This is a genomic window from Terrimesophilobacter mesophilus (assembly GCF_014200375.1).
Lineage (GTDB): Bacteria > Actinomycetota > Actinomycetes > Actinomycetales > Microbacteriaceae > Terrimesophilobacter > Terrimesophilobacter mesophilus.
The window spans coordinates 2,045,704-2,157,548 of the sequence record NZ_JACHBP010000001.1; the positions used below are offsets into that span (position 1 = coordinate 2,045,704).

113 protein-coding genes, 1 tRNA gene and 2 riboswitches (2 of these 116 only partly in view) are annotated in these 111,845 nt (G+C 67.1%); of the genes, 66 read left to right on the forward strand and 48 right to left on the reverse strand.

All coding sequences use genetic code 11. The features are described from left to right. The 9 genes from BKA04_RS10085 to BKA04_RS10125 form a co-directional block, all read left to right on the forward strand. On the forward strand, positions 1 to 323 hold the 3' end of the coding sequence (locus tag BKA04_RS10085) for an NAD(P)/FAD-dependent oxidoreductase (protein WP_104096295.1). 997 nt of this gene lie to the left of the window's left edge; only the last 323 of its 1,320 coding nucleotides appear in the window; the start codon falls outside the window, past its left edge; it ends in the stop codon at positions 321 to 323. Positions 324 to 376: 53 nt separating this feature from the next. Beyond that, positions 377 to 450, forward strand: a tRNA-Leu gene (locus BKA04_RS10090). Between the two features lie 168 nt (positions 451 to 618). Then, on the forward strand, positions 619 to 1,266 hold the full coding sequence (locus tag BKA04_RS10095) for a TetR/AcrR family transcriptional regulator (RefSeq protein WP_134542292.1): 648 nt from the start codon (positions 619 to 621) through the stop codon (positions 1,264 to 1,266). A gap of 16 nt (positions 1,267 to 1,282) precedes the next feature. Then, the gene (locus BKA04_RS10100; protein WP_104096297.1) at positions 1,283 to 2,557 is read left to right on the forward strand and encodes an MFS transporter; all 1,275 of its coding nucleotides are present in this window, start codon (positions 1,283 to 1,285) and stop codon (positions 2,555 to 2,557) included. Between the two features lie 7 nt (positions 2,558 to 2,564). Further along, positions 2,565 to 3,797 carry an alanine racemase gene (locus BKA04_RS10105; protein ID WP_104096298.1) on the forward strand — a complete coding sequence of 411 codons (1,233 nt, stop codon included), beginning with the start codon at positions 2,565 to 2,567 and terminating at the stop codon, positions 3,795 to 3,797. 29 nt (positions 3,798 to 3,826) lie between these two features. Continuing rightward, positions 3,827 to 5,140: a D-arabinono-1,4-lactone oxidase gene (locus BKA04_RS10110; protein ID WP_104096745.1), complete on the forward strand. Its 1,314-nt coding sequence runs from the start codon at positions 3,827 to 3,829 to the stop codon at positions 5,138 to 5,140. Continuing rightward, positions 5,137 to 6,540, forward strand: a complete 1,404-nt coding sequence (locus BKA04_RS10115; RefSeq protein ID WP_104096299.1) for a GH1 family beta-glucosidase — start codon at positions 5,137 to 5,139, stop codon at positions 6,538 to 6,540. The genes BKA04_RS10110 and BKA04_RS10115 overlap by 4 nt, the downstream gene beginning before the upstream one ends. A gap of 165 nt (positions 6,541 to 6,705) precedes the next feature. Continuing rightward, a complete protein-coding gene (locus BKA04_RS10120) occupies positions 6,706 to 7,275 on the forward strand; it encodes a LemA family protein (protein ID WP_104096300.1) in 570 nt (189 codons plus the stop codon). A 67-nt stretch (positions 7,276 to 7,342) separates the two neighbouring features. Then, a complete protein-coding gene (locus tag BKA04_RS10125; protein ID WP_104096301.1) occupies positions 7,343 to 8,248 on the forward strand; it encodes a M48 family metalloprotease in 906 nt (301 codons plus the stop codon). A 60-nt stretch (positions 8,249 to 8,308) separates the two neighbouring features. On the opposite strand, the gene BKA04_RS10130 is transcribed toward BKA04_RS10125, so the two are convergent. Continuing rightward, positions 8,309 to 9,535: a winged helix-turn-helix domain-containing protein gene (locus BKA04_RS10130; RefSeq protein WP_104096302.1), complete on the reverse strand. Its 1,227-nt coding sequence runs from the start codon at positions 9,533 to 9,535 to the stop codon at positions 8,309 to 8,311. Positions 9,536 to 9,632: 97 nt separating this feature from the next. Here BKA04_RS10130 and BKA04_RS10135 point away from each other — a divergent pair, with 97 nt between their 5' ends. Together BKA04_RS10135 and ilvA are read left to right on the forward strand one after the other, a co-directional pair. After that, the gene (locus BKA04_RS10135; protein ID WP_104096303.1) at positions 9,633 to 10,793 is read left to right on the forward strand and encodes an AI-2E family transporter; all 1,161 of its coding nucleotides are present in this window, start codon (positions 9,633 to 9,635) and stop codon (positions 10,791 to 10,793) included. Next, entirely contained in the window at positions 10,786 to 12,018 is a 1,233-nt protein-coding gene (gene ilvA / locus BKA04_RS10140; protein ID WP_104096304.1) for a threonine ammonia-lyase, read from the forward strand. The genes BKA04_RS10135 and ilvA overlap by 8 nt, the downstream gene beginning before the upstream one ends. Here ilvA and greA read toward each other — a convergent pair. Continuing rightward, entirely contained in the window at positions 12,015 to 12,500 is a 486-nt protein-coding gene (gene greA / locus BKA04_RS10145; protein WP_104096305.1) for a transcription elongation factor GreA, read from the reverse strand. The two genes, ilvA and greA, sit on opposite strands and share 4 nt — an antisense overlap. 96 nt (positions 12,501 to 12,596) lie before the next feature. Continuing rightward, positions 12,597 to 13,013 (reverse strand): DUF4307 domain-containing protein, encoded by a 417-nt coding sequence (locus BKA04_RS10150; protein WP_104096306.1) that lies wholly within the window; start codon positions 13,011 to 13,013, stop codon positions 12,597 to 12,599. 56 nt (positions 13,014 to 13,069) lie between these two features. Between BKA04_RS10150 and mca the strand changes: the two genes are divergently transcribed. Both mca and BKA04_RS10160 read left to right on the forward strand, forming a co-directional pair. After that, positions 13,070 to 13,945 carry a mycothiol conjugate amidase Mca gene (mca, locus tag BKA04_RS10155; protein ID WP_104096307.1) on the forward strand — a complete coding sequence of 292 codons (876 nt, stop codon included), beginning with the start codon at positions 13,070 to 13,072 and terminating at the stop codon, positions 13,943 to 13,945. Further along, entirely contained in the window at positions 13,942 to 14,157 is a 216-nt protein-coding gene (locus BKA04_RS10160) for a hypothetical protein (protein WP_104096308.1), read from the forward strand. Before mca ends, BKA04_RS10160 begins: the two co-directional genes overlap by 4 nt. Here BKA04_RS10160 and trhA read toward each other — a convergent pair. After that, complete coding sequence (gene trhA, locus BKA04_RS10165; RefSeq protein WP_104096309.1) at positions 14,154 to 14,888, reverse strand: PAQR family membrane homeostasis protein TrhA; 735 nt, start codon at positions 14,886 to 14,888, stop codon at positions 14,154 to 14,156. The two genes, BKA04_RS10160 and trhA, sit on opposite strands and share 4 nt — an antisense overlap. A 71-nt stretch (positions 14,889 to 14,959) precedes the next feature. Between trhA and BKA04_RS10170 the strand changes: the two genes are divergently transcribed. The 4 genes from BKA04_RS10170 (at position 14,960) to BKA04_RS10185 (ending at position 19,224) form a co-directional block, all read left to right on the forward strand. Further along, complete coding sequence (locus tag BKA04_RS10170) at positions 14,960 to 15,745, forward strand: isoprenyl transferase (protein WP_104096310.1); 786 nt, start codon at positions 14,960 to 14,962, stop codon at positions 15,743 to 15,745. A 32-nt stretch (positions 15,746 to 15,777) separates the two neighbouring features. Continuing rightward, on the forward strand, positions 15,778 to 16,902 hold the full coding sequence (locus tag BKA04_RS10175) for an aminotransferase class V-fold PLP-dependent enzyme (RefSeq protein ID WP_104096311.1): 1,125 nt from the start codon (positions 15,778 to 15,780) through the stop codon (positions 16,900 to 16,902). A gap of 228 nt (positions 16,903 to 17,130) precedes the next feature. Continuing rightward, positions 17,131 to 18,432 carry a PhoH family protein gene (locus BKA04_RS10180; RefSeq protein WP_104096746.1) on the forward strand — a complete coding sequence of 434 codons (1,302 nt, stop codon included), beginning with the start codon at positions 17,131 to 17,133 and terminating at the stop codon, positions 18,430 to 18,432. A gap of 21 nt (positions 18,433 to 18,453) precedes the next feature. Further along, entirely contained in the window at positions 18,454 to 19,224 is a 771-nt protein-coding gene (locus BKA04_RS10185) for a hypothetical protein (protein WP_104096312.1), read from the forward strand. A 15-nt stretch (positions 19,225 to 19,239) separates the two neighbouring features. Here BKA04_RS10185 and BKA04_RS10190 read toward each other — a convergent pair whose 3' ends face one another. From BKA04_RS10190 to BKA04_RS10220, 7 genes are read right to left on the reverse strand one after another with little or no spacing between them, the layout of a single operon-like run. Further along, positions 19,240 to 20,637 carry a class II fumarate hydratase gene (locus BKA04_RS10190; RefSeq protein WP_104096313.1) on the reverse strand — a complete coding sequence of 466 codons (1,398 nt, stop codon included), beginning with the start codon at positions 20,635 to 20,637 and terminating at the stop codon, positions 19,240 to 19,242. A 32-nt stretch (positions 20,638 to 20,669) separates the two neighbouring features. Continuing rightward, entirely contained in the window at positions 20,670 to 21,311 is a 642-nt protein-coding gene (locus tag BKA04_RS10195; RefSeq protein WP_104096314.1) for a carbonic anhydrase, read from the reverse strand. A 4-nt stretch (positions 21,312 to 21,315) separates the two neighbouring features. Then, entirely contained in the window at positions 21,316 to 21,948 is a 633-nt protein-coding gene (locus tag BKA04_RS10200) for a DUF4245 family protein (protein WP_104096315.1), read from the reverse strand. Further along, complete coding sequence (locus BKA04_RS10205) at positions 21,945 to 22,208, reverse strand: exodeoxyribonuclease VII small subunit (protein ID WP_104096316.1); 264 nt, start codon at positions 22,206 to 22,208, stop codon at positions 21,945 to 21,947. Before BKA04_RS10205 ends, BKA04_RS10200 begins: the two co-directional genes overlap by 4 nt. Positions 22,209 to 22,217: 9 nt before the next feature. Then, positions 22,218 to 23,456, reverse strand: a complete 1,239-nt coding sequence (xseA, locus tag BKA04_RS10210; RefSeq protein ID WP_232842030.1) for an exodeoxyribonuclease VII large subunit — start codon at positions 23,454 to 23,456, stop codon at positions 22,218 to 22,220. Next, positions 23,453 to 24,799: a hypothetical protein gene (locus tag BKA04_RS10215; protein WP_104096317.1), complete on the reverse strand. Its 1,347-nt coding sequence runs from the start codon at positions 24,797 to 24,799 to the stop codon at positions 23,453 to 23,455. Before BKA04_RS10215 ends, xseA begins: the two co-directional genes overlap by 4 nt. Further along, entirely contained in the window at positions 24,796 to 25,371 is a 576-nt protein-coding gene (locus tag BKA04_RS10220; protein ID WP_104096748.1) for a 3'-5' exonuclease, read from the reverse strand. Before BKA04_RS10220 ends, BKA04_RS10215 begins: the two co-directional genes overlap by 4 nt. A 135-nt stretch (positions 25,372 to 25,506) precedes the next feature. Here BKA04_RS10220 and BKA04_RS10225 point away from each other — a divergent pair, with 135 nt between their 5' ends. The 3 genes from BKA04_RS10225 to BKA04_RS10235 all read left to right on the forward strand — a co-directional run bounded on the left by BKA04_RS10225 (position 25,507) and on the right by BKA04_RS10235 (position 28,458). After that, entirely contained in the window at positions 25,507 to 26,079 is a 573-nt protein-coding gene (locus BKA04_RS10225; protein WP_104096318.1) for a DUF6264 family protein, read from the forward strand. Between the two features lie 65 nt (positions 26,080 to 26,144). Continuing rightward, on the forward strand, positions 26,145 to 27,323 hold the full coding sequence (locus BKA04_RS10230; protein WP_104096319.1) for a sensor histidine kinase: 1,179 nt from the start codon (positions 26,145 to 26,147) through the stop codon (positions 27,321 to 27,323). After that, positions 27,316 to 28,458 (forward strand): hypothetical protein, encoded by a 1,143-nt coding sequence (locus BKA04_RS10235; RefSeq protein ID WP_104096320.1) that lies wholly within the window; start codon positions 27,316 to 27,318, stop codon positions 28,456 to 28,458. Before BKA04_RS10230 ends, BKA04_RS10235 begins: the two co-directional genes overlap by 8 nt. A 13-nt stretch (positions 28,459 to 28,471) precedes the next feature. On the opposite strand, the gene fbaA is transcribed toward BKA04_RS10235, so the two are convergent. Further along, complete coding sequence (gene fbaA, locus BKA04_RS10240) at positions 28,472 to 29,503, reverse strand: class II fructose-bisphosphate aldolase (protein WP_104096321.1); 1,032 nt, start codon at positions 29,501 to 29,503, stop codon at positions 28,472 to 28,474. A 171-nt stretch (positions 29,504 to 29,674) separates the two neighbouring features. On the opposite strand from fbaA, the gene glpX reads away from it, so the two are divergent. Beyond that, entirely contained in the window at positions 29,675 to 30,688 is a 1,014-nt protein-coding gene (gene glpX, locus BKA04_RS10245; RefSeq protein WP_104096322.1) for a class II fructose-bisphosphatase, read from the forward strand. Continuing rightward, complete coding sequence (locus BKA04_RS10250) at positions 30,661 to 30,903, forward strand: hypothetical protein (RefSeq protein ID WP_104096323.1); 243 nt, start codon at positions 30,661 to 30,663, stop codon at positions 30,901 to 30,903. The genes glpX and BKA04_RS10250 overlap by 28 nt, the downstream gene beginning before the upstream one ends. Here the strand turns inward: BKA04_RS10250 and BKA04_RS10255 are convergent. The 3 genes from BKA04_RS10255 to BKA04_RS10265 all read right to left on the reverse strand — a co-directional run bounded on the left by BKA04_RS10255 (position 30,888) and on the right by BKA04_RS10265 (position 33,501). Continuing rightward, positions 30,888 to 31,370 carry a DUF2087 domain-containing protein gene (locus BKA04_RS10255; protein ID WP_104096324.1) on the reverse strand — a complete coding sequence of 161 codons (483 nt, stop codon included), beginning with the start codon at positions 31,368 to 31,370 and terminating at the stop codon, positions 30,888 to 30,890. The two genes, BKA04_RS10250 and BKA04_RS10255, sit on opposite strands and share 16 nt — an antisense overlap. Before the next feature lie 85 nt (positions 31,371 to 31,455). After that, positions 31,456 to 32,769, reverse strand: a complete 1,314-nt coding sequence (locus tag BKA04_RS10260) for a DNA recombination protein RmuC (protein WP_104096325.1) — start codon at positions 32,767 to 32,769, stop codon at positions 31,456 to 31,458. 117 nt (positions 32,770 to 32,886) lie between these two features. Continuing rightward, on the reverse strand, positions 32,887 to 33,501 hold the full coding sequence (locus BKA04_RS10265) for a 3'-5' exonuclease (RefSeq protein WP_104096326.1): 615 nt from the start codon (positions 33,499 to 33,501) through the stop codon (positions 32,887 to 32,889). 150 nt (positions 33,502 to 33,651) lie between these two features. Between BKA04_RS10265 and BKA04_RS10270 the strand changes: the two genes are divergently transcribed. Next, positions 33,652 to 34,032, forward strand: coding sequence for a VOC family protein (locus BKA04_RS10270; RefSeq protein ID WP_104096327.1), 381 nt, complete (start codon positions 33,652 to 33,654; stop codon positions 34,030 to 34,032). A 29-nt stretch (positions 34,033 to 34,061) separates the two neighbouring features. On the opposite strand, the gene BKA04_RS10275 is transcribed toward BKA04_RS10270, so the two are convergent. After that, the gene (locus tag BKA04_RS10275) at positions 34,062 to 34,955 is read right to left on the reverse strand and encodes a LysR family transcriptional regulator (RefSeq protein ID WP_104096328.1); all 894 of its coding nucleotides are present in this window, start codon (positions 34,953 to 34,955) and stop codon (positions 34,062 to 34,064) included. Positions 34,956 to 35,057: 102 nt separating this feature from the next. Here BKA04_RS10275 and BKA04_RS10280 point away from each other — a divergent pair, with 102 nt between their 5' ends. After that, positions 35,058 to 35,972: a pseudouridine-5'-phosphate glycosidase gene (locus BKA04_RS10280; protein WP_104096329.1), complete on the forward strand. Its 915-nt coding sequence runs from the start codon at positions 35,058 to 35,060 to the stop codon at positions 35,970 to 35,972. A 56-nt stretch (positions 35,973 to 36,028) separates the two neighbouring features. Further along, positions 36,029 to 37,105: a redox-regulated ATPase YchF gene (gene ychF / locus BKA04_RS10285; protein WP_104096330.1), complete on the forward strand. Its 1,077-nt coding sequence runs from the start codon at positions 36,029 to 36,031 to the stop codon at positions 37,103 to 37,105. An 81-nt stretch (positions 37,106 to 37,186) separates the two neighbouring features. On the opposite strand, the gene BKA04_RS10290 is transcribed toward ychF, so the two are convergent. Then, entirely contained in the window at positions 37,187 to 37,534 is a 348-nt protein-coding gene (locus BKA04_RS10290; protein ID WP_104096331.1) for a VOC family protein, read from the reverse strand. 52 nt (positions 37,535 to 37,586) lie between these two features. Between BKA04_RS10290 and BKA04_RS10295 the strand changes: the two genes are divergently transcribed. From BKA04_RS10295 to BKA04_RS10320, 6 genes are all read left to right on the forward strand, one after another. Further along, positions 37,587 to 38,105, forward strand: coding sequence for a helix-turn-helix domain-containing protein (locus BKA04_RS10295; RefSeq protein WP_104096332.1), 519 nt, complete (start codon positions 37,587 to 37,589; stop codon positions 38,103 to 38,105). A gap of 148 nt (positions 38,106 to 38,253) precedes the next feature. After that, a complete protein-coding gene (locus BKA04_RS10300; protein ID WP_104096333.1) occupies positions 38,254 to 38,487 on the forward strand; it encodes a type II toxin-antitoxin system ParD family antitoxin in 234 nt (77 codons plus the stop codon). Continuing rightward, positions 38,484 to 38,774 carry a type II toxin-antitoxin system RelE/ParE family toxin gene (locus tag BKA04_RS10305; RefSeq protein WP_104096334.1) on the forward strand — a complete coding sequence of 97 codons (291 nt, stop codon included), beginning with the start codon at positions 38,484 to 38,486 and terminating at the stop codon, positions 38,772 to 38,774. The genes BKA04_RS10300 and BKA04_RS10305 overlap by 4 nt, the downstream gene beginning before the upstream one ends. A 239-nt stretch (positions 38,775 to 39,013) precedes the next feature. Next, a complete protein-coding gene (locus BKA04_RS10310) occupies positions 39,014 to 39,517 on the forward strand; it encodes a methyltransferase family protein (RefSeq protein ID WP_104096335.1) in 504 nt (167 codons plus the stop codon). Between the two features lie 165 nt (positions 39,518 to 39,682). After that, positions 39,683 to 39,964: a type II toxin-antitoxin system Phd/YefM family antitoxin gene (locus tag BKA04_RS10315; RefSeq protein ID WP_104096749.1), complete on the forward strand. Its 282-nt coding sequence runs from the start codon at positions 39,683 to 39,685 to the stop codon at positions 39,962 to 39,964. After that, positions 39,961 to 40,377, forward strand: a complete 417-nt coding sequence (locus BKA04_RS10320) for a type II toxin-antitoxin system VapC family toxin (protein WP_104096336.1) — start codon at positions 39,961 to 39,963, stop codon at positions 40,375 to 40,377. Before BKA04_RS10315 ends, BKA04_RS10320 begins: the two co-directional genes overlap by 4 nt. 235 nt (positions 40,378 to 40,612) lie before the next feature. Here the strand turns inward: BKA04_RS10320 and BKA04_RS10325 are convergent, their stop codons facing one another. Then, positions 40,613 to 41,197: a DapH/DapD/GlmU-related protein gene (locus BKA04_RS10325; RefSeq protein ID WP_104096337.1), complete on the reverse strand. Its 585-nt coding sequence runs from the start codon at positions 41,195 to 41,197 to the stop codon at positions 40,613 to 40,615. A gap of 23 nt (positions 41,198 to 41,220) precedes the next feature. Next, the gene (locus tag BKA04_RS10330; RefSeq protein ID WP_104096338.1) at positions 41,221 to 41,715 is read right to left on the reverse strand and encodes a tetratricopeptide repeat protein; all 495 of its coding nucleotides are present in this window, start codon (positions 41,713 to 41,715) and stop codon (positions 41,221 to 41,223) included. A 101-nt stretch (positions 41,716 to 41,816) separates the two neighbouring features. On the opposite strand from BKA04_RS10330, the gene BKA04_RS10335 reads away from it, so the two are divergent. After that, complete coding sequence (locus BKA04_RS10335; protein ID WP_104096339.1) at positions 41,817 to 42,386, forward strand: OsmC family protein; 570 nt, start codon at positions 41,817 to 41,819, stop codon at positions 42,384 to 42,386. A 52-nt stretch (positions 42,387 to 42,438) separates the two neighbouring features. Beyond that, positions 42,439 to 42,804: an iron chaperone gene (locus tag BKA04_RS10340; protein ID WP_104096340.1), complete on the forward strand. Its 366-nt coding sequence runs from the start codon at positions 42,439 to 42,441 to the stop codon at positions 42,802 to 42,804. A gap of 42 nt (positions 42,805 to 42,846) precedes the next feature. Here BKA04_RS10340 and BKA04_RS10345 read toward each other — a convergent pair whose 3' ends face one another. Next, positions 42,847 to 43,134, reverse strand: coding sequence for a DUF1905 domain-containing protein (locus tag BKA04_RS10345; RefSeq protein WP_104096341.1), 288 nt, complete (start codon positions 43,132 to 43,134; stop codon positions 42,847 to 42,849). A 62-nt stretch (positions 43,135 to 43,196) separates the two neighbouring features. Here BKA04_RS10345 and BKA04_RS10350 point away from each other — a divergent pair, with 62 nt between their 5' ends. The 3 genes from BKA04_RS10350 (at position 43,197) to BKA04_RS10360 (ending at position 44,900) form a co-directional block, all read left to right on the forward strand. After that, the gene (locus tag BKA04_RS10350) at positions 43,197 to 43,778 is read left to right on the forward strand and encodes a DinB family protein (protein ID WP_104096342.1); all 582 of its coding nucleotides are present in this window, start codon (positions 43,197 to 43,199) and stop codon (positions 43,776 to 43,778) included. 68 nt (positions 43,779 to 43,846) lie between these two features. Further along, entirely contained in the window at positions 43,847 to 44,314 is a 468-nt protein-coding gene (locus BKA04_RS10355) for a nitroreductase family deazaflavin-dependent oxidoreductase (protein ID WP_104096343.1), read from the forward strand. A gap of 25 nt (positions 44,315 to 44,339) precedes the next feature. Beyond that, entirely contained in the window at positions 44,340 to 44,900 is a 561-nt protein-coding gene (locus tag BKA04_RS10360; RefSeq protein ID WP_104096344.1) for a GNAT family N-acetyltransferase, read from the forward strand. Positions 44,901 to 44,990: 90 nt separating this feature from the next. On the opposite strand, the gene BKA04_RS10365 is transcribed toward BKA04_RS10360, so the two are convergent. Both BKA04_RS10365 and BKA04_RS10370 read right to left on the reverse strand, forming a co-directional pair. Further along, positions 44,991 to 46,763: an acyl-CoA dehydrogenase gene (locus BKA04_RS10365; protein WP_104096345.1), complete on the reverse strand. Its 1,773-nt coding sequence runs from the start codon at positions 46,761 to 46,763 to the stop codon at positions 44,991 to 44,993. Between the two features lie 116 nt (positions 46,764 to 46,879). Then, on the reverse strand, positions 46,880 to 48,769 hold the full coding sequence (locus BKA04_RS10370) for a CASTOR/POLLUX-related putative ion channel (protein WP_167309728.1): 1,890 nt from the start codon (positions 48,767 to 48,769) through the stop codon (positions 46,880 to 46,882). Positions 48,770 to 48,844: 75 nt separating this feature from the next. Beyond that, positions 48,845 to 48,954: riboswitch (glycine riboswitch) on the forward strand. Between the two features lies 1 nt (position 48,955). Beyond that, positions 48,956 to 49,049, forward strand: a riboswitch (glycine riboswitch). 30 nt (positions 49,050 to 49,079) lie between these two features. Here BKA04_RS10370 and gcvT point away from each other — a divergent pair. The 3 genes from gcvT to gcvP are packed head-to-tail and all read left to right on the forward strand — an operon-like array spanning position 49,080 to position 53,501. Further along, on the forward strand, positions 49,080 to 50,213 hold the full coding sequence (gcvT, locus tag BKA04_RS10375) for a glycine cleavage system aminomethyltransferase GcvT (RefSeq protein WP_104096347.1): 1,134 nt from the start codon (positions 49,080 to 49,082) through the stop codon (positions 50,211 to 50,213). Between the two features lies 1 nt (position 50,214). Then, a complete protein-coding gene (gene gcvH / locus BKA04_RS10380) occupies positions 50,215 to 50,619 on the forward strand; it encodes a glycine cleavage system protein GcvH (RefSeq protein WP_104096348.1) in 405 nt (134 codons plus the stop codon). Continuing rightward, on the forward strand, positions 50,619 to 53,501 hold the full coding sequence (gcvP, locus tag BKA04_RS10385; protein WP_104096349.1) for an aminomethyl-transferring glycine dehydrogenase: 2,883 nt from the start codon (positions 50,619 to 50,621) through the stop codon (positions 53,499 to 53,501). Before gcvH ends, gcvP begins: the two co-directional genes overlap by 1 nt. Positions 53,502 to 53,504: 3 nt before the next feature. Here gcvP and BKA04_RS10390 read toward each other — a convergent pair whose 3' ends face one another. Both BKA04_RS10390 and BKA04_RS10395 read right to left on the reverse strand, forming a co-directional pair. Continuing rightward, positions 53,505 to 54,281 carry a CPBP family intramembrane glutamic endopeptidase gene (locus tag BKA04_RS10390; RefSeq protein WP_232842031.1) on the reverse strand — a complete coding sequence of 259 codons (777 nt, stop codon included), beginning with the start codon at positions 54,279 to 54,281 and terminating at the stop codon, positions 53,505 to 53,507. Then, the gene (locus BKA04_RS10395) at positions 54,274 to 54,690 is read right to left on the reverse strand and encodes a thiol-disulfide oxidoreductase DCC family protein (protein ID WP_104096351.1); all 417 of its coding nucleotides are present in this window, start codon (positions 54,688 to 54,690) and stop codon (positions 54,274 to 54,276) included. Before BKA04_RS10395 ends, BKA04_RS10390 begins: the two co-directional genes overlap by 8 nt. A gap of 310 nt (positions 54,691 to 55,000) precedes the next feature. On the opposite strand from BKA04_RS10395, the gene BKA04_RS10400 reads away from it, so the two are divergent. The 3 genes from BKA04_RS10400 to BKA04_RS10410 all read left to right on the forward strand — a co-directional run bounded on the left by BKA04_RS10400 (position 55,001) and on the right by BKA04_RS10410 (position 59,493). Continuing rightward, positions 55,001 to 56,701 (forward strand): ABC transporter family substrate-binding protein, encoded by a 1,701-nt coding sequence (locus tag BKA04_RS10400; RefSeq protein ID WP_104096352.1) that lies wholly within the window; start codon positions 55,001 to 55,003, stop codon positions 56,699 to 56,701. A gap of 222 nt (positions 56,702 to 56,923) precedes the next feature. Beyond that, complete coding sequence (locus BKA04_RS10405) at positions 56,924 to 58,465, forward strand: ABC transporter permease (RefSeq protein ID WP_104096353.1); 1,542 nt, start codon at positions 56,924 to 56,926, stop codon at positions 58,463 to 58,465. Further along, positions 58,462 to 59,493 (forward strand): ABC transporter permease, encoded by a 1,032-nt coding sequence (locus BKA04_RS10410; protein WP_104096354.1) that lies wholly within the window; start codon positions 58,462 to 58,464, stop codon positions 59,491 to 59,493. Before BKA04_RS10405 ends, BKA04_RS10410 begins: the two co-directional genes overlap by 4 nt. 5 nt (positions 59,494 to 59,498) lie before the next feature. Here BKA04_RS10410 and BKA04_RS10415 read toward each other — a convergent pair whose 3' ends face one another. Further along, complete coding sequence (locus BKA04_RS10415) at positions 59,499 to 60,089, reverse strand: PH domain-containing protein (RefSeq protein WP_104096355.1); 591 nt, start codon at positions 60,087 to 60,089, stop codon at positions 59,499 to 59,501. A 53-nt stretch (positions 60,090 to 60,142) separates the two neighbouring features. On the opposite strand from BKA04_RS10415, the gene BKA04_RS10420 reads away from it, so the two are divergent. Together BKA04_RS10420 and BKA04_RS10425 are read left to right on the forward strand one after the other, a co-directional pair. Continuing rightward, on the forward strand, positions 60,143 to 61,855 hold the full coding sequence (locus BKA04_RS10420; protein ID WP_104096750.1) for a dipeptide ABC transporter ATP-binding protein: 1,713 nt from the start codon (positions 60,143 to 60,145) through the stop codon (positions 61,853 to 61,855). Positions 61,856 to 61,944: 89 nt separating this feature from the next. Further along, complete coding sequence (locus BKA04_RS10425) at positions 61,945 to 63,738, forward strand: ABC transporter substrate-binding protein (protein ID WP_134542293.1); 1,794 nt, start codon at positions 61,945 to 61,947, stop codon at positions 63,736 to 63,738. Positions 63,739 to 63,824: 86 nt separating this feature from the next. On the opposite strand, the gene BKA04_RS10430 is transcribed toward BKA04_RS10425, so the two are convergent. Then, positions 63,825 to 65,393, reverse strand: coding sequence for an HNH endonuclease signature motif containing protein (locus BKA04_RS10430; RefSeq protein WP_167309729.1), 1,569 nt, complete (start codon positions 65,391 to 65,393; stop codon positions 63,825 to 63,827). Positions 65,394 to 65,692: 299 nt separating this feature from the next. Here BKA04_RS10430 and typA point away from each other — a divergent pair, with 299 nt between their 5' ends. Further along, on the forward strand, positions 65,693 to 67,603 hold the full coding sequence (gene typA / locus BKA04_RS10435; RefSeq protein ID WP_104096358.1) for a translational GTPase TypA: 1,911 nt from the start codon (positions 65,693 to 65,695) through the stop codon (positions 67,601 to 67,603). 87 nt (positions 67,604 to 67,690) lie between these two features. Beyond that, positions 67,691 to 68,137 carry a hypothetical protein gene (locus BKA04_RS10440; protein ID WP_104096359.1) on the forward strand — a complete coding sequence of 149 codons (447 nt, stop codon included), beginning with the start codon at positions 67,691 to 67,693 and terminating at the stop codon, positions 68,135 to 68,137. Positions 68,138 to 68,143: 6 nt separating this feature from the next. On the opposite strand, the gene BKA04_RS10445 is transcribed toward BKA04_RS10440, so the two are convergent. Together BKA04_RS10445 and efeU are read right to left on the reverse strand one after the other, a co-directional pair. Then, positions 68,144 to 68,536: a cupredoxin domain-containing protein gene (locus BKA04_RS10445; RefSeq protein WP_104096360.1), complete on the reverse strand. Its 393-nt coding sequence runs from the start codon at positions 68,534 to 68,536 to the stop codon at positions 68,144 to 68,146. Then, the gene (efeU, locus tag BKA04_RS10450; RefSeq protein ID WP_104096361.1) at positions 68,536 to 69,399 is read right to left on the reverse strand and encodes an iron uptake transporter permease EfeU; all 864 of its coding nucleotides are present in this window, start codon (positions 69,397 to 69,399) and stop codon (positions 68,536 to 68,538) included. Before efeU ends, BKA04_RS10445 begins: the two co-directional genes overlap by 1 nt. A 105-nt stretch (positions 69,400 to 69,504) precedes the next feature. On the opposite strand from efeU, the gene BKA04_RS10455 reads away from it, so the two are divergent. The 4 genes from BKA04_RS10455 to BKA04_RS10470 are packed head-to-tail and all read left to right on the forward strand — an operon-like array spanning position 69,505 to position 73,508. Then, a complete protein-coding gene (locus BKA04_RS10455; RefSeq protein ID WP_167309730.1) occupies positions 69,505 to 70,698 on the forward strand; it encodes a PIG-L family deacetylase in 1,194 nt (397 codons plus the stop codon). Further along, positions 70,695 to 71,030 carry a ferredoxin gene (gene fdxA / locus BKA04_RS10460; protein WP_104096752.1) on the forward strand — a complete coding sequence of 112 codons (336 nt, stop codon included), beginning with the start codon at positions 70,695 to 70,697 and terminating at the stop codon, positions 71,028 to 71,030. The genes BKA04_RS10455 and fdxA overlap by 4 nt, the downstream gene beginning before the upstream one ends. A gap of 33 nt (positions 71,031 to 71,063) precedes the next feature. Next, a complete protein-coding gene (dapC, locus tag BKA04_RS10465; protein ID WP_104096362.1) occupies positions 71,064 to 72,170 on the forward strand; it encodes a succinyldiaminopimelate transaminase in 1,107 nt (368 codons plus the stop codon). A gap of 42 nt (positions 72,171 to 72,212) precedes the next feature. After that, the gene (locus tag BKA04_RS10470; protein WP_104096363.1) at positions 72,213 to 73,508 is read left to right on the forward strand and encodes a citrate synthase; all 1,296 of its coding nucleotides are present in this window, start codon (positions 72,213 to 72,215) and stop codon (positions 73,506 to 73,508) included. A 185-nt stretch (positions 73,509 to 73,693) separates the two neighbouring features. Here BKA04_RS10470 and BKA04_RS10475 read toward each other — a convergent pair whose 3' ends face one another. Both BKA04_RS10475 and dapD read right to left on the reverse strand, forming a co-directional pair. Continuing rightward, entirely contained in the window at positions 73,694 to 74,563 is an 870-nt protein-coding gene (locus BKA04_RS10475; protein WP_104096364.1) for a DUF559 domain-containing protein, read from the reverse strand. A 191-nt stretch (positions 74,564 to 74,754) separates the two neighbouring features. Next, complete coding sequence (gene dapD, locus BKA04_RS10480) at positions 74,755 to 75,708, reverse strand: 2,3,4,5-tetrahydropyridine-2,6-dicarboxylate N-succinyltransferase (protein WP_104096365.1); 954 nt, start codon at positions 75,706 to 75,708, stop codon at positions 74,755 to 74,757. 44 nt (positions 75,709 to 75,752) lie between these two features. Here dapD and dapE point away from each other — a divergent pair, with 44 nt between their 5' ends. From dapE to BKA04_RS10495, 3 genes are all read left to right on the forward strand, one after another. Further along, positions 75,753 to 76,823, forward strand: a complete 1,071-nt coding sequence (dapE, locus tag BKA04_RS10485; RefSeq protein WP_104096366.1) for a succinyl-diaminopimelate desuccinylase — start codon at positions 75,753 to 75,755, stop codon at positions 76,821 to 76,823. Continuing rightward, a complete protein-coding gene (locus tag BKA04_RS10490) occupies positions 76,805 to 78,046 on the forward strand; it encodes a mannosyltransferase family protein (protein ID WP_232842032.1) in 1,242 nt (413 codons plus the stop codon). Before dapE ends, BKA04_RS10490 begins: the two co-directional genes overlap by 19 nt. 71 nt (positions 78,047 to 78,117) lie before the next feature. Further along, positions 78,118 to 78,291 (forward strand): DUF3117 domain-containing protein, encoded by a 174-nt coding sequence (locus tag BKA04_RS10495; protein ID WP_104096368.1) that lies wholly within the window; start codon positions 78,118 to 78,120, stop codon positions 78,289 to 78,291. Between the two features lie 3 nt (positions 78,292 to 78,294). On the opposite strand, the gene BKA04_RS10500 is transcribed toward BKA04_RS10495, so the two are convergent. Beyond that, positions 78,295 to 78,750, reverse strand: coding sequence for an NUDIX hydrolase (locus BKA04_RS10500; RefSeq protein WP_104096369.1), 456 nt, complete (start codon positions 78,748 to 78,750; stop codon positions 78,295 to 78,297). Continuing rightward, positions 78,747 to 79,382 carry an O-methyltransferase gene (locus tag BKA04_RS10505; protein WP_104096370.1) on the reverse strand — a complete coding sequence of 212 codons (636 nt, stop codon included), beginning with the start codon at positions 79,380 to 79,382 and terminating at the stop codon, positions 78,747 to 78,749. The genes BKA04_RS10500 and BKA04_RS10505 overlap by 4 nt, the downstream gene beginning before the upstream one ends. A 64-nt stretch (positions 79,383 to 79,446) precedes the next feature. On the opposite strand from BKA04_RS10505, the gene BKA04_RS10510 reads away from it, so the two are divergent. Next, on the forward strand, positions 79,447 to 79,806 hold the full coding sequence (locus BKA04_RS10510) for a Sec-independent protein translocase family protein (RefSeq protein ID WP_104096371.1): 360 nt from the start codon (positions 79,447 to 79,449) through the stop codon (positions 79,804 to 79,806). Here BKA04_RS10510 and BKA04_RS10515 read toward each other — a convergent pair. Next, a complete protein-coding gene (locus BKA04_RS10515) occupies positions 79,803 to 81,353 on the reverse strand; it encodes a succinic semialdehyde dehydrogenase (protein WP_104096372.1) in 1,551 nt (516 codons plus the stop codon). The genes BKA04_RS10510 and BKA04_RS10515 overlap by 4 nt on opposite strands. Before the next feature lie 24 nt (positions 81,354 to 81,377). Between BKA04_RS10515 and BKA04_RS10520 the strand changes: the two genes are divergently transcribed. Together BKA04_RS10520 and BKA04_RS10525 are read left to right on the forward strand one after the other, a co-directional pair. Beyond that, positions 81,378 to 82,739 carry an MFS transporter gene (locus tag BKA04_RS10520; RefSeq protein ID WP_104096373.1) on the forward strand — a complete coding sequence of 454 codons (1,362 nt, stop codon included), beginning with the start codon at positions 81,378 to 81,380 and terminating at the stop codon, positions 82,737 to 82,739. Next, positions 82,736 to 84,229 (forward strand): pyridoxal phosphate-dependent decarboxylase family protein, encoded by a 1,494-nt coding sequence (locus tag BKA04_RS10525; RefSeq protein WP_104096374.1) that lies wholly within the window; start codon positions 82,736 to 82,738, stop codon positions 84,227 to 84,229. Before BKA04_RS10520 ends, BKA04_RS10525 begins: the two co-directional genes overlap by 4 nt. A gap of 29 nt (positions 84,230 to 84,258) precedes the next feature. Here BKA04_RS10525 and BKA04_RS10530 read toward each other — a convergent pair whose 3' ends face one another. From BKA04_RS10530 to BKA04_RS10535, 3 genes are read right to left on the reverse strand one after another with little or no spacing between them, the layout of a single operon-like run. Then, on the reverse strand, positions 84,259 to 85,329 hold the full coding sequence (locus BKA04_RS10530; protein ID WP_232842033.1) for an Mrp/NBP35 family ATP-binding protein: 1,071 nt from the start codon (positions 85,327 to 85,329) through the stop codon (positions 84,259 to 84,261). Next, positions 85,322 to 85,840 carry a DUF1003 domain-containing protein gene (locus BKA04_RS12090; protein ID WP_104096376.1) on the reverse strand — a complete coding sequence of 173 codons (519 nt, stop codon included), beginning with the start codon at positions 85,838 to 85,840 and terminating at the stop codon, positions 85,322 to 85,324. Before BKA04_RS12090 ends, BKA04_RS10530 begins: the two co-directional genes overlap by 8 nt. Further along, positions 85,809 to 87,158 carry a magnesium transporter MgtE N-terminal domain-containing protein gene (locus BKA04_RS10535; protein ID WP_104096377.1) on the reverse strand — a complete coding sequence of 450 codons (1,350 nt, stop codon included), beginning with the start codon at positions 87,156 to 87,158 and terminating at the stop codon, positions 85,809 to 85,811. Before BKA04_RS10535 ends, BKA04_RS12090 begins: the two co-directional genes overlap by 32 nt. Before the next feature lie 36 nt (positions 87,159 to 87,194). Here BKA04_RS10535 and BKA04_RS10540 point away from each other — a divergent pair, with 36 nt between their 5' ends. Further along, entirely contained in the window at positions 87,195 to 87,689 is a 495-nt protein-coding gene (locus BKA04_RS10540; RefSeq protein WP_232842034.1) for a YflT domain-containing protein, read from the forward strand. Positions 87,690 to 87,729: 40 nt separating this feature from the next. Here BKA04_RS10540 and BKA04_RS10545 read toward each other — a convergent pair whose 3' ends face one another. After that, positions 87,730 to 89,217, reverse strand: a complete 1,488-nt coding sequence (locus tag BKA04_RS10545) for an aminopeptidase P family protein (protein WP_104096378.1) — start codon at positions 89,215 to 89,217, stop codon at positions 87,730 to 87,732. 10 nt (positions 89,218 to 89,227) lie between these two features. Then, the gene (locus tag BKA04_RS10550) at positions 89,228 to 90,241 is read right to left on the reverse strand and encodes an endonuclease/exonuclease/phosphatase family protein (protein ID WP_104096379.1); all 1,014 of its coding nucleotides are present in this window, start codon (positions 90,239 to 90,241) and stop codon (positions 89,228 to 89,230) included. Between the two features lie 43 nt (positions 90,242 to 90,284). Here BKA04_RS10550 and BKA04_RS10555 point away from each other — a divergent pair, with 43 nt between their 5' ends. Beyond that, positions 90,285 to 91,136 carry a PHP domain-containing protein gene (locus BKA04_RS10555; protein WP_104096380.1) on the forward strand — a complete coding sequence of 284 codons (852 nt, stop codon included), beginning with the start codon at positions 90,285 to 90,287 and terminating at the stop codon, positions 91,134 to 91,136. A gap of 9 nt (positions 91,137 to 91,145) precedes the next feature. On the opposite strand, the gene BKA04_RS10560 is transcribed toward BKA04_RS10555, so the two are convergent. The 5 genes from BKA04_RS10560 to BKA04_RS10580 form a co-directional block, all read right to left on the reverse strand. Further along, positions 91,146 to 91,856, reverse strand: coding sequence for a hypothetical protein (locus BKA04_RS10560; protein WP_104096381.1), 711 nt, complete (start codon positions 91,854 to 91,856; stop codon positions 91,146 to 91,148). Next, positions 91,853 to 92,758: an ABC transporter ATP-binding protein gene (locus BKA04_RS10565; protein WP_104096382.1), complete on the reverse strand. Its 906-nt coding sequence runs from the start codon at positions 92,756 to 92,758 to the stop codon at positions 91,853 to 91,855. The genes BKA04_RS10560 and BKA04_RS10565 overlap by 4 nt, the downstream gene beginning before the upstream one ends. Continuing rightward, positions 92,755 to 93,114 carry a GntR family transcriptional regulator gene (locus BKA04_RS10570; RefSeq protein ID WP_104096383.1) on the reverse strand — a complete coding sequence of 120 codons (360 nt, stop codon included), beginning with the start codon at positions 93,112 to 93,114 and terminating at the stop codon, positions 92,755 to 92,757. Before BKA04_RS10570 ends, BKA04_RS10565 begins: the two co-directional genes overlap by 4 nt. 136 nt (positions 93,115 to 93,250) lie before the next feature. Next, positions 93,251 to 94,372, reverse strand: coding sequence for an LPXTG cell wall anchor domain-containing protein (locus tag BKA04_RS10575; RefSeq protein WP_104096384.1), 1,122 nt, complete (start codon positions 94,370 to 94,372; stop codon positions 93,251 to 93,253). Positions 94,373 to 94,481: 109 nt separating this feature from the next. Then, positions 94,482 to 95,975, reverse strand: coding sequence for a DEAD/DEAH box helicase (locus BKA04_RS10580; RefSeq protein ID WP_104096385.1), 1,494 nt, complete (start codon positions 95,973 to 95,975; stop codon positions 94,482 to 94,484). A 194-nt stretch (positions 95,976 to 96,169) separates the two neighbouring features. On the opposite strand from BKA04_RS10580, the gene BKA04_RS10585 reads away from it, so the two are divergent. The 3 genes from BKA04_RS10585 (at position 96,170) to BKA04_RS10595 (ending at position 99,110) form a co-directional block, all read left to right on the forward strand. After that, a complete protein-coding gene (locus tag BKA04_RS10585; protein ID WP_104096386.1) occupies positions 96,170 to 96,892 on the forward strand; it encodes a ferritin-like fold-containing protein in 723 nt (240 codons plus the stop codon). 68 nt (positions 96,893 to 96,960) lie between these two features. Next, a complete protein-coding gene (locus tag BKA04_RS10590; RefSeq protein ID WP_134542297.1) occupies positions 96,961 to 98,457 on the forward strand; it encodes a sensor histidine kinase in 1,497 nt (498 codons plus the stop codon). Then, complete coding sequence (locus BKA04_RS10595) at positions 98,454 to 99,110, forward strand: response regulator transcription factor (RefSeq protein ID WP_104096388.1); 657 nt, start codon at positions 98,454 to 98,456, stop codon at positions 99,108 to 99,110. Before BKA04_RS10590 ends, BKA04_RS10595 begins: the two co-directional genes overlap by 4 nt. A gap of 78 nt (positions 99,111 to 99,188) precedes the next feature. Here BKA04_RS10595 and BKA04_RS10600 read toward each other — a convergent pair whose 3' ends face one another. The 3 genes from BKA04_RS10600 to BKA04_RS10610 all read right to left on the reverse strand — a co-directional run bounded on the left by BKA04_RS10600 (position 99,189) and on the right by BKA04_RS10610 (position 100,261). Then, positions 99,189 to 99,614, reverse strand: coding sequence for a hypothetical protein (locus tag BKA04_RS10600; protein WP_104096389.1), 426 nt, complete (start codon positions 99,612 to 99,614; stop codon positions 99,189 to 99,191). 132 nt (positions 99,615 to 99,746) lie between these two features. Beyond that, on the reverse strand, positions 99,747 to 100,037 hold the full coding sequence (locus BKA04_RS10605) for a hypothetical protein (protein ID WP_104096390.1): 291 nt from the start codon (positions 100,035 to 100,037) through the stop codon (positions 99,747 to 99,749). Beyond that, complete coding sequence (locus BKA04_RS10610) at positions 100,037 to 100,261, reverse strand: DUF3107 domain-containing protein (RefSeq protein WP_104096391.1); 225 nt, start codon at positions 100,259 to 100,261, stop codon at positions 100,037 to 100,039. Before BKA04_RS10610 ends, BKA04_RS10605 begins: the two co-directional genes overlap by 1 nt. A gap of 174 nt (positions 100,262 to 100,435) precedes the next feature. On the opposite strand from BKA04_RS10610, the gene BKA04_RS10615 reads away from it, so the two are divergent. Together BKA04_RS10615 and BKA04_RS10620 are read left to right on the forward strand one after the other, a co-directional pair. Next, on the forward strand, positions 100,436 to 103,549 hold the full coding sequence (locus BKA04_RS10615; protein ID WP_167309731.1) for an ATP-dependent DNA helicase: 3,114 nt from the start codon (positions 100,436 to 100,438) through the stop codon (positions 103,547 to 103,549). A gap of 4 nt (positions 103,550 to 103,553) precedes the next feature. Further along, a complete protein-coding gene (locus BKA04_RS10620; protein ID WP_104096393.1) occupies positions 103,554 to 106,766 on the forward strand; it encodes an ATP-dependent helicase in 3,213 nt (1,070 codons plus the stop codon). A gap of 7 nt (positions 106,767 to 106,773) precedes the next feature. Here the strand turns inward: BKA04_RS10620 and BKA04_RS10625 are convergent, their stop codons facing one another. Then, positions 106,774 to 107,634, reverse strand: a complete 861-nt coding sequence (locus BKA04_RS10625) for a LysR substrate-binding domain-containing protein (protein WP_104096394.1) — start codon at positions 107,632 to 107,634, stop codon at positions 106,774 to 106,776. Positions 107,635 to 107,716: 82 nt separating this feature from the next. Here BKA04_RS10625 and BKA04_RS10630 point away from each other — a divergent pair, with 82 nt between their 5' ends. Continuing rightward, positions 107,717 to 109,051 carry an MFS transporter gene (locus BKA04_RS10630; RefSeq protein WP_232842035.1) on the forward strand — a complete coding sequence of 445 codons (1,335 nt, stop codon included), beginning with the start codon at positions 107,717 to 107,719 and terminating at the stop codon, positions 109,049 to 109,051. Positions 109,052 to 109,089: 38 nt separating this feature from the next. Here the strand turns inward: BKA04_RS10630 and BKA04_RS10635 are convergent, their stop codons facing one another. Next, the gene (locus tag BKA04_RS10635; protein ID WP_104096396.1) at positions 109,090 to 110,082 is read right to left on the reverse strand and encodes a phosphotransferase; all 993 of its coding nucleotides are present in this window, start codon (positions 110,080 to 110,082) and stop codon (positions 109,090 to 109,092) included. Between the two features lie 81 nt (positions 110,083 to 110,163). Between BKA04_RS10635 and nudC the strand changes: the two genes are divergently transcribed. Beyond that, complete coding sequence (gene nudC, locus BKA04_RS10640; protein WP_232842036.1) at positions 110,164 to 111,117, forward strand: NAD(+) diphosphatase; 954 nt, start codon at positions 110,164 to 110,166, stop codon at positions 111,115 to 111,117. After that, positions 111,114 to 111,845 carry the beginning of an ATP-dependent helicase gene (locus tag BKA04_RS10645; protein WP_267898942.1) on the forward strand. The gene runs 942 nt beyond the window's last position, so 732 of the gene's 1,674 nt are visible here — the first part of the coding sequence; it begins with the start codon at positions 111,114 to 111,116; its stop codon lies beyond the right edge, outside the window. The genes nudC and BKA04_RS10645 overlap by 4 nt, the downstream gene beginning before the upstream one ends.

A 111,845-nucleotide genomic window follows, 5' to 3' on the forward strand; every position in this document is an offset into this window, starting at 1 on the left:
GCAAGCTCATGGCGAAGAATGTCGTCGGCGCGATGCGCGGCGATGCCCCCGCGGAGTACTTCCACAAGAACCTCGGCGCGGTCGCCGGGATCGGCCTCTACCACGGTGTGTTCCAGGCCGGCCCGTTCGCCGTCAAGGGGCTCATCGCGTGGTTCATGCACCGCGGATACCACGGCCTGGCCGTGCCGTCCTGGGAGCGGAAGACCCGTGTCTTCGGCAACTGGATCCTGAACTTCCTGTTACGCCGCGACATCGTCTCGCTGGAGGCCCGCGTGACACCGCGCGCAGCCTTCGCCGAGTTCGCCGCGCGCCCCAAGGCCTGAGCGGCCGGGTGTTGGCGTCCCACGCGGGACGCCCTAGGCTGGGCGCACGCTGCGCCCCCGTAGCCCAATTGGCAGAGGCAGACGACTTAAAATCGTCACAGTCAGGGTTCGAGTCCCTGCGGGGGCACGCTGTGGCGTGACCCCTACGGGACTCGCCCTCTGTCTGAATCTGCTCGCGCAGATTCGGTTCGAGTCCCTGCGGGGGCACGGTTGACACGAGCGCCCGGCTCCGCCACTATTCTTCATAGTCAAGCGTCTTGGACGCTTGACCCACTTCAACGAGGAGGGGGCATCCTTGGCGCGAGTCTCTTCCGCGGACCGACGTGAGGCGATCATCCACGCCGCCCTCCGCGTCATCCAGCGCGAAGGCGTGCACGGTGCGACCACGCGCGCCATCGTCGCCGAGGCCGACATGCCGCTTGCGAGCTTCCACTACGCGTTCCGCTCGCGGGACGAGATGATCAGCGAGCTCATCGCGTTCGTGGTGGAGAACGAGGGCAGGGCCGCGATCGCGACGCTGAACGGCGACCGGGACATCCGCAGCGCAGTCCGAGCAGGACTCCAGGCCTACTTCGACACCCTCACCGCCGACCCGAGCCGCGAGCAGGCGATGTTCGAGCTGCTCCACTACGCGCTGCGCACCGACGAGCTGAGCGCACTGCCGCGTGCCCAGTACCGAATGTACCGGCGGACAGCCGGTGAGGTCCTGGATGCCGGCGCCGAGGTCGCCGGGGCGACCTGGCGGCTCCCGCTCGACCAGGTCGCGAGCCTGCTCGTCACCTTCATCAGCGGCCTCACGCTCGCCTGGCTCGCCGACCGGGACGACGATGCGGCAGCGCTCGCCATGGACTTCGCCGCCGACTCGATCGCCGCGCTCGCCGAGCCGCGACCGGGGCACGTGACCGCACCATCCGCCACCACCGCACCGCACTCACCACAATGAACGAGGAGTACACCCGATGACGCACAGCACTTCGGCCGCACCGGCGGCGCTCTCCGAACCCACAAGGGTCATCTCGGCGGGCTGGATCGCCCTGTTCGCAACGGCCTGGTTCGGCATCTGGATGGCGCAGTTGACCCCCGTGCAGCTGCTGCTGCCGCAACAGGTCGAGGCGCACGTCATCTCCGACAACTGGGTCGACAAGGTCGTCGCCTTCGGCATCATCTCCGGCATCGCGGGAGTCTGCGCGCTCGTCGCGTATCCGCTCACCGGGGCCCTCTCCGACCGCACGACGAGCCGGTTCGGCCGGCGCCGTCCGTGGATCCTCGCCGGCGCGCTCGTGTTCGCGGCCTCACTCGTCGTCCTCGGGATGCAGGCGACCATGGTCGGCATCGGCATCCTGTGGTCCCTCGCGATCATCGGATTCTGCATGCTCACCTCCGCGCTCACCGCGACCATCTCCGACCAGGTGCCGGTGAACCAGCGCGGCTACGTGTCCGGCTGGCTTTCCGCGCCGCAGGCGGTCGGCACGATCGTCGGCCTCGTGCTCGTCATCATGCTCGGGCTGAGCCAGTTCATCGGGTACACGCTCATGGCCGTCCTGCTCATCGCGTTCGTGCTCCCGTTCATCCTGCGCATCCCGGATGCTGTGCTCGCGCCGGAAGACCGCCCTCCGTTCACGATGCGTGCCCTGATCGCCGGCTTCTGGATCAGCCCCCGCCAGTTCCCGGACTTCGGCTGGACGCTGCTCAGCCGCATTCTCGTGAACTTCGGCAACGCATTCGGTACCGGCCTGCTGCTGTACTTCCTCCAGGACGGACTCGGCTTCGCCCCAGGGGACCCCGCGCAGGACGCGCTGCTCATCCTGACCCTCATCTACATGGTGTTCGTGGTCGCAGCGTCGCTCGTGCTCGGCCGCCTCTCCGACCGGCTCGGCCGCCGCAAGATGTTCGTGTTCACGGCATCCGCCCTTCAAGCACTCGCCGCGCTGCTGCTCGCCTTCGTCCCGTCGTTCGAGGTCGCCTGGGTCGCCGCCGGCCTTCTCGGGCTCGGCTACGGATGCTTCCTCTCGGTGGACCAGGCGCTCGCCACCCAGGTGCTGCCGTACGCCGCCGCCCGCGGCAAGGACCTCGGGATCATGAACATCGCCACGACCGTGCCCCAGGCGCTCGCCCCGCTGCTCGGCGCGTTCATCGTGGCGGCCCTCGTCGGATTCCAGGGCCTGTTCCTCATCGCCGCCATCGCCGCGCTCGTCGGCGGCCTCGCGGTCATCCCGGTGAGATCGGTGCGGTAGGACGGGCATGCGACTCGATCGACCGTCCGCCACGCCCTGGACGAACCCGGGGGAGTACTGGCCGGCGCTCACGGCGGCGACGGCCGGGCTCGACACCCCGTTCGGCGTGCTCTCCCTGCCGGCGCTCGCGCACAACGTCCACGACATGCTCGATCGCCGCTCGACGACAGGCGGAACGACGACCATCCGCGTGGCGAGCAAGTCGCTGCGGGTGCGCGGCGCCATCGAGGCGATCGAGGCGGTCCCCGGATACCACGGCGTCCTCGCCTACACGCTGCCGGAGGCGCTGTGGCTGGCCGAGACGATCCGGGATGTCGTGGTCGGCTACCCGAGCGTAGACCGGTCGGCGATCCGTCGGCTCGGCAGCGATGCGGCGCTTGCCGCGCGCGTCACGATCATGGTGGACTCCGTCGCCCAGCTCGACCTCGTCGACAGCGTCCTCGCGCCGGGGAAGCGCGCGGACATCCGCGTGTGCCTCGAACTCGACGCGTCCTGGGACTCCCGGATGCTCGGCCACATCGGCACGTGGCGGTCGCCTGTCCGCACCGCCGTGCAGGCACGGGAGCTGGCCCAAGCGATCGTCGAGCGGCCCGGCTTCGTTCTCGTCGGACTCATGGCCTATGAGGGGCAGATCGCGGGGACCGTCGATCGACCGGAGGGAAGGCCCGCCTACGGGGCGGTCGTGCGGTGGATGCAGAGACGCTCCGCGGCCGAACTCGCGGCGCGTCGGGCCGACGCCGTCGCCGCCGTGCGAGAGGTCGCCGACCTGGAGTTCGTGAACGGGGGCGGCACGGGCTCCATCGAATCGACGAGTGCGGAGTCCGCCGTCACGGAGATCGCCGCAGGCAGCGGCCTCTTCGGCCCGCACCTGTTCGACCACTACAGCGGATTCAGCCCCGCACCCGCGGCCGCGTTCGCCCTCTCGGTCGTGCGCAAGCCGACATCCGACATCGCGACAGTGCTCGGCGGCGGCTGGATCGCCTCCGGACCCCCCGCCGTCGACCGCATGCCGCTCGCGGTCTGGCCGGAGGGCCTGCGGATGATCCCCCGCGAGATGGCGGGCGAAGTGCAGACCCCGCTCTCGCACGCGAGCACTCTCGAGGTGGGGAACCGCGTATGGTTCCGTCATACGAAGGCCGGTGAATTCGCCGAGCACCTGAATGAGGTCGCCATCGTCGATGGCGACCGGATCGTCGACACGCTCCCCACATATCGGGGCGAAGGGAAGGCCTGGCTGTGACGAGCACGACCGAGCCCCGAGAAGGCGCCCTGCTCGCGCGCGGCAGGCGATGGCAGAACTGGGGCCGCGTGGAGAGCGCAGACCCGGTCCACGTCGCCAGGCCGACGAGCGTCGACGAGGCGATCGATGTCGTCGGGCGCGCCCGCGAGCTCGGACTGCCCGTGAAGGCGATCGGCGCCGGGCACAGCTTCACCGCCATCGCGGTGGCGCCCGGCATCCAGGTGGACGTTTCGGCGCTGGACGGAGTACTCGACGTGGACGCGGAACTGCGCCGCGTCACCCTCGGCGCAGGAACGAACCTGTACCAGGTACCCGCGCTCCTGGCCCCGCACGGGCTCGCGATGGAGAACCTCGGCGACATCGACCGGCAGACGATCGCAGGGGCGACCTCGACGGGCACCCACGGCACGGGCGGGCGCTTCCGCGGGCTCGCCGCCCAGCTCGTGGGCGCCACCCTCGTCACGGCCGACGGCGGCATCCTGCGGGTGAGCGGAACGGAGAACGCAGAACTGCTGCCCGCCGTGCGGCTCGGGCTCGGAGCGCTCGGCATCCTCGTCGACGTGACGGTGCAGTGCGTCCCGGCATTCGCACTGCACGCACTCGAGCAGCCAGAACCGATGGACCGCGTGCTCGACGACTTCGAGGACCGCGTCGACTCAGCCGACCACTTCGAGTTCTACTGGTTCCCGCACACTGAGACGGTGCTGACGAAGACGAACACGAGGCTTCCTGCGGATGCGCCCCTGCATCCGCTCGGGCGGGCGAGACGGTGGGTCGACGACTCCCTCATGGCGAACGGGCTCTTCGCCCTCACCTGTGGCACCGGCAGGACGATCCCCGCCGCCATCCCCGGCATCAACCGCCTCGCGAGCAGGCTGACCGGAGACCGGGAGTTCACCGATGTGTCCACCTCGGTCTTCACGACCCAGCGCTCGGTGCGGTTCCGCGAGATGGAATACGCGATCCCGCGCCACCTGGTTCCGGATGCCGTGAGGGCGATCCGCGCGCTCATCGACTCCCGCGGGTGGCGCATCTCGTTCCCGATCGAGGTGCGCGCTGCCGCAGCGGACGACCTGTGGCTCTCCACCGCGAACGGGCGCGACACCGGCTACATCGCGGTGCACCGGTACTGGCGTGAGAACCACCTCGAGTACTTCCACGCGGTCGAGGACATTCTCCGTGGGTTCGGCGGGCGGCCGCACTGGGGCAAGATCCACTTCCAGGACGCGGAGTCGCTCTCCTCGCTGTACCCGGGATTCGCCGACTTCCGCGCCGTCCGGAATCGCCTCGACCCGGATCGCGTATTCGCGAACCCCTACCTGGAGCGGGTGCTCGGCGCATGAACGACGATCGGGAGACCCCGGAGGTGTTCGCCGAGCGGATTCCGGCCGACTTCACCATGGGGGTGTCGACAGCGGCCTTCCAGATCGAGGGCGCCGTGCGCGAGGGTGGGCGCGGGCCGTCCACCTGGGACACCTTCATGGCCCAGCCGGGTCGCATCCTGGACCACAGCACGGCGGAGATCACCGACGACCACTACCACCGCTACCAGGAGGATGTCGCGCTCCTGAAGGGGCTCGGTGTCGACTCGTACCGGTTCTCCCTGTCCTGGCCGCGCATCCAGCCGGGTGGGAAGGGCCACGCGAATCGCGAGGGCATCGCGTTCTACGATCGGCTGCTCGATGAATTGCTCGCGGCAGGCATCCGACCCATGGTCACCCTGTATCACTGGGACACGCCGGAGGAGCTGCAGCGGGCGGGCGGATGGATGGCACGGGACACGGCCAAGCGCCTCGGCGACTACGCGACGCTCGCGGCGGAGGCATTCGGCGACCGCGTCGACAAGTGGGTGACGATCAACGAACCGACGACGGTGACGCTCAACGGCTATGCGCTCGGTATCCACGCGCCGGGCTCTGCGCTGCTCTTCGATGCGCTCCCCGCGGCGCACCACCAGCTGCTCGGCCACGGCTACGCCGTGCAGGCGCTGCGCGCGGCCGGTGTCTCAGGCGGCATCGGCATGACGAATGTGCACTCGCCCGTCGTTCCGGCCCGCGACCGGATGGCGGACCGTTTCTTCGCGAACGTGTTCGACACCGTGCACAATCGGATCTTCGCGGACCCGGTCCTGCTCGGCAGCTATCCGAAGCCGCCATTCGGCTCCGGTCGGCTGTTCCGGGCGCTCAGCGAGGTGGACCAGGATGATCTCGCCACCATCCACCAGCCGCTCGACTTCTACGGCCTGAACTACTACATGCCGACGCGCATCCGGGCCGGGTCGCCCACGGTCGGTGAGACGCCGGATGGCGAGGCCGAGCGCATGAAGGATGTCCCGTTCTCGCTCGTCCCGTTCCCCGAGTTCGCGAAGACCGGGTTCGGTTGGCCGGTCGCCCCGGAGTATCTCGCCGTGACACTCGGCGACATGGTGGAGCGCTACGGCGAAGCGCTCCCCCCCGTGTACATCACCGAGGGGGGCGTGAGCTACCCGGATGCACGAGGGGCGGCCGGCGCATTCCACGACGATCGGCGTATCGACTACATCGCAGAGCACCTCGCGATCGTGCTCGACGGAGCCCCCGGCATCGACATCCGCGGGTATTTCGTCTGGTCGCTGCTCGACAACTGGGAGTGGGCGGCCGGGTTCACGCAGCGCTTCGGACTCGTGCACGTGGACTTCGACTCGCTCGTGCGCACGCCCAAGGACTCGTACCGCTGGCTGCAGTCCGTGCTCGCGGCTCGGTGAGCGGCGGAGGGCCAGCGGGGCTCCTGTGACCGGGCGCCCGGTTCGCTGAACGCCCGGTGAATTCTCGGTGGGAGCGCAGTCAGGTTTCGTTATAGTTGACTGCGAAGCAGCGCGCCGCTGGCGGGCACAATGCACGTCCGGGCAACACCGAAGGAGCTCACTGCAATGGATTCACTCTGGATCGTCATCGGCATCATCGTCTTGCTGGTCGTCATCATCGGGATCTACCTGTGGTCCACCTACAACTCGCTCGTGCGCCTCAAGGTGCGTGTGGACGAGGCATGGAGCGACATCACCGTCCAGCTCAAGCGGCGGGCCGACCTCATCCCGAATCTCATCGAGTCGGTCAAGGGCTACGCGGCGCACGAGAAGGGCGTCTTCGAGGCGGTCACGAAGGCCCGCGCAGAGTCGCTGAGTGCCGGCACCCCGGCCGAGGCCGCTGCAGCCGAGAACCACATGCAGGCCGCGCTCAAGAGCATCTTCGCGGTGGCGGAGGCCTACCCGCAGCTCCAGGCCAGCCAGAACTACCTGCAACTGCAGGGCGAGCTGGTCGACACCGAGGACAAGATCCAGGCGAGCCGCCGTTTCTACAACGGCGGGGTGCGCGAGTTCAACACGAAGATCCAGGTGTTCCCGAACACCCTCTTCGTTCGTGGACTCGGGTTCACCGAGCGCGAGTTCTTCGAGGTGTCCGACTCGGCCGCGATCGCCGAGCCGCCTCGGGTTCAATTCTGACCAGCCGGTTGAGCAGCGCTGCGTGCGGCGCGCATCGAAATCCCATATGCCGATTCAGGGTTGACCCGTGTACAAAGCGATAGCGCGCAACAAGCGCAACACCGTGTTCATCATGGTGCTGTTCGTCCTGCTCGTCGCGGCGATCGGATTCGCGGTGAACCTCATCTGGGGCGACCCTCTCGGCACCGGCGACTGGACCGTGACGATCGCGACCATGATCGGCGTGGGCATCTACGTCGTCATCCAGTACTTCGCCGGAAGCAGCCAGGCGCTTGCGATGAGCGGGGCGCGGCAGATCCAGAAGGCCGACAACCCGAGGCTGTACCGGGTGGTCGAGAACCTGGCGATCACCAAGGGGCTGCCGATGCCAAAGGTGTACATCGTGGACGATCCGTCGCCCAATGCGTTCGCGACCGGCCGGAAACCGGAGCTCGCCTCCGTCGCCGCGACGACCGGGCTGCTCGACATGATGACCGACTCCGAGCTCGAGGGAGTCATGGCGCACGAGATGGGCCACGTCGAGAACTACGACATCCGGCTCAATACGATCGTGTTCGCGCTCGTCGTCGCCATCGGTTTCATCGTCGACATCCTCATGCGGATGATGTGGTTCGGCGGCGGGCGGCGCAGCAACAACAACAACGGTGGCAACCCCATCATGCTCATCGTGGGGCTCGCGGCACTCGTCCTCTCACCCATCATCGCCGCGCTCATCCAGGCTGCGATCTCGCGCCAGCGCGAGTACCTGGCGGACGCGACGGGCGCCATGACGACGCGGCATCCTGAGGCGCTCGCGAGCGCGCTGGAAAAGCTGGGCCAGTACGGGAAACCCCTGCAGAAGCAGAACTCGACGATGGCGCACATGTGGTTCGGGGACCCGTCGAAGCCGGGCGTCATGGACCGCCTGTTCGGCACTCACCCGCCGATCGGCGACCGGGTGAAGCGACTCCTCGGCAACGCGACCAGGTTCTAGAGGACCTTCGCGAAGGCGACGAGCGCGTGCGGTGCCGTCGGCACGCCTTCCGCGCGGGAGTCAGCGCGCTGCGAGCGGCACCCCGAGCTCGCCCGCGACGGCGGGGGCGAGGTCCCCCCAGTCGGCGACCGAGACCGCGTCGAGTCCCTGCCAGGATGCCGTGGACCGCAGCAGTGGGGCAATGCGTTCAGCGACGAGCCCGGCATCCGCATGCGCCTCGGTCCACGCGGACTGCACGCGCAGTACATGAGCCTGGCGGTCGCTCTTGAGGTCGATGCGGCCGACGATCGCTTCATCGAGCAGGATCGGCAGACTGTAGTAGCCGAACACGCGCTGAGGCGCCGGAGTGTAGATCTCGATGCGGTAGTGGAAGTCGAACATCCGCAGAGCGCGCTCACGCCGCCACACGACAGGGTCGAAGGGGGAGAGCAAGGCGGTCGCCTCGATGCGGCGGGGGATGCGGGCATCGCGGTGCAACCAGGCCCGCTCCTTGCGCCCCTTGCCCTCCCAACCCTTCACGGTGACCTCCCGGACGATGCCCTCGTCCTCGAGTTCGTGCAACAGGCCGGCCACGTCCACCTTCTTGAGCCGGAAGTAATCGGTGAGGTCGGATGTCGTTCCGATGCCGTGCGCCCGCGCCGCGTGCTCGACGAGGGCCCGGTGGGCCTCGTTCGCCGGAACTTCCTGCTCCAGCAGCTCCGCCGGCATGAGGTGCTCGGCGAGTCCGTACACGCGCTCGAACCGGGTGCGCCCCGCGCTCACCACCTCGCCCCAGCGGAACAGTACCTCGAGCCCGGTCTTGACCTCCGACCAGCCCCACCACGGCCCCGAACGCCGGTTCGCATCGTGTTCGACCGCGCTCGCGGCCAGCGGCCCCTTCTCGGCCAACTCCGCGCGCAGCCAGTCGAGAATGCTCCGGTGCGCGGTGGCCCAGTCGAGCAGGCCGTTGGATGAGGCGGTGCGGTAGCCGTCCATCCGCCAGCGGAACAGCGGCCACCATTCGCGCGGGATGAGCGCGGCCTCGTGCGCCCAGTACTCGACGTAGCGGCCGCGACGGGTGAAGGTGAGCCGGTCGAGCAGGTCCTTGTCGTACGGGCCCAGCCGCGCGAACATCGGAAGGTAGTGGCTGCGCTCGAACACGTTCACCGAATCGAGCTGCAGCAGGCCGATGCGCTCGATGGCGAGGTTCAGCTGGCGCGTGCCCACGGCATCCGGTGCGGGGCGCCCGAACCCCTGTGCGGCCAGCGCGATGCGGCGCGCCTGGGCGGGTGAGATCGAGTCGACCATGGGTCTCGACGATACCGGAGTGCACCGACACGACGACTGGATGCCACTTGGAGAATATGGAATCCACGGCATATGCTCCCCCGTAGACTGAAGCGTGATGTTCCGCAAGCGACTGCCGCCGTCAGCGGCCCGCCGGGGCGCGCAACAGCGTTCGGCTGAGGATGCGGTGCCCATGGGCATGCGCATCGCCGGCGCGTGGTCGTGGCGCATCCTCGTGGTCGCCGGTGTCGGCGCGCTGCTCATCTTCCTCGTCATCCAGTTGAAACTCATCGTCATCCCGTTCCTGGTGGCGATCCTGCTCGGCGCGCTTCTCGTGCCCTTCGTGCAGTTCCTGCAGCGCCACCGCTGGCCGAAGTGGCTCGCGGTCGGGCTGGCCGAGGTCGGTCTCATCGGAATCGTGACGGGACTCGTCTACCTCATCGTCACCCAGATCATCCGGGGCTTTCCCGACCTCCGTGACCGTTCCCTCGCCTTCTTCGAGGAGGTCAAGACCCTTCTGCTCAATTCGCCCCTGCACCTCACCGAGGCGCAGATCAACGACTACCTCGCCCAGGCCTGGGATGGGATCCAGCGCGACAGCCAGTGGTTGCTCTCCGGTGCATTGTCGTTCGGCTCATCGTTCGGTCACTTCCTGGCAGGCATCCTGCTCGTCCTCTTCGCGACACTGTTCATCCTCATCGACGGGAAGCGCATCTGGGCGTGGACCGTACGCCTGTTCCCGCGGGCGGCGAGGCCGGCAGCGGATGGTGCGGGCCGCGCCGGGTGGGTGACGCTCTCCGACTTCGTGAAGGTGCAGATCTTCGTGGCGTTCATCGACGCGGTGGGCATCGGTCTCGGCGCGTGGATCCTGGGCCTGTTCTTCGACGGGTTCCCGCTCGTGATCCCCATCGCGATCGCGGTGTTCCTCGGCTCGTTCATTCCCGTGGTGGGCGCGGTCCTCACCGGCATCCTCGCCGTGTTCGTCGCCCTCGTGTACCTCGGCATCTGGCCGGCGGTCATCATGCTCGGGATCGTGCTCCTCGTCCAGCAGGTCGAAGGCCACGTCCTGCAGCCGCTCGTCATGGGCACGGCCGTCAAGGTGCATCCGCTCGCCGTCGTCTTCGCTGTCGCAGCAGGCGGTTACCTCGCCGGCATCGCCGGTGCGCTCTTCGCCGTCCCCGTCGTCGCCACGCTCAATGTCATCGTGCACTACATCGCGAAGGGCGAATGGCGAGAGAACCCCCGGCCGACACTCCAGAGCGTGTTGCGCGATGAGTGAGGCGGATCCCCCCACGCTCGCGGAGATCGAGCGGGCCCGCGACCTCGTCGCGGGGGTTGCGAGCGTCACCCCCATGGAGAACTCCCGCTACCTGTCCGGCATCCTCGGCTCCCCCGTGTACCTGAAGTGCGAGAACCTCCAGCGCACCGGCTCGTACAAGATCCGGGGTGCGTACAACCGGATGGCGCAGCTCACTCCGGAGGAGCGCGCGCGTGGCGTCGTCGCCGCGTCGGCGGGCAACCACGCCCAGGGCGTCGCACTCGCCGCACGGGAGCTGGGTATCGCCGCGACCATCTTCATGCCGGTCGGAGTCGCCCTGCCGAAGCTGCAGGCCACCAAGAGCTACGGCGCGGATGTCGTCCTGCGCGGCCACACGGTCGACGAGCCTCTCCGTGCCGCAGCGGAGTTCGCACAGTCCACGGGGGCGATCCTGATCCCGCCGTTCGACCATCACGACATCATCACGGGCCAGGGGACCCTCGGGCTCGAGATCCTCGACCAGGTCCCCGATGTCGACACCGTGATCGTGCCGATCGGGGGAGGAGGCCTGATCGCCGGTGTTGCGAGTGCACTCGCCCGTCGCGGGGAACTCGAGGGCAGGAGGATCCGTGTGATCGGGGTGCAGGTGGAGAACTCCGCCCCCTACCCGAAATCGATCGAGGCGGGTGAGCCGGTCGAGATCCGGATCAAGCCGACGATCGCCGACGGCATCGCCGTGAGCAAGCCCGGAGCGCTCAACTTCCCGATCATCCGGGATCTCGTCGACCAGATCGTGACGGTCAGCGAGGACGACACCGCGAGGGCGCTGCTCGTCCTGCTCGAACGGGCGAAGCTCGTCGTGGAGCCGGCGGGAGCGGTCGCCGTGGCCGCGATCATCACCGGCAAGGTGGACAACCTGGGCACGACCGTCGCGATCCTGAGCGGGGGCAACATCGACCCGCAGGTCATGGAGCGCGTCATCTCACTCGGCCTGGTCGCCTCCGACCGCTACCTCAAACTTCGCGTGAAGCTGCCAGACCGGCCGGGCCAGCTCGCCCGCATCGCCGAATTGATCTCGGATGCCAACGCGAACGTCATCGACGTGTCGCACGTAAGGAACGGGCGAGGCGCGCTTCTGGGCGAGGTCGAGCTGGAGTTGAGCCTCGAGACCCGCGGGCCGGAGCACGTCCAGCGCGTGCTCGACCACCTCATCGAAGCGGACTACGAGCCGCGCACCGACTTCTAGAAGCTGTAGGTCTTGACCTCGAGCAGCTCGACGGTGATGCTCTTGCCGTTCGGTGCGGTGTAGGTCACGGTCTCGCCCTCCTTGTGGCCGATGATGGCCACACCGAGAGGGCTCTGCTCGCTGTACACGTCCAGGTCGCTGTCGCCCGCGATCTCGCGGTTGCCGACGAGGAACTGGCTGGTGTCGCCGGCGATCTTCGCGGTCACAAGCATTCCGGGTTCGACGACGCCGTCATCCGGAGGGTTTCCGACCTTCGCCGTGCGCAGCAGCGCCGTCAACTGGCGGATGCGCGCCTCGATCTTGCCCTGCTCCTCTTTCGCGGCGTGGTATCCGCCGTTCTCCTTGAGGTCGCCCTCTTCGCGCGCGAGTTCGATCTTGTGCGCGATCTCGGTTCGCCCTGCTCCGCTGAGGTGCTCGAGCTCGTTCGTGAGTCGGTCGAGCGCCTCCTGGGTCAGCCAGGTCTCGGCAATGATGTCAGCCATGGTGCACTCCTTAGGTGGATCCGTCCCCCCGACGGCGTCGCCTCTCAAACAAATGAGACCGGCCAGCTGACCGGTCTCGAAGCGATTACCTCGATCTTACGCGAGCCAACAGCGGTAGATCAAGCCGGTGACAGCCCGCTGGGAGGTGCGGATGACCTCCGTGTACTGGGTCGTGTAGGTGGACGATGGCGCGAGTTCGATGATCTTCCAGCCGACGATCGCGTGGAGATCGTTCTGGGCCTCGAGGGCGCACGACACGGGCGTGCCCGTTCCGACGGACACCTGCCAGGTGATGCTCACCGTTTCATCGCTCACGACGCTGTGTGCGATGTCCTGCGCGTCGAGGCTGCCCTGCCCGTTGTCGAGACCGGCCCAGATCACCCAGGCGGTGAAGACCAGGACGACGAGGGCGGCGCCGATGACCAGCAGGAGGCGATCGCGCCTCTTCGCGCTCGGCGTGCGACCGTACCGGGCATCCAGCGCCGCCTGCGCGTCGATTGCTGTTCCGGCCATCGTTGCTCCCCGATTAGTCTGGTAACCCTAGGCTAATCGCGAACCGAAGGAGAACGGTGTCTCGTCGACTGCTCGCCGTGCACGCCCATCCCGATGACGAATCGAGCAAGGGTGCGGCGACCTACGCCCACTACGTGCACGCCGGAGCCGAGGTCATGGTCGTGAGCTGTACCGGAGGCGAACGCGGAGATGTCCAGAACCCCGGGCTCGTCGAGATGGCGATGGCGGAGCGCGACATGGCGGGGCTTCGGCACATCGAGATGGCGCGCGCGAGGGACATCATCGGGTTCGAGCACCGCTGGCTCGGATTCGAGGACTCGGGGCTCCCCGAGGAGGGTGAGGCGCTGCCCCCGAACTGCTTCGCGCTCATCCCGCTCGAATACTCCGCGGAACCTCTCGTGGCCATCATCCGCACTCTTCGCCCGCAGGTCATGATCACCTACGACGAGGCGGGCGGATACCCGCATCCGGATCATGTGCGCACGCACGAACTGTCCATGTACGCCATGGCTGCTGCCGCCGACCCGAACCGGTATCCGGATGCCGGCCCGGCCTGGCAGATCCAGAAGGTCTACTACGACCGCATCTTCAATTCGCCGCGCGCCAACGCGATGTACGACGCGCTCAAGGCGAAGCACCCGGACTCGCCCCTGCTCGAGGAGCTCGACGGGTACCGGTCCTGGATGCGGGAGCGACCGGATCTGGCGACGACGCACATCGAGGTGGGGGAGTTCTTCTCGCAGCGCGACGCTGCACTGAAGTCCCACGCGAGCCAGGTCGCACCGGACAGCAGTTTCTTCTTCTGGCCCAATGACCTCCAGAGGGAGGTGTGGCCGTGGGAGGATTACCAGCTCGCGACCTCGCTCGTGCACAGTGAGCTGCCCGAATCCGACCTGTTCGCGGGGATCACCGCAGATGTGGAGCCCGAATGAACCCGACCCCGACGCCGACCCTGCCGGCGGATTTCAACCTCGACACCGTCACCCCCGGATGGATCGGGTTCGCCATCACGTTTCTGGTCGTGCTCGTGACGGTCTTCCTCATCATGGACATGGTGCGCAGGATCCGCCGGGTGCGCTACCGCGCGGAGGTGCGCGAGAAGCTCGAGGAGGAGCGCCGGGCCGACGACCTGCCCGGCAGCTAGCCGAGGACGGGCGGTGCGATGGCGACGAGGAAGATGCCTGTCCAGTGGCACAGGAACGCCAGCAGCGTGAGCGTGTGGAAGATCTCGTGGAAACCGAAGCGTCCCGGGAACGGGTTCGGCCGCTTGAGACCGTAGATCACCGCCCCCGCGGTGTAGCAGAGCCCGCCTGCGATGATCAGGATCATCATGACCGCGTTCGCGGCGAAGAAGTCGGCGATGAACATGATCGCGGCCCAACCGAGGATCACGTAGAGCGGAACGTACAGCCAGCGCGGAGCCGAGATCCAGAACACTCGGAATCCGATCCCCAGCAGCGCACCGCCCCAGACGAGGCAGAGCAGCAGGATCGCCTTGCCCTCGGGGAGGGCGAGAACCGTGATCGGCGTGTACGAGCCGGCGATGAGCAGGAAGATGTTCGCGTGGTCGAGGCGCTTGAGCACCTTCTTCGTGCGGGTGCTCCAGTTGAAGCGGTGGTACAGGGCGGAGATGCCGAACAGCAGGAGCGAGCTGAAGACGAACACGGCAGAACTGACCTTGGCCGCGACACCATCCGCAAGCACGATGAGAATGACCCCGAGGGCGATGGCCGCCGGGAACGTGCCGGCGTGGATCCACCCGCGCCAGGTCGGCTTGACCTCCTGGTGCTCCTGGGCATCCTCAAGCAACGGGATGTTCGGCAGGTCGACTTCATCCTCCACTGAGGCGATCGCGCGATCCGAATCCGTTGTCATGGGCTCAGCCTAGGTCCGGGCAGTAACGGCACGCTGGGAATCGCCCCGCCCAAGTGGACTAACGTTGCCATGTGCGAAAAAGGGAAGTGCCGTGGGCTAGAGGAATCCTCTACGGCCTGTACCAGAAACGGCTGCGGAGAGAGCTTGCCGGGCTCCCCGTGCCCCGGCACATCGCCATGATCCTCGACGGCAGTCGGCGTTGGGCCCGGCAGAACGAGCTCGACTCCGCCGGGCACGGGCACCGGGCGGGAGCGGCGAAGTTCCGCGAGTTCCTCGTCTGGTGCGACGACTTCGGCGTCGAGGTCACGACCCTGTACCTCCTCTCGACGGACAACCTGTCGGGCAGGCCCGAGAGCGAACTCCACGACCTCTTCGAGATCATCGCGGATCTCGCCGACGAGCTCTCGCATTTCCGCAACTGGAAGGTGCAGCAGGTCGGTTCGTCGGAGAACCTGCCGAAGGCGCTGTCGGCGAGCCTGGCCGCTGCCGAGGCCCGAACCCGCTCGAACACCGGGATGCACATCAATCTCGCGGTCGGCTACGGCGGGCGCCGCGAGATCGCCGATGCGATGCGCAGCATCGTCCGGCAGCACGCGCTCGAGGGGAAGTCGCTCGACGCGCTCGCGGAGGTGCTCACTCCGGAACTGATCGGCAAGCACCTCTACACCGGGGGCCAGCCGGATCCCGACCTCGTCATCCGCACCTCGGGGGAGCAGCGGTTGAGCGATTTCATGCTGTGGCAGAGTGCGCACAGCGAGTTCTACTTCGTCGAGGCGCTCGGCCCCGACCTGCGCGAGGTGGACCTGTTGCGCGCGCTGCGCGACTACGCGACGAGGATCCGCCGATTCGGGCAGTAGAGGTCGTCTCGGCTGCCGTGGCACACTGAGTCATGCTGACGATCGACGAGTTCGCACTCGAGTTCGACGAAGAACCCGGATACCTCGACTTCGGACGAGTCGGGCCCCTCGCCCGCGTGGTGGTCGAGGAGGAGCGCGCACAGGTCGAACTCCTTCGCACCGCGCGATTCGGGAGCCTGGACAGTCTTATGGACCAGGACGCGAGGCTTCGGCAGGCCGTCGCGAATGCGACCGGGTTCCGCGAGGACGGCATCGTCTTCCAGCCGAACACGAGCATGGGGCTCATGCAGGTCATGTTCGGGATCACCGGCGGAGTCCTCCTCTCGCCGGACGAGTTCCCGAGTTCTCCGTTCGCCGCCGTCCGATCGTCGGATGCCATGGGCAGGCTCGAACCGCACTGGCTCGAGACCGACTACGGCAGGGTCACGCCCGGCATCGTCAAGAGCCATCTCACCAAAGACATCGTCGCCGTCGCGGTGAGCCTCGTCGACTACCGCACCGGGTACCTCGCCGACCTCGAGGGCATCCGGCAGGTCATCGGCGACCGGTTGCTCATCGTCGACGCGATCCAGGGGTTCACGGTCGCCGACGTCGACTACACGCTCGCGGATGTCGTCGCATCCGGCGGCCAGAAGTGGGCGCGGGCGGGCTGGAGCACCGGGTTTCTGGCCATGAGCGACCGCGCGATCGAACGGGTCAGCCCTGTCCTGTCGGGGTTCAACGCCACCGACGAAGGGCCGATGCCCACCGGATCGGTGCCCGACGCCGCGCGGGGAGCCAGGGCATTCCAGGTCAGCAACCCGAGCCCGATCGCGCAGGCGCGTCTTGCCGCATCGCTCGAACAGCTTGCAAAGGTGGGCATCGATGCGGTCGCCGAGCGTGTGATCCGGAACTCCGCCATGGTCATCGACCTCGCGGACGAGTTCGGCATCCCGGTCGTCTCGCCGAGGGATGATCGGGAACGAGCCGGAATCGTGGTCATAGAGCCTGCTGCGGACCAGCTCACGATCCTGATCGCGGCCCTCCACAATCACGGTGTGACGGTCACGGCGAGAGACGCGAACATCCGTATCAGCGTGCACGCGAGCACGACGGAGCAGACCCTGGCGATGCTGCGGGCGAGCTTCCAGGATTTCGCCTCCGCCACCACGATCTGAGTTCCGCGTGTCGGTACCCCTGCGACGCGCGCTTGCACGTAGCGTCGAATCATCAGGCATGGCGCCTGACTGAAGCGGCCACGTAAGTTCGCTTTTGACGTGAAGTGGCCGTGACGGACATGATCCGAGCCTCCCGCGCTCGGGGATGGAGCCCTAGTGACCACGACCAGCACCTCCCCATCGAAGACCGGCCAGTCGAAGACCGGCGAGTCGAAGGCCAGGGAGGAGGTGGTCCTGCAGGCCGACAAGACCTACGTTCTCGACACGTCCGTCCTGCTGTCCGACCCGAAGGCGATCTTCCGCTTCGCCGAGCACTCCGTCGTCCTGCCCGTCGTGGTCATCAGCGAGTTGGAGGCCAAGCGCAACGACCCCGAGATCGGCTATTTCGCGCGGCAGGCCCTTCGCTTCCTCGATGACCTGAGGGTGCAGCACGAGCGGCTCGACTTCCCCGTCCCGATCGGAGACGGTGGAAGCCTCAGGGTCGAGCTCAATCACACGAGCACGTCGATCCTTCCCTCGGGGTTGCAGCTCGGCGACAATGACTCCCGCATCCTCGCCGTCGCCCTCAACCTGGCCGGCGACGGGCTGAACGTCACGGTCGTCTCCAAGGATCTTCCGCTGCGCGTCAAGGCGGCGTCAGTCGGCCTGGCCGCCGAGGAGTATCGCGCGGAGCTCGCCGTCGACTCGGGATGGACCGGCCTCGCCGAAATCGATCTCGGCTCGAAGCAGATGTCGAAGCTGTACGACGACGAAGTCCTGGAGACGACGACGGTCGAGGGGATCACACTCAACACGGGACTCGTGATCCACTCCGACCGGGGTTCGGCGCTCGGACGGGTGACCGCACCCGGGGTGCTCAGACTCGTGCGAGGGGACCGCGACATCTTCGGGCTGCACGGCCGGTCGGCCGAACAGCGGCTCGCGATCGACATGCTGCTCGACCAGGACCTCGGCATCGTGTCGCTCGGCGGCCGTGCGGGGACCGGCAAGTCCGCTCTCGCGCTCTGCGCGGGGCTCGAAGCGGTCCTCGAGCGCCAGCAGCACCGGAAGATCATGGTCTTCCGTCCGCTCTACGCGGTCGGCGGCCAGGAGCTGGGATACCTGCCGGGGGATGCCGCGGAGAAGATGAACCCGTGGGCGCAGGCCGTGTTCGACACGCTCGGATCCGTCGTGTCACAGAACGTGCTGGACGAGGTCCTGGAGCGCGGCCTTCTCGAAGTCCTGCCGCTCACGCACATCCGGGGCCGCTCGCTCCATGACGCGTTCGTGATCGTCGACGAGGCCCAGTCGCTCGAGCGCAACGTGCTGCTCACCGTGCTCAGCCGGATCGGCCAGAACTCGCGGGTCGTCCTCACGCATGACGTGGCCCAGCGGGACAACCTGCGCGTGGGTCGTCACGATGGTGTCGCATCCGTCATCGAGACGCTCAAGGGGCACTCCTTGTTCGGGCACATCACGCTCACACGGTCGGAGCGCAGCGACATCGCAGCCCTCATCACGGAGCTCCTCGAGGGCAACGACGTGGTCTGATCGACCTGTTACGGTCGAGGGGTGACCACGTTCCTCCTCGTCGTATCGGTGAGCATGGGGATCGTCTTCGTCTGGGGACTTCTGGCGCCGCGCAGCCAGTGGCGCGTGCTCGTGAGCTGGTCCTATCGCGACCCCTATGCGAACGAGCCATCCGGGTCGGCATATCTGCTCTACCGGCTCATCGCCGCATTCGGAATTGCGACGATGGTTGTGACCGGCGTGCTCACCTATCACGCCCTGGCCGAGCACGAGCCCGATCCGCCGCCACCGCCCAGCGCAGGGGAGCGGATGTGGGGCGATCCGGCGCCCGTCGTGGTCAACCGCGTCTTCACGAGCGCCTCGAAGGCGCCCAAGGGTCTCGTGGACCAGCCCATCCTCGGGTACCAGGCGGTCACCGGTCAGACCCGTCAGCCGCCGTACCTGTTCCGGCTGGGGACGTTCCGCCTCGCGGACGCCACGACGGACAATGGTTTCCTCGGGGAGGATCCGGGCCCAGGACTCACGGCGCTGGACACCTCTGCGCTCGTCGTCCAGGTCGCAGGAGATCCACAGTGCTTCCCGCATGCTGTCATCGTGCGGGAGACGGGATCGACGGTGTCGGTCGCCGTCTATTACGGCCGTGCCGACCCCAAGGACGGGTCCAACGACGAATTCGTGGCGGAGTGCACGACGCACGCGAGCGGCGCGAACGTGTCCACCCTCATCCCGATACACCTCGCCGGCCCGCTCGGCGAGCGCACGGTGCAGACACTCGCGGGGGACCCGATCCGGAACGTCCCGTACACGCGGTAGCGCAGGCGCTGCGGCTCAGCCCGGATGCGTCATGCTGAGCACGTCGAGGAGCGTGTCCAACTGCTCCTCGGAAACCTCGCCGCGCTCCACGAATCCCAGCTCGATGACCGACTCGCGCACCGTGATCCCCTTCGCGACGGCATTCTTCGCCACCTTCGCGGCGGCCTCGTAGCCGATCACGCGATTGAGCGGGGTCACGATGGACGGGGACGACTCGGCGAGTGCCCTCGCCCGTTCGACATTCGCTTCGAGCCCGTCGACGGTCTTGTCGGCCAGCACCCGGCACGAATTCGACAGCAGTCGAATCGACTCGAGCAGGGCGGTGCCCATGACCGGGATGGCGACGTTCAGTTCGAATGCGCCGCTCGCCCCAGCCCACGCGATGGTCGCATCGTTTCCGACGACTCGTGCGCACACCATGAGGACGGCCTCCGGAATGACCGGGTTGACCTTGCCCGGCATGATTGAGGATCCCGGCTGCAGGTCGGGCAGGTGAAGCTCGGCGAGCCCGGTGTTCGGCCCTGACCCCATCCACCGCACGTCGTTGCAGATCTTCGTGAGGCTGACGGCGAGCACGCGCAGCGCTCCGGATGCCTCCACGAGGCCGTCGCGAGCACCCTGCGCCTCGAAGTGGTCCTTCGCCTCCGTGATCGGGAGGCCGGACTCCTTCGCCAGCTCGGCGATGACCTTCTGGGGGAAGCCGGCCGGGGTGTTGATGCCCGTGCCGACCGCCGTGCCGCCGAGCGGAACCTCGGCGACGCGTACGATCGTCGCCTGCACGCGTTCGATGCCGAGGCGGATCTGCCGTGCGTACCCGCCGAACTCCTGTCCGAGCGTCACGGGAGTCGCATCCATCAGATGGGTGCGTCCCGACTTGACGACGCCGGCCCAGTCCCTGGCCTTCTTCTCGAGTGAGGTCGCGAGGACCTCGAGCGCCGGGACCAGGTCATCGAGCAGCGCACCCGTGACCGCGACGTGCACCGAGGTGGGAAAGACGTCATTGGAGGACTGTGAGGCGTTCACCTGGTCATTGGGGTGGACAGGGGAACCGAGCGACCGGCTCGCGATCGAGGCGAGCACCTCGTTCATGTTCATATTGGACGAGGTGCCGCTGCCGGTCTGGTAGACGTCGATGGGGAACTGGTCGTGATGCGCACCCCCGATGACCTCGGCGGCCGCGGCGGCGATGGCCGCGGAGACGTCTGCGTCGATGATCCCGAGTGAGCCGTTGACGATGGCTGCGGCGCGCTTGACCCTCGCGAGTGCCACGATCTGGGCCGGTTCGAGACCGGAGCCCGAGATGGGGAAGTTCTCGACCGCCCGCTGCGTCTGTGCGGCGTAGAGCGCACTGGCCGGAACGAGCACCTCGCCCATCGTGTCGTGTTCTGTGCGGAATTCGCCGTGCTGAGTCACTGGTCCAGATCCTTTTTGATGTTGTGTGTCGGTCAGGGCATGCGGATGTCGCCGATCACGACATCCGGAATCGCCATTCCCTCGAGGAGGCGGTAGTTCGCCCCGACGATAGCCAGCGTACCCGCGGCGATGGCGTCGCTCATGAGTTCGGAACCGGCCACCATCGTCGCGATCGTGGCGCGCAGGTGTTCGCGGCCCACGACGGTGGGGTCCGGGTTCTCCCCCGCGGGGAGAGTCGCCTTGACCTTTCCGACCGCCGCCGTGATCGGCTCGATGAGATGCCGGATGTGCGGGGGGATGGCGGGAGCGTCCTTCTTCTGGCTGTCGATCGCCGCGGCCACGGCGCCGCACTCGTCATGGCCCAGCACGACGATGAGGGGAACGCCCAGGATCGCGACCGCATACTCGATCGAACCGATGACGGAGTCCGAGATGACCTGGCCCGCGTTGCGGATGACGAAGAGGTCGCCGAGCCCCTTGTCGAAGATGATCTCGGCGGCGAGCCGCGAGTCGCTGCAGCCGAAGAGCACAGCGTGCGGCGCCTGTGTGCCGATGAGCTCGCCTCGACGCTCGACATCCTGGCGCGGATGGCGCGGCTCGCCGGCGATGAACCGCTCGTTCCCTCGCACCATCTCCTGCCACGCCTTGGCCGGGGTCGTCGTGGTTTCTGGCATGGGGTCAGCCCTTCCCTGTTGTCGCGTCGGAGACGGCGGAGGCGATCGTGGCGAATTCGGCATCCGAGGCCGTGCCGAAGAGCACGATGTCGCTGCCGGCCGAGGCCGCGGTCATGACGTACGCGTAGTTTCCCGCGTCCTTCGCGTCGCGGTGGTCGTACACGGTCCACACGATTCCGTCGATCGTGGCCGAACCCGTCTCGGCTCGGGTATCGAGCTGGTTGGCGAGCCAGGTCGGATTCGCGTCGATCCCCTGCCTGAGCGCGATGAACTGCTTCCCGGGGGTCACGAAGCCGATGTACCAGGTCGCAACACCGTCGACCGGCTCACCGTCGTACACAGCGGAGTTCGACCTCCAGGTGGCGGGCAGGTCCGGTACGACGAGCGGCACGGCCGAACCGGATTCCGCAGCGATGGTGCGGTAGTCGACGGCGGGCGGAGCGGGCGGATCCGGTCGCACCACGACGAGAACCGTCACGAGCACGACGGCGAGGGACACGACGAGTGCGATCACGAGATTGGTGAAGGTCTGGCCCTCGCGATGCCTGCGAGAGGTTTCGGCTTTCCGTGCCGCGGTCTCCTCCGGCGTCTCCGGTCTGCCGAGTTCCGCGACGACGCGAGGGGCGCGCTCGGTCATGCCGATGCGGAGCCCTGGGCGTCGCCCGCACCGATGCTCCCTGCGGATGCCGCGGCGGCACGCGCTGCGTCGAGCCTGGCCTTCGCCCCGATGAGCCACTCCTCGCAGCGCCCGGCAAGGGCTTCGCCGCGCTCCCACAGGGCGAGAGACTGTTCGAGCGTCGATGACCCCTGCTCGAGTTCGCCGACCACCTTCACGAGTTCGTCGCGCGCCTGCTCGTAACTCAGGTTCGCCACATCGTCAGGGGATTGGGTAGCCACGGTCCCAGCCTACCGACCCTTCTGCACGGTCGTCTTCGTCGAATCGACGGTGGTGCCGACGGAGCCGTCGGCGAGGGTGAGGAGGAGGCGAGTGCCGGGAGCGGCATCCGCACTGCTGCGCAGGACGGCGCCTCCCGGTAACTGGGCGATCGCATAGCCGCGGTCGAGCGTGCGCTGCGGCGAGAGCGAGCGCAACTGGCCCGCAAGCTCGGCGACGGATGTCGTCGCCCGTTCGAGCGCGCGGTCCACGAGTTCTGCGCCCCTCGCGACCCACCGGGTGAGTTCGTCCGACCGTTCGTCGACGATCCACGACGAACCCGCCAGAACCGGCCGCGACCGCAACTGGCCGATACGGTCGATCTCCGCGGTGATGAGCCCCGTCATGCGTGCGCCGATGCGGACTCTGGCCTGTTGCACCCTGCCCAGCTCTTCCGCGACATCCGGGACCACCCGCTTCGCGGCATCCGTCGGGGTGGATGCGCGAAGGTCGGCGATGTCGTCGAGCAGCGGCCGATCCGCTTCGTGACCGATGGCACTGACGAGCGGGGTCGTGCACGCCGCGGCCGCCCTCAGCAGGGTCTCGTCGCTGAAGACGAGCAGGTTCTGGAAGTCGCCTCCTCCGCGCGCGATGATGATGACGTCCACGTCGGGATCCGCGTCGAGCCTCGCGAGCGCCGCCGTGACCTCCCCGACCGCGCGGTCACCCTGCACTGCGGCGTGCTGGACGCGGAACGCCACGGATGGCCAGCGCAATTGGGCGTTGCGCAGGACATCCTTCTCCGCGTCGGAATCCTTGCCCGTGATGAGCCCGATGCAGTGCGGGAGGAAGGGGAGCCGCTTCTTCCGGTCCGCATCGAAGAGCCCCTCCGCCTGGAGCTTCTGGCGCAACTTCTCGAGCCGCTCGAGCAGGTCGCCGATCCCGACGTGCCGCATCTCGAACACCTGCATCGACAGCGTCCCGCCCTTGACCCAGTAGTTCGGCTTGAGCAGTGCGACGACCCGGTCCCCCTGTTTCAGGTCGTCTGGCAGCTTCGAACGGACGGACGACCAGATGGTGAACCCGACGGTCGCGTCTGCTTCGAGGTCCTTGAGCTTACCGTAGACGTTGCCGCCGGAGACGCCCCACTGCGTGATCTCGCCCTCGACCCAGGCGGTACCCAGTCGGTCGATCCAGCCCTTGATCTTCTCGGCGAGGACCGCGACCGGCCACGGAGCGTCTGCCGTCGGCAGACCCGTGGGATCCGTCACGAGGCCTCCAGGGATTCTTCGTGCGCGCGCTGGATGCCCGAGATGTAGTCGTTGATCGTCGGCATCCCGGTCAGCTTCTCTCGGTAGAACGTGTTGACGACGTTGATGACGCGGGCCTGCGCGGCCTCGACCTCCGCAACGCGCCTCTCGCCCTCGTCCTGCAGCTCGAGCGACTGGCGCAGCTGGAGGATCGCCTTCACGATCTCGGTCTCCTCTTCGCCCTCGAGAGCGTCGACGACGTCGACGATGAGCGAGTCGGCCTGCGCCTGGACATCGGCGATGGGGATCGAGGACCCCGGCTGCGTCGCGTTCTCCAGCGTCGAGAGGAGCGACCACACCTGGTAGAGGATCGTCGCGGGCTCATCGAACAGCTCGCGGACGTACGCCGCCTCGAGGTGGCGACCGGAGAGCCGGAAGACGTTGTACATGCGCTTGGCCGCCTTGCCGTAGTTCAGGTGCTCCGTGAGGTACTTGCGCACCTCAGCCTCGAGGCGCTCGACATACTGGTCGAGCGCGTCGTCCGATACGTGCTTCGCGACCTTCGCGAACATCGGCACGTCCTCCGCGTCGAGGTACACCTCCTGGAAGAACGCGTCGAGGTAGCCGTCGAGCGAGACGATGTCGCCATCCGGCGCCTCCCAGGTGACGTCGATGACGTTGCTCGCATTGGAGAGCTGCCGTCGTTCCGGATCGCTCACGACCCAGTCGAGCTTGCACCAACCGGGGTCGAGCGCGACCTCCTGCCACCGCAGGACGACCGGCCCGTCCGGCCCGTCGGCGTGAAGCTCCTGCGCCTCGATCTCGTCGAACGTCCAGGAGATCGGGCTGCCCTTGTGCACCGCTTTGCCCGCGTGGTGCCCGTCGAAGGAATAGCTCCCGAGCTTCGCCTCGAGGAACTGGTACGTGTCTCCACGCCGCGTCGCGAGCACCTTGTCGCGCATGAGCGTCGCCATGGTCGCGCACGCATCCTCGCGCGTCGGCGCCTTGATGTTGAGCCGCTGGAAGTAGTCGCAGTCGCCGGGGAACGACTGGATCTTGGACTGCGCGGCCGAGCCGGAGATCGCCAGGGCGCTTTCGACATCCGGCGATGTCCCGGTCACCTCCACGATCGAGCCGATTCTCCGGAATCGCTCGAGCTCGCGTGCGCTGAAGTCGAGCATCGCGACGCGGTGGCCGAAGGCGCCGGTCGATGTGTCGACCACGATGTCGCCGCTCGAGGACTCCAGGGCGATCGAATCCATCCACTGCCTCGTGGACTCCTCATCGAGTTCGACTCCGAGCCGCCTCGCTGATTCGATGATCCTGCTGATGTCTGCCGTGCCCTCTCGGGGAAGGTTGGTCATGATGTGCTCCTCTTCGTTGTCGACGGTTGTCGTCGTTGTGCGGCGTCGCTGACGATCGCCGAGTACAGTGCCGCCTGGTCGCGCGCGTCACCCAAAGCATTGTGGGAGAGCTTTCGGCCCTGAAGATACCTGGGGGACAGGAACCGGAGGCTCGTCTCGGCCCAGGAGCCCCCCGCCATGCCCAGGTAGAGGGACTTGATGTCCAGGGCGGAGTGACCGAACGGGTTCCTCCCGAGGAACCGCTCGAAGTAGTCGCAGACGAACATCCAGTCGAATGCCGCATTGAAGCCGACGAAGACCGGATAGTCGCCTTCGGGGACCACCGAGGCGATCCACTCGTCGAACCGGCGCATGGCGTCGCCGGCTTCGACACCGTTCTCCCTGAGGTGCTCGATCGTGAGCCCCCCGATGGACAGGGCCTCTGTCGTGATGTCGGGCGACAGCGGAATGAGCTCGACGTAGAAGCCCTGCTCGGGGTGGTCGACGAGGCACGCACCGATCGACAGCATCGAGTAGCCGCTCGGGTTCGGACCCGCGGTCTCAACATCGACACTGATGAAGATTTCTGGCATGGAACTCCCGTCATTGACCATCAGGCTACGGGATTCCGGGGACACGCCTCCAGACCGTCGTGCCGCGGGGCTCTCGTAGACTGGCGTGGTGTCCAGTTCCACGAGCGTTTCCCGCACGGCGACGGGCCGGCGGCGATGACCGACGACCGGCCGCGACCGGAGTACGGCGAGTACGCGAGCGAGGCCGAGCAGGCCGCTGCGCTCGAAAGATCCGGGGTGATGCCGCAGCCGCCGGCTGCACCGTCATCCCTGCCTGCACCGTCCCAGCAGGCACCGTCCCATCCGCCCGCGCCGAATCCGGCCACCCGCCGCCCGGGACCCGCGCTTCAGGGCGGCATCTCGCCCGCGCGCGCCGTCGACCGCGTCGCGACGATCTTCATGCTGTCGTTCGGGCTCGTGTACCTGTTCGGTTCGGCGGCGACCTACCTGAACCTCGCAGCCATGCTGGACACCCTGTATGCGCAGATGGGCATCGGCGAGTACACGCCGACGTCGATGACAGCAGGCGTGGGTGTCGGGATCATCGTGGTCCAGGTCATCATCTGGTTGATCGCCGCAGTCTGGTCGTACCGCAGGATCAGGTCGGGTCGGATGTCGTGGTGGGTCCCGTTCATCGCCGGACTGGCAGGTTTCGCGATCACGGCCACACTGCTCGGAATCCTCCTCGCCGGAGACCCTGCGTTCGCGGCATTCTCCACCCGCGCCTGAGCGGGAATCCGCCTGCACACGCCTACGATGGCTGACAGATGAGGAGCCCGCCGACAAAGGTAGCAGTGCCGCCCCGTGACCTTGCGGCCACGATCACCGCGAGGTCAGTTCTTCGTGCCGGATGGGCTGTCGCGTTCGCGTATCTGGGAATCTGCGTCATTCTGCTCATCGATCTGTGGATCGAACGCCGGTATCCGATCGGCATCCTCCTCTCGCTCGCGTCGCTCCTCGTCGTGATCGTCGCGCTGTTGTGGGTGACCCGCCGACCGTCGTGGCAGCGCGCCGTCGTCTACCTCGCGGTGGGAACGGCAGCGGCGGCCGTCTACGACCTCGGCCTTCTGGCCGCCGATCCGAGCCTCAACCAGAACGGAATCTATCTCCTCAACCGCGTCACCATCGCGCTCCTTCTCGTGGGCGCGGTGAGCAGTCGATTGATTCACGGCGTCGTGTGGTGCGCTGCAGGATGCCTTGCCGGTTCGGCGGCGACGATGTCTGCCCAGCTCGCGTTGGGGTTGCCCACGAATCCCGGATTCGGCCCCGTCGTCTCCCTTGCGATCTACCTCACGATCATCGTCATGTTCTGGCTGATTCGCCGTTCCCAGCGCCGGTTCGCCCCCGACTTCTCGGCGATCGAGGTCGAGGTCGCGCGCATGGCGGGCCAGCGGGAACTGGAGTCGACCGCGATCTCGCTCCTGCACGACACGGTCCTCAACGACCTGGCAGCCGTGGTGAACGGCAAGGATGCCGTGGACGATCGCGCTCGAGCGCGCTTCCTCCGCGACGTGGATGCCGTCGCAGCAGCGCAGAGGGACCCGGACGCCCTCTTCGGGTCGGCGATCGAGGGACAGCTTCGGATCGAGCTTCTCGCCATCATCAGCGAGTTCCGCTGGCGGGGACTGACGGTCGAGGTGAGCGGAGGAGAGGCTCTCTCGGCCCGCATCTCGAGGGAGGCGGCCGCCGCGCTCGTGGGCGCGGTGGGAGGATGCCTCGAGAACATCGTTCGTCATTCCGGATCGGACTCGGCGGAGGTGTTCATCGACGCATCGGAGACCACGCTCTCGACCATGATCGTCGACCACGGCAGGGGGTTCGACCCGACCGACATCCCGGACAATCGACTCGGCATCCGTCGCGCGCTCGTCAAACGCATCGAAGGGTGCGGCGGGAGGGTCCGCATCTGGTCGGCCATCGGCGCAGGGACGTCGGTCGTCATCTCGGTTCCGATCGAGGTGGACGGTGTCTGAGTTCTGGACGCGGTCACCGCGCGACGTCGACCCCCTGTCATGGTTCACCGGACCATCCGCCCCCCTGGTGTTCGGCGGGCTCGCTCTGGTCTACGGATCCAGCGTCACCGCCCTGTCGATGAGGTCCGGACTCGTCGCCTGGTTCGATGGGGCGGCGATCACCGTGATGGCCCTCGGATTTGTCGTCATCAGCGTTCTCGGCCGGCCCCGCGATGTTCCTGCCGCGTTGACTCCCATGGTCGCCGCCCTGCTCGCGGGCTGGATCGGGATCGCCCTCTCCGCGTACGGCAGGTCGGCGAATGCCCAGCCGATCGAACTGTGGTGGGCTCCCGTGGGCCTTGCATTCATGATCGCCGCGCTGGCACCGTACTCCTCCGCGCGCAGGATTCTCGTTCTGGGGTCGTCGAGCGTCGTGGCTACCGCGGCGATCGTCGGCCTGGTGCCGACCGGAGTGCCCCCCTACTGGCCGACACTGTCGGTCATCGTGCTGGGTTCGGGCCCCGTGCTCGTGGGTACGGTCGCGGCGGTCGTCTTCGCCTACCAGGTCGTCCAGCGCACGACGAACTGGGCGAGGGACGAGACCCGTCCGACGCTGTCGAGCGGGGTCCTCGGTGAAGCGGCGAAACTGCGAATCCTGCGGCACGAGCTCGCGAGCGTCGGCGAGCAGGCCATCCCCCTGCTGCGCGCGGTAGCCGAACGCGGCACCGTGACGGAGGACGACAGGATACAGGCGCAACGGATTGCAGACGAACTTCGGGCGGAGCTCGTGGAGCGGTCCAATCGGAGCTGGCTCGACGCGGTCGCGGCACGTCTGAACGTCACCGTGCTGGATGCGGAGCATCGCGCGGATCTCATGACGGCATCCCAGCGCTCAGCGCTTCTCGGGCTGCTCCAGGTCGCCGCGACGGAGTCCGAGCACGGGAGTTCGGCGACCGTCATTCAGCTTCGTCGTGACCAGGACGGCTCCACCGCTGTGGCCCTCAGCACCGACGTGCACTTTCCCGAGGGGCGAAGGCTGACGCTCCTCGCGCCGCACTACTTCACCCTCAAGGCCGCCGTGGACGGTCTCGAATGGGAGACCGGAGACGAATTGAGGATGCGGTTCAGACTGCCGGCCGGCCCTGACGAACCGTGACGGGCGCGCCCGCTCAGTTCATGCCGGCGGAGTGGCCCGCGGACCCGAGCTGGCGGGTCGACTGCACGACGCGTTCGGCCATGGCGGACTCCGCCACCTTTCCCCAGGCGCGCGGGTCGTACTGCTTCTTGTTGCCGACACCGCCATCCACCTTGATGACGCCGTCGTAGTTCTTGAGCATGTAGTCGGCGATCGGTCGGGTGAAGGCGTACTGGGTGTCGGTGTCGACGTTCATCTTGATGACGCCGTTGCGCACGGCGGTCGCGATCTCCTCGTCGCTCGAACCTGAACCGCCGTGGAAGACGAGGTCCAGCGGGTTGGCTGCTGTGCCGAACTTCGCGGCGATCCCGGCCTGGATCTCCGCGAGCAGCTCCGGCTTCAACTTCACATTGCCCGGTGCGTACACTCCGTGAACGTTGCCGAAGGTGAGGGCGGCCATATAGCGGCCATTCTCACCGAGCCCGAGCGCCTCGACGGTCTGGATGCCGTCCTCGACCGTCGTGTACAGGTGCTCGTTGATCTCGTGGCTGACGCCGTCCTCCTCACCGCCGACGACGCCGATCTCGACCTCGAGGATCGCGTTGATGGCCTTCATGCGGGGGAGCAGCGTCTTCGCGATCTCCAGGTTCTCCGCGAGCGGAACGCCGGAGCCGTCCCACATGTGGGACTGGAAGATGGGGTTCCGCCCCGCCTTCACCTCCGCCTCCGACGCCTCGATGAGCGGCATGACGAAGCCGTCGAGCGCATCCTTCGGACAGTGGTCGGTGTGCAGTGCGACGGCGATGGGGTAGTTCTTCGCCACCTCGGTCGCGAACGCCGCGAACGCGAGCGCACCGGATGCGCGGGCCTTCACGCTCTGGCCGGCGAAGTAGTCGGCGCCGCCGGTCGTCACCTGGATGATGCCGTCGGAACCGGCTTCGGTGAGCCCCTGCAGGACCGCGTTGATGGTCTGCGATGAGGAGACGTTGAACGCGGGATACGCGAATCCGCCCTTCTTGGCCTTGTCGAGCATCTCGGCGTACTGGTCCGGGGTGGCGATGGGCATGACGACTCCTTGGAGATTGCGGTGTGATTCGAGTCTATTGATTCGCGGGCGTCCTCTGCCGTCGTGTGACCGGAAAGTGCCTGCCACCTGACGGCCGTTCTTAAGAAGAGGCGATGTTTCAGTCTCCTCACCTGACAGCAGGTCCGCCCGGTCAATAGGGTGGATGGTGTGATGACGAGCGAACCCAGTACCGACACCGGCACCCTTTTCCTTCACCCCGACCGCAACCTCGCCATGGAGCTCGTGAGGGCCACAGAGGCGGCGGCCATCCGCGCCTGGCCGTTCATCGGCCGCGGCGACAAGAATGCCGCGGACGGTGCCGCGGTGGATGCCATGCGCAAGTTCCTCGGCACGGTCAACTTCGACGGGGTCATCGTCATCGGCGAGGGGGAGAAGGACCGTGCGCCGATGCTCTTCAACGGCGAGACCGTCGGCAACCGGCGCGGACCGGCGTGCGACATCGCCGTCGACCCGATCGACGGGACCTCTCTCACCGCTGCCGGGCGTCAGAACGCGATCTCGGTGATCGCCGTGTCGGATCGGGGCACCATGCTGGATGCATCCTCCGTGTTCTACATGGACAAGATCGTCTCCGGACCGGCGGGCCACGGCGTCCTCGATCTGGAGCGCCCGATCGGCGACAACATCCGGGCTCTCGCCAAGGCGCTGGGAAAGCCCGTGGGCGAGATGACGGTCGCCGTGCTGGATCGGCCCCGACACATCCAGCTCATCGACGATATCCGGGCGACGGGGGCCGGAACGCGCCTCATGCTCGACGGTGACGTCGCCGGCGGAATCAACGCCGCGCGCTATGAGACGCGCATCGACCTGTGCGTCGGGATCGGCGGAAGCCCGGAGGGCATCACGACGGCGTGCGCGATCAAGGCGCTCGGCGGGTTCATGCAGGCCAGGCTCGCGCCGGGCACCGACGACGAGCGCGAGAAGGCGAAGGATGCCGGCCTCGACCTCGACGCCGTCATGGACGCGAACCAGATGGTCAAGGGGGACAATTCCTTCTTCGTCGCAACGGGGGTGACGGATGGCGGTCTCGTCGACGGTGTGCGGCGGAAGGGGCCGATCATCCGCACCGAGAGCATCGTGCTGCGGTCGCGTTCGGGGACGATCCGGCGTGTGATCGCCGAGCACCTCGTGGAGAAGTGGCTGGACGAGGTCCCGGCTTCCTGAGCGTTCTCGCCACCAGGCAGGGCTACTCGGTGTACCCGTTCAGCTCGAGCGTGGTCGCCGCAGTGCTCGAGCATGTCGACGGCATCGACTCGATGGAGGGCGGCATCCATTTCACGGAGGAACAGCCGCTGCCCGACTCACACTTCGATGCCGTGGTGAACGCTCGGCGGGCCGAGATCGACGCGAGTCTCGCCAGACCTCAGGCCCGAGAGTAGCTGCCTCCGGAGGGAGTGCGCTGCAGCATGCCCTCGTCGACGAGGAAGCGGCGAAGGGTCGCGACATCCGGATGGAACGGCTCGAGCCGGTCGCCCACCTCGGCCTCGGTGAGTTCTTCGCCCGGTGCGAACGCCTGCTCGACGACCCAGGCGAGCAGCTCGCGGCGGTCGGCCGGACGCACCGGATACTGCTCGATGCGGCCGTCGCGCACGAAGCGGTGCACGCCCTCGCGTTTGGGCACAGCGGAGTGCGCGAGCATCGTGGGAATGGCGTCCGTCACGAGTTCGAGCGCGCCATCGTCGGCCACCCGGATGAGCCCAGCGTCTCGCAGCGTTGCGATCGCGCGGTCGCGCTTCTTCGGGGAGAGGCCTGCGGCATCCGGGATGCCGAGCACGACCTCCGCGTAGGTGCTGCGCGCATCCGAATTCGCTAGGGCTGCCAGGACCGCCCGCCACTCGTTCGCCATGCGGCCATCGTAGGCCGGACCGTGAGGGGTCGGTAACTGCTCGTCGCGCACACCGGGAAGGACAGTAACCGCCCCCTCACGGGACCTAGCCCTCGGAGCCGGCAGCGTCGTCCGCATCGGAGACCAGTTCGAAGGCGGTGAGCTCGCGCGGCGCCTCCTCGATCCCGGGCAGAGTGCCGAGCACCTTCGACTCGTCCAGGGCTCCGAGCCGCCGCGCGCTCGGCAGCACCTGCCGTTCGAGCGAGCCGACGAAGGTGTTGTAGTCCTTGACGCTGCGCTCGATCGACCTGCCGAGCTTCTCCACGTGCTCCGAGAGCTTCGCGAGCCGGCCGTAGAGCTCCTTGCTCAGGTCGAAGAGCAGCTTCGCATCCTCGGTGAGCACGTTCTGCTGCCAGGAGAAGGCCACCGTCTTGAGCACCGACCAGAGGGTCACCGGCGAGGCCAGTGCGACGCGCTTGCCGAACGCGTAGTCCATGATCGCGGGGTCGGCCTCCATGGCGCTCGAGACGAGCGACTCGCTCGGGATGAACGCGATGACGAGTTCGGGGGACGTCTCGAGTCCCGCGTAGTACTCCTTGCCCGCGAGGGTGTCGATGTGCGAGCGCAACGCCTTGACGTGTTCCTTGATGAGCCGCTCGCGTTTCGCGCCCTCGTCCCCGGTCGCGGTGATCGGGATGCCGCTCGCCTCGAGGTAGGAGTTGAACGGTACCTTCGCGTCGACCGCGATGTTCTTGCCGCCCGGCAGGTGCACGACCATGTCCGGGCGGCCGGCTCCGGCATCCGAGGAGATGCTCGACTGCACGTCGAAGTCGACGCGTTCGATGAGGCCGGCCGCCTGCACGACGTTGCGCAACTGCGTCTCGCCCCATACCCCCCGCGTGCTGTTGCTCTTGAGGGCGGCCGCGAGCGACTCGGCGGTGCTGCGCAGGCGCTCCTCGGATTCCGTGGCCGACTTGAGCTGCTGGCTCAGCTCACCGTGCTGCTGGCGACGCTGGGTCTCGAGCTCGGTGACCTTGTTCTGCATGGCCCGCAGGTTCTCCTGCACCGGGGTGAGCATCTGCAGCACCTTGCTCTCGGCGCGTTCGCGCTCCTGTTGCGCCTCCTGTTCGGCCCGCTGCCGGGCGAGCAGGTCGCGCTGCTGTTCCTGGAGTCCGCCGACCTGCTCCTTGAGCGCCATCGCGGTCGCCTGCACGGATGCCAGCTCGGCAGCCAGAGCGCCCTGCGCCGTCTGCTCGGATGCGCGCAGCTCCGCGAGCGCGGTCTCATGCCGCGCCTGGAGCACGGCGGGGTCTTCGCCCGCCAGCGGGGTGCGCCGGAGCCGGCCGATGAGCCAGCCGATGACCGCGCCGAGGACAAGGCCGCCACCGATACCGATGAGTAGAGCGAGAAGTGGGTCCATACCCACAGTGTGTCAGTGGCGGGCGACAGAGCGCCGCAGGCGGGGTCCTGGCGAACCGAGGCACTGCGGGAATGAGGAAAACGTGCAGCGGCCTCGGCCGGCGCGCAGGGAAGCGGTTCAGCCGAGCGCCATGCTCCGGTGCGCCGTGGAAGCCGCCGCAGCGGCCGGGCCGATGGCTCCGAGCCGTTGGCCGGTGATCGTTGCGAGGTGGGGGAGATCGATGGCGTCATGGCGGTTGGCGGCGTGGACGATGATCGCCGCACAGGCCTCGGCGTCGGCGAGAGCATTGTGGTGGTGGAAGTCCTCGAAACCTGCGGCCATGGCGGCCACCGGCAGGCGGTACGAGTCGAGGTTGTAGGTGCGCCGGGCGACCTGCAGGCTGCACAGGTAGGAGAAGTCCGGGCAGTCCACGAAGCTCGCCGCGCACGCCGCCGTGATGACTCCCATGTCGAACCCTGCGTTGTGGGCGACGAGCACATCCCCCGCGGCGAACGCCACCAGATCGGGGAGCTGCTCGCTCCAGAGCGGCGCGTTCTCGACATCCGGGGCCATGATGCCGTGGATGCGCGTGTTCCACTCGTTGAATGCGTCGTAGCCGAGCGGTGGGCGGATGAGCCAGCCGGACTTGTCGACGACCTTGCCGTCTCGGACCTTCACCATGCCTACCGAACATGCCGAAGCGTTGTGAGAGTTGGCGGTTTCGAAGTCGATGGCGGTGAAGTCGAGGCCCATCACCGCATCGTCTCACGCACGACCGACCATCGGGTGCGCCACGCCCCGCATCGCGGAAGAAGAGTTCAACTCCCGACCGCTTGTCGGTCGGTCGGATTGTCGTTGTCGCCGGTTCCCGGTTGAATGGGCATTTGGTGAACTGGAGACTGCATGTTCCTGGGATTGCGTACTGTCATCTACCCGGCTCCCGATCTCGCGGCGGCGAAGGAGTGGTGGATCGAGGCGCTCGGCATCGAGCCGTACTTCGATGAGCCGTTCTTCGTCGGCTTCAGCCCTGGCGGGTACGAGCTGGGACTGAATCCGGCTGCCGACCCCGCGCTGGGCGCCGTGAGCTATTGGGGCGTTGCGGATGCCGATGCGGCTTACGCGCACCTCGTTGCGCTGGGCGCGACGCCGCTCGAACCGGTCGAGGAGGTCGGAGACGGGATCCGACTCGGCACGGTTCGAGACCCGGTCGGCAGCATCGTCGGAGTCATCGAGAACCCGATCTTCGACGTCACGCCGGTGGAGTCTGCAGGGCCGGGGCGGTAGAGGCGCGCTTCGCGGACACCCAGAACAGGTCAGGCCTGCCCTGCCACCCGCCGGACCAGCTCGACGAGAGCGAGCACCTGCTGCCTGGGCTCATCCGCGAGCCAGGCGACGGACATGGGCAGCAGCTGGGGCTCGACGAGCGGGATCGTGGTGATGCCAGGTAGTACGAGGTTGGCGGTCGACTCCGGCACGAGCCCGAACGCGCGTCCCTCCGAGATGAGGTAGGAGCGCGCGCCGACGATGCGCGGGCGGCTGACGAGCACGAGCGGTTCGAGCGAGGCCTGCGCGCAGATTTCCAGCAACCGGTCGTAGTACTCGGGGTTGCGCTCGCGCGGCCAGAGCAGCAGGGGAACGTCGGCGAGGTCGGCCAGACGAATGCCGCGCGCTGACGCGAGCGGGTGGTCCGAACTGAGTGCCACATACACCGGCTCCCAGCGGATGATCTCGGTGCGAAAGCGCGCGGGGACATCGATGTAGCGGCCGATCCCGATGTCGGCCCGCCCGGATGTCAGCGCTGCCCCCGCTTCGCCGGTCTCGACGGCGAGTTCCTCGACGGCGACGCCGGGCATGGTCTCCTCCGCCACGCGCAGGATGTCGGGGACGAGCGCGTTCATGGCGCTCGGCGTCGCTGCGAGTCGGATGCCGGAATTCACCGGTCCGGTCAGCCGGGCGGCGACGTCGGTGAGGCTCTCTCCTGCCTCGAGCAGGGCGCGCGCGAGGGGAAGGAGGGTCTCGCCGGCGGCGGTGAGAACGACGGAACGGGTTGAGCGGTCGAAGAGCGAGAGCCCCAGGTTCCGTTCCAGCCGGCGGATCTCCTGGCTCACGACGGGCTGCGAGACGAAGAGTTCGTCGGCGGCGCGGCCGAAGTGTCCTGTGCCAGCCACCGCCACGAAGAACTCCGCCTGACGCATCGTGATATTCATAGGGTTACATTATCAAATTGGCCCATATTCGTCTTGTTCTTATCAATAGGGTGAACGTACGGTGGTGACAACAGACATCCGCAGATCATCGAAGAGGTACCCATGTCTCACTCCCCGTTCATCGTCTCCACCGAGGTCGCCGACGCGCTCGCCGCCGGCCGCCCGGTCGTCGCGCTCGAGTCCACGATCTTCACCCACGGCCTTCCTCGCCCGCGCAACCTCGAGGTCGCACGCGAGGCGGAGGCGAGCCTGCGCGCATCCGGCGTCACGCCCGCCACGATCGGCGTCGTCGACGGCGTGCCGACGATCGGGATGTCCGATGCCGAGATCGAGCGCCTCTCCCTCGACGACACGGTCGTCAAGGTGAGCCTGCGCGACCTGCCCATCGCTGCCGCGAAGAAGCTGAACGGCGGCACGACGGTCGCCGCCACCGCGTACCTCGCCCACCTCGCCGGAGTGAAGGTCTTCTCGACCGGCGGGCTCGGCGGTGTGCACCGTGGTGCGGAGACCACCTTCGACGAGTCATCCGACCTCGGCACTCTCGCGAACGTGCCGCTCGTCGTCGTGAGCGCCGGCGTCAAGTCGATCCTCGACATCCCGCTGACCCTCGAGCGCCTCGAGACGCTCAACGTGCCGGTCGTCGGCTACCGCACGACCGACTACCCCGGCTTCTACGTCTCCGACTCCGGCTACGACATCGAGTACTCGGTCGACAGCCCCGAGGAGATCGCCGCGATCGCGAAGAACCGCGACGCGATCGGCCTCAAGTCGACCCTTCTCGTCGCGAACCCGGTCGCTGAGGACAAGCAGCTTCCACCCGAGGTGCACGTTGCGGTGCTCGCCGAGGCCATCGAGGCCTCGCACACCGCCGGAATCTCCGGCAACGAGACGACCCCGTTCCTGCTCGACTACATTCAGCGCGCCACCAAGGGCGCGAGCCTCGATGTCAACGTCGAGGTGTATCGCGGCAACGTCGCGCTCGGCGGACTCATCGCCGCCGCGATGCAGAAGGCCTGAGCATTCGGGTTGCTGACGGCAAGGGCCACGGCGGGTAGCGGATACGCTTAACCCCCGTGGCCCTTACTATCGCGATCGTCGGACTGCCGAACGTCGGCAAGTCGACCCTGTTCAACGCCCTCACCCGCAACCAGGTGCTCGCGGCGAACTACCCGTTCGCGACGATCGAGCCGAACATCGGCGTTGTGAACCTCCCGGATGCGCGGCTGCAGGTGCTCTCCGACATCTTCGGCAGTGAGCGAATCCTGCCCGCCCCGGTCTCCTTCGTCGACATCGCCGGCATCGTCAAGGGTGCGAGCGAGGGGGAGGGGCTCGGCAACAAGTTTCTGGCCAACATCCGTGAGGCGGATGCGATCGCCGTCGTCTCGCGCGGTTTCGCCGACCCGGATGTCGTGCACGTCGATGGGCGGGTGGATGCGGCATCCGATTTGGAGACGATCCACACCGAGCTCGTGCTCGCGGACCTGCAGACGCTCGAGAAGGCGATCGAGCGATACGAGAAGGAAGTGAAGACGCGGCGCACCGAACCGGTCGTGCTCGAGGCGGCGAAGTCCGCGGCGGAGTGGCTGAACGGCGGCAAGCCGTTGTCGGCTCACGTCAAGCTCGACCTCGAGCCGATCCGTGAACTCGGGCTGCTCACCGCGAAGCCGTTCATCTACGTGTTCAACGTGGATGAGGGCATCCTCGGCGACGCGACGGCGCTCGACGGCCTCGCGGCGCTCGTCGCGCCGGCGAAGGCCGTCTTCCTCGATGCGAAGCTCGAGAGCGAACTCATCGATCTCGATCCGGATGACGCCGCCGAGCTTCTCGCGTCCACCGGCCAGTCGGAGAGCGGCCTCGACCAGCTCGCGCGCATCGGCTTCGACACGCTCGGCCTGCAGACCTACCTCACGGCGGGCCCGAAGGAGACGCGCGCCTGGACGATCCACAAGGGTTGGAAGGCCCCGCAGGCCGCTGGAGTCATCCACACCGACTTCGAGAAGGGCTTCATCAAGGCCGAGGTCATCTCCTTCGACGATCTCGTGGCAACCGGTTCGGTGCACGAAGCCCGTGCGAAGGGCAAGGCCCGCATGGAGGGCAAGGACTACGTCATGCAGGACGGCGACGTGGTGGAGTTCCGCTTCAACGTGTAGAGCCGATGGAGGCGCGGACGAACTCGAGCTCGTCGACATCTGCTGAGATCGTGCGCCCACCACCCGATGGCGTCGATCGGCCTAGTCGGCCGTGCTTTGATCGATGATGTAGGTGATGTTGCCGGACGGGTCGGTCACACTCGCCCACCAGCCTCCAGGAATCTCCGACGGTTCTTTCGCGACCGACAAACGTTCGCGCCGCTCGTCGATCCACCGGGGGACGTCATCCACGGTGAGTATCGGCCCCGATTTCTCGCTGCCTGTTGTGGAAACGTCCAGCATGACGCTCACCTCGCCGTCCGATGGTCCGATGGCGGCGGTGCTGTCACCTTCGCGCCAGAGTTCGGTCCAGCCCAACGCATCGCGGTAGTAAGCGAGCGCTTGCTGAAGGTCGTTGACCGGCAGGTACACCATCTCGATTTTCTCCATATCCAGAGCGTAATCTGGTTACGATATTCCGTCAACGTGATATGTTGACCGTGTGCCGGACTGGATCCCCCGTCGATCGTCAGCCAAGGGCCGACTCGCCCTGGCTGCACTCGAGGTGTTCGGAACGACACCCTTCGACGTGGTGTCGGTGTCGACCCTCGCACGAGCGGCCGACGTGACGACCGGAGCGCTGTATCACCACTTCGGAAGCAAGGTCGGTCTCTACGACGCGGTTCGTGGTGACGTGGAACGGCGCGTCCTGGATCGGATTGAAGGGGCATTCGCCGCTCGGCCCGACGACGAACCCGCCGCCGCTGCCCTCGCCGCACTGAAGGTCGCGTTCGACTACCTCACCGATCAGGGCTACACCCGGCTCGTGGGCGCCGACCACCCCGATCGGCGCGTCGATCCGATCGTCGAGTACCTCTCCGGTGTCGTCGACCGCGATCACGTGCCGCTTGCCCGTCTGTTGTGTGCCGCGTGGCGTGAGGCTCTGCTCAGTGTGAGTGACGGCGTTTCCTCAGCTGATGCCCGAACTGCGCTCGACGCACTTCACGTTCGAGTGCAGTGAGGCGCTTCGGGTGAAAGCGGTGACCCCGCAGGGTCGAGCGGGTACGCCGGAGACCGCCATGCCGGAGTTCAGCGGTGTTCCGTTCCAACGTCTGATCGGCAGTGGATCGAATGATCACTTCGTTACCATTTCTTGGTAATCTTGCGTCATGGCCACGAACACATCGATCAGCCTCGACCAGCACTTCGCAACGTTTCTGGCAGGTCAGGTCAGCGAGGGTCGGTACCGGTCTGCGAGTGAGGTCGTTCGCGCGGGCTTGCGTCTCCTGGAGGCGCAGGAGCTCCAGCTCGCGGCGTTGCGCGCGGCGCTCGTTGCCGGTGAAGCCAGTGGTGACGCGGAGGTCTTCGACTTCGACGCGTTCATCGCTGCGAAGAGCGCGTGAGCGAGTACCGGCTCACACCAGCGGCACAGCGTGACCTTGCGTCGATCTGGGACTTCACCGTGGAGCAATGGGGATTGCGACAGGCGGAGAAGTACATTCGTGAGATCCAGGCGGCGATCGAGCGGGTGGCAGCGGATCCTGAGCGTGGGCACGTTCGAGACGACATCCGCGAAGGCTACCGGAGCTACTCGATTGGGAGCCACGCCGTGTTCTACGTCTCGCATACGAACCGTGTCGACGTGATACGTGTGCTGCATCAGAGGATGGATCCACCGCGTCACGTGTGACGGGGTGCTCGGTCGCAACAATGCGGGTAACGTGGCCTGGTCGAGTCCCGGTCAGCGTCTGGCGCCAGTGACGAATCACGTCATATGACCTTGTTGTGATCAGATCGTTCACGCCACTCAAAGTTGCGTGAGGTTGCGGAGAAGGGAATGCTCCCCGGCTCTCATGATCAACCGCAGCGATCTCGGCGCGTGTCGTTATAGCGTGGCCTCGGGGCTGACGACGAGAAAGCTGACCGAACATGTCCATTCACATTCCCCCGCCGGTACTGGCCGCCGCCGCATTCGGCGTGCAGGTCGCGCTGACACGGAAGAGCACCGCGACGAGAGGCTTTCTGCTGGGGGCCACCGCCGTGGGCGCGGCCTCGGTCTGGCTCGGGCTGGGAGCGCTCGCCCGTTTCATCAAGCACGACACCACCTTCGACCCGGTCACTCCCGGCGCGACCTACCTCGTGACGTCCGGACCGAACCGCCTCACCCGCAACCCCATGTACCTCGGGTTGGCGGGGATGCTCACGTCCTTCGCTGTGTGGCGACGGTCGCCGAGAGCACTCATCCCCGTCGCCCTCTTCGTGGTCGCGATCAACCGGATGCAGATTCCCGGCGAAGAATCGGTGCTGCGGGAACGCTTCGGAGACGAGTACGAGAGTTACGTCGCAACGACCCCGCGCTGGTTGTGGGTCGCTCCCGCCTGGCTGGCGCGTACGTCGTCACCATCGTCACGGTCGTCGTCACCGCAACCGTGACGGACGTTCGCGCGCCCCTGCGACGACGGGCCGCCTCAGCCGGTCAGCATGACGCACGTTCTCCACAGGCGCCTCTCCTCCACAGATGGTGTTTTACCTGTCGATGCCGTCGCGCCCGCGCCCCAAGAGACCGACAAGTGTAGCACGGGTGCTACACTTGTCGTCATGGGAATTGATGAATCTCCTACGGAGAGCTTGTCGCAGCGAGAGTTGCGCAACGAGTCCGGTCGCGTGTTGCGGGAAGTGAGCGAGGGGCACTCATTCATCCTGACGAATCGGGGCGTGCCCGTGGGGCGGATCGTGCCACTTGACGCCCCGGCCTCCGCGCTGAATATCGCTCGCCCTGCTCGACGCGAGGGTGGCTGGGCGTCGTTGGGTATCGATCGGAAGGCTGCCCAGCGGCGCCTCAGTGAGATCCTCGACGAGTTGCGTGAGGACAGACTGTGACCTCGGCACCGCTTGTATACGTGGACACCTCCGCGATGGGTGCGTTGCTCATCGACCAGCCGGAGAGCCAATCCCTCGAGGACTGGCTGGATCGGACATCCGCCATCCTGGTTTCCAGTGATCTGCTCGAAACCGAGCTTCGCCGCCTCGCCGTGCGGGAGAACCTCGCACAATCCGATGTGACGCGCATCCTGGACGGCGTTGCGCTGGCCGCCCTCGACCGCGCCGTGTACCGAAGCGCGGGCTTCATGCCCATGCAGCACTTGCGCACCCTCGACGCGCTGCACCTGGAGGCGGCCGTGCGGCTGGACGTCTCGGCCATCCTCACCTACGATCGCAGGCTGGGCGACGCGGCCCGAACGCTCGGTGTTGAAGTGATCTCGCCGGGAAAGTCTGAGGCACCTCGATTCTGACGACCCTGAGGGTGCTTGCCCGGACGACTCTCGAATACGGTGGCCGTATGGCGCGTGAACTCACCCCGCGGGAAGTGAGTGTGCTGCGGGCAATGACTCAGACGCTCGCGAGATAGATGGCGTCGCTCTCTCAGAAGGTATGCGCGACACATTGCTACATAAGGCGTCCCGAACGCGAGCCTGGAGCATCTGTGGCTGCGGCACGTGTGGGCGGCGTCAGCAGCTGAGGGTTATGTCACCCCTCCGGTACCGTGCCCACCTGCTTCGCCGGCACTCCGACGACGATTGCGCTCGCCGGAACATCCTTGGTGACGACCGCCCCAGCACCAACCACCGCGCCGTCGCCGATGGTCACCCCGGGCAGCACCGTCACGTTCGATCCGAACCAGACGCCCCGGCCGATCACGACACGGGCAGGATGCATGTCGGCCCGCCGACTCGGCAGCATGTCGTGGTTCAACGTCGTGATGACGGCGTTGTGGCCGATGAGAGAGCCATCGCCGATCTCGATGCCGCCCTGGTCCTGGAACCGGCATCCGCTGTTCACGAAGACGTTCGCGCCGAAGCGGATGTTCCTGCCGAAGTCGGCGGTGAACGGCGGGAAAAGCTGGAAGGACTCGGGAATCTCGCGCCCGGTCAACTCACTCATGAGGGCCCGCACCTCATCCGGAGAGTGATAGCGCCCGTTGAGTTCGGCGGTGATGCGCATTGACTCCTGGCTCGCCGCGTGCATGGCCTCGTGGTGCGGTGAACCACCAGGGATCGTCTCCCCGGCGTTCAGGGCAGTCAGGAGCGCATCAAGCCCAGGGATCTCGGCCATGCGCCCACAGTAGTCGGCTTACCTTAGTCCGCGCGCTCGGTGAGTTCGGCGGCATAGTTGCGCATCGAGCGCTGGTAGCGAGGCAGCGACTCGATCTGGGCTTCGATGGCGACCTGCAGGGCCTCATCCTTACGCCCGGCACTGTGCAGAGCCAGAGCCAACACGATGCGGGGTGCGGAGCCAGTCGTCTCATGAGTCGGAGCGGCTCGCAGGACGGCGATCGCCTCATCGAGGCGGCCGAGGTTGCGAAGTGTCGATCCGTACTGGACAGCGAGTTGGGCATGCCGGGCGTCGTCGAGGCCGAGCTCGAGAGCGCGCTCATACTCTGCGCCGGCCTCGGCCTCGAAGCCCATCGAGTCGTACATGCCGGCGAGTTCGAAAGCTGCCCGGCCATCGGCTGCTGGGCATGCTTCGGCCAATTCGCGCATGGCGGCGACACCGTCGTCGCGGTCAAACGAGTCGAAGCGCCCCCAAAGGTCGTCGACGGATGCTTCCCACTGCTCGATGGTGGAGCTCATGAGCCAATCCTGTCATTCAGCATCGCGCGCAGCGTTACGCCGAGTTCCCTCGTGTGACGTAACGCTCGGCGGCAGATCGCGTCGGTCTATAGCGTCGCCCCATGACACTCATCGACACCAAAACTGCCGACACCCAATTCACCGTCCCGTCCGTCGCCGACGAGGAGCGCGCCCAGCGCCTCGCCGACGCCGCCACCGCATGGGGTGAGCGCATCGCCGCCACGCCATCCAGTGCCCATCTCACCTATCGCGTCGACGGTGTCGGAGCCGGCTCAGTCGCCACCGAGATCATCGCGGGCAGGCATCGCTTCCTCGTCGACGAACCCGACTCGCTCGCCGGAGACGACCTCGCGGCGAGCCCCGTCGAATACGCGCTCGGCGCGCTCATCTCCTGCCAGGTCGTCGTCTACCGGTTGTATGCGCAGGCGCTCGGCATCCGGGTCGACGACATCGACGCGAAGGCCGAGGGCGACCTGGATGCGCGGCGCCTGTTCGGCATCGACGAGTCGGTGCGCGCGGGCTTCGGCGCTGTGCGTTTGATCATCACGATCTCCGGCCCCGAGAGCCAGGAGCGCTATGACGAGCTGCGCGATGTCGTCGACGCGCACTGCCCCGTGCTGGACCTGTTCGCGAACCCGACTCCGGTGAGCGTGACGGTCACGAAGGCCTGACGCGGCCGGCCTTTGCCGTACGGGTCGATCCGCACGGGGGTACCCTCTATCCATGGCGAAGCCGCAGACGGTCGACGAGTACATCGACGGATTCCCTGCGCAGGTTCAGTCGCGGCTTCGGGAGTTGCGCGCGCTCAGCAGGGCGACCGCCCCGCTCGCCACCGAGGGACTCAAGTGGGGCAACCCGGCCTACTCCTCGGGGACGATCCTGTTCGTCTTCGCCGGGTATCGCAGTCACGCCAATTTCGCGTTCACCCCGACCACCGTAGAAGCTTTCGCCGACGAGTTGGCGGCCTTCACGACCGGAAAGGGCACGGTGCAGCTCCCGCACGACGAGCCGGTACCGAGCGACCTCATCTCCCGGATGATCGCTCACCGGCTCGACGAGTTCGAGAACCACCACGTGTTGTGGCGTTAGGGCCTGAGGCTGAGACCTGCCACATGGCCGGTCACCAGCGGCTCAGCCGCCCACGGACATCCGGATGTCGACGGCGTCGCCCACGTCGAGACCCTCGGCAGCGCGCAGGTCGGCTCGCAGCGGCACGATGTAGCCGCCATCCTTCGGGAACAGCGAGGTCGTCCGCGTGGTCGACCCGACCGTGAGGGTGACCGGGATCATTCCCCAGCCGTAGGTGACCTGGCTCGACACTGCGTGCAAGTCGGCAGCCACGTCCTCCGGAACCGTCACGAAGTGGAAGGGCGACGGCCCGCGCCAGTACCAGATCTCCCCGCTGAAACTCAGTTCCACCCGCCGCCGTCCTTCTCGAAGTCGGTACTCGACGTTACCGGAGGCTGGTCTAGCATGGGCGAGTGCTCACCGAGAAGGAGACCCTTCAGCGTTACCTGCAAGAGGCCAGGGATGCGCTGCTCTGGAAGCTCGATGGCGTGAGCGAACAGGGTGCGCGCTGGCCCATGACGCGCACCGGCACGAACCTCCTCGGCATCGTCAAACACGTCGCGAGCGTCGAGATCGGCTACTTCGGCGAGGTGTTTGATCGCCCGTCGGGCGAGCCGCTTCCCTGGTTGGCGGATGACTCCCCGGACAACGCCGACATGTGGGCGACCGCCGACGAATCGCGGCAGGACATCATCGACTTCTACCACCGCTCGTGGGCGCACTCGGATCGCACCATCGACGAACTCCCGCTGGATGCCCCCGGTCTCGTCCCATGGTGGTCGCCGGCATCCCGCGACGTCACGCTGCACCGCATCCTCGTGCACATGATCGCCGAGACGGCCCGCCATGCCGGACACGCCGACATCATCCGCGAACTCATCGACGGGCAGGCCGGCGTGCGCGCAGGCGGCAGCAACCTGCCCGACCACGACGAGGCCTGGTGGGCCGACTACGTCACCACGCTGCAGCGCGCAGCGGAGCAGGCCGCGGGCTGACCGCTGTGTCCGAACCCCGCACCTCGGGCCGGTAGCCCGCAGATCGTCGAGGTCTACCATGTAGTTCCGTGGCAGGAGAACTCGGCGCTCGGCTTCTCAAGGAGAGGTGGCTTGTTCGTGCGCCCATCGCGATCTTCCGCGTGGGGTTGGGCTTCCTGTTCGCCGGCCGACTGCTGCTGCTCGAGCATGTCGGACGATCCTCCGGCCTGCCGCGCCACGTCGCCCTCGAGGTGCTCACTCGGCCCTCGCGCGACGAGGTCATCATCGCGTCCGGGTTCGGCAAGATGTCCCAATGGTTCCAGAACCTACAGGCGAACCCCCACTGCCACGTGAGCATCGGGACTCGTCGCAGGGTCCCGGCGACGGCGAGCGTGCTCCCCGCCGACGAGGCTGCCAGGCTGCTCGACGATTACCGCGACGCGCATCCGAAGCTCTGGAGCGTGCTCGATGATTCGATGACGCAATTGCGCGGAAGCACGGACTACGAACTCCCTCTCGTTCGACTGACACTGCAGAGCACGGGACCCACACACTGAGGTCCGGGTCCACTAGTCTCGGCACGTGCAGACTCCGGACCTTCCCCTCGAGACCGACCGTCTTTTCCTGCGTGCCTTCACCGAGGCCGACGCCGAACGCTACTACTCCTACCGCAGCCTTCCGGAGACCGTCCGCTACCTCTACCGCGAGCCGCTCACGCTCGCGGAGTCCATCGAGCGGATGCCGCAGTACGCGCGCCTCGAATTCGAGACGGACGCCGACATCTTCACTCTCGCGATCCAGCCGAAGGGCGAGACCGAGCTTGCCGGCGAGATCCTCTTCAAACTCGAGAGCACGCGGGCGATGCAGGGCGAGCTCGGCTACAGCCTGCATCCGGATGCCGTCGGCAACGGCTACGTGACGGAGGCGGCGAAAGCCATGCTCCGCCTCGGCTTCGAGCATTTCGGGTTCCACCGGATCTTCGCCCGCATCGACGCCGAGAACGCGCGCTCGGCACGGGTCGCCGAACGACTCGGGATGCGCCGGGAGGCCCACCTCATCGAGAACGACCGGTACAACGGCCGATGGGGCAGCGAGTACGTCTACGCCATTCTCGAGTCCGAGTGGAGCCCCGCGACCGACTGAACCGCTCGCCGTTCCCGCTGCAGAATTCGGCTCGCCGCGCCCGTCGTTTCGGATGCGGTGAGCAGATTGGCGATGCGGGGAGCGTCGAGACTACGCCAGCGCTGCCGCATCCAGCGCGAACAGGTCGCTCTCGCCGGCGGTCGCCGCGCCCTGGAGAGCGACACCCTGCGGAAGCAACTGCTCAGCGTAGAACCGCGCGAGGACGAGCTTCTCCTCCGCGAGTTTCGCGTCGCCCATGCCTGCGGCGGCGAGGGCGCCCTTCGCGAGCAGCCAGCCGCCGAGTGTGACGCCCCACATCCGAAGGTAGGGGGAGGAGCCGGCCAGAATCGAGTTCGGGTCCTGCAGTCCGTGGCGCAGCATCCAGTTCGTGGTCTTGCCCAGCGCGTCGACGCTCGCGGCAAGGTTCGTGCGGATGCTCGCGAACCCCTTGCCCGCCTTCGCCAGTTCCTTGTCGAGCGAGCCGATCTCCTTGATGTACTCGGTGAACGACGAGCCGCGCCGAACGCCGAGCTTGCGGCCGACGAGGTCCGCGGCCTGCACGCCGTTCGTCCCCTCGTAGATCGCCGCGATGCGCACGTCGCGATAGTGCTGGGCGACGCCGGTCTCCTCGATGAAGCCCATGCCGCCATGGATCTGCAGCGCGATCGAGGTGAGCTCGTTGCCGAGGTCTGTGCCGAAGCCCTTGCAGATCGGAGTGAGGAGGCCGACGATCTCGTCCGCACGGGTGCGGGTGGCCTCATCCGGGTGGTTCGTGCTGATGTCGACGTTGGCGGCGTTGAGCAGCATGAGGTGGCGCGCGGCCTCGAGGTACGCCTTCTGGGTCATGAGCATGCGGCGGACATCCGGGAACTCGATGATGGCCGAGTCCTTGCCGGCGGCGCCGATGGCGAGACCCTGGCGGCGCTCCTGGGCGTACGCGAGGGACTGCTGGTACGCGCGCTCGGCGACCGCGACCCCCTGCATCCCGACCGAGAGCCGGGCGCTGTTCATCATGACGAACATGATGCGCATTCCCTTGTTCTCCTCGCCGATGAGGTAGCCGGTCGCTCCGTCGTAGTTCATGACGCACGTGGGAGAGCCGTGGATGCCGAGCTTCTCCTCGATGGAGAGGCACTCGACGGCGTTGCGCTCGCCGAGCGAGCCATCCTCGTTGACGAGGAACTTCGGCACGATGAAGCAGGAGATGCCCTTGGTGCCCTCCGGCGCTCCCGGTGTGCGGGCGAGCACGAGGTGCACGATCTGCTCGCTCAAATCGTGTTCGCCGAAGGTGATGAAGATCTTCTGGCCGGTGATCGCGTACGTGCCGTCGTCGTTCTTGACCGCGCGCGTCGTGAGCGCTCCGACATCCGTCCCCGCCTGGGGCTCGGTGAGGTTCATCGTGCCGGCCCACTCGCCGGTCACCATCTTCGGGAGGTAGGACTTCTTCTGCTCGTCGCTTCCGTAGTTCAGGAGCGCTTCGATGGCCCCCTGGGTCAGCAGCGGGCACAGGGCGAACGCCATGTTGGCGGAGAGCATCATCTCCTGGATGATGAGTCCGATGGTGCGGGGAAATCCGCCGCCGCCGAACTCCTCCGGCAGGGGGACCGCTCCCCATCCGGCCTCGACATATGCGTCGTACGCCGCGATGAACCCGGGGGGAGTCGTGACGGAACCGTCATCGTTGCGGTGCGCACCGACGGTATCGCTCTCGCGGTTCGTGGGCGCGACGGCATCCGCCATGAATTCGCCGGACTCCGTGAGGATGTCGCGCACTGTCTCGAGATCGGCGTGCTCGAACCCGGGCAGGGCAGCTACCGCGGGGTACCCCACGACATGCTCGAGGGAGAACATCAGGTCCGAGATGGGTGGCCGGTATTCGCTCATGTTTGCCAGCGTAACCCCGTGTCGCGTTTGGTTCGAAGCCGTTGTCGGCAACGGCAATTCCACGGCCCGGAAGCGCCGGTTTCCTTGTCGGACGTGACGAATCCTGATGCGCTGCCTCAGTCTTCCGCGAGGACGATGACCTTGTCTGCCGGTGCGAACCTGATGCTGTCGGACTTGAGCGGGTTGAGGCGCACCCCGTACCCGCGCGATGCGTCGTGAGCGTGCTCGGAGATGCGGTAGCCGATGGCGGTCTCCCCGCGGCGGCGCGCACTCTCGAGAACGGTGTAGAAGTTCACCGTCTCTCCCTCGCGAATGTACCGTTGCGCCGGTCGCAGGTAGATCTCGCTTCCCTCGCTCGTGAACAGCGAGTCGAAGACGTGCGCGAGCACCCGGTTCTCCGACAATTGCGAGAGGGCGAGGCTGATGAGCTTGTCGCTCACGATGAAGTCGTTCGCCTTCGTGACCTCCGCGATCTCGCGGTTGCGGTCGTCGATCATCTCGCTCACGATGTTCAACTCGCGGCCGGACTGCTCCCCGATTTCGCGCAGGTGAAGCAGCGTCACGAGCGTTTTCGCATCCGCTCGCTGGCCGCCGATGAGCTCCTTGTAAGCGAGGACGATGATGTGGTCGAAACCCGGGATGTCGAGGTCGTCCAGGACCGCCCTGCTCGTGGTGTCGCCGCGAACGAAGCGGATGTCGAGGTTGGTCAGTTGCGGGAGCCTCGGTCCCTCGATGTCGGCGACGACGGTGACGCTCGATTCCGGCGGAACGTATTCGTTGAGTTCCCGCACGATCGTGACGAGGTCCGAGTTGTAGCCGAGGACGAGGGTGTGTTCCGCGCTTCGCGGCGAATCCGGCTCATCGCTGATGGCGGCCACGTCGGGGACGACCACCGTGCCGACGCGGATCGCGCTGTCGTCCGAGGCGATGTGGATGAGCCGCTCGCCGGTGACGATCTCCCTGGCCGCATCCGGATTGAGAAGGACATCGTCGCCGGACACGACCCCGATGACGCTCGAGTCCGGGAACGAGAGCTGAGCGTCGAAATAGGTTCGCCCGGTGAGCGTTGGTTCCTCCGCGATGTACAGCTCGTCGCCGTCGAAGTCGAGGAGTTCCGTATAGACGCCGCTCAGTCCGCTCTGCCGGCAGGTCTGCACCGTGATCCGACTGATGAGGTCCCGCGCGAGCACCCAGCTGGCTTCGTCGTGACCGACGAGCCGCGCGGCCTCGAGATTCCTCGACTCCTGCAGTTCGCCGACGATGTCGAGCCGCCGCGGTCCGCGCCGCGGGTTGTTGGTGAGGGCGAGCGCCATCTTGATGACGACCGAATCGGGGTCGTCGCTCTCCTCCGGGGCGATGAGGATGATGCTGCGCGCAGTGTGCGGATTGCCGAGTTCGAGGTCGCCGAGATCCATGGGGTCGCCCTTGCGGACGATGATGCGGGTGCCCATGGTGTGCGGCACGTGGGCCTTGAGCTCGTCCTCGAGCTCGACCTTGTCCCGATCGGAGAGGATGACGATGGCCGGTCGGCGTCGTGACTCGTTCGCTATGCAGATCTCGCTGACGATGGGCAGAACCTTCTGGCTCCATCCGAGGATGAGCGTGTGATCGGTCTCGAGGACTCGGGACCTGCCCTTGCGAAGCTGGTCGATCTTCGCGTCGAACGCGCTCGAGACGATGCCGATGAGGCTCGCGACGATGATGAGCCCGCCGATCGTGACGACGAGCATGGCGACGCGGAACGCCCAGCCCTGGTCGGCTCCCATCGTGCCGGGGTCGAGTGTGCGCATGAGGTTGCCCCACAGGACCTCGAAGAACGTGAGCGAGTGCTCTCCGCGCGGGAACATGCCGAAGACGACGACGATGACGGCGATGACGACGACGAACGCGATGGTCGCGAGGCCGAGGAGGCCCATGACGGCGATCGTCCCGCGCGCCATGACGTTGTCGAACCAGTATCGATAGCGGTCACGCAAGCGTGTCGAGGATGCGCCCCGTTGTGGCATGGCCGCAATCCTAGTGGCGGGCGGCATTTCCGGCATCCGGTTGGTAGGCTGGCCCGACAATCGAATATCGGGCCGCAACACGATGCGGGAGAGCCATCCGGTCACCGGCGTGTGATCAGCAGGATGGCACCGAAGGAGCAAGCCTCCCCGCCAATCTCTCAGGTCACCAGTACCGCATCGAACTGGCCGCTCTGGAAAGCGGTTCCTGCTCGACAGGAACCCGCCCATGGTGAAAATCGACGACGGTCGGTGAAACTCTCAGGCTCAAGACAGAGGGGGAGTTCCACCGCATTCACTGCCAGGAGAACTCGTGTCCGATAGCCCAACCTCAGAACGCTTCTCGCCCCTGCATCGATTGCATGTCGACGGCGGCGCGAGTTTCACCGATTTCGCCGGCTGGCAGATGCCGGTGAGCTACGGTTCCGACCTCGGTGAGCACCACGCGGTGCGCACTGCCGCCGGCATCTTCGACATCTCGCACATGGCGGAGATCAGTGTGCACGGTCCGGATGCCGCTGCATTCCTCGACTACGCGCTCGCCGGGAAGATGTCGACCATCGCGCTCATGCAGGCGAAGTACAGCCTGCTGCTGGACGATCGCGCCGGCATCATCGACGACCTCATCGTCTATCACAACGCCGACGGCGAGTACCTCGTCGTGGCGAACGCCGGCAACCACGACGTCGTCCTCGCGGAGCTCGCTGCGCGGGCGAAGGGTTTCGACGTGACGGTCACCGATCGCAGCGACGCGACGGCACTCATCGCCGTCCAGGGGCCACGCGCGGTCGAGATCCTCCAGGCGACGGCGGGCCTCGCCGTCATGGACGGACAGCAGGCGTTCGACGACCTCAGGTACTACTGGTCGACCGGCGCGACGTTCGGCACCGGCACGGTGTTCGTCGCACGGACGGGCTACACGGGCGAAGACGGGTTCGAGCTCTACGTCGACACCGCGGATGCCGAACCGCTGTGGCGCGCGCTCCTGGCGGCAGGAGAACCCCTGGGTCTGATCCCCGCCGGGCTCGCCAGCCGCGATACCCTCCGCCTCGAAGCGGGGATGCCACTCTACGGCCACGAACTCAGCCGCGACATCCTGCCGGCGCAGGCCGGACTCGGTCGCGTCGTGCACTTCACCAAGGAGGGTGACTTCGTCGGCCGCGCCGCGGCGGAGGCCGGACCGCCGGAGGGCGCGAGGGTCCTCGTCGGGCTCGCCTCGGAGGGGCGTCGTGCCGGCCGCGCGGGATACGCCGTGCTGTCGGGCGATGCGACGGTGGGAGAGATCACGAGCGGCGCCCTGTCGCCGACGCTCGGGCATCCGATCGCCATGGCGTTCGTCGACCCGGGTTTTTCCGAGCCGGGGACGGTGCTCGACCTGGATGTGCGGGGAAGCCGAATTCCCGCGACGGTGACCGCGTTGCCGTTCTATAAGAGAGAGAAGAACTGAGATGCCCAACTACACCGGCAGTGCGGACAAGGCCGACCGCAAGTACACCTCCGAGCACGAGTGGCTCGACATCAGCGGGACCTCCGCCACGATCGGGATCACCGACTACGCGGCGGACAAGCTCGGCGACGTCGTCTTTGTCGAACTGCCGAAGGTGGGTTCCACCGTCCAGTCCGGCAAGGTCGTCGGAGAGATCGAATCGACGAAGTCCGTCGGCGAGCTGTTCGCGCCCGTCGACGGCACCGTGACGGCGGCGAACACTGAGGTCGTCGATAGCCCGCAGCTGGTCAACGAGGACCCGTTCGGGGCCGGCTGGATGATCACGGTGGAGGTTGCTGACGCATCCGTGTTCGACGCTGCCGACCTCATGGACTTCGACGCGTACACGGCACTGGTAGGGGAGTAATGGCTCGGGACATGTCCACGGCGGCGACCGCACCGGCCGCCGATTTCGCTGCCCGTCACATCGGAACCGGCCCCGAAGCCCAGTCCACGATGCTCGACGCGCTCGGCTACGACTCCGTCACGGACCTGCTCGCTGCCGCCATTCCGGACTCGATCGCGCTGGCGGATGCCGCGTCGATCCTGCCGCCCGCCGCAACCGAGAGCGAGGCGCTCGCGGAGCTGCGTGCGCTCGCCTCCCGCAACCGGGTCCACCGTTCCCTGATCGGACTCGGTTACCACGACACCATCACTCCCTCCGTCATCACGAGGAATGTGCTCGAGAATCCGAGCTGGTACACCGCGTACACCCCGTATCAGCCCGAGATCTCCCAGGGCAGGCTCGAAGCGCTCATCAACTTCCAGACGATGGTCGCCGACCTCACGGGTCTCGACATCGCGAACTCCTCCATGCTCGACGAGTCGACGGCCGTCGTCGAGGGGATGCTGCTCGCCCGTCGCGCATCGAATTCCGACTCGAACGTGTTCCTCGTCGACGCGGATGCGCTCCCGCAGACGAAGGCGCTGCTCGCGAACCGCGCGGAGGCCGTCGGCATCCAGCTTCACTACACGCCCTACGACGTGTCGCCCCCGCCGTCCGACCTCGATGTGTTCGGCGCCTTTATCCAATACCCGGGAGCCTCCGGCCGTGTCTGGGATCCCACGGCGGTCATCGGCGCCGTACACGCCCAGGGCGGCATCGCCGTCGTTGCGGCGGATCTGCTCTCCCTCACCCTCCTGACGTCGCCAGGAGAGCTTGGCGCGGATGTCGCAGTCGGCACGACGCAGCGCTTCGGCGTCCCCATGGGGTTCGGTGGGCCGCATGCCGGGTACCTGGCCGTGCGATCCGGCCTCGAACGGCAGCTCCCCGGTCGCCTCGTCGGCGTCTCGAAGGACGCGGACGGCCACCCCGCATACCGCCTCACCCTGCAGGCGCGGGAGCAGCACATCCGCCGCGAGAAGGCGACCTCGAACATCTGCACGGCGCAGGTGCTGCTCGCCGTCATGGCGAGCATGTACGCCGTGTATCACGGGCCGGGCGGTCTCAAGACCATCGCCGAGCGCGTGACCAACGCCGCGCGATACCTCGCCGACGCTGCCAGCGATGGCGGGCACACCGTCGTTCACGGCAACTACTTCGACACGATCACGCTCGAGACGGCCCGCGACGCGGATGACCTCGTCCAGCGCGCGTACGAGGCCGGGTATCTCATCCACCGGCTGGACGACGACCACGTCCAGCTCTCCGTCGATGAGACGACGAGCCAGGATGACCTGGTCGCGATCGCGGACATCCTGGGCGCCGACCTCGGGACATTCCCGGAGAGAGTTCCCGGTCGCACGGACCTGACCGGATGGATTCCCGAGACGCTCCTGCGCACGAGCGAGTACCTCACGCATCCGGTGTTCAACACGCACCGCTCGGAGACGAGCATGATGCGCTACCTCAAGTACCTCGCCGACAAGGACTATGCGCTCGACCGAGGCATGATCCCGCTCGGCTCTTGCACCATGAAGCTCAACGCCGCGACCGAGATGGAGGCTGTGACCTGGCCGGAGTTCTCCCGCGTGCACCCTTTCGCGCCGGAAGCGGACGTCGAGGGCTACCTCGAGCTCATCGGCCAGCTGGAGAGCTGGCTCGCCGACGTGACCGGCTACGACGCCGTGTCCCTCCAGCCGAACGCGGGCAGCCAGGGCGAGCTCGCCGGGCTTCTCGCCATCCGCAGCTATCACCGCTCCAGGGGCGACGACTCCCGCACGGTGTGCCTCATCCCCTCGAGCGCGCATGGGACGAACGCGGCGAGTGCGGTTCTCGCCGGCATGAAGGTCGTGGTCGTCGCGTGCGATGAGCTCGGCAACGTCGACCTCGGGGACCTTCGGGCGAAGATCGCAGAGCACCCTGACGACCTCGCCGCGCTCATGGTCACCTACCCGTCCACCCATGGCGTCTACGAGCATGAGATCCGCGCGATCACGGATGCCGTGCACGAGGCCGGCGGGCAGGTCTACATCGACGGGGCGAACCTCAACGCGCTTCTCGGCTTTGCACGCTTCGGCGAGTTCGGAGGGGACGTCTCCCACCTCAACCTGCACAAGACCTTCTGCATCCCGCATGGCGGCGGTGGACCCGGCGTTGGCCCGGTCGCCGCGAAGTCGCACCTCGCGCCGTTCCTGCCCGGCCACCCCCTGTCCCAGCGTGGCGCGAAGAGCAATCCGGTCAGCGCTGCCCCGTACGGGAGCCCGAACATCCTGCCCATCACGTGGGCGTACATCCGGATGATGGGGGCCGAGGGACTGCGCGATGCGACCGGCGCTGCTGTGCTCGCCGCGAACTACCTCGCCGTGCGCCTGCGCGAGCACTACCCCGTGCTCTACTCGGGCGAGAACGGCCTCGTGGCGCACGAGTGCATCCTGGACCTGCGCCCGCTCACCGACGCGACGGGGGTGACGGTCGACGATGTCGCGAAGCGGCTCATCGACTACGGCTTCCACGCGCCGACGATGTCGTTTCCGGTGCCGGGCACGCTCATGATCGAGCCGACCGAGAGCGAGGATCTCGCCGAGCTGGAGCGATTCATCGAGGCGATGGTGGCGATCAAGGTCGAGGCGGATGCCGTGGCAGGAGGCGAGTGGCCGGCCGACGACAACCCGCTGGTGAACGCGCCGCACACCGCGCGGTCGGTCATCGTGGGCGAGTGGGAGCACGCCTACCCTCGTGAGAAGGCCGTCTATCCGGTGCCGTCGCTGCTCAGGAACAAGTACTGGCCGCCCGTGCGCAGGGTCGACCAGGCCTGGGGCGACCGCAACCTGTTCTGCGCCTGCCCGCCGCCGGAGGCCTTCGCCTGACGCCTACAGCCAGCTGAAGGTCGCCGCAGCCCACGGGTACCCGACGAAGATCGCGGCGTCGATGACGAAGTGCGCGATGACGAGGGGCAGTACTCGGCCGTACCGTGTGTACAGCCAGCCGAACAGGATCCCCATGGCGATGTTGCCGACGAACGCCCCGAACCCCTGGTAGAGGTGGTATGTGCCGCGCAGCACCGCGGCGGACAGGATGATCGTCCACCGTCCCCACCCGAGCCGTCGGAGGCGATTGAACAGGTAACCGATGACGATGACCTCTTCCGTGATCCCGGCTCGAGCCGCGGACAGTAGCAGGATCGGCACCGTCCACCAGTGCTCGTCGAGAGCGGTCGGAATGACCTGCACGGTGATCCCGATGGCCCGGCCGACGAGGTAGAGCGCGATTCCGGGGACGCCGATGATGAGGGCGAGCCCGAGCCCCGCCCCCGTGTCGCGCACCGGTTGCCGGAAGTCGATTCCGAGGCGCGACAGGTGCGGGCGCGCGGACTGCCAGAGCAGGAACGCGACGAGCGCGACGGGCACGAGGTCGAAGAAGATCGCCAGGAACTGGTAGATGAGGTCGAAGACCTCACGATTGCTGAGCGGTGCGTTCAGCGTCGCCGTCTGCTGCGAGAGCGCCGTCTTCTGCGTGACCCGGTTGACGATCGCGACGACGGAGTACACGGCGGATGCGCCGAGCGAGAGCCCGAGGACGATGAGGACCTCACCGATCAGCCTGCGTCGGCCGGTTGGCTGCTCGTCCACGAAGGTGGGCTCAGTCACTTCCTGCACCGACCCGGCACGCCGGTGTCCCGCCTGGCAGCAGGTAGCGATATCTCGCGATGAGTCGATACCCGATGCTCGCCGCCAGGGAGAACGGCGGGGTGTCCAGCAGGATGCCGAGGAAGCGCCATCCGAATGCCGGCTGGTGCCGCAGGAGGACCGAGACGGCGAGGTGACCGCCGTACTGGTGCAGGATGCCGTTGCGATCGCGGGCGACGAGCCACACCTGATCGGAGGCCTCGTGGGTCGTCAGGCCGAGCTCTTCGAGCACTGCCCACTGGTGGGGAATCGCCCGCGGAAACGCGGGAAGGGACCCCTCCAGCCACCTCACGGCGGTGGAGCAGAAGCCGCAGTCGCCGTCGAAGACGAGTGTCGCCTGGTCGCGGGTGAGTCGTCCGACGGGTGGCACAACTCCGATGTTACGCGTGCGCTGGCGGCGCTTTGTCGTACTTCCAGCCACTTGGATGATGCAAACCCTGCGAATTCATTGCATAGCGCGCAAGATTTCGCCACACATTGCAAAATTCTCGTGTGCGCGTTACCAGTGGGTAACGTTTGCGCTTAGGGTTTTGCCAGTGGAGCAGACCCTGTTTAGGGTTCTCTTTAACAAGCGAAACGGAATACTAGGAATCGTTCCGGGTCGTAATCCATCTTGCACAGGAGGAAAATTGAAATTCAGACGCATAGGAGCGCCTATCGCGGTTGCTGCCATTGCAGCAATGGCGGTCACTGGTTGCACAACAACCAACGAGACTCCTTCCACAACAACCGGGGGCACCATCACGGTTGCTGAGGTCAACGAGGTCACCTCGTTCAACCCCAACACCCCGCAGGGCAACCTCGACATGAATGCCAAGCTCACGGGCTACACCCGTTCGGGCTTCTTCTACCTCGATGACAAGCTCAACATCATTCCTGACAAGAGCTTCGGCACGGTGGAGAAGACCAGCGACGACCCGCTGACCGTCAAGTACACGCTCGCCAAGACGGCGACGTGGTCGGATGGCACCCCGGTGACCGCCGACGACATGATGCTCGCCTGGGCGGTCCAGTCCGGATTCTTCAACGACTCCACCACGGACGCCGACGGCAACGTGACGTCGGGCACGACGTACTTCGACTACGCCGGTGACACCTCGGGCCTCGGCCTCGCGGACAAGCCGGTCGTGGGCGACGACAACACGTCGATTACCCTCACGTACTCCGAGCCCTACGCGGACTGGCAGCTCATCAACCCGATCGATGCACCGGCTCACGTCGTTGCCGACCACGCGGGTGTTGCGCTCAAGGACGTCATGTCGGCCATGCAGACGATGCCCCGCGGTGACGCAGCCAAGCCGGCCGCCCCGAACGACGCGCTCAAGACGTTCGCTGACTTCTGGAACACCGGATTCGACGCGACGAGCCTGCCGACCGACAAGACCCTGTACCTCTCGTCCGCGGGAATGGTGCTCGACTCGTGGGTTCCGAAGCAGTCGATCACGCTCGTCCGCAACCCTGACTACAAGGGTGACCTGAAGCCGAAGGTGGACAAGATCGTCGTCCGCTTCATCGGTGACGCGCAGGCGCAGGTGACCGCTCTCCAGAACGGTGAGGTTGACATCATCAACCCGCAGGCATCGGCCGACACGATCAAGTCGCTCGAGGCACTGAAGAACGTCACGACGCTGACCGGTAACCAGTTCAGCTACGACCACCTCGACATCTCGTTCAACACGAAGGTGTTCAAGGATGCGAACGTCCGCAAGGCATTCCTCATGACGGTTCCGCGCCAGCAGATCCTCGACGCGATCGTCACGCCGCAGAACCCGGACGCAACGCTGGATGACTCGCAGCTGTTCTTCCCGGGAACCGACGCGTATGACGCCGCCATCAAGGTGAACGGCTCGTCCGCGTACGACAAGGTGGACATCGATGGTGCAAAGGCCCTTCTGGCCGGTGCGACCCCCGAGGTCCGCGTGCTGTACAACACGAAGAACCCGAACCGTGTCGCGTCGTTCCAGGCCCTCCAGGCCTCGGCGGCGAAGGCCGGATTCAAGGTCATCGACGGCGGTGCTGAGAACTGGGGCTCGCTCCTCGGTAGCGGCACGTACGACGCGTCGATCTTCGGCTGGATCTCTTCGGGTGTCGGTGTTGCCGGCGTCCCGCAGATCTTCAGCACCAAGGGTGGCGGTAACTACAGCGGCTACTCCAACGCTCAGGTCGACAGCCTGGCCAAGCAGCTCCAGGTGACCCTGGACAAGAAGGCCCAGGATGACATCCAGACGCAGATCGACACCCTCCTGTGGGGAGACGGATACGGCGTGCCGCTGTTCGTCGCCCCCGGTGTCATGGCGAACAGCAACAACGTCACCGGCGTTGTGTACTACCCCGGCCAGGCCGGTGTGGGCTGGAACTACTGGGAGTGGGCAAAGAAGTAATCTCCTGGCTCAGTCCTCTGGACTGACCCTGGAATGACTTCAGGGGCGGAGCGCCGGGACCATCGGTCCTGGCGCTCCGTTCCGTTCCACACTTCTTCCCCGTACGACTACAGCCCCCGTCCAGATCGGACCCGAGCCGCGGCGCCACAAGCGCCAGCACTCGGCTAAACTTCCCGCAGGCCCGCCATCGATGTCGGTCCGCGACAGTGAAAGCGTTCTTCCATGGTGACATTCATCGCGAGACGACTCGTCGTCTCGGTCCTGCTGCTTCTCGGAGCGGCATTCATTATGTATCAACTCACCGCTCTGGCCGGTGACCCGCTCGAGGAGTTCTATCAGAGCCGCCTCCCCAACAAGAACCAGTTGATCGCGGCGCGAACAGAGGCTCTCCAGCTCAACGTTCCAGCGCCCCTCCGGTTCTTCCTCTGGCTGGGCGGTGCCGCGAAGTGCATCATCCCCTTCGCGAACCAGTGCGACCTCGGCCTGACAGCGCAGGGACAGAAGGTCACCGACCTGCTCCCGCAGGCACTGGGTTCGACGATCCAACTCGTGACCGCCGCGACAGTGCTCGCCATCGTCATCGGAATCACGATCGGCATCGTCTCGGCGCTTCGCCAGTACACGACCTTCGACTTCGTCATGACCTTCGTGTCGTTCCTGCTGTACTCCCTCCCGTCGTTCTGGGTGGGCATCCTGCTCAAGGAGTTCGTGGCGATCCGCTTCAATGACTTCCTCGGCGATCCGCAGCTCGGCCCGGTGTGGATAGCCGTCATCTCGATAGTCGTCGGGCTCATCTGGCTCGGCCTGATCGGGGGGGAGCTGCGACGACGCGTCACCGTGTTCCTCGTCTCCGCTCTCGCCACGGCGGCCGTTCTCATCTACTTCTCGCTCACGGACTGGTTCCTGCACCCGAACCTGGGACCGGTTCTCATGCTCATCCTGTCCGCGGGGGTCGCGCTCGTCATGACCGCGCTCATGGCGGGTCTCAAGAACCGCAGGGCGATGCTGACGGCGGGCATCCAGGTGGTCCTCGCGATGATCTGCTACTTCGCACTCCAGCCGCTGCTGAACATCTCGAGCATCTACACGATCCTGATCCTCGCGCTCGTCACGATCGCGGTCGGGCTGCTGACCGGGTTCCTCGTCGGGGGACCCGACCGCGGGCTCAACATGCGTGTCGGCGCGTTCACTGCGGCGCTGAGTGCGGGCCTCATCCTCGTCGACCGGTTCATGCAGGCCTGGCCGTCGTACCTCGGGGAATCGGCCATCAACGGTCGCCCGATCGCGACGGTCGGTTCGCAGACGCCGAACCTGCCGGGCGACATCTGGATTCACGGGGTCGACTCCTTCACGCACCTGCTGCTTCCGACGCTGACCCTCATGCTCATCGGGTTCGCGGGGTATACGCGATTCTCGCGCGCAGGCATGCTTGACGTGCTCAACCAGGACTACATCCGCACTGCGAGGGCGAAGGGGATGCCGGAACGGGTGGTGATCGTCCGTCACGCGTTCCGGAACTCGCTCATCCCGATCGCCACGATCGTGGCCTCCGACTTCGGAGCGCTCCTCGGTGGCGCCATCATCACCGAGCAGGTCTTCGCGTTCTCCGGCATGGGAGCTCTGTTCCAACGAGGGATATCGTTACCGGATCCGAACCCCGTCATGGGGTACTTCGTCGTGATTGCGGTGATGGTCATCGTCTTCAACTTCATCGCCGACATGACCTACTCGGCTCTTGACCCGAGAGTGAGGACCCGCGGATGAGCATCATCAACGAAGGCGAACCGCGTCCCGTCGTGGACGCCGCGGAAGTCCGTAACATCACCGTCGGAAAGAGCCAGGGACGGCTCATCTTCGACCGCTTCGTTCGCAACTGGGTCGCGATGGCGTCTCTTGGGGTCTTCCTCGCGGTCATCGTCCTCTCGATCACGTCGATCGGCGCGTTCGGGATCCCCGGATGGTGGAAGTGGGCGTACAACGACCTGGGGACCGGACTGCTCAATGGCGGCGCACCGACCCTCTCGCTCGTGCCCCAGTGGCTGGGTGGGGACGGAATCCACCTCGGTGAGCACCCGTTCGGGCAGACTCTCATCGGTATCGACTACTTCGCGATGACGATGCGAGGGATCCAGAACTCCCTCATCGTCATGTTCATCATCGGCATCCTGTGCGCGGTCATCGGCACGGTCGTCGGTGCCGTCGCCGGTTACTACCGCGGATGGGTCGAGTCGGTGCTCATGCGCTTCACCGACCTCGTCATCGTCATTCCCGTCATCGTCCTCGGTGCCGTCGTCGGAAAGATCGCGAGCGAGCACTTCAAGGGCCTGGGGGTCCTCGGCCTCTCCATCGTGCTCGGCCTGTTCCTGTGGACGGGGCTGGCCCGACTCGTGCGAGGCGAGTTCCTGACACTTCGGGAGCGCGAGTATGTCGACGCCGCACGGGTGTCGGGGGCGCGGGATGCCCGGATCATGTTCCGCCACATCCTCCCGAATGCCGTCGGAGTCGTGATCGTGTCCACCACGCTCATCATGGCCGCCGCGATCCTGTTGGAGACCGGACTGAGCTACCTCGGGTTCGGGATCCGGAGCCCTGACGTGTCGCTCGGCCTCATCATCAGCCAGAACCAGACGGCGTTCAGCACCCGGCCGTACCTGTTCATCTGGCCCGGTGTGTTCATCGTGGTCATCGCGCTCACCGTGAACTTCATCGGTGACGGCCTGCGCGATGCGTTCGACCCGCGCCAGCGTAAGTTCGTGCCACGCCGCATGAAGGAGCGGGAGACGGCGTCGTGACTCGTCTAACCGAGCACGAGCGCCGCGATGGACGCGAGCAGCAGGGCGATGCTGATCACGATCGTGGCCAGATGGATGCGGCGCGGGATCACCGTATCGTCCGCGGTGCCGACGACGATCCGCTCTTCCGCGAGGAGGTTCTGCCAACGCTGGCGAACCAGCTGGGCGGCAGCGCCGGAGTCCGAGTTGGGCAGGTCTCCCGGTCGAACGCTGCCGTCACTTCCGGTGGGAGCGGACAGTCCGCGCATGTCGCGCTTGCTGAGCGCCGTGGCGAGGCGCCCGGGCGCCGGCGCCACGGTGACCGGGTAGCGATGGTGCGGGGTGACGAGCGTCAGCGCGTAGCGCGTGTCGACGTCGATGAGCGCCTCCCATGGGACGTCCGTCGTGGCGAAAACGTTCACGATCGTCACGCCGTCATCCGTGATGTCGAGGGATGGGCGCCACAGTCCGGCCCACGCCAGCCAGGCTATGAGGGCGATCGCAGGCAGGTATTGTACGGTGACGTTCCAGCCGGACATCGCCACGGCGACGACGGCACCGCCGCAGAACACCCAGGTCGCGGCGGCCAGTACACGATTGAAGCGGGAATGAAACATTTGTCTATCGTCGCAGGTGCTCAGCACTGATGGTTGACAGGGAGACAGAGAACATGACAGACATCGACGCGATCGACACCGAATCCGCGACAGAGAATGACGTGACACCGGAAGCCAGCGCCAACGTCCCGGTGCTGGAGGTGAAGGACCTCAGTGTCGACTTCGGCGTCGACAACGAATGGGTGCCTGCGGCGATCAAACTCAACTACCAGGTGAAGAAGGGCGAGGTTCTCGCCATCGTCGGCGAATCCGGTTCCGGCAAGAGCGCGAGCTCGATGGCTGTGCTGAACCTGTTGCCGGTGAACAGCCGGATCCGCGGAAGCGTCAAGCTCAACGGTGTCGAGCTTCGCGGAATGCGCGACAACGCGATGCGCCGGGTGCGCGGTGAGAAGATCGCCGTCATCTTCCAGGAGCCGATGACCGCGCTCAACCCGGTCTACACCGTCGGATTCCAGATCGTCGAGACTCTCCGCCAGCACTACGGGATCAGCCCGGCCGCTGCGAAGATCCGTGCGATCGAGCTCCTGACGATGGTCGAGATGCCTGACCCGCCCAAGGCGTTCAACTCCTACCCGCACCAGTTATCCGGCGGCCAGCGGCAGCGTGCCATGATCGCCCAGTCGATCTCCTGCGATCCGGACCTCCTGATCGCCGACGAGCCCACGACGGCGCTCGATGTGACGGTCCAGGCGGAGATCCTCGACCTGCTTCGCAACCTGCACAAGCGCCTCGACTCCGCGATCGTGCTCATCACCCACGACATGGGCGTTGTGGCCGACCTCGCCGACCGCGTCGTCGTCATGCGTAACGGGCTCATCGTGGAGACCGGTACCGTCCACCAGATCTTCGCGAAGCCGGTCGAACCGTACACGATCGAACTTCTGTCGGCGGTGCCTCACCTCGGCACGAACCAGGAGCGGTTGCTTCCCAAGACGGAGGAGGCCCGGGAGCCGGTTCTGTCGCTCAAGCACGTCACGATCGACTACCCGAAGCGCGGGCGCGTTCCCGCGTTCCGTGCAGTGGACGACGTGTCGATCGAGATCCACCCCGGCGAACTCCTCGGGCTCGTCGGCGAATCCGGGTCGGGGAAGACCACCATCGGCCGCGCGGCGATGGGGCTGCTCCCCATCACCGAGGGCGAGTTGCGCGTCGTCGGCAAGGACATGGCGAACATGCCCACCAAGGAGCTTCGTCTGCTGCGCCGCAAGACCGGCATCGTGTTCCAGGACCCCGCCTCCTCCCTCAACCCTCGGATGCCGGTCGGCCAGAGCATCGGAGAGCCGATGATGCTCGCCGGTGTCGCGAAGGGTAAGGATCTCGACCGCAAGGTCGAGGACCTGCTCGAGCAGGTCGAGCTTCCGACGTTCTTCCGCAACCGATACCCGCACGAACTCTCCGGCGGTCAGAAGCAGCGCATCGGCATCGCCCGCGCCCTGTCGCTGAGCCCGGAGCTTCTCGTGGCGGACGAGCCGACATCCGCGCTCGATGTGTCGGTGCAGTCGCGCTTCCTCGAACTGCTGCTCGAGCTTCAGGAGCAACTCGATTTCGCGTGCCTGTTCATCAGCCACGACCTCGCTGTCGTCGACCAGCTCGCGCACCGGATCGCCGTGCTGCGCAATGGCAAACTCGTCGAGCAGGGTACCCGCGATGAGATTCTTCGCGGGGCGAAGGACCCGTACACGCAGCGGCTCATCGCGGCCGTGCCGTTGCCGGATCCGGATCTGCAGCGCGAAAGTCGCGAACAACGGCTCGCCGCGCGACTCTGACCGTCCGTCGGCACACCCGGGGCGCCTTGTTGGGGGCGTTCCTCGCCGTGTGCGCGCTTCTGTTGTCGGGATGTTCGAGCGAGACGCTCGTGCACGACAGTTCGGTGACGGTTGCGATGAGCCAGCCGTTCTTCTCCCTCAACGACAGAACGTCGTTCGGAAATTCACCTGCCAACAGTGCGGTTCTCCAGGCCGTCGATTCGAGTTTCAATCGTTACGATGCGGCATCCGAACTCGTCACGGACACATCGTTCGGCCAGTACACGTTGCTGTCGAATGACCCTTTGACCGTGAAATTCACGATTGCCGACGGTGTCACCTGGTCGGATGGGGTTCCGGTCGATGCCGCAGACCTCCTGCTCGCCTGGGTCGCGAACTCTGGTGCGCGCAACTCGAAGGGGGTGTCGGATTCTGCCTATCGGGATCCCGAAACCGGCCGATACTCCGCACCGTTCCCCGGTGACGTCGTGCACTTCGACGGGTCGCTGAGCGAGGGATTGCAGTATGCGACCACGACTCCGGTGATCGGCGAGGACGGTCGATCGCTCACCGTGACGTGGGATCGGTATGTGGTGGATTGGGCGCTGACACTCCAGGTGGGCTTGCCCGCCCACGTGGTCGCGTCGCGCGCTCTCGGGCTGCCGCTGGCGAAAGATTCCGACGCAGGTGCCGGGGATGCGCCGGACGCAGACCGCCTTCGCGATGCGCGGGCCGCGAAAGGCCGGCTCATCGACGCGATTGTCGATGACGACACGGCAGCCCTGTCGGCGATCGCGAACACGTGGAACAGCGACTTCGACCTCGATGCGATGCCGGATGACCCTTCGCTGCTTCTGACGAACGGCCCCTACCTGATTTCGGCGTTCACGTCGGGGGAGAGCATGACCCTGTCGGCGAATCCCCGTTATCACGGTGTTCACGCTCCGGCGATCGAGACCATCGACATCCGGTTCCTTGCTGACCCGCTCGACCAGGTCGCGGCGCTTCGGGATGGGACTGTCGACGTCATCGTCCCTCGGGCGGGCCCGGAGGTCGTGACTGCGCTGGCGGCGATTCCCGGTGCGACAGTGCTCACGGGGATCGATGGCACCTTCGAACACCTCGATCTGCGGTTCGCGAAGGGGAGGCATTCGACATTCGAGGATCCGCGGGTTCGCCAGGCGTTCTTGATGGTGGTCCCGGTGCAGGAGATCACGGATGCCGCGGTCGGTAGCGACCTGGCTGCCGATGCGGCGCGTTCCTCGCTGGTCTTCCTTCCCGGTGCCGCCGGCTATGACGCGGCTGTGGCTGCCAACGGCTCGGCGGACTATTCGACCCCGGATGTTGCGGGGGCGAAGAGGCTTCTCGAGGATGCGGGGGTCTCGAAACCCGCTGTGTGCATCCTGTTCGATCCGTCGAATCCGAAGCGTATCGAGGAGTACGACCTCATCCGGGACAGCGCCGCACGTGCCGGTTTCGTCGTGTCGAACTGTTCGAGCCCTGATTGGCTCAACCTGCTCGGTACTCCTGGGACGTATGACGCGTCGATCTTCGCGTGGTCGTCGACCAACCAGTCGGTGGCCGGGTTGCAGTCCATTTTCGGTACCGGTGGTCGTGGCAACTTCAACGGGTTCTCGGACCCGGAGGTCGACTCCCTGCTGTCGCAGCTGTCCGTCACTCCGGATGCGGCCCGGCAGCGGGTCATCCGCGTGCGTCTGGATTCGGCCCTGTACGCGTCCGCATACGGCATCCCCCTGTACCAGGACCCGGCCGTGGTCGCCCACAATGCGTCGGTGAGTGGCATCGCGATCGCTCCGCTCGCTCCCGGGATCCTCTGGAACGTGTGGGAATGGGCCCCGGTGACTGCTCAGAATCCCACTCCCGCGACGACTTCCGGCGAGTGACGGTTTTTCGTAGTCGGCGTCGTGGCCGTAACCGTGGCCGTAACCGTAGTCGTAGTCGTGGCTGTGGTCGGAACTGGTTCGCGAGTTCAGCTGGCCCGCAGGTCGGCTCGTTTCCGTTCGTGCTGGAGGTCACGGAGTGCTGCGCTTTTGGACGGCAGTGGCCGGGGCTTCTGTGCGGGGTCGATGTCCGGGGGTGGGATGAGCCAGTAGCTGTTGCCCTTGCGAATGATTTCCCAGTGATTGTTGTGCAGTAACAGGTGGTGATGTCGGCAGAGGAGTACTCCGTCGGCGAGGTCGGTGTTTCCGTGGTCTCTGGCCCAGTGTTTGATGTGGTGGGCTTCGGTCCAGCTGGCCGGGCTGTCGCAGCACTCCCAGATGCATCCGCCGTCGCGGGCTGCCAGGGCCGCTTTCTGCCGAGTGGAGTACAGGCGTTGTTCGCGGCCCAGGTTCAGGACATTGCCGCCGGTACCGAACACGACGGGAACTGTTCCGGACGTGCAGATGATGCGTTCGACCGTCTCTATGGACACCGGAGTCTCGGTGCCCTCGATGCGTCCGTGCCCGGTGCGAGTGCGTAGGGCCTCCTCCGTCACCAGAACCCGAACGGAGGGAACCCGAGAGCCGACGATGCGCGGCACGCGGCGAGGTCGCAGCGCGCCACCCGGAATGTCAACAGCGTTGGCGCCACCGCCAGCAATTTCGCCGGCGCTGCCGCTGCCGCTGCCGCTGCTGCTGCCGCTGCCGTTGGCGTCTCCGCCGCCGCGAGTGGGGTTTTCGGCGAGATCGGCGTCGACCCCGTAGTGCAGGAGCCCGACTATGGCGTCGTGGAGGTATTGTTCGGGACTGCGCGGGTCGGTAGCGATCGCCTCAGCCCAGACCCGATCGGCTTCATCGATGAAGCGGGGACCACCGCGGCGGGGTGAGATGAGTTTGTCATAGACATCATCCAGCCAGGCGGACGTTTCCAGATCACCGTCGAGAATGTACCGCGAACACCCATTCGGGCGCTTGATCCGGCGGAATGAGCGTTGTTCGTAGATGATCCGTTCGCGCTGGGCGATACCTGCCTCATCCAGTTCGTCCCGCAATTGCCGGGCCAGCTGGAAGAGAGCATCCGCGTTCACGCCCACCGAGCCCGGCCTGCCAGCTCCCCCTTCACCGGAGGCAGCTGCCAGCAGCGTGGCCACAGCATCCGCCAACGCTTCGGCGGTGATCACGTGGCCGTCCGTCTCCGCACCGCTCGAGCCCGCCACGCCTGTCGGCTCGCCAAGCCCGGAACGGATCGCCCGAGCCGCCTCCACCGTGAGACTCCCGGCGGCAACCGCGGCCCCGACTGCGGCCAACCACGGCTCGTGGACGACGAAGCCTTCCAGCAGCTCCCCGGTGTTCGGGTCGACGGCCGTTTCGATCATGGCCTCGTGGACGAGAGTTCCGACCGTCACCAAAGTGGTCGCCTCCCGACGAGTCGAACCAGTGGTGGCCTGAATGAGCTTCTCCGCCGTCTGGAAACCCTCCTTCTGCGCCAACCCCGCATAACCCAACTCTCGACGGGAACGGAACGCGACCTCGCCGGCCACGAGCGAGGCTCGTGCATCTACTATCCGACGCAACTCCGAAAGGTCCCGTTGCACGGCCAGCAGGCCGATGTCATCCATCGCTCGCACGGCGGCGACGCCATCCGGAATCGCCACAGCGGCAACCCTCGCCGCGCTGACGGCGGTAGAGAAGATAGATGCGGAAGTGGACATGAGGCAAGTCTCCCAGTATCGAACAGAGTTGTGAAGAGGTGCGACCAAATCTTGGGATAACTCGTGAAGTGCTGGCCTGTGGAGGAGAGGAAGTGTGTGGCCGCGGTCTCGACAGGCTCGACCGGAGAATAACCCCCGCGTCATGCCCCGCCGCGCAGTCAAGTAGTATTGACTGCCCCCCTCAACAGAACCAGGACAGCACTCCCATGCCCATTGCCACTCGCAATGATTTGCGCAACGTGGCGATCGTCGCGCACGTCGACCACGGTAAGACCACTCTCGTCGACGCGATGCTGCGCCAGACCAACTCCTTCGGAGAGCACGCGCACGTCGAAGAACGCGCGATGGACTCCGGCGACCTCGAGCGCGAGAAGGGCATCACGATCCTGGCCAAGAACACGGCCATCAGCTACCAGGGCGTGCACGCGACGAACGGCCCCGTGACGATCAACGTCATCGACACCCCCGGCCACGCCGACTTCGGCGGTGAGGTCGAGCGCGGACTCTCCATGGTCGACGGCGTCGTCCTCCTCGTGGACGCGAGCGAGGGCCCGCTGCCGCAGACGCGCTTCGTGCTGCGCAAGGCGCTCGAGGCGAAGCTGCCGGTCATCCTGCTCGTCAACAAGACCGACCGGCCGGATGCCCGCATCGACGACGTGGTCGTGGAGAGCCAGGATCTCCTGCTGGGTCTCGCGAGCGACCTCGCGGATGATGTGCCGGATCTCGACATCGATGCTCTGCTCGACGTCCCCATCGTCTATGCATCCGGTCGCAACGGCGCTGCGAGCCGCAACAAGCCCGCGAACGGCAGCCTGCCGGACAACGACGACCTCGAGCCGCTCTTCGAGGCGATCCTCGAGCACATCCCTGCACCGTCCTACGACTCGGATGCGCCGCTTCAGGCGCACGTGACGAACCTCGACGCGTCCCCCTTCCTCGGCCGCCTCGCGCTCCTGCGCATCTTCAACGGCACGCTCAAGAAGGGCCAGACGGTCGCCTGGGTACGCAAGGACGGTGACGTCCACAACGTGCGTGTCACGGAGCTCATGATCACCAAGGCCCTCGACCGCTACCCGGCCGAGAGTGCGGGCCCCGGCGACATCGTCGCGGTGGCGGGCTTCGCCGACATCACGATCGGCGACACGCTCGCCGACCCCGACGACATCCGCCCGCTGCCGGCGATCACCGTCGACGACCCGGCGATCTCGATGACGATCGGCACGAACACGAGCCCGCTCGTCGGCAAGATCAAAGGCCACAAACTCACCGCGCGCATGGTCAAGGACCGGCTCGACCGCGAGCTCGTCGGCAACGTCTCGCTCAAGGTCGTCGACATCGGCAACCCGGCCGCGTGGGAGGTGCAGGGGCGCGGAGAGCTCGCCCTGGCCATCCTCGTCGAGCAGATGCGCCGCGAAGGATACGAGCTCACGGTCGGCAAGCCGCAGGTGGTCACACGCCGCGTCGACGGCAAAGTGCACGAGCCGTTCGAGCACCTCACGATCGACGCGCCCGAGGAGCACCTGGGTGCGATCACCCAGCTGCTCGCCGCGCGCAAGGGCCGCATGGACGGCATGAGCAACCACGGCACCGGTTGGGTGCGCATGGAGTTCATCGTCCCCTCCCGCGGGCTCATCGGATTCCGCACGGAGTTCCTCACGATCACGCGCGGCACCGGAATCGCCAACGCGATCTCGCACGGCTACGCGGAGTGGGCCGGCCCGATCGTCACCCGCAACACCGGGTCGATCGTCGCGGACCGCGCGGGCGTCGCCACGCCGTTCGCCATGGTCGCGCTCCAGGAGCGGATGTCGTTCTTCGTCGAGCCGACGCAGGAGGTCTACGAGGGCATGGTCGTCGGCGAGAACTCGCGCTCCGAGGACATGGACGTCAACATCACCAAGGAGAAGCAGCTGACGAACATGCGCCAGTCGACCTCCGACACGTTCGAGCGGATGACGCCCTCCCGCCAGCTGACACTGGAGGAGTGCCTCGAGTTCGCGCGCGAGGACGAGTGCGTCGAGGTGACGCCCGAGTTCGTGCGCATCCGCAAGGTCGAGCTCGACCAGAACGCGCGGGCCCGGATGGCGGCGAGCGTCAAGCGCGCGAACGCCGAGTAGTCTGGGCGTTCCCCGATTGTCCCTTCAGCGGGATCGAACATAGACTGGCCGGGTAGTCGACCCCCTGTCCGCCACCCGGAGCCGATCATGACCAACCTGCCCAAGCGCCTCGCGGTCTCTGCCGCCATCGCCGCGTCCCTCATCCTCACTCCGGTGCTCGCCGGTTGCAGTGCGGTCGAGGGCATCATCGAGAATGCGACCGGAAGCCAGATCGACCTGGGCGGCCAGAGCGTTCCCGCCGACTTCCCCAGCAACGTTCCGCTCGCCAGCGGCGACGTGATCTACGGCCTGAGTGCCGGCAAGGACGGCGAGAAGGTCTGGAACGTGACCATCAAGGTCACCGCCGGCGCGTTCGACGCGATCGCCATCCAGCTCACCGATGCCGGCTTCACACTCGCCGAGGGCTCGAAGGAGGCCAACAAGGGCGCCGGTGGTCTCTTCACCTCCGACACCCACGGCGTGCTCGTCGTGGTGAGCGATGACGGCAGCAACGGCACGGTCGCGAACTACACGGTCACGACCGTCACGAAGTAGCGGGCGCTACTTCGTCACCGTGAACGCGGTGCGGCCGACGCCATCCCCGGACATCCCGGGCTTGCAGACCGTGAAGTACTGGCCGGCAGGCACGGTGACGGCCAGGTCTCGGCTCGTGCCCGGCCCGATGTGCTCGACCTCGCCGACGACGCGCTTCCCGTCCTCACCGAGCAGGTAGAACTCGGTCTCCTCGTCACCGGTGTTCGTGACGGCGAACACGACGCTGCCGCTCGGGGCGGATGCGGTGGAGACGAGGCACTCGGTGGCGCTGCTCTTGACGTCGACGGTGGTTGCGCCGGCATCCGCACCCGTGTTCGGCACGCAGCCGCTCAGGGCGAGGCTCGCAAGCGCAGCCGCGGTGGCGAGCGTAAAGGTTCGGACGATGGGGCGTTGCGACATCAGGCTCCCTGGGAGGTGAGGGCGGGCGCCTCGGCGGTCGCCGAGACGGTGGGCTTCGGATGCTGGCGGCGAATGACCCGGATGAACAGGGCGATCACAGGGATCGTGTAGGCGAGCCAGACGATGGCCTGAAGCCACGTCGTCGCCGGCGAGAAATTGATCGTGCCCTTGAGGAGCGTTCCGTACCAGCTGCCGGGCGGGATCGCTCCGCTCACATCGAAGGCGAGGGAGTGCAGGCCGGGAAGCACGCCGGCCTCCTGCAGGTCGTGCACGCCGTAGGCGAGAACGCCGGCGGCCACGATGATGAGGAAGAAGCCGGTCCATGCGAAGAACTTGCCGAGGTTGATGCGCACGACTCCGCGGTAGATGAGCCAGCCCAGCGCGACCGCGATGATGATCCCGATGCTCGCGCCGAGAAGCGGGAGGGTGGTCTCACCGGTGGCCTGCACGGCGGCCCAGAGGAAGAGGGCGGTTTCGATGCCCTCCCGGCCGACGGCGAGGAAGGCGACGAGGACGAGGCCCCAGCCTGCTCCGCCGAGGTTGCTGTCGACGTCATGGCGCAGTGTGCTGCCCAACGTGCGCGCCGTGCGCAGCATCCAGAAGATCATCCAGGTCACGAGCGCAGTCGCGACGATCGACAGGCTGCCCCCGATGAGCTCCTGTGCCTCGAAGCTGAGTCCGTATGCGCCGAACGTGAGGAGCGCGCCCAGCCCGAGCGACACGGCGACGGCACCGCCGACGCCGAGCCACAATCGCGGCAGCACATCGCGTCGCTGCAGTTTGACGAGGTAGGCGACGAGGATGCCGACCACGAGGGCGGCTTCGAGACCTTCACGGAGGCCGATGAGCAGGTTGGCTATCACAATTCACTTCGCGGTCGTGCCGCCGTGAGGCGGAGCAGATGGGGCAGGATTGGTAAGGCTAACCTTACCTCGCAACACTATCGCGGCACGCGTAGCCTGTCCACTGTGAGTACGCCCCACCCTCGCGAGCACGCTGCCCATGAGCACGCGCCTCAGGAGCACATCCTCTTCGTGCACGCCCACCCCGACGACGAAACGATCGCCACGGGTGGCACGATCGCATTGCTCCTGGATGCCGGCGCGGCCGTCACGCTCCTCACCTGCACCCGCGGCGAACTCGGCGAGGTGGTGCCGCCCGAGCTCCAGCATTTGGCCGGGGACGCGCTTGGCAGGTATCGCGAATCGGAGCTGGCCGCGGCCATGCACGCGCTCGGACTCGCCGACTTACGGATGCTCGGGGCCGACGGTGCCCGCGCGGGGGCGACGGAACCGCACCGGTTCAGGGACTCCGGGATGCAGTGGGGCCCGGCGGGAGCAGAGCCGCCCTCGGCGCCCGATCCCGCTCACGACGGCGAGACGCTCACGAGTGCCAGGCTCGAGGCCGTCGTCCAGGATGTCATGGCCGTCATCGCGGCCGTGCGGCCGACCGCGGTCGTGAGCTACGACGAACGAGGCGGGTACGGACATCCGGACCACATTCGAGCCCACGAAGCGGCGGCGACGGCATCCCTCCTGATGAGCGTCCCGTTCTACACGATCGTTCCGGATGGCGGCAGAGCCCCCGACAACCTCGTCGTCGACGTGACAGCTGCGCTGCCCCGCAAGAAGTCCGCACTGGAGGCATACCGAACTCAGCTCACCGTGGACGGCGACACGATCGTCCATTCCGGCGGTCAGTCGGAGCCGATTCGCACCGTCGAGGTGTTCCGCCGGTTCGGGCAACCGGAGGCACAGGAACTCGAATGGGACGACCTCGGCATCCTCATGAAGACCGTGGCCTGCGTCCTGGGGCTGCTGGCCGGCGCGGTCGTCGGCGCCGTCGGCACGGCGAATCACCACATCGCCGCATCGACCGTCTCGCTGCTGCTCGTCGCGGCGCTCCTCGTCGGCCTTCGACTCTGGCTCGGCACACGGATCGTGGCGTTCTGCGCGGGGGTCGGCATCGTCGCCATGGTCGGCATCCTGTCTCTCGAGGGCTCCGGCGGATCCGTGCTCGTCCAGGCGACGCCCCTCGGAGCGGTCTGGGCGTACGTGCCCATTGCCATCGCGGTCGTCGGGGTGGCGTGGCCGAGGACCCTGCGTCGGGCTCGGGCTACGATGGAGACAAGCCTCGAGCCGGGAAAGGCGGGCGCATCGTGACCTACGTGATCGCACTGCCGTGCGTTGATGTCAAAGATCGCGCCTGCGTCGACGAGTGCCCCGTCGATTGCATCTACGAGGGCGACCGGATGCTGTACATCCACCCCGACGAGTGCGTCGACTGCGGCGCGTGCGAGCCGGTCTGCCCGGTCGAGGCGATCTACTACGAGGACGACGTCCCCGAACAGTGGGCCGACTACTACAAGGCGAACGTCGAGTTCTTCGACGACATCGGCTCGCCGGGCGGCGCGGCCAAGGTCGGCGTCATCCACAAGGACCACCCGATCGTCGCGGCGCTGCCACCGGACATCAATGCCGGCATCCTCGGATGACGGCTGCTTTCGGCCGGGATCGCTGACGCACTCATGCCGCTGAACCTGCCCGACTTCCCGTGGGACGCCCTCGTCCCCTACGCCGAGCGCGCGCGGGCGCATCCACGGGGCATGATCGACCTCTCCGTCGGCTCTCCGGTGGATGCGACCTCCGCCGTCATCCGGGAAGCCCTGGCCGCCGCTGGCGACGCTCACGGCTATCCGCACACCGCCGGGACCCCCGAACTGCGGGACGCCATCGTCGAGTGGTTCGCCCGCCGCCGCGGCGTCGAGCTCGGGATCGCCAACGTTCTGCCGACGATCGGATCGAAGGAGTTCGTGGCCGGGCTGCCGCTGTTCCTGGGACTCGGCCCCGGTGACACTGTCGTGCACCCCTCGGTCGCCTACCCGACCTACGCGCTCGGCGCGGCAGTCGTGGGAGCGGCGGCGCTTGCGGAGGACGACCCTGCGCTCTGGCCGGAGACGACCCGACTCGTGTGGCTCAACAGTCCGGGCAATCCGGATGGGCGCGTGCTGTCCGTGGACGAGCTGCGTGCAGCCGTCGCGCGTGCCCGCGAGCTCGACGCCGTCATCGCGAGCGACGAGTGCTACACCGAATTGAACTGGGTGGGGGACCGGCCGACATCGAGCATCCTCGACCCGGAGGTGATCGACGGTTCGCGCCACAACATCCTCGCGGTGTGCTCGCTCAGCAAGCAGTCGAACCTGGCGGGCTACCGGGCCGGGTTCGTCGCCGGGTGCTCGCAGGTGCTCGGGCAGGTGCTCGGTGTGCGCAAACATCTCGGCCTCATGACGCCGACCCCCGTGCAGGCCGCGATGGTCACGGCACTCGGCGACGAGGCGCACGTGGATGCCCAGCGCGAGGTGTACCGCGCGCGCCGGGGCGTTCTTCGTGCCGCACTCGAGGCATCCGGATTCCGCATCGACCACAGTGAGGCGGGCCTGTACCTGTGGGCGACATCCGGTTCGTCCGCGTGGGAGACGGTGGCACGATTCGCGGAGGCCGGGATCCTCGTCGTCCCGGGGACGTTCTACGGCGACGACACCCACGTGCGGGTCGCCCTCACCGCGAGCGACGAGGACGTTGCAGACGCCGCCCGGCGTTTGGAGGAACTCTCCAGTCGATTCGCCGAAGTATGAGACGGTTTCACCGTCGACGTATCCGCCAATTAGGCTGTAGGGGTGACTGACGAGGTACCGAACGACGCGAAGGCGACCCTGAGCTTCCCCGGGGGCAGCGCCGAGTTCCCCATTGTGCCGAGCACCGAGGGTGCGTCGTCCATCGACATCTCCACCCTCACGAAGCAGACCGGCCTGACGGCGCTCGATCAGGGATTCGTCAACACCGCGGCGACGAAGAGCGCGATCACCTACATCGACGGGGATGCCGGAATTCTCCGGTACCGCGGATACGCGATCGAGGATCTCGCGGCGAACTCCACCTACCTCGAGACCGCGTGGCTGCTCATCCATGGCGAACTGCCCACCGCGGTGGAGCTCGACCACTTCGAGGACACCATCCGACGCCACACGCTGCTGCACGAGGACCTTCGCCGGTTCTTCGACGCGCTGCCGCACAATGCACATCCGATGTCCGTGCTGTCGAGCGCGGTCGGGGCCCTCGGCACGTTCTACCAGGACTCGCTCGACGTGCACGATCCCGAGCAGGTGGAGATCTCCACCATCCGGCTTCTCGCCAAACTGCCGGTCATTGCGGCATACGCGCACAAGAAGTCACTCGGACAGGCGTTCCTCTACCCGGACAACAGCCTGAGCTTCGTCGACAACTTCCTCAAGCTGAACTTCGGCAACATGGCCGAGCCGTACGTCGTGAACCCGGTGCTCTCCCGCGCGCTCGAGCGGCTGCTCATCCTGCACGAGGACCACGAGCAGAACGCATCGACCTCGACCGTGAGGCTCGTCGGTTCGACCGAGGCCAACATCTTCTCGTCGATCTCCGCGGGGATCAACGCCCTCTACGGCCCGCTGCACGGGGGTGCGAACGAGGCGGTCCTGACCATGCTCAAGGAGATCAAGGACTCCGGGGAAAGCGTGGAGCGCTTCGTCGAACGCGTGAAGAACAAGGAAGACGGCATCCGGCTCATGGGCTTCGGCCACCGGGTGTACAAGAATTTCGACCCGCGTGCGAAACTCGTGAAGGAGAGCGCCGACGAGGTACTCGATGCCCTCGGGGTCCGGGATGACCTTCTCGACATCGCGAAAGAGCTGGAGGAGGTGGCCCTCGCCGACGACTACTTCATCGAGCGCAAGCTCTACCCGAACGTCGACTTCTACACGGGCGTCATCTACAAGGCCATGGGGTTCCCGCCGCGGATGTTCACCGTGCTGTTCGCGATCGGCAGGATGCCGGGGTGGATCGCCCACTGGCGGGAGATGAACGAGGATCCGGCCACCCGCATCGGCCGCCCGCAGCAGCTCTACGTCGGACCGACCGAGCGCGCCTGGCCGCGGCGCTAGCTGCCCGCCCCGCCCGCGCTCGCCCCTTCGCGCCGACCGCCCGCATCCGCTCCTGTCCGAAATGCAGGACATGGATGACGCTGTCCCCGAGAACTCGGGACTCCTTCAACCAAAAGGTGGGCCAACTCCTGCATTTCGGACAGGGCGGGCTGACGAGGGCGCGCGAGCGAATGCTTGTTCTCAGCTCACGGGAGGTGGTCGCCGCGCGCCACAGCGGCGACAATGGCGGCGCGCACCTCGGACCACGAATCCATGACCTGGCGGTAGCTGAATCGAAGTACCCGGTATCCGCGCGCGCTCAGCCGTGCGTCACGCCGACGATCCGCCTCGAAGCGTTCTCGATCCGCGTGGTACTCCCAACCGTCCAACTCGATGACGAGGCGGGTGCCGAACACGAGATCAACTCGGCCGACACCGGGGACCTTGACCTGGACGTGCGGCTCGTATCCGGCGTAGTTCAAGCGGAAGCGGGTGATCGACTCGATGATCGACTCGGAACGGGCATCGACACGGGCGAGAAGGCGCCGAAGGCGAGGTGACAGGGGACGGATGTCGTCGGCCCACTCTTGCGGCGAGATCAGACCAAGTCGCAGGGCCGAGTCGACGGCCGCGATGACCTCCTCGGGTGGCCGGCATGCGGTCATCCGGCGAAGGCATTCCCGAGCGCTGAGCGCGAATCGGGTACCGGGCGAGTGCGCGTCGTCCCAATGGACGACGGTCATCGGCGAGTCGAGGGTCGCAAGTCGTATCCGCTTGTCGGTTCTGCTGCGCAGCCGCGACGCCGTGGGAATGACGTCGACGTGAAGTTTCGTGGTCCGCCGTACCCAGAGTGAATGGTGTTCGGCGCCCGAGACGCAACTCAACCTCCCGCCCACGCGTACGGCCTCCTGCAGGGCGATGTCGGTATCCGGGAGGCAGTACCAGCCTTGCCGCACTCGGATGATGTGTCCCGTCGCTGTCGCATACCCGAGGGTGCGCTGTGTGTAGCCGCGGTCGAGCAGTTCGTGGGTCGCGGCGAGACCACCGCACGAGCGGATCTCGTCGGAGAGGGGCATCCCGACATCCTGTCGGTTGCGCCGGTGACAGTGTTCGGTGCTGCTCAATCTGTGGACAACTGATGATCGCGCACGTCCGAAATGCAGGACATGGATGACGCTGCCCCGTAGAACTCGGGACTCCTTCAGCCAAAAGGTGGGCCAACTCCTGCATTTCGGACAGGGCGGGCTGACGAGGGCGCGCGAGCGACTCAGGCGTGCAGCGCGGCGTTCAGCCGGATGCCGTCGCCGGAGCGCTGCAGCACCTCGACGGCGCCCGTGAGCGAGTTGCGCCGGAACAGGAGTCCGCTGCGGCCGGAGAGCGACTCGGCCTTGACCGCCTGAAGGTCCCCGGATGCCGTGGGAGCGGCATCCGCGACGACGACCTTCGTCCCTGCGGTCAGGTAGAGCCCCGCCTCGACGACGCAGTCGTCTCCGAGCGAGATACCGACGCCGGAGTTGGCACCGAGCAGCGTGCGCTCGCCGATCAGGATCCGCTCTGTGCCTCCACCGCTCAGAGTCCCCATGATCGAGGCGCCGCCACCGATGTCCGAGCCGTCGCCGACGATGACGCCCTGCGAGATGCGTCCCTCGACCATCGACGCACCGAGCGTGCCGGCGTTGAAGTTCACGAATCCCTCGTGCATGACCGTCGTGCCGGGGGAGAGGTATGCGCCGAGCCGCACTCGGTTGGCGTCCGCGATGCGCACTCCCGGGGGTGTGACATAGTCCACGAGTCGCGGGAATTTGTCCACCGAGTGTGCGGCGATGCCTGCGCGCATGAGCTGCGAGCGAAGACGCGCTGCATCATCCGGGTGAACGGGGCCGGCGTTCGTCCACACCACCGTGGGGAGGAGCCCGAAGATCCCGTCGAGATTGACGGTGTTCGGTTTGACGAGTCGATGGCTCAGCAGGTGCAGTCGCAGGTATGCGTCGACGGTGGATGCCGGCGGTGATTCCAGCGCGGATTCCACCGTGACGAAGTCGAGCTGCACTGCCCGCCGCGGATCCTCCCCGACGAGGGCCGCGAGCTCGGCGGGCACGAGCTTCGGGTCGATGCCGTCGGGCATGCGGCCCAGGTGCGGCGCGGGAAACCAGGTGTCCAGAATCGTCGCGTTGTCGGCGACGGTTGCAATGCCGTGCCCCCAGGCCGCCGTGTCCGTCATCCCTCAAGGGTAATGGGCTGTCGTGCACTCGATAAACTGACCCGGTGCAGAGCCTTGACCTGACCGCATCGTCCATCGACATCACGAGAGCCCTGTGCGACATCGAGTCGGTGTCGGGCAACGAGCGGGAGATCGCGGATGCCGTGGAGGCCGCGATCTCCGGGCGTTCGCACCTCGAGGTGGTGCGCGACGGCGATACGGTCGTCGCCAGAACAGACCTCGGGCGGGAACGGCGGGTCGTCATCGCGGGGCATCTGGACACCGTGCCGGTCAACAACAATCTTCCGACGCGGGTCGACGGCCGGTTCCTCGTCGGCCGGGGGACCGTCGACATGAAGGCCGGGGTCGCGGTGCAGCTGAAGCTCGCCGCGGAGCTCGTCGCTCCGGCCGTCGACATCACCTGGATCTGGTACGACCACGAGGAGGTTTCCGCAGACCTCAACGGTCTCGGTCGACTCGCGAAAAGCCATCCGGACCTCCTCGTGGGGGACTTCGCGATCCTCGGCGAGCCGACGAACGCCGTGATCGAGGGCGGATGCAACGGCACGCTGCGCCTCGACGTGACGACGCGAGGGGTTCGAGCCCATTCCGCCCGGGCGTGGGTCGGACGCAACGCCATCCACCTCGCAGCGCCCATCCTGACGGTCCTCGCGGAGTATGAGCCGCGCGAGGTCGACGTCGACGGCCTCGTGTACCGCGAGTCGTTGAATGTCGTCGGCATCAGCGGAGGCGTCGCAGGCAATGTGATCCCCGACGAGTGCACGGTGTCGATCAACTACCGGTTCGCTCCGAGCCGCAGCGGCGAGGAGGCGATCGCGCACGTGCGGGAGGTGCTCCACGGGATCGACCTCGACGTCGAGATCGTGGACCTCGCGGAGGGCGCGAGGCCGGGCCTGGAGGACCCTCTCGCCCGATCGTTCGTCGCGGCCGTGGGCGGGGATGCGCTCCCCAAATACGGCTGGACGGATGTCGCCCGGTTCTCCGCGCTCGGCATCCCTGCCGTGAATTATGGTCCGGGCGACGCCCTTCTCGCCCACGCCGACGACGAGCGTGTCGACACCGCACAGATCACGGAGTGCGAGCGAGGGCTGCGAGCGTGGTTGACGGGAGCCTGAGCCGGACGAATCAGCCGAGCCTGTCCCGGCAGCCGCTCGGAAAGGCGATCCGCATCCGCTACCGGATGACGCCGTGGTGGCTCAGGGTCGCCGTCGTGTGGCTCGTGTCGCGCGCCGTCACGACGGGGATCCTCCTGTGGTTCGCGGCCAGGCAGGGCGACAACGCGTGGACACGCGCCCACCCCGACTACCTCTCCTTCGCACAGCTCTGGGACGGCACCTGGTACCACATCGTCGCGGATTCCGGATATCCGTCGGTGCTGCCCATGACTGCCGACGGGCACGTGGCGGAGAACGCATGGGCGTTCATGCCCGCCTACCCGTTCCTGGTTCGCGGGCTCATGGTCGCGACAGGACTGCCGTGGGAACTGCTCTCGGTGTTCGTCTCCCTCGTGTTCTCGCTCGGTGCTGCTCTCGTGTTCTATCGCATGCTGAGGATGGTCCTGCACGGAGAGACCGCGCTGTTCGCGGTCGTCCTGTTCTGCGTCGGACCGCTGTCGCCGATCCTGCAGGTCTCCTACGCGGAGTCGATGCACGTCTTCCTCCTCGCCGTGGCGCTCTACCTGCTCATGCGCAGGAGCTACGTGCTGCTCGTGCCGGTGATCGCGGTCATGGCCCTCACCCGGCCGAGCGGGCTCGCCTTCGCTCTGGCGCTCGGTTTGCACGTCATCCATCGTCTCGTGTCGAAGAGGCGGGACCCGTTCCCGGTGTGGGAGCGCATCCTCGCCGTCGGCGTCGCCGTCTTCAGCGGCCTCATGGGGCTGCTCTGGCCGTTCGTGGCGTGGATGGTGACCGGTTCGATGACCGCGTACACCGACACGGAGCTCGCGTGGCGGGTCCCCTACCTCGGGTACCGCGAACTCGTCCCGTTCACGCCGTGGGTGCAGGGCGCGGAGTTCTGGATGCCGGGGCTGCTCGGCATCGTCGTGGTCGTGGTCGTCGTGGTCGCGTTTTTCTCGTTCCTGTTCACGCCGTGGGCACGCAGGCTCGGCGTGACGCTTCGACTGTGGATCGCGAGCTACGGGATCTACTTGCTCGCGGTGTTCTTCCCGCAGTCGAGCACCTTCCGGCTCCTGCTTCCGATGTTCCCGCTCGCCGGTGCGCTCGCCCAGCCGCGTTCCCGGTGGTATCGGGTGCTCCTTGTGGCGCTCCTCATCGCCGGCCAGTGGGTGTGGTGCTACTACTGCTGGTGGGTCGACGGGTACGACTGGACGCCGCCGTAGGCCCCCGGTTTTCGAGTGCCGGACAAATGCGGGATAATGGAGGGGAGAGATTCCACGAAAGGGGACCATTCATGGCAGCCATGAAGCCGAGGACCGGTGACGGGCCGATGGAGGCTGTTAAGGAGGGTCGACTCATCATCGTGCGCGTGCCGCTCGAGGGCGGTGGCCGTCTCGTCGTATCGGTGAACGACGCCGAGGCGAAGGAACTCCACGACGCACTCGCGGGAGTCGTCGCGCCGGCGTAGCCGCTAGAATCCGAAGCTCACGATCGGGTCGAGTCGACCCGCGTGCAGCCGATCGAGCACGTACTTCTCGTGCGGAACGACCGGATGCGGCAGCGCGTCGAGCGAGAACCATCCGAGGTCTGCGGCCTTCTGCGTTTCGAGAAGACGGGGCTCACCCTCCCACGACCGGCATTCGAAGAAGAAGTCGACGCGTTCATCGATCGGTGAGTTGTTCGCGTGGGTCCTGTGCATCGTCGTGAGCGGTTTCAGGTGCGCGGGATCGATCGTCAGCCCGAGTTCCTCCACGGCCTCCCTGCACGCCGCCGCGAAGACCGACTCGTTCGCCTCGACGTGGCCGGCGGCAGCGGCCGCCCAATGGTCGTCCATGTAGCCCGTGCCCTTCCTCAACTGCAGGAGGACGTCCTCCCCGCGGCGCAGGAACACGTACGCGGCGGGGACGACCCGGAAATCGTGGGTCACTGGTCGTCGAGTCTCGTGAGCTGCAGGAGCCCGTCGCCGATGGGGGAGATCGCGCTGATCACGGCATCCGATGCCGACAGCTCCCGCAGGAGACTGCGGTAGCCGGCGACGACCTCATCGCGGTGGGCCGGGTCCGCGACGCGGCCGTGCCACAGGACGTGGGCGACGACGACCGTGCCGCCCGTGCGTACGAGTCTCAGCCCGTGCTCGACGTATTCGATGACGGATTGCGGGTCCGCATCGATGAAGACGATGTCGTAGGCGCCTTCGTTCATCCGCGGGAGGACGTCGCGCGCGCGCCCGGTGATGAGTCGCACGTGGTTGGCCGGATACCCGGCGTTCTGGAACGATTCTCGTGCCTGCTGCTGGTGCTCTGCCTCGATGTCGATCGAGGTGAGGGTCGCCTGGGGGGCGCCGGCGAGCATCCACAGGCCGCTGACCCCGACGCCCGTGCCGATCTCGATGATCGAGGTCGCCACGGTCGCCGCGGCGAGGACGGCCAGCTGGGCGCCCATGGCCGGCGTGATCGCTTCGACGCCGAGTTCGATGGATCGTGCGCGCGCCTGGGCGATGTCGTCGCTCTCGACGACGAAGTCCTCCGCGAACTTCCAGTCTGTTTCTTTTCCCGCCACCGTCTGCTCCTCGCTTCCCCCAACTCTAGAGCGGATGCCCCGCGGAAACGGTTAGTCTGAACTCGTGTTCGGTCTGACCTTTGAGAAACTCCTGTTGATCGGGATTCTCGCGGTGTTCCTTCTTGGACCCGAGCGCCTCCCATACTATGCATCCCAGTTGGCCCGACTCGTCAAGAATCTGAAGAAGATGGCGGACGGTGCGAAGGACCGGATGCGCGAGGAGATGGGTCCGGATTTCGACGATGTCGACTGGAAGAAACTGGATCCGCGGCAATACGACCCGCGCCGCATCATCCGTGAGGCCCTCGTCGAAGAGGTCACGACACCGAGTGCGCCGCCGGTCGCCGAGTCCGCCTATATGAAGCGCAAGCGGCGACTCGAAGAGGAAGGCAGGCGGGCGCCCTTCGACGCCGAGGCCACCTAGCGCCGGCGCAGTGCCTTGAGCGTCCGCAGCAGCAGAAGCAGCGGGCCGCCGAGCCTCGCGAACTCGCTTCCGACGCGCGGCAGGGTGAGCAGCCCCGTCGTCTCGGCGATCGTGCGGGGCTCCGCGAAGCGCAGGATGCCCTCCGGCCCGTTCCGCCGCCCCAGCCCCGACCTCTTCATGCCGCCCATGGGGGCGTCGACGGCCGAGAAGGTGGCGCGGTAGCCCTCGTTGATGTTGACGCTGCCGGCGTCGATCGTCGAGGCCACCCCCCGTGCCCTGCGCCGGGAACCGCTGAACACGGCGGCGTTGAGCCCGTACTCCGAGTCGTTCGTGGCGAGCACGGCCTCCTCCACGGAGTCGACGACCGTGATCGCCACGACGGGGCCGAACGTCTCATTGCCGAAGCACACCATGGCATCCGTGACCCCGGTGAGCACGGTCGGCTCGTAGAACAGTGGGCCGAGATCGGGGCGCGCCGTGCCCCCCGTGAGCACTGCAGCGCCCTTCGCCACCGCATCCTGCACGTGGGCCTGCGTGTTCTCCAGCTGGCTGGGGAGCGTGAGCGAGCCGACATCCGTCGAATAGTCGAACGCGGCGCCCTGCACGAGCGCCTTCGTCTGCCTCACGAACTCGGCCGTGAACGCGTCCGCAACGGGCCGTTGAACGTAGATGCGCTCGATCGAGACGCACATCTGACCCATGGACGAGAAGCAGGCGTAGACCGCCGAACGCGCCGCCTTGATCGGGTCGACGTCGTCGAGCACGATCATCGGGTTCTTGCCGCCGAGCTCGAGCGACGCGCCGCGCAGCGCCGTCGCCGCCCGGATGCCGACCTGGGTTCCCGTCGCCGTCGACCCGGTGAAGCTCAGGTAGTCCGAGACGTCGTTGACCGCGTTGCCGATCGCCGCGCCGTCGCCCGTGACGATCGCCCACAGGTCGGCCGGAACGCCCGCGTCGACGAAGGCACGGCGCACGGCGAGAATCGTGAGCGCGCTCTGGTTGTCGGCCTTCTGCAGGACGGCGTTTCCGGCGGCGAGCGCGGGGACGACATCCATGGCGGCGAGACTCAGGGGGAAGTTCCACGGAGTGATGACCCCGACAAGGCCCTTCGGCCGATACCCCACGCGGGTCTGAACCACGAGCGGGATGGTCGACCTGCGTCGCCGCGTCTTCAGGATGCGCCGGGCCGACAACGCGTAGTAGCGGGTGACCGAGGCGGACTGGAAGACCTCCTCGAAGGCCTGCCCGCGGGTCTTGCCGGTCTCCGTCTGGGCGGCATCGAGCAGGGCCTCGCGCCGCTCCAGGATGAGATCATGGGCCCTCAGCAGCACCCTGCGCCGGTGCGCGAAGCCCGCAGCAAGCCAGCCCAGCTGGGCGAGCCGTGCGCGGTCGGCGGCGGCAGCGACATCCTCGACCGTGCTGTACGGCAGGTCGTGGAGCTTCTCACCCGTGAAGGGCGCCGTGATCGGAACGTGGGTCGATCGGGACGAGCTGAGGTCGCCGACGAGGTCATCGATGACCGCGCGTGGCAGGAATGTACCGGGCATACAGCCAACGCTACACTCGGGAGGATGACCGCAATGGAGCGCTCGACCGCAGCAACCCGACTCCCTCGCCGAACGATCGCCAGCTATGCGATCGGTTCCATCGGCACCGGCGGATTCTCCACCCTGCCCGGGCTCGTTCTCGTGTACTACCTCACGGACACCCTTGGCGTCACGGCGCTCCTCGCCGGCCTCCTCGTGACGGTCGCGAAGATCTGGGATGTGATCATCGACCCGGTGATCGGAGGGCGAAGCGACCTCAGCCTCGCACACACCGGATCCCGTCGGCGATTCATGGTTCTCGGAGCAGTGCTCCTTCCGGTCTTCTTCATCCTCACCTTCGCGGTCCCGATCGGCACGGACCCCCTGCTCGCCGGATTCTGGGTCTTCATCGCGTTCGTCCTCGCCGCGACGGCATTCAGTCTGTTCCAGGTCCCGTACATCGCGCTGCCGGCCGAACTCTCGGATGACTACGACGAGCGCACGCGCCTGCTCACCTGGCGCGTCGTCGTCCTCACCTTCGCCATCCTCCTGTTCGGAGCGGGCGGCCCCGCGCTGCGCAGCATGGGCGGTGGAAGCACCTTCCTCGGTTACCTGCTCATGGCGGTCGTCGCCGGACTGGTCATCGGCGCGGGGCTGTTCGCCTCGAGCTTCGTCGCGAAGAAGGGCCTCGTGCCGGCGGCAGCGCCGAAGCCGGTCTCGATCCGGGAGAACTACGCGGCGGGGTTCCGTGCGCTGAAGCGCAGCCAGCCGTTCCGGGTTCTCCTGCTCACGTTCCTCCTGCAGGGTCTCGCGACGGGCCTCATGCTCGCCGGCGCCCAGTACGTCGCGACCTGGGTGCTGGAGAGCGAGGATGCGGTCACGTTCCTCTTCATCGCCCTCATCGCTCCCGCGCTCCTCGCGGCACCACTGTGGGGCGTCATCGCGAACCGCGTCGGCAAGGAGCGCGGATTCACCTGGGCGAGCGCGATCTTCGGACTCGCCGCGCTCAGCCTCCTCGGCCTGCTCTGGGCCCCCGGCGACTGGGTGTACATCCCGGTCGCGATCGCCGGCGCGGCGTACGCCGGGATGCAGTCGCTCCCGATGGCCATGCTCCCCGACGTGATCTCGCACGACGCCGCCGAGCACGAGGAGGGGCGGGCCGGAACGTTCGGAGGCATGTGGACGGCGGGGGAGACCACCGGCATGGCGCTCGGTGCGACCGTGTTGACGATCGTGCTGGCGATCGCCGGATATGCCGAGTCGGTGCCCGGTGAGCACGTCGTGCAGTCGGCATCCGCGATCGCCGGCATCGTCGTGAGCTTCAGCATCGTTCCGGCCGTGCTCATCGGCCTGAGCCTCATCTCGCTCGCGCGGTACCGGCTGCGCAAGGGGACGATCGCGCGATGAGGTTCCAGGAACAGCCGGCAGACATCCTCGCGCGGCTTCAGGCGCTTCGGGATGCCGACGCCCCCACCCACGGTGGACGTGTGCTCTCCTACGTCTACGACAGCGGCCTCGCCGAGCTGGATGAGCTCGCGGCGACGGCCATCCGGATGGTGCAGCCGGTCAACGGCCTCGACCCGACCACGTTCACCTCGGTCGCCACGATGGAGCGGGAGGTGCTGCAGTTCGCCCGCCAGGTGCTCCACGGCGATGAGGATGTCGTCGGGTCGGTCACGAGCGGCGGGACAGAGAGCTGCCTGCTCGCAGTGAAGACGGCGCGCGACGACTGGCGGGCAGCGCATCCGGCCGGAGGCATGCCCCGCCTGCTCGCCCCGTCGACCGCGCACGCAGCCTTTCAGAAGGCCGCGCACTATTTCGGGCTCGAACTCGACCTCGTGCCGGTCGGCGCGGACGGGACGTGCGACGCATCCGCGATCATCGAGCGGCTGGGCGAGGATGTCGCGCTCGTCGTCGTCTCCGCCCCGAGCTACCCGTTCGCAGCCCTCGACCCGGTCGCCGAGGTGGCGTCTGCATCGTCAGCACGCGGGATCGCCTGTCACGTCGACGCGTGCATCGGCGGTTTCGTTCTTCCCTGGCTGGAGGGCGTCTCCCCGTGGGACTTCCGCGTGCCGGGCGTGACGAGCCTGAGCGCAGATCTCCACAAGTTCGGATACGCGCCGAAGGGGGCATCCGTGCTGTTGCAGCGCGGCCGCGACCGCCAGCGCGCGCAGTACTTCGCAACGACCCGCTGGCCGGGATATCCGGTCGTGAACCCGACGATGCTCGGGTCGAAGTCGGCGGGAGCGCTCGCGGCGAGCTGGGCGATCACCCGGGTGCTGGGAGAAGACGGCTACGCGGAGCTTGCCGCAGCGTGCGACAGGGCCACCGTCGCCCTGAGGGCGCTCATCTCCGGCATCGAGGGGCTGCGCGTGGTCGGCGACCCGGTGGGGCCGTTGTTCGCGGTCGCCACCGACGAGTCGGTGCCGGGGGCGCGTCGCGTCGACCCGCACCACTGGGCGGACCGGGTGCGGGGTGAGGGCTTCCTGCTGCAACTCCAGCCGGCGTTCACACAGGCGGATGGTTCGCGGTTGCCCTCGACGACTCACTTCACGATCACCCCGGTCACCGAAACCGTGATGGCCGAACTCTCAGCGGCACTCGTGTCGGCCGCGGATGCGGTGCGCGGGGTTCCGCCCGTGTCGGTCGCCGACGTGCTCGCGGCTGTTCCGGACGGCGCGGCGGCGATGCTGCAGGGGCCGGATGCCACTTCGCTCGACTCGGAGACCGCTGCGGCGCTCCTGGCCGGCTTCGGACTCGGCCGGGGTGCGGACGACTCCGCGGCCCTGCCGGAGCGGATGGCGCCGATCCTGGCGCTCGTGGAGGCGCTGCCCGCGCCCGTCACCGAGCGCCTTCTGATCGAGCTGCTGGCGCGTCTGGTCGAGCCGCGGGGGTAGCCGCACACCGAGAAGCGGCGTAGCGCGCTTCAGGAAACGAGCACATCCGCGAGGGCGAGGATGGCACGGGCGGCAGGGTCATCCGGGTGCGAGAGCACGACCGGATCGCCGGCGTCCCCGCCCTCGCGCAGTGCGAGGCTGAGTGGGATGGACATGAGGAGCGGCACGTCGAGCCGCGCCGCGGCATCCGCCCCGCCGCCAGTACCGAACAGGTCGAGCACCGTGCCGTCCGGCTGGGGGAGCCCGGCCATGTTCTCCACGACGCCGATGACCCGCTGGCCGGTCTTGCGTGCGACGATCCCGCTCCGCTCGGCGACATCCGCCGCCGCCGTCTGCGGCGTCGTCACGACGACGACCTCGGCGTGGGGGAGCAGCTGGCCGATGGAGATCGCGACATCGCCCGTCCCGGGCGGCAGGTCGAGAAGCAGGACGTCGAGCTCATCGAAGTAGACCTCGCTCAGGAACTGTTTGATCGTGCGGTGCAGCATCGGCCCCCGCCAGGACACGGCGGTCGCCGGTCCCGGCAGGAACATCCCGATCGAGATGACCTTCACTCCGAACCCGATCGGCGGGAGCATGAGCTCGCCGACCCGCGTCGGCTTCTCGTCCGACACCCCGAGGAGCGCGGGGATGGAGAACCCGAAGACGTCGGCGTCGACGATGCCCACCTTGAGTCCCTTCGCGGCGAGCGCAGCACCGAGGTTCGCGGTGATGGTCGACTTGCCGACGCCCCCCTTTCCGCTCGTGATCGCGACGATGCGCGTGGGCGTATCCGGCCCGAACTGCACTTCGCGTCGCCGGGCGCCCTGCAGTCGCTCGGTGAGAGCGGTGCGCTCCTCCACACTCATGACCGCGACATCGACAGCGACCTCCGTCACACCGGCGACGGCGGATGCCGCCTCGCGGACGTCGTGCTCGATGCGGTCCGCTGCGGGGCATCCGACGATCGTGAGCTTGATGCGGATCGTCACACTCCCGCCGTCGATCGTGACGGAGTCGATCATCCCCAGGTCGGCGATGGGGCGGCGGATCTCCGGGTCGATGACCGTGCCGAGAGCGCGGTCGAGAGCTGCCCGGTCGACGGTCGCCCCGTCAATCAACGCTCGAGCTCTTATCCCGGTCCAGTTCTTCCAGGAGCGACCGGAGTTCGGCGCGGATGAAGTCCTTGCTCGCGAGATCCCGTACGACCAGGCGCAGCGACACGACCTCACGCGCGAGGTACTCGGTGTCGGCGAGATTGCGCTCCGCCCGCTGCCGGTCCTGCTCGATCTGCACCCGGTCGCGGTCATCCTGCCTGTTCTGGGCGAGAAGGATGAGCGGAGCGGCATACGAGGCCTGCAGCGACAGGATGAGGGTCAGCGCCGTGAAGCCGAGCGCTGCGGAGTCGAATCGCCAGCCCTCGGGCGCGAGGACGTTGTACGTGAGCCAGGCGGCGCAGAACACGGAGAGGAAGAAGAGGAACCACGGGGTACCCATCCCGCGGGCGATCGTCTCCGTGAAGCGGCCGAACCGGTCGCTGGGTTCGCCGAGCCGTGGCACGAACGATGAGCGGAGGCCCTTCGGGGAGTCGAGACGCGATTCAGTGCGACGTGGGCGCGAGGTGTTCGCCATTGGTGTTCCTCCTTCCTGGCTTCTTTCCGGTGGTGATTATGTCGAGGGGGCTGGTGTCCGCGCGAAGCAGTTTCGCGGGCTCATCCTCGTCGTGACTTCGCCAGTCGTCTGGGAGCAGATAGTCGAGAACATCGTCAATGGTCACCACCCCGACGAGTCGGTGGTTCTCGTCCACGACGGGGACGGACACGAGGTCGTAGCTCGCGAGGATGCGGCTGACCTCTGCAGCGGAGGTGTCGGCGCGGACCGGGTCCAGCTTCTGGTCGATGAGCGTTCCGAGTCGCTCCATGGGCGGGTAGCGCAGCATCTGCTGGAAGTGGACCATCCCGAGGAGCCGTCCGGTCGGCGGCTCATACGGGGGAAGCGTCACGCACACCGCCGCCCCGAGTGCCGGCGCGAGATCCTGGCGGCGGATGAGGGCGAGCGCCTCCGCGACGGTCGTGTCGGATGAGACGATGACCGGCTCCGTCGTCATGAGGCCGCCGGCGGTGTCCGGGGCATAGGCGAGGAGCATCCGCACATCCTCGGCCTCCTCCGGCTGCATGAGGTCGAGCAACGCCTCTCCGCGTTCTTCGCTCAACTGGGCGATGAGGTCGGCGGCGTCATCGGGCTGCATCTGGTCGAGGACGTCGGCGGCACGGTCGTCTTCGAGGTGGGCGAGGATGTCCACCTGCTCGCTCTCGGGCATCTCCTCGAGGACGTCGGCGAGGCGCTCGTCGCTCAACTCCTCCGCGACCTCGAGCATGCGCGCCTCCGGGAGGTCGAGGAGCGCGTTGGCGAGGTCGGCGGGCAGGAGGTCCTCGAAGGTGGCGAGGAGTTGGCTCGCAGATTGCGATTCGCCCTTCCTGGACTGCTCTGCGACATCCGCCCAGGCTGCGAACACCGTGTGGCCCTTCGCGAACGGTGACGCGCCGACCTTGGGGCGACGCAGGAACAGCTCACGGACCTCCCACTCTCCCCGCGGGTTCTGCTCGATCGCGACATCCTCGATCGTGGCCTGACCCGAGCCGTCGGTGAACGTGACCACCCTGCCGAGCATCTCGGCGATGATGCGGACCTCGCCACCGCGCTGCTCGAACCTCCGAAGGTTGATGAGCCCCGTCGTGATGATCTGGCCGCTGCCGATGCTCGTCACGCGGCCGATCGACAGGAAGATGCGCCGCCGTCCAGGGACCTCGACCACGAAACCGACGACGCGTGGTGAGTCGTTCCGCCGGTAGACGACGAGAACGTCGCGCACGCGGCCGACCCGATCCCCGACGGGGTCGAAGACGGCGCACCCGACGAGTCGGGCGGCGAATACTCTCGTGGCGCTCACGCTACAACCCTAGCCTTGAGATGCAAGAATGGGCCCGTGAGCAACCAGAGCAGAATGTCGAGTCGGCCGGCACCGTTCCCCACCCTTCCGAAGGGTGACGTGCTGGGAACCTACGACACCTACGACGAAGCGCAGGCCGTCGTCGATCGGCTCGCACGGGCCGAGTTTCCGGTGAAGCAGGTCGCCATCGTCGGCAGCGACCTGCGGACCGTCGAACGCGTCACGGGAAAGATGACCTACGGGCGCGCGGCACTCGCCGGTGCGGCGAGCGGCCTCTGGTTCGGGCTGTTCCTCGGCCTCCTGCTGTTCATCTTCTCGCCGTCGCAGAACGCGATCCTGTACGTCGGCGCCGCGATGCTCATCGGCGCAGGGTTCGGCATGCTGTTCGGCATCGTCAGCTACGCGCTCAACCGGCGGCGCAGGGACTTCACCTCGATCCACCAGGTGATCGCGGCGAAGTACGAGATCATGATCGACCCCTCGCTCACTACGAAAGCGCAGGACGTCCTGGCGCAGCCGCGTCAGGATTAGCCCAGCCCAGCCCAGGCCAGGCCTCAGCCCAGCTCGGCCCTCAGCGCAGCCACGCCTCGACGTCGTCCGCGGTGCGGGGGATGCCGACCGAGAGGTTCTCCGCGCCATCCGCGGTCACGAGGATGTTGTCCTCGATCCGCACGCCGATCCCGCGGAACTCCACCGGCACCGTGAGATCGTCGGGCTGGAAGTAGAGTCCCGGCTCGATCGTGAACACCATGCCGGCTTCGACGACCCCGTCCATGTACATGTCGCGGCGCGCTTCGGCGCAGTCGTGCACGTCGATGCCGAGGTGATGGCTCGTTCCATGGACCATGTAGCGGCGGTGGTACTGCGCATCGGGTGCCATCGAGTCCTCCGCACTGACCGGCAGCAGGCCCCACTCCGCGGTCCGACGCGCGATGACCTGCATGGCCGCCGCGTGGATCTCGCGGAACACGATGCCGGGCTTCACGATCGCGAAGGCGGCATCCGCTGCCTCGAGCACCGCGTCGTAGATCTTGCGCTGCGTCGGGGTGAACGTCCCGCTCACCGGCAGGGTGCGGGTGATGTCCGCCGTGTAGTAGCTGTCGAGCTCGATGCCGGCGTCCAGGAGGATGAGGTCTCCCTCGTTGACCGGCCCGTTGTTGCGCGTCCAGTGCAGAATGCACGCGTGCGCACCGGATGCGGCGATCGTGTCGTAGCCGACCGTGTTGCCGTCCGCGCGGGCCCTCCGGTTGAACGTGCCCTCGACGAGCCGCTCGCCCTTCGCGTGGGCGAGGATGGCCGGGCGGTAGCCGATCACGTCGTCGAATCCGAGTTTGGTGGCGGCGACCGCCTTGCGCATCTGGTCGATCTCGTAGTCGTCCTTGACGAGGCGCAGTTCGGAGAGGTCGCGCGCGAGGGCGTCGTCGCCGCTTTGCTCGACCGATTCGGCTCCCGCCGTGTCGGCTTCGGCCCACATCAGGCGCCGCCCGTCCACCTGGTCCGTCAACTCGCGGTCGGCGTCCCTCACGATGAGCGTGTTCGAGTCCACGGAGTCGAGCACAGCATCGAGCTCGGCGATGCCCTTCGTCTCGAGGGCGAGATCGCCGGCGACCTGGGCGAGAGACGGCCGCGGGCCGATCCAGAACTCGCCGATCGCCGGGTTCGCGTAGAACTCGTCGGAGTCGCGTCCGGCACGCTCCCGGAAGTACAGGGTGGAGGAGTGCCCGTCGGTTGTCGGTTCGAGCACGAGCACGGCATCCGGCTCGGAGTCGGAACCCCAGCCCGTGAGGTGCGCGAACGCCGAATGCGCCCGGTACGGGTAGTCGGTGTCGTTGGAGCGCACTTTGGCGGCGCCGGCCGGAATGATGAGGCGCTTGCCCTGGTACATGGACGAGATACGTGCTCGGCGCTCCGCTGCGAACCTCGCCTGCTCTCTCGCCGGAGGAACAGTATCCGTGCGGTCCGCCCAGTTTCCGGCGATGTAGTCCTTGAAGCTGTCGGAGACGGGAGTGGTGGAACGGTTGCTGGTGGCGCGTGGCGCCGGTGTGGTTGATTCGGCCATGCTCCTATTCTCACCCCCGCGGGGACAACTGCACCACGATAGGCCGATGATCGCTGCCGGCACGATCTTCCGAACCGATGACCCGCATCCCCGTCACGCGCCACTCGCGCGTCGCCATGACATGGTCGATGGGCGCGCCGAGCAGCGCCGGCAGTGCGGTCGGCCACGTCCCGACGGCCGCGTTCCCCGTCTCTGCGCCAGCGTCGAAACAGTTGCCGATCGCAGCCCCATCCCTCGTCGCGAGTCCCTGGAAGTGATCGAGGGTCGAGTTGAAGTCGCCGGCCATGATGACATTCGTCCCTGAGCACGCGCGCGACAACCAGGTGAGATCGAGTTTCCACCGGTTCAGTTCGCTCGGGATGGGCGCGACCGTGTGCACCGCGATGATGGTGGGGCCCGTCCCGTCCACCGGCGTCGCCACGACGGTTGGCAGCACGTTCGTCGTGCGATGGTCGGTGTCGACGTGGTATTCGCCCAGGGTGACGCTCGTCAGGAGCGACGTGCTTCGCGCCTTGGAGATGAGGTCGTAGTGGAAGGTGTGCGCCCACATCGGACGCCCGCCCGCCCTCATGAGTTCCGCCACCTCGGTCGCGGTCTCCCTCGTCGTCTCGGGGAGCGACACGATGTCGGCGCCGGTCGCGAGTGCCAGCTTCGCGATCGCGTGGGAGCCCGGCGCGTCTCCGAGGGTGTTCCACGAGAGCACCGTGATGTCTCCGGCGCCCCGGGGCTCGAACGTCGTATCGCCCACTCCTCGATGGGCGAGGATGCTCGCAGAGGCGACGACGAATGCGGCGAGGATCAACGCCAACAGTGTGAGCAGGCCCCGCCCGCGACGGAAGATCAGCGCCACGACCACGAGACCCGTGATGACGACGACGGCGCAGGCGATGGCGAGCCCGCGGAGCGAGACGAGCTGCGCGGCGATCGGCAGGCGCTGGACACCGAAGAACTGCGGCCACACCGCGACGGCGGCTGCGGCGGCGGCGCCGAGAACGAGGACGGCAACGACGATACGGCGGAACATGGTGAGGTGAGCCTAACCGCTGCACCCGGAATAGAGTTGCAGGATGGCCGGACCCATCGACCTCCACACCCACAGCACGGTTTCCGACGGCACGGAGTCTCCGTCAGAACTCGTGCGGGCCGCCGACACGGCCGGACTCGGAACGCTCGCCATCACCGACCACGATTCGACGGCGGGATGGGACGAGGCCTTCGCCGCGGCCGCGGGCACGGGCCTCACGGTCGTGCCCGGCATGGAGCTGAGCGCTCGACACGGCTGGGTGAGCGTGCACGTGCTCGCGTACCTCGTCGACCCTGACAACCCCGAATTGCGCGAAGAGACCCTCAAGATCCGCGAGGCCAGGCTCACCAGGGCGGAGGCGATCGTGTCACGGCTCGCGGCCGACTACGACATCGAGTGGTCGGATGTCCTCGCCCAGACGACGCACGGGGCGACGGTGGGTCGTCCGCACATCGCGGATGCGCTCGTCGCGCGGGGGGCTGCGGTCGACAGGAGCGCGGCGTTCCGCGACATCCTGCATCCGAAATTCGGGTATTACGAACCGCACTACGCTCCTGAACCGCTCGAGGCGATCCGGCTTGTCCTGGCCGCCGGCGGTGTGCCGGTCCTGGCGCATCCGGGCACGCGAGGCATCGACAATGTCATCGCGGAGGAGAATCTCGCCGCGCTCGTGGACGCCGGGCTCTTCGGTCTGGAGATCCACCACAGGGAGAACACCCCGGATGCCATGGGACGCCTTTTCGAGTACGCGGACCGTTTCAGACTCGTGGTGACCGGGTCGAGTGACTATCACGGCGCAGGGAAGCCGAACCGGCTCGGTGAGAACACGACCGAACCAGAGGTTCTCGCGCGCATCCTCTCCGCAGGTGCCGGTTCGGCCCCGTTCGTCGGATAGCCCTCGCCGCTACCTCACGATCGCGGTGCGCAGGATGAGCCACATCCCGATCGATGAGAGCAGGATCACGACGGCGGCCAGGACGGCGAGCCACCACACCTGGAACGCGGCGATGATGGTCGGCGCCGCCGGCAGGATCACGATGAGCGCCACGATGATGACGATGGCGAGTCCAACGCCGATGAACTGGGGCCCACGCCCGCCGAAGCGGATCCAGGACGCGCCGAAGACGCCGCCGATCGTCAGCATCGACAGGGTGCTGAGGAACACGATCGGTATCAGTCGGGTGAGGTCCCCTGCGCCGAGGACCGCGATGTCGAAGATGTAGAAGTTCGAGAACCAATGGTCGGTGGCGAGCTCGATGAGGGTGAGCACCGTCATGATGGCGGTCAGGTACGCCGAAGCGATGACGGCCCACAGGAGCGTGCCGCCCACGAACGATCGCCTCGTCGAGCCGAGGGTGAGCGCGAACGGGAACGTCGTGGCCACGGACTGCACCCCGAGATACACCAGGAAACCGGGCAGAGCGTAGGCCATCCCGGGGTTCAACTGGGATCCCGCGATCCAGTCGGCCGAGCCCGGCACTCCGCCGGAGCGGAGGAACAGCAGGGAGATCAGCACCGAGATCAGGGCGACGGTTCCGGTGATGTAGAGCGGGACCAGAAAGGTGATCTCTCGCTTGTTGAGGTGGAGTCTCGTCGTGGGCATGATGGCGGTCATACTCGTATCGCTTTCTTCAGTTCGAGGGGTTCAGGGGTTTCGGCGCCGTGTGCGGAGACCAGGTCCTGCAGCGTTGCGCGCGCGACCTGCACCCCCAGCTCGTCGGCCAGGGCTCGGAGGGAGTCGTCTGCCGCTCCTGCGGCCGTGACGGAGGTCATGGCGCCCATCGTGTGGGATTCCAGCACCGGGCGACCGGAGAGGACGCGATCGACGGCATCCGTGTTGCCGCTCAGCAGCACCACCGAGTCGCGGGCGGCCTCGGTCTCGTCGTCGACGACGACCTTGCCATGGTCGAGGATGACCACGCGGTCCAGGAGGGACGCGGATTCCTCGATGAGGTGGGTCGAGAGCACGATGGTTCTGGGTTGTGCAGCGATCTCGCGCAGGAGGATGGTGTGGAAGAGGCTTCGTGCCGTGACATCCAGCCCGAGGTACGGTTCGTCGAGGAGCGTGACGGGTGCGCGCGAGGCGAGCCCGAGCACGATCGCCACCGAGGAGAGCTGGCCCCTCGAGAGCTTCTTGAGCGGGGTCTTCGCGGGAATCCGGAGCCCGTCGACGAGCTCGTCGGCGACGTCGGCGTCCCAGTTCGGTGCGAAGGCGGGCGCGATGCGCAGGACGTGGTGCAGCCGGTAGTCGTCCGGGTATCTCTGGTTGTCTCGCACATAGATGATCTGGCGGAGTGTGGGGCCGTGCTCGAACGGCGTGTGGCCGAGCACGGCGATCCTGCCCTCGGATGCGCGATCCTGCCCGGCGATGATGGACATCAGCGTGGTCTTCCCTGCGCCGTTCCTTCCGAGCAGTCCGACGAGGGAGTGCTCCGGCATCGCGATGCTCACGTCGTCGAGTGCCGTTACTCGCCCGAATCTGCGGCTGACGCCTCGGATGTCTATGGCGGTGGTCATGACGGGTCCTTCTCCTTGATCATGTCGGCGAGCTCGTCGCGGTCGATGCCGAGAAGCTCGGCCTCGTGCAACAGTGGCGCGACGTGCTGTTGTCTGAACGCGGCCCTGCGCTCGGCGAGCAGGTGCTCTCGAGCGCCCGGGGCGACGAACATCCCGATGCCGCGTTTCTTGTAGAGCACACCCTGGTCGACGAGCATCGTGATGCCCTTCGCCGAGGTGATGGGGCTCATTCGGTAGAAGATGGCGAAGTCATGCGTGGAGGGGATGCCGGCATCCTCGGCGTAGGTGCCGTTGATGATGTCCTCTGCCACGCGCTGTGCGAGTTGCAGGAAGATCGGTCCCTCTCCGGACAGCATGTCACCACCTTAGGTTCTATAGTGCACTAGTTAACCTAAGTACCGTTCGGTGAAATGTCAAATACGACCCGATGCAGCGCTGAAATCGGCGCAGAGGAGCACCACAAAGCTCCTCTGCGCCATGGTCAGCGGACGGTCAGCCGAGTTGGGCCCGCCGCCGGCGGCTGCCGATGAGCACGACTCCGCCGAGAATCAGCAGGAGGATGCCACCCGCGATCAGTGTTCCGGATTCTGCACCGGTCGCAGCCAGTTCCGGGGCAGCCGCGATCACAGAGATCTGGATTCCCTGGGCGTTCGAACCCTCGCCCTCGCCGCCACCCGGGGCGGAGACATAGTGGTCGAGAACGCCCGTGTGGTAGTAGAAGCTGTCGTCGTCGAACGTCACGTAGTAGGTGCCGACGTCGGGCTTGCTGGGCAGCACGACACTGACGGAGACGTTGCCGGCCGAGTCCACAATGAACGAGCTCGTGTCTTCGAAGACGGTGGTCCCATTGTGGTCGACGATGAAGATGTACGCGTCAACTCCTGGGAACCAGTTCGTGCCGCTCAAAGTCAGGCCCTGGCCGGCGGTACTGAAGGCGTCCTGGGTGATCGGATTCGGCGAGATGGTACGGGTGGGGGGCAGGCCGAAGCTGCTGCCCTGGGTGCCCCAGGAGATCCCGTTGATGGTCGTCGTCTGGCCGGCCGCGACGAAGAATCCGTACGCGAGCAGTTGCGGCGCTTCTCCTGCGTACAGTGCGTCGGCGAGGTCGCTGAAGGACGCAGTCGCGCCTGCCGCGTAGCTGCCGAGCGCCTGGCTGGTGATCCAGGGATCGCCGGTGCTGACGCTTCCTGCGGTGGCGGGACGGAGAGTGGTGAACCCGGTGTCCGACGTTCCCTCGGCGAAGAAGGCGAGCTGGAAGAACCACTCTCCGTTCTGGGCGAAGATGTTTGCGTTCTGCACGACACTCGCCAACTCACCGGCGTCGACCGGGGTGGTGACATTCTGATTGAGGATCTGCACGTCGCCGGAGGCGGGATCGTTGAGCACGAGACCGGTGTTCGTGAACTGGTGCGGACCCTCCGTCCCGGAGACGTCGCCGAAGAACCAGTCGACCCCTGTCGGGTATCCGCCGCTCTCCACGCCGAAATCGCTGGCGCCATAGAACGTGGCGTAATCCACCGTGGTCGATGCGGACGCCGGTCCTGCGCTCAGCAGCGACCCGCCGGCCAGGAGGGCGGAGGCGGCGGCCAGGGACAGAAACTTGGACGTTCTCATCGGTGCTCCCGAAATCGACATGGACGTGAGGATGCTTAGCGTACTACGAGTGTCGCGTCAGACCACGAGAATGTGTACCGACGCGAGCAGACGCCCGCGCCGGACCCGGTCAAGCGGCGGGGGGAGTGGTTCCCGTACTCGGGCGACGCGTACGATTGCGGCGGCGCCGCGAAGGGCCGGAGCCGTCGTGCGTGCCCGCGCCTGCCGGCCTCTGGGCGCCCGCGGCCTGCTGCGAGTCCGTGGCGTCCACGGGGCGGCCCGCCCGCGACCTCGTGCGTTCGCGATCACCCGTCCGAGGGACGCCGTGGGATGCTGCCGTCCCGTCGGGTCCACCCCGTCCGCCACCGCGCTGGCCGCCCTGCCGCGTGCTGCCGTGTCCGGCGGTCGCCGAGCGGGGCTCGCGTTCGCGGGCCGGTCCGGCCGACTTCAGCCGACCCTTCGCATCCGTCGGGATGTCGAGATCCGAATACAGGTGAGGGGAGGAGGAGTACGTCTCGACCGGTTCGGGGATGCCCATCTCGAGCGCGCGGTTGATGAGCCCCCACTTGTGCATGTCGTCCCAGTCGACGAAGGTCACCGCGATCCCGGTCTTGCCGGCGCGACCGGTTCTTCCTGCACGGTGCAGGTAGGCGTCGTGGTCCTCGGGAATGGTGTGGTTGATCACGTGGGTGACGTCGAGCACGTCGATGCCACGTGCCGCGACATCCGTGGCGATGAGGATGTCCTTCTTCCCGGCCTTGAACGCGGCCATCGCGCGCTCCCGCTGCTCCTGGTTCAGATCGCCGTGGACGGCCGCGGCGTTGAAGCCGCGGTCATTCAGCTCCTCGACGAGTTTTGCCGCCGCACGCTTGGTGCGCGTGAAGATCACGGTCTTGCCCCTGCCCTCTGCCTGCAGGATGCGCGTGATGACCTCGTCCTTGTCGAGCGCGTGCGCGCGATAGACGATGTGCTTGATGTTCGCCTGCGTGAGGCCCTCGTCGGGGTCGGTGGCCCGGATGTGGATGGGCCGGTTCATGAAGCGACGCGCGAGGGCGACGATCGGGCCCGGCATCGTCGCGGAGAACAGCATGGTGTGACGTGCGGGCGGTGTCTGCGCGAACAGCTTCTCGATGTCGGAGAGGAACCCGAGGTCGAGCATCTTGTCCGCCTCGTCGAGCACCATGACCTTGACATGGGCGAGCGAAAGCATCCGCTGGCTGGCCAGGTCGAGGAGGCGGCCTGGTGTGCCGACGACGACCTGCGCGCCGGCCTTCAACTGTTCGATCTGCCCTTCATAGGCCTTTCCGCCGTAGATCGCGACGACCTGGGTGGAACGGTTCGAGGACGCCGTGACCAGGTCTTCCGCGACCTGCACGCACAGTTCGCGCGTCGGTACGACGACGAGCGCCTTGACGCCCGGTTCGGGGTCTTGGCCGAGCTCCTGAAGGAGCGGGAGGCCGAACCCGAAGGTCTTGCCCGTTCCGGTCTTGGCCTGGCCGATGATGTCCTGCCCGCTCAATCCGAGGGGGATCGTCTGGGACTGGATGGGAAATGGTTCGAGGATGCCCTTGGCGGCGAGAGCGTCGACCATGTCCTGGTCGACGCCGAGATCTGAGAATGTCAAGTTGTGAAGCCCTGTCTTGGGTGGTGAGGTTACGCCCGTTCTCTCCCAGGGCGCAGGGCCCCGCCAGTGTGGGGGCCGATACCAGTTTAGAGGAGCGGGAGGCGGCAACCTGCCAATCGGCCCCGGCCCGTCGGATTCTGGACTCAGTCGGCGCACCCAGCCGGCTCGCGAGGCGGCGACGCTAGGCTGTATTCGTGGTCACCCTGTTCCCCCGTCGCAAGAAACGGCCCTCTCCGACGAGGCACCGCTCGCGACGTCCGAACCCTGACCAGGTCGTCAATCGGGTCGGACTCAGCGAACTCACGCCAGAGTTTCCGCGATTCCTCGGCCAGGCCGCGTACCTGCAGTTGTCGTTCTTCGAAAACCTGTCCCGCGCGGTGACCGGTGCGCCGACGACCGCATCGAAGGAGGCCCTGAGCAAGGTGGCTGCAATCGCTCTCGCCCGTCACCACGCCCTTGTCGCCGAGCTCGAGAAGCTGGGCAGGGATCCGAGCGAGGCGATGGAGCCGTTCGTCGCCGAGATCGACGCGTTCCAGGTTCGAACCCGGGGCAGCGACTGGTCGGAGACACTTCTCGCGTACTACGTGGAATCCGGCATCCTGGACGACGGATTCGTCAATATCGCGGAAGGATTCGACCGCGAGCAGGCGGAGCGCATCGCCGAGCTCCTCGACGACGACGAGCCGAGCACATTGATTTCCGGCCAGCTGCGCGCGGCGATCGGGGAGAACCCGCGACTCGCATCCCGGCTCGCGCTCTACGGGCGCCGCCTCGTCGGCGACGTGCTGCTTCTCGCCCGATCCGGTCTTGATCTTCCCGAGGACACCGCACCGGATGACGAGCGCCTCGAACCGGTGCTCACCGAACTCATAGCCGATCACACCAGACGGATGGACGACCTCGGACTCACCGCCTGATCGCGACGAACTCGTCTCGATCGGGGATCCTGCGGTGTCGGCGAGAGGCGACTTGCGATAATGGGACGATGTCGCGACAGCGCGATTCGCAGAGGCGGATGACGGGCGGCGGTGCCGGTCGCCGCCGCGGCTTCTCCGTCCGATCCCGGATCATCGTGGCGATTCTCGCCGCCACCGCGATCGGACTCGCCGCGTCGGGAGTCGCGTCATATCTCGTACAGCGCCAACGCGTGCTCGCGTCGGTCGACGACCAGCTGCTGCAGACCGTCGTCGAGTTGCGCGCGATCGCCTCGGAGACCGACTCCGCCACGGCTCCCCGGACCGTCGATGCGATGCTCCGTGCATCGATGCAGCAGCTCATCCCCTCCCCGAACGAGAGTGTGCTCGGCCTGGTCGACGGGATCCCCGCATTCATTCCCTCCAGTTCGCTCCCATTCCGCCTCGACGAGGACCCTGCGCTGCTGAAGCGCATCGTCACGGAGGCGCATCCCACGCGGGTGGTCATGGGGACCGCGGACTCGACGATGGGGACGCTGCGGTACATCATCATCCCCGTCTCGTTCGAGGGCGATACCCATGAGGGCCTGTACGTCGCCGCCATCGACCTGGACTCGGTCCTCACCGACGTGCTGGACTCGTTCCGCACCTTCGTCGTCGTCGCGCTCATCGCGCTCCTGCTCATCGGGCTCGTCGTCTGGTTCATCGCGGGTCGGCTGCTCCGCCCCATCCGCATCCTGCGCAAGGCTGCGGCGGAGAACACCGCGACGGACCTCTCGGCGCGAATACCCGTGACCGGGCGGGACGACCTCTCGGAGCTGACGGAGACGATCAACCGGATGTTCGAGCGACTCGAGGACGCCTTCTCCAGTCAGCGCCAGCTCATCGACGATGTCGGCCACGAGCTGAAGACCCCGATCACGATCATCCGCGGCCACCTCGAGCTCCTCGACGCGAAGAAGCAGGACGACGTCGACGCCGTGCGCGCCCTGGCCATCGATGAACTCGACCGGATGAGCACCCTGGTCCAACAGATCTCCCTCCTCGCCGAGTCTGGGACGCCCCAGTTCATCGAGCGGCACGAGGCGGATATCGGCGCGCTGACCAGTGCTGTGGCGGCGAAGGCGCATGCGCTCGACCCTGCGCGTGACTGGGTGGTCGAATCCCGAGCGAGCGGTACCTGGCTCATCGACGCGGGGCGTCTCACCCAGGCGTGGCTCCAACTGGCCGGTAACGCTGCGAAGTACTCGACGCAGGGAACCGCCATTTCACTGGGAAGCAGGCTCGAGATGACGAGAGCCGGCGAGTCGTTGCTGCTGACTGTCCGCGATGTCGGACCCGGCATTCCCGCCGACGTGCAGGGCGCGATCTTCGAGCGGTTCCATCGGCTGGAGTCGAGTCGGAACACAGAAGGTTCGGGGCTCGGACTCTCCATCGTCTCCGCGATCGCCCGGGCGCATGGAGGCACGGTCACACTGACGAGTGTGGATGGCGAGGGGTCGCTGTTCACGATCCGGGTTCCGGTGGAGCGGGGACCCCGTGAGGATGAGGACGAGGACGAGACATGACTCGCATACTGATCGCTGAGGATGAGACGCGGATATCCTCCTTCGTGGAGAAGGGGCTTCGGGCGGCCGGTTACGCGGTGGCGACGGCAGCGGATGGGCCATCGGCGCTCGACGAGGCCAGGACCGGCCAGTATGCCCTCATGATCCTGGACATCGGAATTCCGGGCCTCGGCGGATTCGACGTTCTGGAGACTCTGCGGGGCGAGGGCAATGGGATCGCCGTCATCATCCTGACCGCCCGCGACTCCGCCGTCGACACTGTGCGCGGCCTCGAAGGGGGCGCCAACGACTACATGGCGAAGCCGTTCCGGTTCGACGAACTGTTGGCGCGTGTGCGACTCCGGTTGAAGGAGGTTCAGGCCGAACCGACGGAGTCCCTGGTGGCCGGCGACCTCGAACTCGATGTCCGGACCCGCCGGATCCTCGTCGACGGGACCCCGGTCGCGCTGTCGGCGAGGGAGTTCGCGCTCGCAGAAGAGTTCATCCGACACCGCGACCAGGTGCTGAGCCGAGAACAGCTTCTGAGTCGCGTGTGGGGACTGGACTTCGATCCAGGGTCGAATCTGGTCGAGGTCTACGTGCGATACCTGCGAGCGAAGATCGGGGCCGACCGCATCGAGACGGTGCGGGGCATGGGGTACCGCTTAGTGTGAGATGGCCAGGGAGCGACTCACCCGAAGAGTCGTTCCCTGGCCAGTTCTGCCGGCGCTGCGCGCCGCAGAACTCTCCGATCACTGGTTCTTGGCGTGTGCCTCACCCTGAACGGAGATTGCACCACCGGGCGTCACGACCTCGACGCCGGCCTGCTCATGTGCCCAGGCGCTGATCTCCTGGCCGGTCATGCTGCCCTTGACGGTCGAGGCATCCTTGGACGCATCCTGGGGCGCGACTGGCGTGACGGAATCGGTGGTCCCATCCTGCTCGCCCTCCACCGTCGCGTCGGTGTTCGTTCCGAACAGTCCCTTCGCGTTCGCGTTGGCGTGCATCGTGGCGGTTTCGCTGGCGTGCGTCGATGCCGGGCCGACGCCGTCCACCTTGAGAACCTGTCCCGGTGCATCCGAAACGGTCAGCGAGCCGGTCGCGGCCCACGCACCACCGGCGACGAGGACGACACCCAGGACGCTGGCAGCACCAGTGACGATCAACTTCTTCAACATGTTCTGACTCACATTTCCGCAGTTTGGTTTCGAACTGCTTCACTGACTCTCGCAACCGCGGATGAGGTGATCACGAGAACCGGATGAGAAAGTTCTCATCTGCGGAACGCATCGGTTTCGCCGGGGGCTCGGCTACGGCCGGCTGAGCCGCTCGAAGAGCGCTTCGTCGTGGTGCCTGCGGCGGGTGGCGATGAGCAACGGGGTCACGAGAGCCGCGAGGCCGCCCGCGCCGAGGCTCACCCACCAGATCCAGCCTCCGTCGAACGGCCATCCGGCCCAGGTCAGGGCGGCCCAGACCACCGACGCGACCGTCGCACTGATCGCGGGGAGGAGTGCGCTGCCGTATGTCGCGCGACCGGGAAGAAGGTAGCGAGGCACGAGCCCGATGAGGATGGCGCCCATGACCACGAACAGGAGTTCCATCAGGCGACGAAACCGATGCGGCGGGATGACTCGGAGCCGACCTCGATGTAGGCGAAGGTTTCGACGGGAACGAGGAACACCCGACCCTTGTCGTCGACGAGGCGGATGAGCTTCGCGTCGCCCTCCAGGGCCGTCGCCACGATCTTCTCGATGTCGGCCGCCGACTGGTCGGACTCGAAGCTCAGCTCACGCGGGCTGTTGATGATGCCAATGCGAATGTCCACCTGCCCAGATTACGACAGAACCGGGTCACCGGTCCGCTCGTTCGTCAGGAGCGGACAACGGAATGGCCGACGTCGCGCCGGACGGGTCGCGAAGGGATGCGGCGCAGTGCGGGCGCCCGCGAACGGCGACGGGCGCCCGCCGGGTTGTCCGCGGCGTGGGATAGTTTGGCTCTCGTGACGGTCAAGGGGTTTGTGCGCGCGTCGGGCACGGTGCCGGTGCCCACCCTCGACGCTGCCCAGCGCGAGGTCGTCGACCTTCCGGATGCGGCATCCGCTGTCGTCGTCGGCGCACCGGGAACCGGCAAGACGACGACCATCGTCGAGCTCGTGGCCGAACGGGTGCTCGCGCGCGGCTGGTCGCCGGGTGAGCTCGTCGTGATCGGGCAGAGCCGATCGACCGCGACAGCACTGCGTGACCGACTGGCCCTGCGTCTCGCGGTGCCCACCGAGGGTCCGCTCGCACGCTCGATCAACTCGCTCGCCTTCGAGGTCGTGTCGTTCGCTCGGCGTGCCGCGGGTCTCGCTCCGCCGCGGCTACTGACCGGTGGCGACCAGGACAGCGACATCGCCCAACTGCTGGCCGGACACATCGAGGACGGGTCCGGGCCCGACTGGCCGGAACCCCTCGGCGCCGACGTTCGGGCGCTGCGCGGTTTTCGCACCGAGTTGCGCGAGACCATGATGCGCGCGACGGAGTATGGTCTCGATCCCGCACGACTGCGTCAGCTCGCGACGCAGCACGGAAGGCCGGAGTGGGCGGCCGTCGCCGACTTCCAGGTCGAGTATCTGCAGGTCATGGGCGAGCTCCGTCCGGACCAGCTCGACGCGGCAGAGCTCACCGCCATTGCGAGCCGATCGATCGCTGCGGGCGTCATGCCCGAGGCCGTGTCGAGGCTCAGGCTCGTCATCGTCGACGACCTGCAGGAGGCGACCAGGGCGACCACGTCGATGCTGAGCGCGCTCGCCGGGCACGGCGTGAGCGTCATCGCGTTCGGCGACCCCGATGTCGCGGCGAACGCGTTCCGTGGCGGCGAGCCGGATGTCGTGGGCCGCTTCGGCGCTGCGCTCGGAATCGACGGCGTGCGCACCATGAACCTCATGACGTCGCATCGGCAGGATGCGACTCTTCTCGCCCTCACCGGCGCCGTGACGGATCGAATCGGCACGGCGGGCATCGTCGGACACCGGTATCCGGCCCCGGCCCCCGACAGTGCAGTACAGGACGACGGTCGCGTGGAGACGATCAGCGGTTCCACCCCCGCGCGGCTCTGGTCGACCATCGCTCGGCGCCTGCGCGAGCGGCACCTCGAGGACGAGACCCCGTTCGAGCGGATGGCCATCGTGCTGCGCAGCGGCGCACAGGTCCCGGCCGCCGCCCGTGCTCTCGCGCTCGCCGATGTGCCGACCCGAACCGCGGTCGGCGGCATGCCATTGCGCGAGGATGTCGCAGCCCGTGCCCTCCTCACGGTCGTCGACGTCGGCATCGGCCGCACCGCGCTCACCGCCGAGTCGGCGGTCGAAGCCCTGCTGGGCCCCTTCGGTGGACTGGACCGGCTCGGACTGCGCCGACTGCGGCTCGCGCTCCGCACGGAGGAACTCGCCGGCGGCGGGCACCGCACGAGCGACGAACTGCTCGTCGAGGCGCTCCAGGCTCCCGGGCGCTTCGCGACGATCGACCATGCGGCGGCGCGGAGTGCTGGAAGGCTCGCGGAGACCCTGGCCGAGCTGGCAGCCGGGGCGGCCGGCGGATCGTCGATCGAGGAGCTGCTCTGGCTCGCCTGGGACCGCAGCGGACTCGCCGCCACCTGGCGGCAGCAGGCTCTCGGCGCCGGCATCCTGGCCGCAGAGGCCAATCGGAACCTCGACGGCGTCCTCGCGCTGTTCACCGCGGCGAAGCGCTTCGTCGAGCGCGAGCCGGAGTCGCCGGCGACCGTGTTCCTCACCGGGGTGCTCGACGCGGAAGTACCCGAAGACACCCTCTCGCCTCGGGCCGCGGCGGATGCCGTGCTCGTCACGACGCCGAGTGGCGTGCTCGGGCTCGAGTTCGACACGGTCGTCGTCGCCGGGCTGCAGGATGGCGCGTGGCCGAACCTGCGCCCCCGTGGATCGCTGCTCTACCCCGGTGAACTGGTGCTCGCAGCGAACGGGATCGACGGGGCGACCATCGACTCCCGGCGGGAGGTGCTGGCGGACGAGTTGCGGATGTTCGCGCTCGCGGTGTCCAGGGCGAGCCGGGAGGTCATCCTGGCCGCGGTGGCGAACGAGGACGAGGCGACGAGCGTGTTCCTCGAACTCGCGCCCGACGGTGCGCAGGCGACGTCGGCGGGTTCTCTTCCTCCCCACTCGCTCCGTGGGCTCGTGGGTCGGCTGCGGCGAGAGCTCGTCGTCGGGGGAGGGGCCGGCGCCGCAGGCAACCTTGCCCTGCTCGCAGCGTCCGGGGTGCCGGGCGCGGCTCCCGAAGAGTGGCACGGTATCCAGGATGCGTCGACGACGGGGCCGCTTTACCTTGATGAGGAGACGGTGCCGGTGTCGCCGTCGAAGCTCGGCGCCTTCGAGCAGTCCCCCGTCGATTGGTTCATCGAGTCGATCTCCGGCACGCAGTCGAGCACAGCGATGGGCCTCGGCACGATCGTGCACTGGGCGATGGAGACGGCGACCGCCGCGGATGTCGACACGGTCTGGGCCGCCATCGAGAGCCGGTGGAACGAGCTGCTGTTCGAGGCCCCCTGGCTCGCAGAGCAACAGCGACGGGCGGCGCGCAGGCTCGCCGCCGCCGTCGCAGAGTACCTCGGGGACTTCGAGCGCGACGGCAAGACGCTCGTCGGCGCGGAGAACCGCTTCACCCTCGACGTCGGACGTGCCCGTCTCAACGGCTCGATCGACCGGGTGGAGCGCTCCGCCGACGGGAGCGTCGTGATCGTCGACCTCAAGACCGGCGCGGCGGAGACCAGCCAGGCGGTCATCGACGAGTTCCCTCAGCTCGGCGCCTACCAGCTCGCGTACGCATCCGGAGTGCTCGATGAGACACTCGATCCGCTCGGCGAACACCACGCCGGCGGCGCCAAGCTCCTCTTCGTCAAGGAGGGCGTGCGCGGCAAGTCCTATCGCGAGGGCGTGCAGGCGCCGCTCACCGAGGAGCAACTGGAGGAATTCCGGGAGCGCATCCGGCTCGCGGCGATCGGAATGGCGCTCGGTAGTTACACCGGGCCTCGCGTGCTCGACCCCTTCGGCGTGGGCGACACGGCGAAGCGGGCGCTGCACCGCGTGAGGGCGGTGTCGAGTGACTGAGCGGATGCCGGGACCATCGAACGCGAAGCGGGTCGGCGCCGACGAGCTCGCGGACGCACTGGGGCTCCCGCGGCCGACCGACCAGCAGAGAGCTGTCATCGAGTCGGACCTCGGTCCCTCGCTCGTCATCGCCGGCGCGGGAAGCGGCAAGACCGAGACCATGGCGAACCGCGTCGTCTGGCTCCTCGCGAACGGTCACGTCGAGGCGGGCGAGATCCTCGGCCTGACCTTCACGCGCAAGGCGGCGGGTGAACTTGCGGAACGCATCCGGAAACGTATCGGGCAGCTGGCGAAGTCCGGGATCGTGTCCACGGAGTACGACGCCTTCGATCCGCCGACCGTCTCCACCTACAACTCCTTCGCGAATTCGATCTTCCGCGACAACGCGATCCTGCTCGGACGGGAGACCGATGGCAGCGTCCTGGGGGAGGCATCCGCGTGGCAACTCGCACGCTCGATCGTCGTGGCCAGCCGCGACGAGCGGCTCGCGGGACTCGACCGGAGCGTCGATCAGCTCACCAATGCCGTTCTCGACCTCAGCCATGCGCTGAGCGAGAACGTCGCAGATCCGGTCGCGGTGAGCGCGATGGCGGAGCGGTTCGCCGGCCTCGCGGAGCTGCCGAACGGAGGGCGCGGCGAGTACCAGAAGGCGCTCGACCTCGTGGCGTCGGTCGGCACGCTTCCCCTCCTCGTCGACCTGGCCGTCCAGTTCTCCGCGGCCAAGGCGCACAACGGTTTCGTCGAGTACTCCGACCAGGTCATGCTCGCCCTCCAGGTGATTCGCCGCGTTCCGCGGGTGGGCGATGAGCTGCGCGATCGGTACCGCGTCGTGCTGCTCGACGAGTACCAGGACACGAGCGTCGTGCAGACCTGGCTGCTCTCCGAACTCTTCGCAGGGCACCCGGTCATGGCCGTCGGCGACCCGAACCAGTCGATCTACGGATGGCGTGGTGCGAGCGCCGCGAACCTCGAGCAGTTCGCGACCGGGTTCGGTCGCGGCGGGTCGGACGCGATGCCGGTGCGGGAGTTCGCTCTCTCGACGAGCTGGCGGAACGGCCACGGTATCCTCGCGGCAGCGAACACCGTTGTCGAGCCCCTCATCGCTGCGACCTCCGTATCGGTCGAGAAGTTGACGGCGTCTCCCGTTGCGACGGACTTCCCCCTCGAGGTGCGTTTCGAGGAGTCGATTCGGGACGAAGCTCGAGCAGCGGCCAACTGGCTCAGCGAGAAGCTCGCGAGTCCAGAGATCCGCTCGACGCTGAAACCCGGACAGGAACCGACTGCCGCGATGCTCTTCCGCGCGCGCCGTACCCAGGCGGTCTTCGTCGAGGCGTTGCGCGAGGCTGGCGTCCCGTATCACGTGCTCGGGATCGGCGGGCTGCTCGACGAGCCGGAGGTGGCCGACCTCGTGAGCGCGCTCACCGTGGTGAACGATCCGGCGGCCGGCTCGGAGCTCGTGCGGCTGCTGGCCGGCTCGCGCTGGCGAATCGGGGTGCGTGACCTGCACGCGCTCAGCAGGCTCGCCTCCTGGTTGCGCGACCGCGACCACGCCCAGCAGCCGCTCGATGAGGAGACGAAGCAGAAACTGCGGTCCTCGGTCGCCGAGGGGGAGGGCGGTTCGATCGTCGACGCCCTTGACTTCGTCGCGCATGCGAGGGCCGGCCACAGCATGCTCTCCGCGTTCAGCGATACCGGCCTGGATCGGCTGCGGGATGCCGGCCGCGTGTTCTCCCGCCTGCGGTCGAGGGCATCCATCGACCTGCTCGACTTCGTGACGCTCGTCGAGCAGGAGTTCCGGCTCGACATCGAGACGATAGCGAACGATACCCGCTCGGAGGGTGCCGCGAGCATGGAGGCGTTCTTCGACGCCCTTGGCGCGTTCCGGGCCGTCAATGACGGTGGGACTGTAGGGAGTTTCCTCGGCTGGCTGCGTGAGGCCGTGCGTCGCGATGACCTCGCACCGCGCCCGGAGGATCCAGAACCCGGCGCCGTGCAGCTGCTCACGATCCACGGGGCTAAGGGGCTCGAGTGGGATCTCGTCGTCGTGCCCAGGATGGTCGTGGACGAACTCCCCGCCAAAGCGAGGGACACGAGCGGTTGGACCGCTTTCGGCGCACTTCCCTACGAATTCCGCGGCGATGCCGAGAGCCTCCCCGATTTCCCCTGGCAGGCCGCGGAGTCGCGCAAGGATCTTCTCGACCGTCACGACGACTTCAAAGCCGGTGTGAAGGCCAGGCACGAGCTCGAGGAGCGTCGGCTCGCCTATGTCGCCGTCACGCGCGCGCGCCACGCGCTGCTGCTCACCGGATCCTTCTGGTCCTCGCAGGCCGGGTTCCGGGCGCCGAGCCCGTACCTCGTCGAACTCCAGGAGGCCGGGATCATCGACGGGCTTCCGGATGCCCCGCTGGACCAGGAGCGACCGGAGGCCGAAGAGGCAGAGCCTCTCCGGTGGCCGAGCGACCCGCTGGGCGGGCGTCGAGAGCGCGTCGAGCGCGCTGCCGAGCTCGTCCGCACTGCGGAGCCCGGAGCATCCGGCACGCTGGGGCGCGAGCTCGAGCTGCTTCTCGCCGAGCGTGAGCGGATGCTGGCCGCCGCGGAGTTCGTCGCTCTCCCGAATCGGGTCCCAGCCAGCCGGTTCAAGGACTTCGTGACCGACCCGGCCGAGGTGGCCGCCGGGATCCGTCGCCCCATGCCGGAGAAGCCGTACCGCGCGACACGACTCGGAACGCTGTTCCACTCCTGGGTCGAGGAGCGGTCGGGGCTCGGTGGTTCCCGTGAGGTCATCGACTCGCTGTCGGACGAGCTCGAGACGGAGGACGTCGCGATCGACGCCGCAGAACTCGAGAGGCTGCAGGGGATCTTCGAGCGTTCGGCCTGGGCGGGGATCCAGCCTGTCGAGGTCGAGCGCGAACTGCATCTGCCCTTCGACGGGCGCGTCGTGATCTGCAAGATCGATGCCGTGTACGAGCGCGACGGCCGCTTCCAGATCGTCGACTGGAAGACCGGCAAGGCTCCGAAGAACCCGGAAGAACTCGCGGAACGACAGCTTCAGCTCGCCCTCTACCGCCTGGCGTTCGCGAAGTGGAAGGGCATCGACCCGAGCAGCGTCGACGCGGTCTTCTACTACGTCTCCGACGACCGGGTCATCGAACCGGACCGCATCTACGACGAGGAGGAGCTTCTCGCGCTCTGGCGGGCGGCGACAGACCCGGGCTGAGCGCTGCTTACGGCACAGCGCGCAACTGCACCGGCCGGCCCATGATGGCCGAGGCGAGTGCCTCGACCGGCTCGCGCGGCGCCGCCGGGTTCTCGACGAGCGCGAAGTCGACATCACCGACCTCCGGCAGTCCCATCGAGGACGGCAGCTGGACGAGATCGGCGGGGATGAGCGACTGCGGGAACACGGCGATGCCGATCCCCGCCCGCACGGCGGCGAGCACCCCGTTGACCTCCTTGACGTTGCACGTGATGCGCCACGTCCTGCCCACCGATTCGAGGGCCCGGATGGCGAAGGTACGGCTGAGGCTCGGAGCCTGGTAGACGATGAGGGGCAATGGCGCCCCGGCGTCGATCGTGACGCTCTTGTGGCCGACCCACACCATCCGGTCGCGGCGCACGAGCCGACCGAGCGGCTCACCGGACTCCTGCTTGACGAAGACCAGGTCGAGCTGTCCGGCCTGGAGCCGACGCATGAGCGACCCACTCTGGCTGACAGTGAGTTCGAGGTTGATCTGCGGATAGAGCTGCCGGAAGTCCCGCAGCACCTGTGGCAGCTGGGTGAGTGCGAGGTCATCCGCCGAACCGAATCGCAGCCGCCCGCGCATCGCCGAACCGGTGAAGTAGCTCGACGCCTCGTCGTGTGCAGCAAGAATCGTGCGAGTGAATCCGAGCAGGGCGTCCCCGTTGTCGGTCAGCCGCACATCCCTCGTGTCCCGCGCGATGAGGTTCCGCCCCGCGGCGACCTCCAGTTTTCGGATGTGCTGGCTCACCGTCGGCTGGCTCAATCCGAGCAACTGACCGGCCTGCGTGAAGTTCAGGGTTTCTGCGACGGTGGCGAAAGTCTTGAGCAGAACGGGATCGAACATCCTCCAAGTATTACAGACGCGAATGGGAATTATAGCCGTCATAATACGAGTCAATGGAACGTCTCGACATACTGTAGACCGCGTGACACCGGAACAATCCCTCGACGACGCGGCCACCGCGCCCATACCGGTGATACTGCAGCGCCCGCTGTGGCGGGACACCTTCAGCAGCCTTCGCATTCACAACTACCGGCTGTATGTCGTGTCGCAACTCATCTCGAACACGTCGGGCTGGGCGATGCGCATCGCCATCGACTGGCTCGTCTTCGAGCTCACCGGGAGCGTCGCCCTCGTCGGGGTCACCGTGGCGCTGCAGTTCGGCCCGATGCTGTTCCTCGGCCCGTTCGGGGGAGTGGTGGCAGACCGCTACCCGAAGCGCCGTCTCCTCGTCACGACGCAGGCCATCAACGGCGTCGCCTGCACGGTGCTCGCGATCCTGACGATCAGCGGCGTCGTCGTCGTGTGGCAGGTCTTCGCGACGGCACTCGTCATGGGGTGCGTCGCGGTCGTCGACTCGCCGGCGCGCTCCGTGTTCGTGAACGAGATGGTCGGCCACGGCAAACTCGGCAACGCCATCAGCATCAACGCCTCGATCTTCCACCTCGGCGGACTCGTCGGGCCGGCGATCAGCGGCATCCTCATCGCCATCGTCGGTGCCGGTTGGTCGATCGCGGCGAACGGACTCGCGGCCGGGATCGTCGTCGTGACACTCCTCAGCATGCGCACGGCGGAACTCCTCCCGTCCCTCGTGGCATCGCGAAGCAAGGGCCAGATCCGTGAGGGGCTTCGGTATGTGCTGGCCAAACCGACGATCTTCTGGCCCATCGTCATGCTCGCCTTCGTCGCGACGTTCGGGATGAACCTTCCGGTCATGCTCGTCGCGTTCGCCGACCACGTCTTCGGCTCGGGGGCAGCCGGATACGGCCTGTACAGTTCGGCCGCAGCCCTCGGCGCTCTCGCGGGCGCGATCGCGTCCACCAGGAGGAGGGCGTACCGCCTGCGCTCGATCATGCTCGCCGCCGGATGCTTCGGCCTCGCGGTCGCCGCATCCGGCATCGCTCCCGTTGTGGCGGTCTTCCTGCTCTGCCTGGCGGCGATCGGTTTCACCCGACTGTTGTTCGCCACCGCCGCCGAGTCGATCGTGCAGATGTCATCGAACCGCATCATCCGTGGTCGGGTCATGGCGATCTACTCGATGGTCGTGCTCGGTGGTCAGGCGATCGGTGGGCCGCTCATGGGCTGGCTCGCAGAGCAGTGGGGCGTGCGTACCGCCATGGTCGCCTCCGGCATGGTTCCCGCCGTCGCCGCCATCGTGATCGCGGTACTCCTCGCTCGGACCGGCAGACTGTCGCTGCACTTCCGGTTGCGGAGGAGGATCGTTCCGATCTCGATCGAGGTACGGGGCCAGCTCGGTTAGAGAGCGTGGAGCGGAGTACGGGTCTCAGGCCCGGATCATCAGGCGCGCCGCTGGTCGAGCATCGCCTCGACCTCGTCGACGGCCATGACCGGGATGGTGTTGTGGCTGAGCGTGTTCGCGAGGTCGTTCTGCACGGAGTCGGCGAGAACATGAAGCATGGCGACCGCGTCGTCGACGATCTCGGTGGAGCGTTCCTGGGCGCCATGCAGCAGCCACTTGGCGAGTTCGAGTTCGGAGTAGAGGCGAGCGCGGCGCTCGAGCTGGCGGTCGCTCGATCCGCGGGCGAGCTGGTACTCGTCGATCGCCGTGTCGGCGACGCCATCGCGAGTCGATCCGAGCAGCCAGAACAGGTCGCGCGCGGGGTCGCCGACGCTCAGGCCCTGCCATCCGAGAATTCCGGATATCTCCTGGCCGTCCGCGAGGAGGGAATCCGCCGAGAGCGATCCATTCACGACGGTCGGCGCGAACTGCCACAGTGCGGAATCCTCTGCGGCGCTCTCCCAGCGACCGAGCAGGGCGGCGGGAACGAGCCCGGTGGCCGAAGCGCGGTCCATGATGACGATGTTGGCGCGAAGCAACTCCGTCGGGCTGAGGACCGGCAGTCCCGCGTCGACGACGAAGCTCGTCGGCAGGGTGTGGATCGCCGCAATGGCGCGCCCGATCGATGCGGCGAGCTCGCTGCCGGGTGCGATGTCCCCCAGCGCAACCCGCGAACCGTGTACGAAGGCGTAGACGACCGCGCGCGTACCGCCGATCGGCACCTGCCCTGCGAACGTGGAGACGCCGAACGGGAGCCTGCTCCGGATGCCGGTGCTGAGTGCCCGCAGTGCGACGAGGTCGGCGGACTGCTCGGCCTCCGCGCGCTCTGTGTTGGGGATGCGGATGATCCAGTGCGCGCCGTCCATTCCGGTCACGAGCGCGGCTTCGAAGTCGCCGTGGGCTCCGCTTCCGATGGCCATGGCCCCCGCAGCATCGAGCTCCGGGACCGCGGCCGTGGCGAGAGCGGCGAGGGTGAGATGGGATCTGGCCATACGGTCAGGGTAGGTCGTGTCTGGGCGAGCGGCTCCCAACGCCACGCACTTCCCATCCTTCTCTCCTGCAATGATGATGAGGTGACAGAGTCCCGCGCGCATCCGGCCGCTCCCGCCGCCGGGCTCGCCACGGCGCTCTCGCGCAGCGCTGTGGACCGGGACTACCTTTCCAGGCTCAGGCCGAACCTGTTCGAAGAGCTTCGGGCCGATCCGGGAACACGGCTTCTCCCGGTGTGGTCGGGGAAGGCGCTGTGCGACCTGGACGGCGCAGCATCCCTCGTCCTGTTCGCTCCGGATCGGATTTCGGCATCCGGCGCGGTGGCCCAGTTCTACCTGGGACGATCTACGTCGCCGGCCGGTCGCGAGCCGAAGGGAACCGCGTTCATCGCGGTGTCGCTGGACGACGAGGCGGCACTGACGCTGGCCGACGAGGATGCCTGGGTCGGCATGCGCGATGTCGCGGCGCTCCTCGACGACCGAGACGCCGGGCTGCTCGTGGAGGCCATCGCCCTGGCGAACTGGCGGGCATCCCACCGGTTCTCCCCTCGCACCGGTGGGCCGCTTGTTCTCGAGGATGGCGGCTGGGTTCTGCGCGCCCCAGGCGACAGCGCCGAGGTGTTCCCCCGGACCGACCCTGCGATCATCGTCGCGGTCGTGGACGAACAGGATCGTCTGCTGCTCGGGTCCAACGCGATGTGGCAGCACGACCGGTATTCACTCCTGGCCGGGTTCGTCGAGCCCGGCGAATCGCTCGAGGCCGCCGTCATTCGGGAGATCTTCGAGGAGTCCGGCATCCGGGTGGTCGACCCCACCTACCTCGGCTCGCAGCCCTGGCCGTTTCCCGCCTCTCTCATGCTCGGCTTCAGGGCGCTCGCGGACCCCTCTCAGGACTGGACACTCGCTCCGGATGGCACGGAGATCCTCGACGTGCGCTGGTTCACCCGCGAGGAGCTTCGCTCGGATGAGGGACTCATCCTCCCGGGGCCGGCCTCGATCGCGCGCGCCATCATCGACCAGTGGCTCGGTGCCGGGTGAACGCCGCGGATCTGCTCGACGGGCTCGATGCGGAGCAACGGATGGTGGCGGAGTCCCTGCGGGGACCGGTGCGCGTTCTCGCCGGCGCGGGGACAGGCAAGACCAGGGCCATCACGCACCGCATCGCCTACGGTGTGGCGACCGGTGTGTACACAGAGTCGAAGGTCATGGCCATCACGTTCACGACGCGCGCGGCATCCGAACTGAGGGGGAGGCTTCGCCGCCTCGGGGCCGGAGGTGTCGCGAGCCGGACCTTCCACGCGGCCGCATTGTCGCAACTCGCGTTCTTCTGGCCGCAGGTCGTCGGAGGAACCATGCCGAGAATCCTCGAGGGCAAGGCGCGCGTGCTGGGGCAAGCTGCCGAGTCCCTGCGCATCCGCGTCGACACGGCGACCCTGCGCGACGTGGCCGCCGAGGTCGAGTGGCGGAAGATCTCCTGCCTCTCGCTCGACGAGTATGCGAAGGCTGCTCGTCCGGTTCCCGCTGCGCTGGACCCCGCGAAGGTCCTCGACCTGCAGCGGGTGTACGAGGAGCTCAAGGATGCGCGTCGACAGCTGGACTTCGAGGATGTGCTCCTCGCGTGCGCCGGGATGATCGACTCGGAGCCACGCGTCGCGGAGCAGGTGCGGGAGCAGTACCGGTACTTCACCGTCGATGAGTACCAGGACGTCTCGCCGCTCCAGCAACGGCTTCTCGACCTGTGGCTCGGCGACCGGCAGGAGCTCTGC

Excerpts from the sequence above, each read along its gene's own strand:
- BKA04_RS10335 (WP_104096339.1), top strand. The coding sequence starts at position 41,817 with ATGACACTCATCGACACCAAAACTGCCGACACCCAATTCACCGTCCCG.
- BKA04_RS10260 (WP_104096325.1), bottom strand. The coding sequence starts at position 32,769 with ATGGACCCACTTCTCGCTCTACTCATCGGTATCGGTGGCGGCCTTGTC.
- BKA04_RS10370 (WP_167309728.1), bottom strand. The coding sequence starts at position 48,769 with ATGCCACAACGGGGCGCATCCTCGACACGCTTGCGTGACCGCTATCGA.
- BKA04_RS10175 (WP_104096311.1), top strand. The coding sequence starts at position 15,778 with ATGCTGACGATCGACGAGTTCGCACTCGAGTTCGACGAAGAACCCGGA.
- BKA04_RS10475 (WP_104096364.1), bottom strand. The coding sequence starts at position 74,563 with ATGCCCCTCTCCGACGAGATCCGCTCGTGCGGTGGTCTCGCCGCGACC.
- BKA04_RS10400 (WP_104096352.1), top strand. The coding sequence starts at position 55,001 with ATGGCGGTCACTGGTTGCACAACAACCAACGAGACTCCTTCCACAACA.
- BKA04_RS10515 (WP_104096372.1), bottom strand. The coding sequence starts at position 81,353 with ATGCCCGGTACATTCCTGCCACGCGCGGTCATCGATGACCTCGTCGGC.
- BKA04_RS10325 (WP_104096337.1), bottom strand. The coding sequence starts at position 41,197 with ATGGCCGAGATCCCTGGGCTTGATGCGCTCCTGACTGCCCTGAACGCC.
- BKA04_RS10130 (WP_104096302.1), bottom strand. The coding sequence starts at position 9,535 with ATGGTCGACTCGATCTCACCCGCCCAGGCGCGCCGCATCGCGCTGGCC.
- BKA04_RS10420 (WP_104096750.1), top strand. The coding sequence starts at position 60,143 with ATGACAGACATCGACGCGATCGACACCGAATCCGCGACAGAGAATGAC.
- BKA04_RS10565 (WP_104096382.1), bottom strand. The coding sequence starts at position 92,758 with ATGACCACCGCCATAGACATCCGAGGCGTCAGCCGCAGATTCGGGCGA.
- BKA04_RS10195 (WP_104096314.1), bottom strand. The coding sequence starts at position 21,311 with ATGCCAGAAACCACGACGACCCCGGCCAAGGCGTGGCAGGAGATGGTG.
- BKA04_RS10545 (WP_104096378.1), bottom strand. The coding sequence starts at position 89,217 with ATGGCCGAATCAACCACACCGGCGCCACGCGCCACCAGCAACCGTTCC.
- dapD (WP_104096365.1), bottom strand. The coding sequence starts at position 75,708 with ATGACGGACACGGCGGCCTGGGGGCACGGCATTGCAACCGTCGCCGAC.
- BKA04_RS10330 (WP_104096338.1), bottom strand. The coding sequence starts at position 41,715 with ATGAGCTCCACCATCGAGCAGTGGGAAGCATCCGTCGACGACCTTTGG.
- BKA04_RS10550 (WP_104096379.1), bottom strand. The coding sequence starts at position 90,241 with ATGTTCCGCCGTATCGTCGTTGCCGTCCTCGTTCTCGGCGCCGCCGCC.
- BKA04_RS10100 (WP_104096297.1), top strand. The coding sequence starts at position 1,283 with ATGACGCACAGCACTTCGGCCGCACCGGCGGCGCTCTCCGAACCCACA.
- BKA04_RS10445 (WP_104096360.1), bottom strand. The coding sequence starts at position 68,536 with ATGTCGCAACGCCCCATCGTCCGAACCTTTACGCTCGCCACCGCGGCT.
- BKA04_RS10270 (WP_104096327.1), top strand. The coding sequence starts at position 33,652 with ATGTTCCTGGGATTGCGTACTGTCATCTACCCGGCTCCCGATCTCGCG.
- typA (WP_104096358.1), top strand. The coding sequence starts at position 65,693 with ATGCCCATTGCCACTCGCAATGATTTGCGCAACGTGGCGATCGTCGCG.
- BKA04_RS10160 (WP_104096308.1), top strand. The coding sequence starts at position 13,942 with ATGAACCCGACCCCGACGCCGACCCTGCCGGCGGATTTCAACCTCGAC.
- BKA04_RS10200 (WP_104096315.1), bottom strand. The coding sequence starts at position 21,948 with ATGACCGAGCGCGCCCCTCGCGTCGTCGCGGAACTCGGCAGACCGGAG.
- BKA04_RS10290 (WP_104096331.1), bottom strand. The coding sequence starts at position 37,534 with ATGGAGAAAATCGAGATGGTGTACCTGCCGGTCAACGACCTTCAGCAA.
- BKA04_RS10300 (WP_104096333.1), top strand. The coding sequence starts at position 38,254 with ATGGCCACGAACACATCGATCAGCCTCGACCAGCACTTCGCAACGTTT.
- BKA04_RS10555 (WP_104096380.1), top strand. The coding sequence starts at position 90,285 with ATGGCCGGACCCATCGACCTCCACACCCACAGCACGGTTTCCGACGGC.
- BKA04_RS10215 (WP_104096317.1), bottom strand. The coding sequence starts at position 24,799 with ATGACCAACCTTCCCCGAGAGGGCACGGCAGACATCAGCAGGATCATC.
- BKA04_RS10595 (WP_104096388.1), top strand. The coding sequence starts at position 98,454 with ATGACTCGCATACTGATCGCTGAGGATGAGACGCGGATATCCTCCTTC.
- BKA04_RS10315 (WP_104096749.1), top strand. The coding sequence starts at position 39,683 with ATGGGAATTGATGAATCTCCTACGGAGAGCTTGTCGCAGCGAGAGTTG.
- BKA04_RS10120 (WP_104096300.1), top strand. The coding sequence starts at position 6,706 with ATGGATTCACTCTGGATCGTCATCGGCATCATCGTCTTGCTGGTCGTC.
- BKA04_RS10600 (WP_104096389.1), bottom strand. The coding sequence starts at position 99,614 with ATGTTGAAGAAGTTGATCGTCACTGGTGCTGCCAGCGTCCTGGGTGTC.
- BKA04_RS10365 (WP_104096345.1), bottom strand. The coding sequence starts at position 46,763 with ATGAGCGAATACCGGCCACCCATCTCGGACCTGATGTTCTCCCTCGAG.
- BKA04_RS10635 (WP_104096396.1), bottom strand. The coding sequence starts at position 110,082 with ATGGCCAGATCCCATCTCACCCTCGCCGCTCTCGCCACGGCCGCGGTC.
- BKA04_RS10135 (WP_104096303.1), top strand. The coding sequence starts at position 9,633 with ATGTTCCGCAAGCGACTGCCGCCGTCAGCGGCCCGCCGGGGCGCGCAA.
- BKA04_RS10440 (WP_104096359.1), top strand. The coding sequence starts at position 67,691 with ATGACCAACCTGCCCAAGCGCCTCGCGGTCTCTGCCGCCATCGCCGCG.
- BKA04_RS10590 (WP_134542297.1), top strand. The coding sequence starts at position 96,961 with ATGTCGCGACAGCGCGATTCGCAGAGGCGGATGACGGGCGGCGGTGCC.
- BKA04_RS10105 (WP_104096298.1), top strand. The coding sequence starts at position 2,565 with ATGCGACTCGATCGACCGTCCGCCACGCCCTGGACGAACCCGGGGGAG.
- BKA04_RS10410 (WP_104096354.1), top strand. The coding sequence starts at position 58,462 with ATGAGCATCATCAACGAAGGCGAACCGCGTCCCGTCGTGGACGCCGCG.
- BKA04_RS10625 (WP_104096394.1), bottom strand. The coding sequence starts at position 107,634 with ATGTTCGATCCCGTTCTGCTCAAGACTTTCGCCACCGTCGCAGAAACC.
- BKA04_RS10560 (WP_104096381.1), bottom strand. The coding sequence starts at position 91,856 with ATGACCGCCATCATGCCCACGACGAGACTCCACCTCAACAAGCGAGAG.
- trhA (WP_104096309.1), bottom strand. The coding sequence starts at position 14,888 with ATGACAACGGATTCGGATCGCGCGATCGCCTCAGTGGAGGATGAAGTC.
- BKA04_RS10430 (WP_167309729.1), bottom strand. The coding sequence starts at position 65,393 with ATGGATGACATCGGCCTGCTGGCCGTGCAACGGGACCTTTCGGAGTTG.
- greA (WP_104096305.1), bottom strand. The coding sequence starts at position 12,500 with ATGGCTGACATCATTGCCGAGACCTGGCTGACCCAGGAGGCGCTCGAC.
- gcvH (WP_104096348.1), top strand. The coding sequence starts at position 50,215 with ATGCCCAACTACACCGGCAGTGCGGACAAGGCCGACCGCAAGTACACC.
- BKA04_RS10225 (WP_104096318.1), top strand. The coding sequence starts at position 25,507 with ATGACCGACGACCGGCCGCGACCGGAGTACGGCGAGTACGCGAGCGAG.
- glpX (WP_104096322.1), top strand. The coding sequence starts at position 29,675 with ATGACGAGCGAACCCAGTACCGACACCGGCACCCTTTTCCTTCACCCC.
- BKA04_RS10495 (WP_104096368.1), top strand. The coding sequence starts at position 78,118 with ATGGCAGCCATGAAGCCGAGGACCGGTGACGGGCCGATGGAGGCTGTT.
- BKA04_RS10310 (WP_104096335.1), top strand. The coding sequence starts at position 39,014 with ATGTCCATTCACATTCCCCCGCCGGTACTGGCCGCCGCCGCATTCGGC.
- BKA04_RS12090 (WP_104096376.1), bottom strand. The coding sequence starts at position 85,840 with ATGGCGAACACCTCGCGCCCACGTCGCACTGAATCGCGTCTCGACTCC.
- gcvP (WP_104096349.1), top strand. The coding sequence starts at position 50,619 with ATGGCTCGGGACATGTCCACGGCGGCGACCGCACCGGCCGCCGATTTC.
- BKA04_RS10525 (WP_104096374.1), top strand. The coding sequence starts at position 82,736 with ATGAGGTTCCAGGAACAGCCGGCAGACATCCTCGCGCGGCTTCAGGCG.
- BKA04_RS10275 (WP_104096328.1), bottom strand. The coding sequence starts at position 34,955 with ATGAATATCACGATGCGTCAGGCGGAGTTCTTCGTGGCGGTGGCTGGC.
- BKA04_RS10405 (WP_104096353.1), top strand. The coding sequence starts at position 56,924 with ATGGTGACATTCATCGCGAGACGACTCGTCGTCTCGGTCCTGCTGCTT.
- BKA04_RS10255 (WP_104096324.1), bottom strand. The coding sequence starts at position 31,370 with ATGGCGAACGAGTGGCGGGCGGTCCTGGCAGCCCTAGCGAATTCGGAT.
- BKA04_RS10280 (WP_104096329.1), top strand. The coding sequence starts at position 35,058 with ATGTCTCACTCCCCGTTCATCGTCTCCACCGAGGTCGCCGACGCGCTC.
- dapC (WP_104096362.1), top strand. The coding sequence starts at position 71,064 with ATGCCGCTGAACCTGCCCGACTTCCCGTGGGACGCCCTCGTCCCCTAC.
- BKA04_RS10605 (WP_104096390.1), bottom strand. The coding sequence starts at position 100,037 with ATGGAACTCCTGTTCGTGGTCATGGGCGCCATCCTCATCGGGCTCGTG.
- BKA04_RS10575 (WP_104096384.1), bottom strand. The coding sequence starts at position 94,372 with ATGAGAACGTCCAAGTTTCTGTCCCTGGCCGCCGCCTCCGCCCTCCTG.
- BKA04_RS10150 (WP_104096306.1), bottom strand. The coding sequence starts at position 13,013 with ATGGCCGGAACAGCAATCGACGCGCAGGCGGCGCTGGATGCCCGGTAC.
- BKA04_RS10220 (WP_104096748.1), bottom strand. The coding sequence starts at position 25,371 with ATGCCAGAAATCTTCATCAGTGTCGATGTTGAGACCGCGGGTCCGAAC.
- BKA04_RS10620 (WP_104096393.1), top strand. The coding sequence starts at position 103,554 with ATGCCGGGACCATCGAACGCGAAGCGGGTCGGCGCCGACGAGCTCGCG.
- BKA04_RS10115 (WP_104096299.1), top strand. The coding sequence starts at position 5,137 with ATGAACGACGATCGGGAGACCCCGGAGGTGTTCGCCGAGCGGATTCCG.
- BKA04_RS10265 (WP_104096326.1), bottom strand. The coding sequence starts at position 33,501 with ATGGGCCTCGACTTCACCGCCATCGACTTCGAAACCGCCAACTCTCAC.
- fbaA (WP_104096321.1), bottom strand. The coding sequence starts at position 29,503 with ATGCCCATCGCCACCCCGGACCAGTACGCCGAGATGCTCGACAAGGCC.
- BKA04_RS10340 (WP_104096340.1), top strand. The coding sequence starts at position 42,439 with ATGGCGAAGCCGCAGACGGTCGACGAGTACATCGACGGATTCCCTGCG.
- BKA04_RS10415 (WP_104096355.1), bottom strand. The coding sequence starts at position 60,089 with ATGTTTCATTCCCGCTTCAATCGTGTACTGGCCGCCGCGACCTGGGTG.
- BKA04_RS10520 (WP_104096373.1), top strand. The coding sequence starts at position 81,378 with ATGACCGCAATGGAGCGCTCGACCGCAGCAACCCGACTCCCTCGCCGA.
- ilvA (WP_104096304.1), top strand. The coding sequence starts at position 10,786 with ATGAGTGAGGCGGATCCCCCCACGCTCGCGGAGATCGAGCGGGCCCGC.
- BKA04_RS10570 (WP_104096383.1), bottom strand. The coding sequence starts at position 93,114 with ATGCTGTCCGGAGAGGGACCGATCTTCCTGCAACTCGCACAGCGCGTG.